This is a genomic window from Streptomyces sp. 11-1-2 (assembly GCF_003595545.1).
In the GTDB taxonomy this organism is placed as follows: Bacteria; Actinomycetota; Actinomycetes; order Streptomycetales; family Streptomycetaceae; genus Streptomyces; species Streptomyces hygroscopicus_B.
In genome coordinates this window covers 7,949,454-8,064,796 of sequence record NZ_CP022545.1, presented here as the reverse complement: position 1 = coordinate 8,064,796, position 115,343 = coordinate 7,949,454, and the positions used below count along the sequence as shown (strand labels likewise).

Sequence of the window (115,343 nt, the reverse complement as noted above, 5' to 3'; positions counted from 1 at the left end):
CGGCGTGCGCGAGCCCCGCGCCGAACCCCGCCAGCAGGGCCAGTCCCCCGAGGGCAGCGCCCCGCGGTCCCTGAGGGCCTCCATGGCGAGCGGGACGGACGCGGCGGAGGTGTTTCCGGCGGAGGTGATGTCGTCGGCGACCACGACATGCGGCGGCAGGTCCAGGGCCTTGGCCACCGCCTCGGTGATGCGCAGGTTCGCCTGGTGCGGGATGAAGGCGGCCAGCTGCTCCGCCGTGACACCCGCCCGGCACAGGGCGGCGGCCGCCGTGCGCGGCACCTCCCTGATCGCCCAGCGGAACACCTCGGATCCGGCCATCCGCATGTACGGCCAGGGGTGGTCCGCGTCCCGGGCGGCGGTCCAGGGCTCCTGGTGGGCGATGAGGTCGTGCTGGTCCCCGTCCGACCCCCAGGCCACGGACTTGATCCCGGGTTCGTCGGCGGGGCCGACCAGCACCGCGCCCGCGCCGTCCGCGAAGAGGAAGGCGGCCCCCCGGTCGTCCGGGTCGACGATGTCGGTCATCCGCTCGGAGCCGATCACCAGCACCCGGCGGGAGGTGCCCGCGCGGACGAGCCCGTCCGCCACGGCCAGGGCGTAGCAGAAGCCCGCGCAGGCGACGTGCACATCGAAGGCGGCGGCGGACCGCGCGCCGACGGCCGCGGCCACCTGCGGCGCCGCCGCCGGGCTCTGGTACAGGTACGACATCGAGGCGAGCAGCACGGTGTCGACGTCGGCCGGGGCCACGCCCGCGTCGGCCAGCGCCTTGCCCCCGGCGTGCGCGGCCATGGCGATCACCGTCTCGTCCGGCCCGGCGTAGCGCCGGCTGACGATCCCCGACCGGCGCCGTATCCAGGTGTCGGAGGAGTCCAGGCGCGCGCACAGCTCCTCGTTGGGCACGGTGCGGGCGGGCCGGTAGCCGCCCAGTCCCAGGATGCGCGCGCCCGCCTGACCCTGACGTCCGGTCATGACGGGCCTCCGCCCACGCGCACGAGGGTGCCGTCCACGTACTGCTGGCGGCAGGTGCCGCGGCGCACCTTTCCACTGGTCGTCTTGGGGAGGGTGCCGCGGCGGATGACGACGACGTCCTCGGCCTCCAGCCGGTGGTCGCTGCGCACCCGCTCGCGCACGGCGCTGACGAGCACGTCGTGACCGGCCGCGCGCAGCGCCCGGCCGTCCGCCTCGATCACCACGACGAGGGCCTCCCGGTCGCCCCGGTCGACGGCGAAGGCGGCCGCGGAGGCGGGGCGCAGCGCGGGGTGGCTGCGCTCGGCGGAGTACTCCAGGTCCTGCGGGTAGTGGTTGCGGCCCTTGACGACGAGGAGGTCCTTGAGGCGTCCGGTGACATAGAGCTCGCCGTCGCGGACGAAGCCGATGTCGCCGGTGCGCAGGAACGCCCCGGTGTCGGCGTCGCCCTCGATCCGGGCGCGGAAGGTCTCCTCGCTCTCCCGCTCGCGGCCCGCGTACCCGGCCGCCACGCAGGGGCCGGCGGCCCAGATCTCGCCCACCCGGCCAGGGGCGGCCGCGCGGCGGGTGGCGGGGTCCACGATGCGCACGCGGGTGTCGCCGATGGTGCGGCCGCAGCTGACCACGGGTATCGCGGCGGCGTCCGCGGTCACCGTGACCCGCCCTTCGCCGAGATCGGCGGGCGCGAGGGTGAGGGCCCGCGGCAGCTCGCCGGGGCCGCTGCCGCTGATCTTGAGGGTGTGTTCGGCGAGTCCGTATCCCGGCGAGACCGCGTGGGGGTCCAGGCCGTAGGGGGTGAACGCCTCGGTGAACGCCCGGATGGTGTGGAGCCGCACGGGCTCGGCGCCGTTGACGGCCGCCCGCCAGGCGGACAGGTCGCATCCCGGTGCGGGGCGTGCCTCCCGTACGCACAGGTCGTAGGCGAAGTTGGGGGCCGCCGCGTGGGTGCCGCCGAACCGGGACAGGGCCTCCAGCCAGCGGGCCGGGCGGCGGACGAACGCCTCGGGGGCCATGAGGTAGGAGGGGATGCCGGCCCACAGGGGCAGCACGACGCCGAACAACAGCCCCATGTCGTGGAAGAGCGGGAGCCAGGAGACGACGGTGCCGCCCCGGGTGGGCCACAGGGCGTCGGTCTCGGCCGCGTTGTGCCAGAAGTTGCGGTGGGTGACCATCACGCCCTTGGGCGTGCCGGTGGAGCCGGAGGTGTACTGGAGCAGCGCCACGTCGTCGAGTCCGGCGGGGGGCAGGGGCTCCCCGGCCGTCGCCGCCTCCGGGTACGCGTCGGTGGCCAGCAGTTCCAGGCCGCGCAGCTCGGGCGCGCCGGGGAAGTCGGCCAGCAGCCGGTCGCGGGTCTCCGCGGTGGTGAGGACCAGGGTGGTGCCCGAGTCGTCGGCGACGGAGCGCAGCCGGCGCAGCGCCTGGCCGTTCCTGGGGACCTGTACGGGCGCTCCCATGACCCCGGCGGCGGCGCATCCGAGCCAGGCGCGGACGAATTCGAGGCCGGTGGGATACAGCAGAACGGCGCTTTGGCCGCGCATGTCCCGGCGGCGGAGTTCGGCCGCGCGCGCGAGGGCCTGGCGCTGGAGTTCCGCGTAGGTGGCCCGGTCGTCCGGGTCCTCGCCGTTGCGGAGGTAGCAGTAGGCGAGGTCGTCGGGGGTTTCGGCGGCGCGCCGGGCGAGCAGGGACATCAGCTTTTCGGGGGCATGGCCGACAGAAGTCATGTCCATCCTTTTCAGCGGTGGATGGCTCCTGTATAGCCAGGGGGCCCGGGCCCCTCAAGGGCTATATCACCATGCTGCCAATATCACGGAATACCGTCCGGTAACAATTCCCGGCGTCCATTCCATGACCATTCAATGCCGCATCAGTTCCGCCCGCTGCCGCGCGAAATGAGGAAAAGAACTTTCAGACCGATCACTCCGGAGATCACCAGCAGGTGGTAGCCCAGCAATTGGAAGAGTCCTATTCCGGGAACGACCAGCGGACCGCCGTCGATGCTGAGCAGGATCACCGACATGACCCCGCTGGTGGCGGCGATGAAGGTCAGCAGGATCTCGTGCACCAGCGACCTGATGTACGTACGGTCGCGGGCGTTGGCGAAGAGCCGCACGCCGACGCCGAGGCGGCCCTGTTCGAGCGCGCTGGTGACCCGATCCAGCCGCCGGGGCAGCCTGCGCAGCAGTTCCCAGGCCGCCATCACGTCCGTCGGGCTGATCAGCTGGCTCAGCGGATCGCCGCCGGCCCGGGCGAAGCCCCCGTCGGCGAAGGTCCGGGCCTCCTCCACCATGACGAAGCCCGGGGCGATGAGCATCAGGGTGCCCTCGAGGGTGCCCAGGGCCCGGAAGACGGCCGCGACCTCGGGCGGGATGGTCAGCCCGTGGCGCTGGACCAGCCGGAAGAGGTCGGTGAAGATCTGCACGCTGGGGGTGGAGCCGGGTGCGAAGTAGCGTGACAGGAAGCGGCCGAGCTCCCGCTGCAGCCGCTGCTCGTCGATCTCCTCGGGCCGGGTGACCACTTCCAGCAGCGCGTCGCACAGGGCGGCCGAGTCCTGGCTGTTGAGCGCGAAGAGCAGGGACCGCAGACCGGAGCGGACCTGGGCGTCGACCCGGCCGACCGAGCCGAAGTCGATGACGCCGATGGCGCCGTCGTCCAGCAGCAGGATGTTCCCGGGGTGCGGATCCGCGTGGAAGGTGCCGTCGATCATCACCTGGTGGAACATGTTGACCATCACCTTCCTGGCGAGCGCCAGGCGTTCCTCCGCGGTGCCCTTGAGGACCGCGGCGGCCGAGCCGATGGGGGTGCCGGTCAGCCGCTCCATGACCAGCACCTGCTCGCCCGACCACTCCTCGTACACCCTCGGCAGCCGGATGCCGGTGCCCTCCGAGCGCAGGCTCCAGGCCGTGCTCACGGTGGCGATGTTGGCCGCTTCGATCCGGAAGTCCAACTCCTCACGGACCGAGGTGGCGAACCCGTCGGCCAGGTCCACCACCCCCAGCGCGCGGGCCCAGCCGGCGCGCCGCTCCAGCGTTCTGGCGAACCGCAGGATGATCTGCAGGTCACATTCGGCGACCTCCCGGACGCCCGGGCGGCGCACCTTGACCACGACCTCCTCGCCCGAGTGCAGCCGTGCCGCGTGGACCTGCGCTATGGAGGCCGCCGCCAGCGGCACGTGGTCGAAGTGGGCGAACGCCTCCGTCAGCGGCATGCCCAGCTCCCGCTCCAGGGCCTCCCCCACCACCTGCCAGGGCTCCGGTGAGACCTGGTGGTGCAGCCGCCCCAGTTCGGCGATGAAGGCGGGCGGGAGCAGGTCGCGGCGGGTGGACAGCACCTGGCCCAGCTTGACGAAGGTGGCGCCGCCCTCCTCCAGCGCCAGCCGCAGCGGCCTGGCCATGCGCCCGGAGCCCGGCCCCCGGCCCCCGGTGGGGACCGCGCCATAGCGGCTGGGGCGCAGACCGTGGCGCACGGCGATGGACACGATGTGCCAGTAGCGGCGGGTGCGGGTGACCCGGGACCGCGCCGACCGTACCCAGCCGCGCGGCCCGCCCACCGAGCCGCTGGGCAGGACCACTTCGAGGACGGCCAGGAAGCCGGTGGTCACCACGAGCGTGGACCCGAATTGCACCCCGGTGAGGATGCCGCGCTGCTCGGGGCGCTGCATCAGCAGGCTGAAGACGGCCAGGCCCACCACGCTGACCAGCCCGGCCAGCAGGGACCGCACGATCCCGATGCGCAGGCCCAGCAGCCTCCGGGCGCTGAACACGAAGGCCATGATGAACGCGGTCATCACCAGGAGGGCCAGGAGGAACTGGGCCAGCTTCATCACTGCGCGGGGTCCTTCGGGTCAGCGTGCGGCGGCCCTGTGGTACGCGCGGGCGGCTGTCGGGGCCACCACGATCAGCAGGGTGCACAGGATCAGGGTGCCCGCGGCCAGCGGGTGCTGGGCCGGCAGGGCGTCGCTCACCACCGTGGAGGGGTTGCCCCACAGGTCCCGGCAGGCACTCACCACGGAGCTGATGGGGTTCCACTCGCCGATGATCTGCATCCAGCGCGGCAGCCCGTCCAACGGCACGAAGGAGTTGGACAGCAGCGCGAACGGCAGGACCATCAGTGAGGAGATGGTGTTGACCGCCTCCGGGCTGCGCACCACCAGGCCGATCAGCGCGCCGATCCAGCACATGGTGAAGCCCAGGAGGAGCAGCAGGCCGAAGCCCGCGACGGTCTTGACCAGGCCGTGGTGCGCCTTCCAGCCGATGAGCAGGCCGACCAGCGCCATGACGAGGCAGCTGAGCGCCGTCATCGCCATGTCCGAGACGGTCCGGCCGAGCAGCACCGCGTAGCGGGACATCGGCAGCGACCGGAAGCGGTCCACCAGACCGTTCTTGAGGTCGTCCGCGACGCCGGCGGCGCTCGTGCCCACCGCGGAGAACATGACCTGGGTGAAGATGCCCGCCATGATGTACTCGCGGTAGTTACCGCCGGGCACGGACATCGCGCTGCCGAAGAGATAGCCGAAGACCAGCACCATCACGACGGGCGCGATGGTCACCCCGATCAGCTTCTCCGGTACACGGGCGATGTGCTTCATATGACGCCCGGCCAGGATCCAGGTGTCGGTTGCCAGTTCCTTCATGCTGCCGTCTTCCCCTCGTCCTCGTCGGGCTCCCCGGCGCTGCTGCGCCCGGTCAGCGCGAGGAACACGTCGTCCATGGACGGTCTGCGCATGGCGAAGTCCGTCACCTCGATTCCCTTGCCGCGCAGCGCGGCCGCCGCGTCGGCGATGGCGTCGATGCCGGAGCCCACCGGCACCGATACGCTGCGGCCCTGGTCCCCCACCACGGGTTCGCCCACCGCGACGCGCTCCAGCAGCGCGGTGACCTCCGGGACGGCGGCCGGGTCGGCGAGGCTGACCTCGAGGCGCTCCCCGCCGACCTTGCGCTTGAGCTCGTCGGGGGTGCCGTCGGCGATGAGCAGCCCCTTGTCGATGACCGCGATGCGGTCGGCGAGTTGGTCCGCCTCCTCCAGGTACTGGGTGGTGAGCAGGACGGTGACGCCCGCCTCGACCTGTTCGCGGACCATGGCCCACAGGGTCATCCGGCTGGTGAGGTCCAGGCCGGTGGTCGGCTCGTCCAGGAACAGCACGTCGGGGTCGGCCAGCAGGCTGGCGGCCAGGTCCAGCCGGCGCCGCATGCCGCCCGAGTAGGTCTTCGTCTCCCGGTCCGCGGCGCCCGTGAGGTCGAAGCGCTCCAGCAGTTCCTCCGCCCGCCGCTTGGCGTTGGCGCGGCCGAGACGGTAGAGCCTGCCGATGAGGACGAGGTTCTCCCGGCCGGTCAGGCGCTCGTCCACGGCCGCGTACTGTCCCGCCAGGCCGATGCGCCTGCGGACCTCCAGGGGCGCGGTGCCGATGTCGTGGCCGGCCACGACCGCGCGGCCGCCGTCGGCCGGCAGCAGGGTGGCCAGGATCCGTACCGTCGTGGTCTTCCCGGCTCCGTTCGGTCCGAGAAGGCCGAGCACGGACCCGGCGGGCACCGTGAGGTCGACGCCCTTCAGCACCTCGTTGTCGCCATACCGTTTGCTCAGGCCCTCGGCCTCGATCGCCACGTCCATGTTCTCTCCTGGAAAGGTCGCCGGTGTGTGCGTGATCGGGGCGGTGCCGTCATCGGTCGATGCCCGCGAGACCGCGGGCATGGCGACGGTCGGTTCCCCGGGAGACGGCGAGCGGGTCCCAGCGCTCGTCGCGCTCGGGCAGCAGGTCCGCGTCGCCCAGCACGGCACCGTCGTGCACCTCGTGCATCAGCCTGCGGCCGACGATGGCGGAGGCGCAGGCGATGCCGCCCACGGCGACACCGGTGATGCCGCTGCCGTAGCGGGTGTTGGCGCCCACCACGTGCAACCCATCGACCTGGGTGCGGGTGTCGGGGCGCACGCCGACGCCGCCCCAGTCCGCGAGGCCGAAGGGGGTACCCCCGGTGGACAGGGTGTAGCGCTCATGGGTCAGCGGGGTCGCCGCCTCCAGGTGGGTGATGTGGTCCCGGAAGGGGCCGATCGCCCGCTCGGCGGCGGTGAGCATGGCCTGGGTGAACTCTTCCTTGCTCTTCCGGTAGGCGCCGTTGCGGCGGTAACGGGTGCCGTCGGCGGGCCCCGTGGTCACCCCCCAGCGGTCGTACTCGGGCGGGCACAGCGTCATCACCTGGAAGTTGCTGTGGCCCGGCGGGCACACGGTGCGCCCCTCGGGGTCCTTCTGTGACGCGAAGGACAGGAAGAGAAAGGAGACCGGGTCGATGTCGCCCTCGGCGAGCCGCCGGTAGTAGGTGTCGATGTCGTCGTCGGCGTACCACCACAGATTGGCGTTGCGCCGCTCGGGCAGCGGCCGGTCCAGGGCCACGTACAGCGTGGCGAACGGCAGCCCCATGGCCGCGTCCTGGGTCTTGGTCACCAGCTTGGCGGGGAAGTGCTCGGCGCCCACGAGGTCGAGCACGGTGCGGCGGTAGTCGGCGTTCGAGACCACCAGCGGGGCGGAGAACCGCCGTCCGTCGGCCAGCCCCACCCCGGTGACCTTGCCGTCGTCGACGAGGATGTGCGTCACATGGGCCCGGGTGAGCAGGGCCCCGCCGTGCGCCTCCAGGCTCTCCACCAGACCCGCGGCCAGCATCTGGCCGCCGCCCTCGGGGTAGTAGGCGCCCCGCACGTAGTGGTCGGTGACGGTCGCGTGCATCGAGACGGTCGCCTGCTCGGGCCCCATGCCGTAGTTGGGCGACTGGGCGGCCAGGATGGTCCTGGCCCGCGCCGAAAGCCCGCAGTGGTCGAAGAGCCGGGAGAGCGGATGGCGGCCCCATTTGAGGGTGACCGGGGTGCGCGCGACGAGGTCGGCGACCGTCAGGTCCTCCCCGGACAGCAGGGCCGAGCGCATCTCGGCCCCCAGGGTCTCGCAGATGTCGAGGAAGGTGTCCAGGCCCTCGGCGTCCTGCGGCAGCGTCTCCTTCAGGCGCTGCCGGTACCGGTCCCAGCCGGCGGGCATGAACATGGAGGTGCTCGGCAGCACGATCTCGTCGAAGCCGTCCTGATCCATCTCGCGGTAGGTGATCCGCTTGTCCAGGCCGAGGCCGCCGAGGATCGCGGGCAGCACCCCGCCGGGCCCGCAGTCGCCGAGGTAGTGGACGCCGACGTCGAACTCGTAGGCGCGGCGGCGGCGAAACACATGGCTGTTGCCGCCCGCGACGTCATGCTGCTCCAGCACCAGGACCCGCCGCCCGGTCACCGCCAGATAGGCGGCGCAGACCAGGCCGCCGATGCCGGAGCCGACGACTATCGCATCCCAATCATCCCGGTTCGTCATGCTGGGGATCCCATCTGTGTCTCAATCGCCGTAACCGTCGCAGCAATCGGGGCCGCGATCCCGGGCCGTGACCGGAAGCTGCCACCCACACCTTTCTCCCGTGCGACGCCCGGGATCGGGTGGGTCCGCTGCCCCCGTCCGCTCGTCTTCACCGCAGCCGCAGCAATGCGCAGGCGACCGCCCCGTCGCGGTCCACCGAGGTGATCACCGCGACCTTGCCGGAGGCGTCCGGGGCGTCCTCGGCGGTGGCGAGGACCGCGACCACCTGGAAGGCCGCGGCGGCCGCGGAGGTGTCCCCGATCGGTTCGGGGTGCGGCACCCAGCGGGGCTCGACCTCACCGAACAGCGCCTCCAGCACGCCCCGTTCCGCCACTCCGGCGGTCCCGGCCGGCGCGGACGGCGAAACCGCCCACACCTCGGCCGGGGTCACCCCGGAACGCCGCAGCGCCCGCTCCACGCACCGGGTCAGTGCCGGTTCCGTGCCCTCCGGGCCGGCCACCCCGGACTCCACCAGCACCACTTCGGCCAGGCCCGCCGCCGCGTCCGGCGCGTCGGCGGGGACCAGCCGCAGCACCGCACAGCCCTCGCCGAGCAGCACGCCGTCGGCCCGCTCGTCCTCGCCCCGGGTGTGGTGCTCCAGCCAGGCGCGGGCGGCCGAGTGCTCCTCCACCGCGCCCACCAGCACGCTGCCCGCCCGCCCGGATGTCAGCAGACGCCGTCCGTAGTGCAGCGCCTGAAGCCCGGAGGCGCGGCCCGCGGCCACGGTGGCGTTGGGCCCGCGCAGTCCGTACCGGATGGCGCACTGCCCGGAGGCGCAGTTCATCACCGTGTTGGGGAAGTGCGAGGGGTCGACGTAGAAGGGCTTTTCCTGCACGAAGGTGTCGCGGGTCAGGTCCATCATGCTCTGCGCGCTGCCGGTGTTCGTGCCGAGCACCAGCGCGACGTCTTCGCCGCCCGACGCGGGTCCGGGCTCGGTGCCCGTGACCTCACGCAGCAGCCGGTCCACGGCCGTGACGGCCAGTCCGGTCACCCGGTCCATGGACCGGGTTCCCTTGCGTCCCAGCACCTCACGGATGACGAAGCCCGGTACCAGACAGGCTTGTTCACCTGGCCCCGACCACTCGGCCGGGTCGAGCTCCACTGCCGTTCTCCGCCCGGACCGCAGCCCCTCGACGAAGGCGTGGCGCCCGATCCCGTACGGCGACACCGCCGACCAACCCGAGATCACGGGACCGCGCACCGCGGCAACCATGGCCGTCACAACCGATCCACTCCTTGGGGAATCGTCGCGGGTCCCGGCGGCCGCGCCCCGGGAGCCCGCTCACAGATAGAAGACCGCGCGGTATCCGGGCCAGCGGGCCGCCATGGCCCCGGCCGGTACCGTGCGTACGCCGGGCAGCAGACCGGACGTCGCGTCCGGGCCGTACGCCCGCAGGTCCTGCTCCTCGATCCAGACGCCGACCCCGGCCGCCAGCAGCACGTCCAGGCCCTTGCCCGGGGTGTTGACCGTGGTCAGCTCCCGCTTTCCCAGGCGCGGTACGGGCGTCCGCGCGGCCCGGACGGCATAGCCGACCGCCGGGCCGCGCAGCAGGACGTCCAGTCCGCCCAGGTGGCGGTGGAAGAGATACGCGCAGTAGAGGCCGTCGGAGAACTGAGTCTCCACCGCGCCCCGGTAGGCACGCTCGACGATGGCGAGCGCGCGTCGCTCCTCGGCCGCCACGGTCACATCACCCCCAGGTAGAGCGTCTTGTCCGCGGCGGCCACATGCTCGGCGAACCTCGCCGGGGCCCGCACCGGGACCTCCGGAATGTGGTCCACCGCGCCGCGGTCGTCGCTGCAGAAGCGGCAGGCGTACCAGCGCAGCCGGTCGGGGAAGGCGAGGAGCATCTCCCGGACGAGCAGGCTCGTCGACGGATAGTCCACGGACCATTCGGCGAGGTTGCGGGGCTTGCTGTCGCCCAGCCCCCGCTGGGTGAGCATGGTGGCGTAGCCGCAGGCCCAGATCTGCACCGTGGCCCCGCCCTCGAGCATGGCCTGCGACAGCCGCAGCGCGCTGGTGAGCAGGTCGCTCTCGTAGGGCGCGCCCATGACCGTCAGCAGGACGTCGGAGCGCGGAACCGTCGTGGTCCTGGCCATCTCAGTGCCACACCACCCTGACGCCGGGAGCCAGCACCCGGGCGGAGACCTCCGGCATGCCCACCACCCGGGCCTCGGGGATCAGCCGGTCCGCGGCGAGGCCGCGCTGGGCGAGGGAGAAGTCGTCCACCCACACCTCGCCGCCGGCCTCCGCAAGGGCCCGTACCTCCGCCGAGTCCTCCTCCGTGCCGCGCATGGCCGCGGTGACGGCGTCCTGCACGAGGACCAGCTGCACGGGGTGGCCGGAGAGGGCCAGGGTGCGGCCGTCCCGGACGAACGCGCCACAGGCGGGGCCCGCCCAGGGGCCACGGCTCTCGATGAGCAGATGTGGAGGGTTAAGGACCGGTGCGTCTTCTCGCGTCATGATTCCCATGCCTTCAGCCGACCGTCGTACCGTTCACGGCTTCGCCAGCATCGCCAGGGCCGACGCGCTGTTCCAGGCGGGCGACATGATCCTGCCAGTGCTCCCGCGGGCCGTGGAGCACGAATTCGATCAGGTCGGCCGAGGTGACCGCGCCGTCCAGCTGCCGCATCCGCTTGCGCATGGCGGCGGTCCGCGCCGCGATCGCGGGGTCGGAGGCGACGAAGGCCACGGCATCCCGCAGCCGCGCCGCGGTCGCCTTGTCCAGGGGGATGTGCCGCCCCAGCCCCAGGTCGGCCAGGCGCTCGGCGTTGATGTGCTGGTCGTTGACCTGCGGGACGGCGACCATGGGGACTCCGTGGTGCATGGCCTCGAGCACCGAGCCCATACCACCGTGAGTGATGAAGGCGGAAGCCCGCTCCAGCACGGCCAACTGGGGTACGGAGCGATGCTGTTCGACATGGGGCGGCAGCGGGCCGAGCAGCGCGGGATCGAGGGTGCCGGTCGCCAGCACCACATGCCAGGGCGTGTCGGTGAAGGCCGCCACGACCTCCCGGTAGAAGGCCGGCTGGCCGCTGCCCGCGGACCCCAGGGCCACCAGCAGCACCGGCCGCCCGTCCTCGGGGGCCCGCCACTCGCCCTGGTGCTTCCGTTTCCCGAGACAGGGGCCGACGAAGGCATAGCGCTTGTCCACGGCGTCCCCGTCGATCTGGAACTCCCGGGGCATCGGCACCAGACAGCGCTCGGGCAGCCCGGTGTAGTCGTCGATGGACAGGGCGATGCCGGCGTCGTCCAGGAACTGCCGGAATCCGCGCCGGTACTCCGACCAGCGCGGGTCGTCCGCGAAGTACTCCTCGAACAACTCCTGGCGGGCCCGGCGCTCCTCCGGGCCCGCCGCGGACACATGCGTGGAGGCGAGGCAGATGACCGGGACCTGAAAGCGGTGTGCGAGCAGCCGGCCGGTGAGCGCGCCGAAGTCGTGCAGCACCAGGTCGGGCCGGTCCGCCTCGAACGCCCGCAGCTGCCCCGGAAGGATGGCGATCGCCTCGTCGAGCGCGAGGCGGGACATGGCGACCGGATCGTCGGAGGGCCAGTCCTCGACCCGGTCGGAGGCGGGCAGCGTCGTCTCGTACGGCACCAGGGTGGCCCCGGCGGCCCGCACCTGCGGGCCGAACTCGGCCGTCGCGGCATAGCTCACCCGGTGTCCACGCCGCACCAGTTCGGCCACCGTGCCGAGCGTGGGGTTCACATGGCCGTGGGCCGGGATGTTGAACAAGGCGATATGGGATGTCCGTCTGTGACTCTCCATGGCGTGCTCCGGCTCAGTCTCTGGTGACAGCGACGGGGAGCCGCGAGGCGCCGATCATGTCCGACGTGTCGAGGAACTCGATGTCCGCGTCCGGCACGACATGGATGGAGCGGTAGCGGTCCAGCAGCAGATTGAAGGCGATCCTGCTCTCCAGACGGGCGAGCGGGGCACCGATGCAGTAGTGGATGCCCTGTCCGAAGCCCACGTGCCGGTTGTTCTCCCGGTGGATGTCGAACCGGTCGGGGTCCGTGAAGGCGCTTGTATCGCGGTTGGCTGAGGAGATCCACACATGGACGAGCTCCCCGGCCGGGATGATCTGCCCGCCGAGCTCCACGTCCTCGGCCGTCATCCGGACGAAGTTACTGAACGAGGGCCGGATACGGACGACCTCCTCGATGGCCTGGGGCACCAGGGAGCGGTCGGCACGCACCTCGGTGTAGAGCTCGGGGAAGCGGTCGAAGGTCAGGATGATGTTGCTGATCAGGGCCGCGGTCGTGGTGATCCCGCCCATCAGCAGCACGCCCGCGAAGCCCACGATCTCCTCGTCGTCGAGCGTCCGGCCGTCCATCTCGGCCTGCACCAGCGTGGTGATCAGGTCGTCGCGCGGCTCGGCGCGGCGCCTGCGGATCTGCTCGAACATGTAGGTGTTGAGGGCCTTCAGCCGCATCGCGGTCGCCCGGTGCCCCTCCACGCCCTGATTGCTGGCGTGCAGCAGATTGGCCCATTCCGCGAAGAGGTGGGCGTCCTCGCGGGGGGCGCCGAGGATATCGGCGATGACGGCCACGGGGAACGGGAACGCGAAGTCCTCCGCGATGTCGAATCGCTCCTTGTCGGCCACCGCGTCGAGCAGCCCGGTGGCGATCTCAAGGAGCTTCGGCTCCAGACCGGCTATATAGCGGGCACTGAAGGCCTTGCTGACCAGCATCCGGAATTTCCGGTGCCGGGGTTCGTCCATCGCGGCGATGTTCCCCTTGAAGAAGACGTCGTAGTCCTCCTGGGGCGGCGTGATATCGGACATGTCGTTAACGAAGACATCGGTGTTGGCCATGATGTGCGTGACATCTTCGTGCCGGAACACCGACCACTGGAAGGACTGCTCGTTGTAGCTGACCGGGTCTTCCTTCCGCATCTTCTCCAGCCAGGCGAAGAAGTGTGCGTTCGCTTCGGCGGTCTGCCGGTCACGCACGGCGTCACTGGTGGTCATCGCGTTCGCGCTCCTTAGAATTTCTCAAGTTCGGGGGGTTTACTGCGCCGTACCGTGGGCATCCGGTCCGGGGCCGTCCATGTCCTCGAGTTTCGCGGCCAGAATGCGCCCGATCTCCGCCAGAGGACCGGGCTTCATGAGGTCCGTGTGCTGCCGGTCGACTTCCCGCGTCTCGATCCGCCCGCCGACATAGGGGCCCCAGGTGTCCGGGGTCGGGGAGATGTCGATCTTGTCGAGCGTGGCGACGACCAGCAGGATGTCGCCGCCGAACTTGTCCGGGAGATGCGTGTTGAACAGTTCGCTGTTGTTGGCGTAGATCCTGGTGATGGCCTCGATGTGGCGGCCCTCGAGGGTGGCCATGGCGCTGCCGAGGCGCTGCAGCACCTCGGTCACCCGCTCATGGGTGAGCGGCCCGCCTCCGAGGTAGCGCCGGTCGTAGCCGACCCACCGCAACAGGTCGGCCAGCACGTCCTGTTCGTCGATGGGCGGCATCTTCTGGTTCGGGTAGGTGTCCAGCACGCCCAGCAGGTCGGTCTCCTCGCCCAGCGCCTCCAGGCGGGTGGCCATGGCGTGGGCGATGACCCCGCCCGCCGAGTAGCCGACCAGCCGGTAGGGGCCCGAGGGCTGGACGGTGCGGATCTGCCGCACATAGTCGTCGGCCATCTCGGCGATCGTCGTGGGCAGTTGCTCGCCGTCGTCGTCGAGCCCGCGCGCCTGCAGGCCGTAGACGGGATAGTCCTGGCCCAGGTGCTTGATCAGCCCGGAGTAGCACCAGCTCAGGCCGCCCGCCGGGTGGACGCAGAAGACCGGGGGACGGGTGCCGTGCGGCCGCAGCGGCAGCAGCACGTCCAGCGGCTGTCCCCGGTCCTCGTCGTCGAGGTGAACTGCGAGTTCGGCGGGCGTCGGGGCCTCGAAGAGGCTGCGGATGGTCAGTTCGACACCGAACGTGGCGTGGATGCGCTTGAGCAACCGGGTCGCCAGCAGCGACTGTCCGCCGAGGTCGAAGAAGTTGTCGTCCACGCCCACCCGGGGCGCGTCGAGGATCTCGGCGAACAACCCGCACAGGATCTCCTCACGCGGCGTCCGCGGCGCCCGACCCCCCGCACTCACCGGCGCCTCCGGCACGGGCAGCGCCTTACGGTCCAGCTTGCCGTTCACCGTCAACGGCAACCGCTCCAGCACCACGAAGGCAGAGGGCACCATATGCTCCGGCAACAACCCCGCCGCATGCTCCCGCAACGCCCCCGCCCCCACCTCGCCACCGGCATCCGGGACCACATACGCGACCAGACGCCTATCACCGGGACGGTCCTCACGGACCACCACCACCGCCTGCCCCACCCCCACACACTCCCCCAGAACCGACTCGACCTCCCCCAACTCGATACGGAACCCCCGCACCTTCACCTGGCCATCCACCCGCCCGACGAACTCCAGCACACCCCCATCAGTCCACCGCGCCACATCACCTGACCGATACATCCGAGCACCCGCCGGACCGAACGGATCCGCCACAAAACGCCCCGCCGTCAAACCCGGACGATTCCAATAACCACGCGCCACCCCAGCGCCCCCGACATACATCTCCCCCGCCACACCCACGGGCACCGGACGCAAACCACCGTCAAGGACATACACCCGAAGGTCAGGAATCCCAACCCCGATAACACTCCCCGCACCCGATTTCGCAACACGGGAATCCAACGCCGCATAACTGACATGGACAGTCGTCTCGGTGATCCCATACATGTTCACCAGAACCGGACCCGTATCCCCATGCCGGTCGAACCACTCCTCAAGACGCCACAGATCCAGCACCTCGCCACCGAACACCACCCACCGCAGCCGCAACCGGGCACCCACCTCCAGCGCCTCACGATCCGCCTGCATCAACTGATAGAAAGCCGACGGCGTCTGATTCAGCACCGTCACCCCCTCATCCGCCAGCAACCGCAAAAACTCCCCCGGCGAACGACTCACCTCAAACGGCACCACCACCAACCGCCCACCCCGCAACAACGCACCCCACAACTCCCACACCGAAAAGTCGAACGCGAACGAATGGAACAGCGTCCACACATCATCCGCACCGAACCCGAACCACCCATCCGTCGCCTCAAAAAGGCGCACCACATTCCCGTGCGGCACGACGACACCCTTGGGCCGCCCCGTGGAACCCGACGTGTAAATCACATACGCGGCCGCCTCCGGCGAAACACGGACCCCCACATCCGACCCATCCAGCCCCGCCAACTCCACCACCACCTCGACGTCATCCAGCGCCACCAGCGGAACCCCCGCCGGCACCCCGACTCCCACACCCACCTCCGTCACCACCAGCGACGGACCCGCGTCCTCCCACACATACGCCACCCGGTCGGCCGGATAACCCGGATCCACCGGCACATACACCGCCCCGGCCTTCAACACCGCAAGAACCGCCACCACCAGATCCACCGACCGCGGCAGCACCAGCCCCACCCGGTCCTCAACACCCACCCCACGCCCCACCAGCAACCGCGCCAGCCGATTCGCCCGCGCATTCAGCTCCCCATAGGACAGCGACTCCTCGCCGCACACCACCGCCACGCTCTCGGCGGACTCCCTCGCCCGCGCCTCGAACAGCTCGGTGAGGGTGGTGTCCGGTAGCGCGGCCGGAGTGTCGTCCGTCGGCGGCAGCAGACGGGCCCGCTCGTCGGGCAGGAGGATGTCCACGGCGCCCAGGGCGCGGTCCGCTCCGGCGTCCGCGAGGGACTCCATCAGCTGGACGAATCTGCGCTGGTGGAGGGCGAGATCCTGCTCGCTGTAGAGCTCGGGGTTGCCTTCGAAGTCGATGCGCAGCCCCTGGCCCTCGCCCAGGTCGTGGACGACGACCGACAGATCCTCCACCGGACCGAGGTTGAGGGTGTGCGGGATCGCGGGCAGTTCGCCGAAGGTCAGCCCGTGGCCGAACATCATAATGTTGATCTGCGGTCCGACCAGGCGCTGGTCGCCGCCGAGCAGGCCGAGGTCGCGGCGCAGGTCCTCGTAGCGGTAGCGCTGGTGCCGCAGTACCCGCCGCATCGATCCGGCGACCTGGGTGAGCAGTTCCCCGAAGGTCGACTCGGGCCGCACGGACAGCCGCAGCGGCAGGACGTTGGAGACCATGCCCGGGGTGGCCCGGGCTACCTTGCCGACCCGGCCGGTCACCGGCAGGCCGACGACGATGTCATCGCCTCCGGCCAGGCTCTGCAGATAGGCGGCGAGGACGGCCGTCACCACGGGCGGCCAGGGGACACCGGCCCGGTCTCCGGCCTCCCGCAGCGCACGGGTGGACTCGGGGGACAGCCAGGTGGTGCCGCGCCGCAGGCGGGTCGGCATGGTGGGGTCCGCGGCCGTCAGGCTGGGCGGCTTGGGGCGGTCGGCGAGCAGGGTGTTCCAGTGCGCCTTGTCCTTGGCGAAGTCCTCCGAGGCGCGGTAGCGCTCGTCGGCGGCAACCAGGCCCGCCAACGGTCCGAATCCGCTCTCGGGCACCGGGTTCCCGGCCGTCAGGGCGGTGTAGATCTCGGCGACCCGCCGCGAGATCAGGGCGCCGCTGAAACCGTCCAGCACGATGTGGTGGCAGCGGTGGTACCACAGGAAGCGGTCGGGGGCGGTCTCGAGGACGGCGAAGCGGACCAGTTCGTCGCCGAGGAGGTCGAGCGGGCGCCGGTAGTCGGCGCGCATCCATGCCTCGGCCGCGGCCTGCGGGTCGTCCTCGTGGCTGACGTCGATGTAGTGGACCGTGCCCGTGCCGTCCGGGTCGACCAACTGCCATACGCCCTCGGCGTCCTCGGCGAAACGGGTGCGCAGCGCGTCGGTCTCCCGGACGACCCGGCGCAGCGCCTCCTCCAGGAGGTCGGGGTCGAGCAGCCCCTGGATCTCCAGGTACTGGGCGCCGTTGTAGATCGGGTTGTCGGGGTCCAGCCGCTGGGCGTACCACATTCCCGACTGGGCGGCGGTCAGGGGGAGCCGGGTGGTCCGGGCGTCAGGCATGTCTCGTTCATCCTCGGTCGCAGTGAGACTCGCGTGTCGGTGGCGCGCTCTCGCGCGGCGGCGGTGTCAGCGGGCGGGCCCCGGCCCGGGGACGGCCGCACGGGTGGGTGCGGCCGTTCCCGGGCCTGGCGTGGTGGGGCGGTGGGGTCAGGCGGCGCTCATCGCGTCGACCAGGCTCTTGGGCCGCATGTCGGTCCAGTTCTGGTTGATGTGCTCGAGGCACGCGTCGCGGGTGTCCTCGCCGTGGACGACCGTCCAGCCGGCCGGGACCTCGGCGAACGCCGGCCAGAGGGAGTACTGCCGCTCCTCGTTGACCAGGACGAAGAAGCGGCCCTCGGCGTTCTCGAACGGGTTGCTCATGTCGTTTCTCTCCTTGTTTTAAGTTCCCGAAGGTTTTTCGGTGCTCCGGGAGGCTCCCGGAGCGGAAGGGGCCGGGTCAGTCGCCGACGCGGAGCCGGTCCCGCAGGATCGGCCCGATGACCCGCATGGCCACCGGCTGGGTCATCTCGCCGTGGACGCATTCGATGTCATGGACCTCGACCCGGCCGTCCACGTACCGGTCCCAGGTGTGCGCCTCCAGCCCGAGCTCCTCGCTGGAGCGGGCAGCGCGGAAGAAGACCATGTCCCCGGTGAACCGGTCGGGGGTGAACGCCTGGCTCACCACGGCGAAGTTCCGGTAGATCCGGAACATGTTCTCCGACTGCGCCGCGCTGAGCGTGGCGAACGGCGAGCCCTCCTTGCGGATGGCCTCCATCACCTCGTCGCGGTCCAGCGGGCCGTCGTGGCCGAGGTCGATGCCGGCGACCTCCAGGAGCTCCAGGAGGAACTGCTGCTGGCTCCATGGCTCGGCGTTGACCGGCGCCGCGTCCATCGGATAGCCGTCCAGGCTCATCAGCAGGGCGACCTCCTCGCCGGATGCCTGGAGCCGGGTGGCGATGCCCTGGGCGAGGGCCGCGCCGAGGGACCAGCCGAGCAGGTGATAGGGGCCGTGCGGCTGGATCTCCCGGATCTGGCCGAGGTAGTCCTCGATGACCTCCTCGATGGTCTCGGGCAGTTCGGCGAGGTCCCGGAGCCCCCTGGCCTGGAAGGAGTAGAGGGGACGGTCGCGGTCGACCTCGGGGATGAGCCGGGTGTAGGGCCAGCCGACGCCCGTGCCAGGGTGGATGCAGAACAGCGGGGGCAGGGAGCCCTGCGGCCGCAGGGGCAGCAGCACGTCCAGGTCGTCGCCGTGGTCCAGCTCGTACAGTCGCTCGGCCAGGCCCGCGACGGTCGGGGTGTTGAGGACGGTCCGGATCGTCAGGTCGACGCCGAAGGCCAGCCGCACCTGGTTGGCGAGCCGCACCATGAGCAGCGAATGGCCGCCCAGCTCGAAGAAGTTGTCGTCGATCCCGACCCGGGGCAGCCCCAGCACCTCGGCGAACACCCCGCACAGCAACTGCTCACGCACATTGCGCGGGGCGCGGCCCTCGACGCCGGCGGGTGCCCCGGGGGCGGGCAGCGCCTTGCGGTCCAGCTTGCCGTTGGGGGTCAGCGGCAGCTCGGGCAGCGTCACGAAGGCGGACGGCACCATGTACTCGGGCACCTCGGCCGCCAGATGGTCGCGCAGGGCCGCCGGCTTTGGTTCGCCGCCGGCGGCCTGGGCGACGACGTACGCCACCAGGCGCCGGTCGCCGGGCTGGTCCTCCCGGACGACGACCGCGGTGTGCGCCACGTCCGCGTGGCGGGCCAGCACCGCCTCGATCTCGCCCAGTTCGATCCGGAAGCCGCGCAGCTTCACCTGGTCGTCGGCGCGGCCGAGGAAGTCCAGCGCTCCGTCGGGCCGCCAGCGGGCGACGTCCCCCGTGCGGTACATCCGGCCGCCGTCGGCGGAGAAGGGGTCGGCGACGAACCGTTCGGCCGACAGGCCGGGGCGGCCCAGATAGCCCCGGGCGAGCTGGACGCCCGCCAGGTACAGATCGCCGGGCACCCCGGGCGGCACCGGCCGCAGCGCGTCGTCGAGCACGTACAGCCGGGTGTTCCACACCGGCCGGCCGATGGGCACCGGGCCCGGCGGCGCCGTGCGCTCGCACTCCCAGGAGGTGACGTCCACCGATGCCTCGGTCGGGCCGTACAGGTTGTGCAGTTCGGCGTCCAGGGTGCGCAGGAACTCGTCCTGCAGCTCCCGCGGCAGCGCCTCACCGCTGCACAGGACGCGGCGCAGTCCGGTGCACCGGGCGGCGCCCGGCTCCTGGAGGAACACCTGGAGCATCGAGGGCACGAAGTGGACCGTGGTGACGCGCTCGGCCCGGATCAGCTCGGCCAGATAGGCGGGGTCCTTGTGGCCCTCGGGCCGGGCGACGACGAGCGCCGCGCCTACGAGCAGCGGCCAGAAGAACTCCCAGACGGAGACGTCGAACCCCGCGGGCGTCTTCTGCAGCACACGGTCCTCGGCGGTGAGGCCGTAGCGTGCCTGCGTCCAGGCGAGCCGGTTGACGATGCCCGAGTGCGGCACCATCACGCCCTTGGGGCGGCCGGTGGAGCCGGAGGTGTAGATGACGTAGGCGGGCGAGGCGGGGTGCAGCGGTGCGCGCCGCTCGCCGTCGGGGACGTCGCCGTCCGGGAGCCCGGCGAGGGTGTCCAGGGTGCCGGGCGCGTCCAGCGCCAGGACCGGCACGGACGCGTCGACGGGCAGTCCGGTGGCCGTCTCCGTGGTCGTCAGCAGCAGCGCCGGGGCCGCGTCGTCCAGCATGAGGCGGATGCGGTCCGCCGGGTAGTCGGGGTCCACCGGCAGATAGGCCGCGCCCGTCTTGACCACCGCGAGCAGCGCCACGACCAGCTCCAGGGAGCGCGGCACGGCGATGGCGACGTAGCCCTCGGGGCCCACTCCACGCTCGATGAGCAGCCGTGCGAGGCGGTTGGCCCGCGCGTTGAGCTCCGCGTAGCCGAGGGTGGCCCCCTCGAAGACCAGCGCCGGCCGGTCAGGAGTGCGGGCCGCCTGCGCCTCGAACAGCGCGGGCAGGGTGGCGGCGGACACCTGGTGGGCGGTGTCGTTCCAGCCCCGCAGGATCCGCTCGCGCTCGTCCGGGGTCAGTACGTCGACGTCGGCGATGGAGGTGTCGGGTGCGGCGGCCATGGTCCGCAGCACGCGGATCAGCCGCTGGGCGAGCGCCTCGGCGGTGTCGTGGTCGAAGAGGTCCGTGCTGTAGCGCAGGGCTCCGTCGATGCCGTCGGCGGCGCCGTCGGCCAGCAGTTCCTCGCTGAGCTCCAGGCTCAGGTCGAATTTGCTGATGTCCACCGATACCGGCTGGGGCGTGGCGTTCAGGCCGGGCAGCGCCACGTCCGTGTCCGCGGTGTTCTGCAGGGTGAGCAGCACCTGGAACAGCGGGTGGCGGGCCTGGGACCGCTCCGGGTTGAGGACCTCCACCAGCCGCTCGAACGGGACGTCCTGGTGCGCGAAGGCGCTCAGGTCCCGCTCCCGGACCCGCTCGATCAGTTCCTTGAAGGTCGGCGCCCCCGAGGTGTCGGTGCGCAGGACGAGCGTGTTGACGAAGAAGCCGATGAGGTCGTCCAGCGCCTCGTCGGTGCGGCCGGCGACCGGGGTGCCGACGGGGATGTCGGTGCCGCCGCCGAGCCGGGTGAGCAGGGTGGCCAGGCCGGCCTGGAGGACCATGAACAGCGTGGCCCGGCCGGACCGCGCCAGCTGGGCGAGCGAGGCGTGCAGTTCGGGGTCGATCCGGAAGAGCATGGCACCGCCACGGCCCGAGGCGACGGCGGGCCTGGGCCGGTCGGCGGGCAGGGGCAGCTCTTCGGGGAGCCGGTCCAGGTTCTCCTTCCAGTAGGCGAGCTGTCCTGCGATCAGACTGTCCGGATCGCCCTCGTCGCCCAGCATCTCGTGCTGCCAGAGGGTGAAGTCCGCGTAGTGCACGGGGAGTTCGGCCCAGTCGGGGGCGTCGCCGCGCAGCCGTGCCAAATAGGCCGTGGACAGGTCGCGGGCGAGCGGGCCCATGGACCAGCCGTCCGAGGCGATGTGGTGGATGGTCACCAGCAGCACATGGTCGGTGTCGCCGAGGGAGAACAGACGGGCCCGTACGGGGATCGCCGCGGCCAGGTCGAAGTGGGCGGTGACCTCCGCGTTGAGGGCGTCGGGCAGGTCCTCCTCGCGCACCTCGGTGTGGGCGAGGGAGATCTCGGCCGAGTCCAGGACGACCTGCCGGGGCACTCCGTCTCTCTCGTGGAACACCGTGCGCAGGCTTTCGTGCCGGGCCACGACATCGCGGAGGGCGGCCTCGAGGGCGGCCCGGTCCACATGCCCCGCGAGCCGCATCGCGGTGGGGATGTTGTAGGCGCCGCGGTCGTCGCCGAGGCGGTCGAGGAACCACAGCCGCCGCTGGGCGAAGGACAGCGGAAGCTCCGCGGGCCGCGGCTGCGCGGTCAGCGGGGTGCGGGCCGTTCCGGCCCCGGCCACCAGGCCCGCGAGCCGGGCCGGAGTGGCGGCCTCGAACAGGGAGCGGATGGCCAGCTCCACGCCCAGCGCGGAGCGGACCCTGGACACCAGCCGGGTGGCGAGCAGCGAATGCCCGCCCAGGTCGAAGAAGTTGTCGTCCACGCCGACCCGTTCGACGCCGAGGACCTCGGCGAACAGGCCGCACAGGATCTCCTCCTGCGGGGAGCGCGGCGGGCGCGCCGAGGCGCCGGCCACCTCGGGGGCGGGCAGCGCCTTGCGGTCCAGCTTCCCGTTGGCGGTCATGGGCAGTTCGGGCAGCGTGACGAACGCCGACGGCACCATGTACTCGGCCAGGGTGGCCGCGAGCCGGGTGCGCAGGGCAGCCAGGTCGGGCCGGCTCCCAGGGTCGGCGACCACGTAGCCGACCAGACGCCGGTCGCCCTCCTGGTCCTCCCGGACGACCGCGGCCGCGTGGCCCACGCCGGGGTGTGCGGCCATGACCGACTCGATCTCGCCGAGTTCGATGCGGAAGCCGCGCAACTTGACCTGGTCGTCGGTGCGACCGAGGCATTCCAGGAGTCCCTCGGGGCTCCACCGGGCGCGGTCACCGGTGCGGTACATCCGGCTGCCCGCGGGTCCGTACGGGTCCGCGACGAAGCGCTCCGCCGTGAGGCCCGGCCGGTTCAGATAGCCCCGGGCCACGCCCTCCCCGGCGAGGTACAGCTCGCCGTCGGTACCGGGGGCGACCGGCCGCAGCCAGCGGTCCAGGACCAGTGCCCGGTAGTTGTGCAGCGGACGGCCGATGGGCGGCGCCGACTCCACCGGGGCGTCGGTGTCCCACGCCGTGGCGTAGACCGTGGCCTCGGTGGGGCCGTACACATTGGACAGCCGGCCGGCCGACAGGGTCTTCTGGATGTCCACGGCGGCCTGGGTGCCCAGCCGCTCGCCACACAGCAGCACCGTGTCGGCGGTGAGCCGCACATCCCCTTGGCCGACCAGCTGGGCCAGTGCCGAGGGCACGGCGCTGACCACGGTGCCGGGGAGCTGCGCGGTCTGCCGTTCGGCGAGCGCGAGGAGGTCGTCCAGGACCTCCAGGGTGCCGCCCGACATCAGCGTCCCGAACATCTCGAAGACGGAGACGTCGAAGCTCAGCGACGTGGTGAACAGCACCCGGGCCAGCCGCTCGGCGCCCAGGGCGGTGCGCGCCCAGGCCGCGAGGTTGACCACCGCGCGGTGCGGCACGGCGACGCCCTTGGGGCGGCCGGTGGAGCCCGAGGTGTAGATGACGTACGCGGGCGAGGCGGGGTGCAGCGCGTGGATGCGGTCGCCGTCGGCCGGATCGGTCGCCGGGCTGTACTCCAGGGCCCGCTCCACCTCGGGGTCGTCGAGGACGACCACCCGGTGGCCGGTCGCGGGCAGGGCCGCGTCGACTCCCGACTCGGTGAGCACCAGCGCCGGCGCGGCGTCCTGGACGATGTACGCGATGCGGTCGGCCGGGTACTTGGGGTCGATGGGCAGATACCCGGCGCCCGACTTGAGCACCGCGAGGACCGCCACCAGGGTGCGGTCGTTGCGGGGCAGCGACAGCGCCACCAGCTTCTCCGGGCCCGCGCCCAGGGAGATCAGGTGATGGGCGAGCCGGTTGGCCCGCTCGTTGAGTTCGGCGTAGGTGAGGCGGGTGTCGCCGTGCACCACCGCGAGGTGGTCCGGGGTGCGCGCCACCTGCTCCTGGAACATCCCGGGCAGCGTCGTGGCGGGCACCTCGCGCGCGGTGTCGTTCCAGTCCACCAGCACCTGGCGGCGGACGGCGGGGTCGAGCGCGTCCACCCGCCCGACGAGCTGCCCGGGGTCCTCGACCACGGCCTCGAAGAACCGGGTGAGCCGGTCGACCAGGGAGGCGACCGTCGCGCGGTCGAACACATCGGGGCGGTAGCCGACCTTGAGCAGCATCGTGGGCCCGGGGGCCATGGCGAGGCTCAGCGGGTAGTGGGTGGCGTCCCGGCCGGAGCCGCCGGTGACCCGGGCGCCGGAGAGGGAGGACTCGACCGTCCCGGAGTCCACCCGGTAGTTCTCGAAGAGGACGAGGGTGTCGAAGAGGGTGCCGACACCGGCCAGGCCCTGGATCTGGGTGAGTCCGAGGTGCTGGTGGTCCATCAGCTCGGTGTGCTGATCCTGGAGCCGCCCCAGGAGTTGCGCCAGCGTCTCGGCCGGATCCAGCCGCACCCGCACCGGAAGGGTGTTGATGAACAGCCCCACCATCGTCTCCACCCCCGGAACCTCCGGAGGCCGCCCCGAGACCGTGGTGCCGAACACCACATCGTCACGGCCGGTCAGCGACGCCAGCAGCAGACCCCACGCACCCTGCACCACCGTGTTCAGCGTCCAGCCCCGCGACCGCGCCAGCGCCGCCAGCCCCTCCGTCAGCTCGGCGGACAGCGATGCGCTCAGCTCGTCTGGGACCACATCGGCGTGGCCCGTGGCCCGCGGCGCGAGCAGGGTCGGCTCGGCCAGACCCGCCAGCGCGGTGCGCCAGGCCGCCTCGGCGGCGGTGGTGTCCTGGTTCGCCAGCCAGGCGAGGTAGTCGCGGTACGGGGTGACCGGCGGCAGGCCGGAGGCGTCCCCGCCGCGGGCGTACAGCTCGAAGAACTCCCCCGCCACGATCGGCGAGGACCAGCCGTCCATGAGGATGTGGTGTTTGGTCAGCAGCAGCCGGTGGTCCTTCGGGCCCATCCTGACCAGGGTGAACCGCATCAGCGGCGGTCTGACCATGTCGAACCGGCGGGTGCGGTCCTCGTCCACGATGCGGAGCGCGGCCTCCTCGCGGCGCTCCTCGTCCTCGATGCCGCCGAGGTCGTGCTCCTGCCAGGGCAGGGGCACCTCGCGCCGGATGACCTGCATCGGGCGTTCCCCGCCCTTGTGCCGGAACCCGGCGCGCAGCACGGCGTGCCGCTTCAGCAGGGCACGGCCGGCGGCCTTGAGGGCGTCGGTGTCGATGTCGCCCTCGAGGTGGAACACGCTCTGCACGGTGTAGGGGTCGATTCCCTCGGTGTCGTACAGGGCGTGGAACAGCAGTCCCTCCTGCAACGGCCCCAGAGGCAGTACGTCCTCGATCCGGGATTGCTTCACCGGGTGATCCCCCACTCCTCGTCGAGCTCGTCTTCGTCCGACTCGTCGTCCAACTCGTCTTCGAGTTCGTCGATCTCCTGCTGGCTCAGCGACACCAGAGGCAGGTCCGAGGGCGTGTGGCCGCCGGAGGCGCCGCCCTCGACATGGGTGACCAGGGCCTGGAGCACCTGGGCCCAGATCTCGCTGAGCTCCTTGATCTCGGGCTCGCGGAACAGGGCGCCGGGGAAGGCCCAGGCGACCCGCAGCCGGGGGCCGTCGGCGTGGTCCTCGGTGACCGCGTTGAGGGACAGGGCGTACATCATCGGGGCGTCCTGGTCGGAGAACCCCGGGGCCTTCTCCGGCGCCGGCGCCCAGTCGGCGTAATCGGCGCGGCCCGCCATGTCGAACCGGCCCAGGTAGTTGAAGCCGATCTGGCGGGGCAGGAAGCCGGCCAGGACGGGCTTGGTGTCCAGGTTGAGGTGGCGCAGCAGCCCGAAGCCGAGGCCGTTGTCGGGTGTGCCGCGCAGCTGCTCCTTCACGCGCTTGAGCGCGTCCCCGACGGCCGGGCCGCCGGCCAGGACCTCGCGCCACTCGAGCCGGCCGGGGTCCAGACGCACCGGGTAGATGCTGGAGAACCAGCCGACCGTCCGGGACAGGTCGACACCGTCGGTGAACTCCTCGCGGCCGTGTCCCTCCAGGTCGACGAGGACGGCCGGGTGGTCCTCACCGCCGCGGGAGAGCCGCCACTGCGCGACCGCCAGGGCGAGCGCGGTGAGCAGCACGTCGTTGATGCCGGCGTTGAACGCCGCCGGGACCTTGGTGAGGACGGGCCCGGTCAGCTCCGGCGGCAGGATCTGCCACAGCCCGCCCATGGTGTGGTTCATGTCCTGCGACGGGTCGAGGGGCCGCTCGCTGAGCAGCGGGTCCGGCACGTCCAGGGTGCTGGACCACAGCTCCGCCTCCTTGACCCGCTCGGAGGCGTACGCGGAGGCGACCAGGTGCTCGGCCCAGCGCCGGAACGAGGTCCCGACCGGCTGGAGTTCGGCCGGACGTCCCTCCTTGGCCGCCTGCCAGGCCGCCTCGAGGTCGGTCTCCAGGATGCGCCAGGAAACGCCGTCCACGACGAGGTGGTGGATGATCACCAGGAGCCGGCCGGAGGTCTCGGGGCCCGCGTCGAACCAGACCGCCTGGAGCATCCGCCCCTGCTCGGGCGAGAGCCGCGCCCACGCGGTCTCCCCCTCGGTCTCGATGACGGCCCGCAGCGCGTCCGCGCTCAGCCCCGCGACGTCGACCCGGATGAGGGACTCGGCCGCGCGCACGGTGCCGCGCGGCGGCACCTCCAGCGACCACTCGCCACCGCCCTCCGGACGGGTCAGCCGCATGCGCAGGGCGTCATGGTGGTCGAGCACGGTCTGCACCGTGGTCTCCAGCGGGCCCTCCCCGAGGTCGGCCGGGACCTGCAGCAGCACCGACTGGGCGTACTTGCCGATCGGGCCGCCGCGCTCGCGCAGCCGGTGGATGATCGGGGTGAGCGGCACCGAGCCGACCCCGGTGTCGGTCCCCTTGCCGACGCGTTTGCCGACGGTGCCCGCGTGGGACGCCAGCGCCTCGACCGTCTTGTGCTGGAAGACGGCCCGGGGGGTGAGCGAGAGCCCGGCCTTGCGGGCCCGGCTGACGAGCTGGATGGAGATGATGCTGTCGCCGCCGAGGTCGAAGAAGCTGTCGTGCACACCGATTTCGGACAGGTCGAGCAGATCCGCGAAGATCTCGCAGAGGATCTCCTCCTGCGGGGTGCGCGGCCCCTGCTTGGTGACCGCGGCGGCGAAGTCCGGCGCGGGCAGCGCCGTCCGGTCCAGCTTGCCGTGCGCGGTCAGCGGCAGCGCGTCCAGCAGGACGACCGCGGCGGGCACCATGTAGTCCGGCACCGCGTCCGCGACCCGGGCCCGGAGCGCCGCCGGGTCGGGGCGGGCGCCCGCGGCGGGCACGGCGTAGCCGATCAGGCGCCGCTCGCCCGGCTGGTCCTCGCGGACGACGACCACGGCGCGTTCCACGTCCGGGTGGCCGGCGAGCACGGTCTCGATCTCGCCGAGCTCGATACGGAAGCCGCGCACCTTGACCTGGTCGTCGGCGCGGCCGACGTACTCCAGATTGCCGTCGGCACGGCGGCGGGCGAGGTCGCCGGTGCGGTACATCCGGGCGCCCGGCGCGCCGTACGGGTCGGCGACGAAGCGCTCCGCCGTCAGCGCCGCACGGTTGAGGTAGCCGCGGGCCAGGGCGGTTCCCGCGATGTACAGCTCGCCCGCCACTCCGGGCGGGGTGAGCCGCAGCCCCTCGTCGAGGACGTAGAGGCGCGCGTTGCCCTGCGGGAGGCCGATCGGCACGGGGCCGGACGGGACCTCGTCACCGGGCTCGATACGGAACTCCGCGACGTTGACGGTCCCTTCGGTGGGCCCGTACACGTTCAGCACGGTGGCCCCGGGGTGACGGCGGCGCCAGTCCTGCAGCGCCTCGCCGAAGAGGGCCTCGCCACCCAGCAGGAGTTCGTTGCCGGGCGAGAAGGCGTCGGGGAGGGCCGCCAGCAGCGGCAGATGGCTGGGGGTGGCCTTCAGGAAGGTCACCGGGCGCCCGGCCAGGGCCCGCTCGGCCGTGGGGTCCTCCTCCAGCGCCGCGAGGTGCACCGCACCGCCGGCGACGAGGGGGGTGTAGAGCGCGGTCACGGAGAGGTCGAAGGAGACCGGCGAGTGCAGCAGCGCGGCGCCGGCCGCGCTCGGGTAGGACCGGCTCGTCCAGTCCAGGTAGTCGGCCAGGGAGCGGTGGGTGACGACGACGCCCTTGGGGCGGCCGGTGGAGCCGGAGGTGTAGATGACATACGCCGGGTGATCCACCGACAGCGGCACCAGCCGCTCCCCGTCGCCCAGACCCGTCTCCGCCAGGGCATCGACCCGCGCCCCGGTCTCCTCCTCGTCCAGCACCACACGCATCAGGCCGGATGTCTCAGGCAACCCGGCGGCCGTAGCCCGGTCCGTCAGCAGCAACGCCGGAGCGGCGTCGCCGAGCATGTACGAAATCCGCTCCGCCGGGTAGTCCGGATCCACCGGCAGATACGCACCACCAGCCTTGACCACCGCCAGCAACGCCACCACCTGCGAAACCGAACGCGGCAACGCCAGCGCCACCATCCGCTCCGGACCCACACCCATCCCCACCAGCAACCGCGCCAGCCGATTCGCCCGCGCGTTCACCTCCCGGTAGGACAAGGACACCCCACCCTCGATCAGCGCCACCGCCTCCGGCGTCCGCGCCACCTGGGCCTCCACCAACGCCGGAAGCGACCGCACCGGCACCTCCAGCACCGGCCCGTTCCACTCGGTCAACAGCCGGGAACGCTCCAGACCGGAGAGGATCTCCACCCCGCCCAGCCGCACCTCCGGATCCGCGACCACCGCCTCCAGCAACCGCACAAACCGCACCACCATCCCCTCGACCGTCTCCCGGTCGAACAGATCCACGCTGTAGCGGATCTCGCCGTGCACGCCACTGGCGGCGCCGTCGCCGCCGTGGTGCTCGGTCAGGTCGACGCTGAGGTCGAACTTGCTGACGGCGACGTCGACGGGCTGCGGCTCGACCGTGACCCCGTCGAGCGCCAGCTGCGGCTCGGGGTTGTTCTGGAGGTTGAGCATCACCTGGAACAGCGGATGACGGGCGGCCGACCGCTGCGGATTGACCACCTCGACCAACCGCTCGAACGGCACATCCTGATGCGCGAACGCCGACAGATCCGACTCCCGCACCCGCTCCACCAGCTCACGGAACGACGGATCGCCCGACACATCCGTACGCAGCACCAACGTGTTCACAAAGAAGCCGACCAGATCGTCCAACGCCACATCGGTACGACCCGCGACCGCCGTGCCCACCACGATGTCCTGCCCGGCACCCAACCGCGACAGCAACCCGGCCAACGCCGCCTGCACCACCATGAACACACTCGCCCGCGACTCCCGCGCCAGCCGCACCAACCCCCGATGCACCAGCCCCGACACCCCGAACTCCACCACACCGCCACGCCCACTCAGCACCGCCGGACGCGCCCGGTCCACCGGCAACGCCAACTCCTCCGGCAACCCCACCAACCGCTCCCGCCAAAAACCCACCTGACGGCCGAACACACTCCCTCAACACCCTCCACACCCAGCACCTCACGCTGCCACAACGCGAAGTCCGCATACTGCACCGGCAACTGGGACCACACGGGCGCACGGCCCTCGCGCCGGGCCGTGTAGGCGGCGGACAGATCGCGGGCGAGGGGGCTGAGCGACCAGCCGTCCGAGCCGATGTGGTGCATGGTGAGCAGCAGGACATGCTCGGTCCCGGACAGAGAGAACAGGTCCGCCCGCAGCAGCACGTCGGCCGCCAGATCGAACGGCCGCGCCACCGCGGCGCTCAGCGCCTCCGCCAGCCCCTCCCGCGACACCTCGGACACGATGAACGGCACCTCCACCGAGGACCGCACCACCTGCCGCGGCACCCCGTCCACCTCAGCGAACACCGTCCGCAGACTCTCGTGCCGCGCAACCACATCACCCAGCGCCGCCCGCAACGCCACCCGGTCCAGCTCACCGGACAGACGCGTGGCGTAGGGGATGTGGTAGGCCGAGGACCCTTCCTCGATGCGGCTGACCACCCATTGGCCGTGCTGGGCGTGAGACAGCGGCAGCACCTCGGGGCGCACGTACGGGCGCACTCCCGGGCGCGCGTCGCCGGCGTGGGCGAGCTCGGTCTCCAGCCGGGCCGCGGTGGGCGCCTCGAAGAGCGCGCCCACCGCCAGCTCCACGCCCAGTGCGGAGCGGATCCGCGACACCAGGCGCGTGGCCAGCAGCGAGTGGCCGCCCAGCGCGAAGAAGTCGTCGTCGGGGCCGACCCGGTCGACGCCGAGCACCTCGGCGAACAACCCGCACAGGATCTCCTCGCGGGGCGTACGCGGCGCGCGTCCCGCTCCGCCGGTGACGGCGTCGGGGGCGGGCAGGGCCTTGCGGTCCAGCTTGCCGTTGACGGACACCGGCAGCCGGTCCAGGGACACGAACGCCGACGGCACCATGTACTCGGGCACCGCCGTGGCCAGGTGGGCACGCAGGTCCGCGATGTCGGGGGCGTCCGCCGGGTCCGCCGCGACCGCGTAGGCGACCAGGCGCTGGTCACCGGGCCGGTCCTCGCGGACCACGACGGCCGCCGCGGCGATCCGCGGATGGCTGGTCAGGGCGGCCTCGATCTCGCCGAGTTCGATGCGGAAGCCGCGCAGTTTCACCTGGTCGTCGGCGCGGCCGAGGAACTCCAGGACCCCCCGGTCCGTCCAGCGGGCCACATCGCCGGTGCGGTACATCCGGCTGCCCACGGGGCCGAACGGATCGGCGACGAAGCGCTCGGCCGTCAGGTCGGGCCGGTCGAGGTAGCCCCGGGCCAGTTGCGCGCCCGCGAGGTAGAGGTCGCCCGCGACACCGGGGGCGACCGGGCGCAGCATGGCGTCCAGGACGAGGGTCCGGGTGTTCCAGACCGGGCGGCCGATAGGCACCGGGCCGGGTACGTGACCGGCCTCGCACTGCCAGTACGTGACGTCCACGGATGCCTCGGTCGGGCCGTACAGGTTGTGCAGTTCCGCCGTCAGCACGGAGAAGAACCGCTCACGCAGCGGGTCGGGAAGCGCCTCCCCGCTGCATATGACGCGGCGCAGTCCGGTGCACCGTTCGGCGGCCGGCTCCTGAAGGAACTCCTGCAGCATCGACGGGACGAAGTGGAGCGTGGTGACGCCTTGGGCGCACACCAGGTCGGCGAGGTACGCCGGGTCCTTGTGGCCTCCGGGGCGGGCGACGACGAGCGTGGCGCCCTCGGTGAGGGTCCAGAAGAACTCCCACACCGACACGTCGAAGCCGGCGGGGGTCTTCTGCAGCACCCGGTCGTCCGTGGCCAGCCCGTACTGCCCCTGCATCCAGGCGAGCCGGTTGACGATGCCCCGGTGCGGTACGACGACGCCCTTGGGGCGGCCGGTGGAGCCCGAGGTGTAGATGACGTAGGCGGGGTGGTCCGGGGTCAGCGGCGCGGTGCGCTCCGCGTCCTGGACGTCCGTGTCCGCGTAGCCCGCCAGCGCCCCCGCCTGCTCCGGCGCGTCCAGGACCAGGACGGGCGCGGCCGTCGCGGGCAGGTCCTGGGCGGCGGCCGCGGTGGTGAGCACCAGGGCGGGCCGGGCCTGGGAGAGGACGTAGGAGGTGCGGTCCCGGGGGTGGTCGGGGTCCACCGGGAGGTAGGCGGCGCCGGTCTTGGTGATGGCGAGCAGGGCGACGATCAGGTCCACCGAGCGCGGTACGGCCAGGGCCACGGTCCGCTCGGGGCCGGCCCCCTGGGCGATGAGGTGGCGGGCGAGCCGGTTGGCCCGGGCGTTGAGGTCGGCGTAGGAGACCTCGGTGCCGTCGAAGACCACGGCCGGGTGGTTCCGGGCGGCTGCCGCGCGGGCCTCGAAGAGCCGCGGGAGCGTGTCGGGCCGCACGTCGCGCGCGGTCGCGTTCCACCGGACCAGCACGTTCTCGCGCTCGTCGGCCGCCAGGGCGTCGACGGCGGCCACCCGCTGGTCGGGGTCGGCGGCGACAGCCGCGAGGACGCGGGTGAGCCGCTCCGCGGCGGTCTCGGCCGCGGTACGGCCGACGAGCTCGGGACGGTGGCCGATGCGCAGCCGGATGCGCTCACCCGGGTAGGCGATGAGGCTCAGCGGGTAGTGGGTGGCCTCCGCACCGGAGAAGCCGGAGACCCGCACTCCGTCCACCGTCCGGTCGAGGCCGGACGGGTCGAAGGGGTAGTTCTCGAAGACGGCGAGGGTGTCGAAGAGCGCACCGGTGCCCATCTCCCGCTGGATCTGGGTGAGTCCGAGGTGCTGGTGGTCCATCAGCTCGGTGTGCTGATCCTGGAGCCGCCCCAGGAGTTGCGCCAGCGTCTCGGCCGGATCCAGCCGCACCCGCACCGGAAGGGTGTTGATGAACAGCCCCACCATCGTCTCCACCCCCGGAACCTCCGGAGGCCGCCCCGAGACCGTGGTGCCGAACACCACATCGTCACGGCCGGTCAGCGACGCCAGCAGCAGACCCCACGCACCCTGCACCACCGTGTTCAGCGTCCAGCCCCGCGACCGCGCCAGCGCCGCCAGCCCCTCCGTCAGCTCGGCGGGGAGCTCCAGGCTGAACTCCTCGGGCATCCGGTCCACGCGCTGGCCGGCGCCCGGTACGAGGAGGGTCGGTTCGGTGACGCCGTCGAGGGCGGTGCGCCACGCCTTGGCCGCGGCGTCCCGGTCCTGGCGGGACAGCCAGGCGAGGTAGTCGCGGTACGGGGTGACCTTGGGCCGGCCGCTCTCGTCGCCACGCCGCGCGTACAGCTCGAAGAGGTCCTCGACGAGCAGCGGGAAGGACCAGCCGTCCAGCAGGATGTGGTGCACGGTGACCACCAGGCGGTAGCGGTCGTCGGCGAGCCGGGCGAGGGTGAAGCGGATCAGCGGCGGTGCCGCGAGATCGAAGCGGCGGGTGCGGTCCCGCTCGACCAGCTCAGCGAGTGCCGTCTGCCGCGTCTCGTCCGAGCCGTCCCGCAGATCCGCCTCCTGCCAGGGCAGTTCCACCTCGTGCGGAATGACCTGGACGGGCCGGCTGAGCTTCTCGTGCCGGAACCCGGCCCGCAGATTGGGGTGGCGGCGCAGCAGCGCGGCCCCGGCGGCCCGCAGGCCCGCCGGGTCGACCCGGCCTTCGAGGTCGAAGCCGAGCTGCACGGTGTAGGCGTCCACCGACCGCTCGTCGTAGAGAGCGAGGAAGAGCATGCCCTCCTGCAGGGGCGACAGGGGCAGAACGTCGGCAAGTCCCGGCTTGGTCATGAGTTCCTCCACTCGGATTCCAAAAGGTCGATCTCCGCCTGCGACAACGACACCAACGGAAGGTCCGAGGGAGTCCAGCCACTGCTCACGGACCGGTCGGACCGGTCCGACAGCGCGTCCAGTGCCGTGAACCAGCCCTCGGCGAGGTCGCGCACCTCGGGCTCGGACAGCACGCCGTCCGGCCACGACCAGGTGGCGGCCAGCCGGGGCCCGTCCACGCCGTCTTGTGTCAGCACATTGATTTCCAGGCAGTGTGCGAGCGGCAGGGCGGGGTCGGCCCCGGCGCCCAGCACGTCCGTCAGGGGGTCTGCGGTCCACTCCGCGTCCGTTCCTCCGGCCTCGGAGGGGGCCGCGAAGCGTCCCAGGTAGTTGAACGAGAGCTGCGGTACGGCGCGCGTCGTGAGGGCCCGCGCGGTGTGCGGGTTGAGGTGACGCAGCAGTCCGTAGCCCAGTCCGTTGTCCGGCAAGGCGCGCAGCTGCTCCTTGACACGCTTCAGGGCGGCCCTTCCCTGGTCCTGTCGCGGGTCCGGGCGGCCGGGGTCCAGCCGCACGGGGTAGAGGCTGGTGAACCAGCCGACCGTGCGGGAGAGGTCGATGTCCGGGGCGAACTCCTCGCGGCCGTGCCCCTCCAGGTCGATGAGGACCGCCGTGTTGTCGCCGCCCTCGCGCCCACGGCGCCAGCCGGTGACCGCGAGGGCCAGGGCGGTCAGCAAGACCTCGTTGACCGAGGCGCTCAGGGCGGCGGGCACCTCGGTCAGCACCGCGGTGGTGCGTCCGGGGTCCATGGTCAGTGTGAGGGACCGGGCGGTGCCGACGGTGTCCCGGGTGGGGTCGAGGGGGCGCCGGCCGAGGGTGCGTTCGGGAGCGGCGGTCATCCGCTCCCACAGCGGGAGTTCGGCGGTGCGCCGGGGGCTGTGGGCCTCTTCGGCGAGGCGTTCCGCCCACGTCCGGAACGACGTTCCCACGGGCTCGAGCCGGGCCGGCCGACCCGCCGCGCCGGCCTGCCAGGCAGCGGTCAGATCGGGCACCAGGATCCGCCAGGAGACGCCGTCCACCACGAGGTGGTGCAGGACGAGCAGCAGCCGCCCCGGCCGGTCCGGTCCGGCGTCGAACCAGACCGCCTCGACCATGCCGCCGGTCGCGGGGGCGAGACGGTCCAGCGCACGCGCCGACTCGGCGGTGACGCGCTCGGACAGGGCGTCGCCGTCCAGTTCCGCCACATCGACCCGGGTGACCCGGGGGGCGGCCGGGACGGCGCCGGGCTCGGGCACCTCCATGGCCCAGGCCGCGTCGGGCGTCTGCCAGGTCAGGCGCATCCGGAGCACGTCATGGTGGTCCAGCACGGTCTGCAGGGCGTCCCGCAGCCGGCCGAGCCCCAGGTCCGCCGGGACCCGCAGCAGCATGGTCTGGCTGAAGCGGTCGACCGGGCCGCCCCGTTCGCGCTGCCAGGTGATGATCGGCGTCTCCCGGACCGGTCCGACACCGCTGTCCCCGGCCGCGGGGCGGCTCGTCCCGCCGGTCTCGCGGGCGACGGCCGCGAGCGCCTCGACCGTGCGGTGCCGGAAGACATCACGCGGGGTGATGACGAGCCCCGCCTTGCGGGCCCCGCTGACGAGCTGGATGGAGACGATGCTGTCGCCGCCGAGATCGAAGAAGCTCTCGTCGACACCCACCTCGGTCACTCCGAGCACCTCCGCGAACAGCCGGCACAGGGTTTCCTCGTGGGCCGTGGTGGGCGCGCGGCCCGGGGCTGCGGCGGTGCGTTCGGGGGCGGGCAGGGCCTTCTGGTCCAGCTTGCCGTTGGGGGTCAACGGCAGATGGCCGAGTGCCACGATCGCGCTCGGCACCATGTACTCGGGGAGCGCGGCGGCCACATGCTTGCGCAGGATCTGCTGGTCGGGCAGGGCGGCACCGGGCTCGGGCACGATGTAGCCGACGAGCTGCCGATGGCCCGGGCGGTCCTCGCGGACGACGACCACGGCGCGTTCCACGTCCGGGTGGCCGGCAAGCACGGTCTCGATCTCGCCGAGCTCGATGCGGAAGCCGCGCACCTTGACCTGGTCGTCGGCGCGGCCGACGTACTCCAGATTGCCGTCGGCACGGCGGCGGGCGAGGTCGCCGGTGCGGTACATCCGGGCGCCCGGTGGCCCGTAGGGGTGGGCCACGAACCGCTCGGCGGTGAGCCCGGGGCGGCCGAGATAGCCGCGGGCGAGTCCCTCGCCGGCGATGTACAGCTCGCCGACGACGCCCACGGGAGCGAGCCGCAGCCGCTCGTCGAGGACGAGGGCGCTGGTGTTCCACACCGGGCGGCCGATCGGCGGGGCCCCGGCCCCGGGGATGAGGGGGCCGCTGGTAGTGGCGGCGACGGTGGATTCCGTCGGGCCGTAGGCGTTGACCATCCGGCGCCCGGGCGACCAGCGCTCCACCAGTTCGGCGGGGCATGCCTCGCCACCGACCACGAGGGTGCGGAAGTCGGTCAGGCCCGCGGGGGTCACCCCTGCGAGGGCGGCGGGTGGAATGAGGGCGTGGGTGATCCGCTGCCCGCCCAGGACGTCGGTGAGGGCGTCCCCGACGAGCGGCCCGGGCGGCGGGACGACCAGCGCCGCACCGTGCGGGAGGGCCATGCACACCTCCAGCACCGCCGCGTCGAAGCTGGGCGAGGCGAACTGCAGCACCCGGCTGTCGGGGGTGACGAAGAACCGCTCCGCCTCCGTCCCGCAGAACGAGGCCAGGCCGCGGTGGGTGACGACGACGCCCTTGGGGCGGCCGGTGGAGCCGGAGGTGTAGATGACATACGCCGGGTGATCCACCGACAGCGGCACCAGCCGCTCCCCGTCGCCCAGATCCGTCTCCGCCAGGGCATCGACCCGCGCCCCGGTCTCCTCCTCGTCCAGCACCACACGCATCAGGCCGGATGTCTCAGGCAACCCGGCGGCCGTAGCCCGGTCCGTCAGCAGCAACGCCGGAGCGGCGTCGCCGAGCATGTACGAAATCCGCTCCGCCGGGTAGTCCGGATCCACCGGCAGATACGCACCACCAGCCTTGACCACCGCCAGCAACGCCACCACCTGCGAAACCGAACGCGGCAACGCCAGCGCCACCATCCGCTCCGGACCCACACCCATCCCCACCAGCAACCGCGCCAGCCGATTCGCCCGCGCGTTCACCTCCCGGTAGGACAAGGACACCCCACCCTCGATCAGCGCCACCGCCTCCGGCGTCCGCGCCACCTGGGCCTCCACCAACGCCGGAAGCGACCGCACCGGCACCTCCAGCACCGGCCCGTTCCACTCGGTCAACAGCCGGGAACGCTCCTGACCGGAGAGGATCTCCACCCCGCCCAGCCGCACCTCCGGATCCGCGACCACCGCCTCCAGCAACCGCACAAACCGCACCACCATCCCCTCGACCGTCTCCCGGTCGAACAGATCCACGCTGTACTCGACGACACCCTCGATTCCGGCGGGTATGTCCTGGTCCTGATGGCGCTCGACCAGGTCCAGCGTGAGGTCGAACTTGGCGGTGGAGGTGCGCAGTTGGCGGATCCGCGTGTCGATGCCCGGCAGGTCGAGCTCGGGGTCCGGGTTGTTCTGGAGGGCGAGCATCACCTGGAACAGCGGATGACGGGCGGCCGACCGCTGCGGATTGACCACCTCGACCAACCGCTCGAACGGCACATCCTGATGCGCGAACGCCGACAGATCCGACTCCCGCACCCGCTCCACCAGCTCACGGAACGACGGATCGCCCGACACATCCGTACGCAGCACCAACGTGTTCACAAAGAAGCCGACCAGATCGTCCAACGCCACATCGGTACGACCCGCGACCGCCGTGCCCACCACGATGTCCTGCCCGGCACCCAACCGCGACAGCAACCCGGCCAACGCCGCCTGCACCACCATGAACACACTCGCCCGCGACTCCCGCGCCAGCCGCACCAACCCCCGATGCACCAGCCCCGACACCCCGAACTCCACCACACCGCCACGCCCACTCAGCACCGCCGGACGCGCCCGGTCCACCGGCAACGCCAACTCCTCCGGCAACCCCACCAACCGCTCCCGCCAAAAACCCACCTGACGGCCGAACACACTCCCCTCAACACCCTCCACACCCAGCACCTCACGCTGCCACAACGCGAAGTCCGCATACTGCACCGGCAACTGAGACCACTGCGGGGCCTCGCCGGCGCTGCGGGCGCGGTAGGCCGTGGTGAGGTCGGTCGACAGCGGTATCAGCGACCAGCCGTCGGCGACGATGTGGTGCATGGTGAGCAGCAGGACATGCTCGGTCCCGGACAACTCGGCCAGGGAGAACAGATCGGCCCGCAGCAGCACGTCGGCCGCCAGGTCGAACGGCCGCGCCACCGCGGCGCTCAGCGCCTCCGCCAGCCCCTCCCGCGACACCTCGGACTCGATGAACGGCACCTCCACCGAGGACCGCACCACCTGCCGCGGCACCCCGTCCACCTCAGCGAACACCGTCCGCAGACTCTCGTGCCGCGCAACCACATCACCCAGCGCCGCCCGCAACGCCACCCGGTCCAGCTCACCCGAGAGGGTGATCTCGAAGGCCAGGTTGTAGGTGGCGCCGCCGTCCTCGAGCCGGTCGAGGAACCACAGGCGCTGCTGGGCGTGGGACAGCGGCAGCACCTCGGGGCGCACGTAGCGGCGCACGCCGTCCCGGGCCACGGCCGCCGAGGTGAGGGCTTCGGCGACACCGGCGGGCGTGGCGGCCTCGAAAAGCTCACCGACGGTCAGCTCGGCGCCCAGCTCCGAGCGGATCCGGGACACCAGGCGCGTGGCCAGGAGGGAATGTCCGCCGAGGTCGAAGAAGTTGTCGTCCACGCCCACCCGGGGCGCGTCGAGGATCTCGGCGAACAACCCGCACAGGATCTCCTCACGCGGCGTCCGCGGCGCCCGACCCCCCGCACTCACCGGCGCCTCCGGCACGGGCAGCGCCTTACGGTCCAACTTGCCGTTCACCGTCAACGGCAACCGCTCCAGCACCACGAAGGCAGAGGGCACCATATGCTCCGGCAACAACCCCGCCACATGCTCCCGCAACGCCCCCGCCCCACCTCACCGCCGGCATCCGGGACCACATACGCGACCAGACGCCTATCACCGGGACGGTCCTCACGGACCACCACCACCGCCTGCCCCACCCCCACACACTCCCCCAGAACCGACTCGACCTCCCCCAACTCGATACGGAACCCCCGCACCTTCACCTGGCCATCCACCCGCCCGACGAACTCCAGCACACCCCCATCAGTCCACCGCGCCACATCACCTGACCGATACATCCGAGCACCCGCCGGACCGAACGGATCCGCCACAAAACGCCCGGCCGTCAAACCCGGACGACTCCAATAACCACGCGCCACCCCAGCACCCCCGACATACATCTCCCCCGCCACACCGACGGGCACCGGCCGCAAACCACCGTCGAGGACATACACCCGAAGATCGGGAATCCCAACCCCGATAACACTCCCCACACCCGATTTCGCGATACGGGAATCCAACGCCGCATAACTGACGTGGACAGTCGTCTCGGTGATCCCATACATGTTCACCAGGACCGGACCCGTATCACCATGCCGGTCGAACCACTCCTCAAGACGCCACAGATCCAGCGCCTCGCCACCGAACACCACCCACCGCAACCGCAACCGGGCACCCACCTCCACCGCCTCACGATCCGCCTGCATCAACTGATAGAAAGCCGACGGCGTCTGATTCAGCACCGTCACCCCCTCATCCGCCAGCAACCGCAAAAACTCCCCCGGCGAACGACTCACCTCAAACGGCACCACCACCAACCGCCCACCCCGCAACAACGCACCCCACAACTCCCACACCGAAAAGTCGAACGCGAACGAATGGAACAACGTCCACACATCATCCGCACCGAACCCGAACCACTGATCCGTCGCCTCGAAAAGGCGCACCACATTTCCGTGCGGCACGACGACACCCTTGGGCCGCCCCGTGGAACCCGACGTATAAATCACATACGCAGCCGCCTCCGGCGAAACACGCACCCCCACATCCGACCCACAAAGCCCCGCCAACTCCGCCACGACCCCGGCGTCATCCAGCGCCACCAACGGAACCCCCGCCGGCACCTGAACTCCCACACCCACCTCCGTCACCACCAGCGACGGACCCGCGTCCTCCCACACATACGCCACCCGGTCAGCCGGATAACCCGGATCCACCGGCACATACACCGCCCCGGCCTTCAACACCGCGAGAACCGCCACCACCAGATCCACCGACCGCGGCAACACCAGCCCCACCCGGTCCTCAACACCCACCCCGCGCGCCACCAGCAACCGCGCCAGCCGATTCGCCCGCCCATTCACCTCCCCATACGACAACCACTCCTCGCCACAGACCACGGCGACACTCTCCGCCGAAACCCGCACCCGTGCCTCGAACAGCTCGGGAAGCGTGGCGGTCTGAACGCGATCGGACATTGCTGAACCCCTCGAAAAGAGCGTGGCCAGTGGAGGATTCGACGAACGAGATACGGAATTCACGGCACAGCGAAGGCCGGGGTGGAGGGTCCCTCCCCTACGGCTCGGACAATCCGCGGGAGACCCGTCCGCCCCGGCCTCGAATTCTCTCGGCGGGTGTGGTGACCAAGCGGTCTAGCCGCAGCCTCCTGCGTGTCCAGTATCTCCACCGGGAGCGGCGAACCGGGGCAGCTCGTCATGATGCTGCCAGCCTTTCTCGACCTCCTGGAGAGGTTGGCCGCGGAAGGCCGCGACAAAGGACGTCAGCCGGTCCGCGCCCCAGAACTTTTCCCGTCCGTAGATGAAGAACGGAACGCCGAACAGGCCGTCCTGATACGACTGGACCAGGCAATCCAGTCCCCGCTTGCGCAGCCCGGGGTCGTCCGACGCGTCCGCCAGCCGCTCGGCCGGCAGCCCCAGCTCCACGGCGATCTCGGCCATCGTCTCGCGCCGGGTGATGTCCCGGCCCTCCTGCCAGCGCGCCCGGTAGGTGAGCTCGATGAAGCGGCGACCGTGGCCCTCCTCCTGGGCGGCGAGGTAGGCCAGGTGCGAGACCTCCCAGTTGGGGTCCTTGTCGATCGGCACGGTCATCTGCAGTCCGCGCGCCTTGGAGATCCGCGAGAGGTCCTGGAGGATGTAGAAGTTCTTCGCCCGGGACATGGCGACGATGGGCAGCTCCACATCGGCCTCGTCCAGCATCTGCTGGGTGATGGCGTCGGGCTCCCAGAAGGGAATCCAGTCCATTCCGTCGGCCACGTCGGGGTAGCGCTCGGTCAGGTCCAGGTAGGCGAACCAGGAGTACGGGCTGCGCAGCGAGAAGAACCACCTCGGTGGCTTCTTGGGCTTGGGCACGGTGATGCTCCGCCTTCCGGTAGGGGTCGGTCAGGGGCCGGTCGTGGACCGGTCGGGGTCAGATGGTGATGCCGCCGTCGATCTGGAAGACGGCACCGGTGATGTAGGCGGACCGGTCGGAGACCAGGTAGGAGACGAGGTCGGCGACCTCTTCCGGCCGGCCCAGCCGCTTCAGCGGGATCTGCTGCAGGGCCTTCTTGCGCACCTGCTCGCTCAGTTCCGCCGTCATGTCGGTCTCGATGAAGCCGGGGGCGACCACGTTGGTGCGGATGCCGTACCGGCCGACCTCCTTGGCGAGCGACCGGGAGAAGCCGATGATGCCCGCCTTGGAGGCCGAGTAGTTGGACTGGGTGGGGTTGCCGTAGACCCCCGCCACCGACGAGAGGTTCACGATGGAGCCCGACTTCCGCTTCATCATCTCGAAGATGACGGCGCGGCAGACGTGGTAGACCCCGTCGAGGTTGGTGCCGATGACCTGCTTCCACTCTTCGTCGGCCATCATCAGCAGGGGGTTGTCCCGGGTGATGCCGGCGGAAGTGACCACGGCGTCGACCGGGCCGAGGGTCTGCTCGGTGCGGGTGACGAACGACCGGACCGACTCCATGTCGGAGACGTCGGCGCGGACGGCCAGCGCCTTGACGCCGAGGTCCCGGACCTCCTTCTCCAGGACGTTCGCCGCGGCCTCGTCGGACCGGTAGCAGTAGGCGACGTCGAAGCCGTCCCGGGCCAGGCGCAGGACCACCTCCCGCCCGATGCCGCGGGATCCGCCACTGACGAGGGCGACCCTGGACTCACTGTTGTGCACGACTGTTCCCTCTCCTGGTTGGCTGCGGGCCCTGCTGATCGGCCGCGGGCCGGGGGCTATGAAACGGCGGGGGCCGCGACCTGGTCGGCGTCGGCCGGCGGGCGCAACTGGTCCCCGGGGCGGAACGCCATCACCATGCGGGAGAAGGTCAGCGCGACCTCGCCGCCGACCAGCGTCTCGCCTTCGAAGATCACGGTGTCGGTGAGCGCCCGGAAGAGCCGCACCCGGTGCTCCAGCACGTCCCCGGGGTGGACCGGGCGGTGGAACTCCACCCCGGACATCGCGCCGGCCAGCATGACCTGGGCGGTCGGGCCGCCGGTCGCCTCGGCGCCGCACACCGCGAGCAGCCCGGCGGCCTGGCCCCAGGACTCGACCAGCAGGGTCTGCGGATAGGCGAACTGTTCCGGGCCCGCGTCCTCGCCGAGGTGGCGGTACCAGGGCTCGTTGCAGGTGATGGCCTTGAGCGCGACCAGCCGGTCCCCGGGGACGAGCTCCACCACCCGGTCGATCAGCAGCATCGGATGGCGATGCGGCAGCAGGCGCTTGATACCGGCCGCGTCGATCATGGTCTGACCTCCGTACGAAAGCCCAGCCGCACCTTGGCGGACGGGCCGCGCTCGGTGGCGGCCGTCGCCGTGTATGTCCAGCCGCCGTCGGCCGCCTTCCAGTCGGCGCGGACGGTCAGGACGTCGCCGGGGAAGACCGGGCCGATGAAGCGGGCGGATTCCAGGGCCCGCAGCGAGATGGCCCCGGCCCCGGGGGCCGTGGCGAGGGCCGCCCGGTGGGCGCACTCGACCACGCACACCCCGGGAAAGATCGGGAAGTCCGGGTAGTGACCGGCGAAAACCGGTTCCTCCGGTTCGATGCGGAAGCGGACCTCGCTGCTCAGCCCCGGCTTCCCGGCGTCCGCCGAAGCCCGCCGCACGACCTCGGGTTCGGCCCGCACCGGGCTGTTGGTGGACGTGGCGGTCACCGGGTGCGCAGCTTCTGTGTCAGCAGATCGTGCGCCTGGCGCAGCGACACCACCTGGCGCAGCTCCGTCTCCGCGAACTTGACGCCGTACTTCTTCTCCAGGACCACGATGACCTCGAGCGCCATCAGGGAGTCGACCTCGAGGTCCTCCATGAAGTCGGCTTCGTCGGCCACGTCGGTGGCGTCGACCTCCAGGATGTCGGCGACGATGCCACGCAGTTCGTCCATGTCGAGCGGGGCCGCGCCGGCCGCGTCGGAGTAGGTGACGGACATGGGGTTCCTTTCACACAGCGGGAAGGGGATCACAGGAGGCGCAGGAGTGCGCAGGCGAGCGCGCCGTCACGGTCCACGGACGTGACCACCGCCAGCCGGCCCGCGGCCCGGTCGTCGTCCTGGGCCGCCGTCAGCACGGAGACGATCTGGAAGGCGGCGGTCGCGGCGGCGGTGTCGCCGATCGTGTCCGGCTGCGGGATCCAGCGCACCTCGTGACCGGCGAACCCGGCCCGCAGCGCGGTCCGTTCCTGCTCGCCGAGGAGACCGGCCGGGCTCGAGGGGGATACGGCCCAGACCTCCTCGCGCGCTGCCCCGGCCCGGCGCAGCGCGCGCTGTACGGCGGACTCCAGGGCGGGACCCGCTCCGTCGGGGCCCGCCACCCCGGCCTCGACCGCGAGCACCTCGGCGAGCCCCTCGCCGTCGGCCACGGCCTCGGCGGGCAGCAGCCGCAGCACCGCGCAGCCCTCACCGAGGACGACACCGGTCTCGTCGTCGCCCCGGGTGTGCCATTCGAGCCAGGCGCGGGCCGGGGAGTACTCCTCGACGGCGCCGCACAGGACGGTTATGGCGCGTCCGGAGGCGAGCAGCCGCCGGGCGTAGTTGAGGGCGATCAGCCCGGAGGAACGTCCGGCGGCGACCGTGGTGTTCGGCCCCTTCAGCCCGTACCAGATGGCGCACTGCCCGGCGGGGCAGTTCATGATGGCGTTGGGGATGTGCGAGGGGTCGATGTAGAAGGGCTTCTCGTGGATGAGGGTGTCGCGGGTGATGTCCATCATGCTCTGGGCGCTTCCGGTGGTCGTGCCCAGGACGAGGGCGACATCGGAGCCGCTCTCCGTCGCACCGTCGGCTCCCGTGACCAGTTCCCGTACCGTCGCCACGGCCAGCCCGGTGACCCGGTCCATGGACCGGGTCCCCTTGCGGCCCAGCACATCCTTGATGACCAGGTCCCGGGCCAGACACACCCGCTCGTCGGGGACCGGCTCGCCGCCGGGCTCCGACGCGGTGGCCGTCCCGCGGCCCGACCGGGCGCCCTCGACGAAGGCGTCCCGGCCGATGCCGTACGGCGACACCGCCGACCATCCCGCGATGACGGGACCGCGTGTCGCGGTGGCCATCGCGGTCACGGCTGGTTCCGGCCGTCGCCGAAGGCGTCCAGGACCCGCTCGTCGAAGGTGACCAGGCGGCCCTCCTTACCGTTCTCGACCACACCGTAGGCGTGCGTGATGGTGCCGGTGGAGGTCTGCACCAGCCGGCCCTCGCGGACCACATAGGTGTCCAGGCGCGAGGTGTAGAGCAGGTTCTTGAAGACGTTGTCGACGGTATAGACGACGTAGAGGTCCTCTTCGAGGAGTGCCTCGTCCAGCAGCGTCACCCGGGAGTGGGTGACGGCGGGGATCCAGTTCTTCTCCTCCAGCAGCGCCCGGATGGAGATGCCGCGCGCGTCCACGAAGCGGTGCTTGGCCTCCTCCATCAGGCGCAGATAGCCCGACATCTGGAGGCGCTCGAAGAAGTGCACGAACGGGTAGGGGATGCGGAACTTCCAGCCGTACGCGTTCTTTCCGGCCAGGAGCTGTTCGAGCACGGCGTCGGTCTCGGCGCAGGCGCCGGAGATCAGCTGCTCGGTGACCGCGGGCGCGGCCGGTCCCGGCTCGGCGCCTCCGATACGCGCCGTGACGAACCGCTCCAGGCCCTCGGGCACGGGCAGCCTGCGCACCATCCGCACATCGTTCTCGTCGTGGCGCAGCACGGCCTTGACCTTGGAGGCCACGGCCTTCTTGGGGGCGCCGTCACGCTCGACGGTGATGGCGACCTTGAAGGCCAGCTCGGTGGCGTCGTCCTTGGTCACGGGGGTCACCTCGACCGACGCCTCGTCATCGACGATGAGGGCGGTCTGGAGGCGGGAGTCGATGTCGACGATGTCGAATCCGAGGCCGTGCTCCTCGTAGAGCCTGCCGACCGGGAGCCCGCTGCGCCGGAAGTGGGCGATGACGGCCTTCTCGACCAGGTAGTTGACGTGCTTGAAACCGATGATGGTGCCGATGTTGGCACCCTCGTATCCCGGGCTGAGGACGACCGTGGTCGACTCGTTCAGCAGCGTCTTGACGGCTTGCGACATCACTTCTCCGTGAGGTGTGGGGCGGCCCGGTCCGAGAGCCGCCGGAGGAACGAGCCGACCAGGGCGGAGAACGACTCCGCGTGCTCGGACATCGGGTAGTGACCGCACCCGGGGACCGTACGCAGCTCGGCCTCCGGGAGGTCGGCCGCGAGCAGGGCGCTCTCGGCGGCGGCGAAGTCGTCCTGGCCGGTCACGACCAGGGCGGGCACGGTGATCAGTTCGGTGCGGAGCCAGGGGGTGCGCAGATAGTGCTCGAAGAACCGCACCCAGCCGTAGGGGCCGACCCGTTCGCAGACCCGCTCCGCCATGTGCCGCCGGACCGCCGGGGAGATCCGACGGGGGGAGTGGGTGCGCAGCCCCTCCTCCATGATGTGGAGGAAGTCCCGCTGCATGCTCGAGACGGAGTCCCAGGCGAAGTCGTCCGGTGAGCGCCGGTAGAACGGTGAGACGAGGACGACGCCCCGGATCCCGTACCGCTCGCGCGGGTCGTTGCCCGCCTCGGCCTCCCGGTGGAGCAGGTCGAGCAGTTGGTTCGCCGAGAACGAGTGGGCGACCACGACATCGGGCGGATCCGGCAGCCGCTCCAGGGCCGTGACGATCCAGTCGGTCCGCTCCGGCCGGCGGCTCCACGGCTGGACGTGGTCAGCGCGCCAGGGCAGCTCGGCGGTCCAGGTCTCCAGGTCCGGCGGCAGATACGGGGACAGCCCGTCCCAGACCGCCCCGCTGCTGGCCAGACCGTGCAGGAACAGGGCGCGCAGCCGGGTCCCGTCCCGTGCGGGACCGTGGCGCAGCAGCAAGGGCTGCCCTGCCGGACCCCGGACCCCGGCCGCGCCGGTCCCACCCTGGCCCATCAGGACCGGCCCGGGGCCAGGAGGGCGAGTCCGGCCGTGGCGTCGTCGCCGTCGCCGCCGGCGAGGGCGTAGACGGGCCCGGCGCCACCGTCGGCGTACCAGCCGATGGTTCCGGCGCACTGGAGGACCCCGAGGACCGCCGATGCCTCGCCGAAGGCGTCGGCCAGCGCATGGTGGACGGTGCCGGACGGCAGCACGGAGGAGGTGAGTCCCTGCCCGTCGCCGGGGCCGAACCAGGCGGCGGGCGGGGTGCGGTCGTCCCCGGCGAGCTGTTCCAGGCACGCCTCGACGCTTCCGGCGCGGACCGCGGAGCTGACCTGGGCCCGGACCTCGGCGCCGCGGACGGCGGCGGCCGCCCGGCGCTCCACGACGACGGCGGCGGCGCCGTCCACGATCCGGTCGGCTCCGGTGAGGCGGCGGACCATGTCGTTGTCCGGTTCGACGGCCAGGACCAGCGCCCGGTCGGCGCGGCGCGCGCCGACGAGGGCGGCGGCCCAGCGGACCGCGTCCAGGCCGGAGGTGGCGCCGTTGCAGACCATCAGGTTGGGGCCGCGCAGCCCGTACTTGATGGCGAGGGTCGAGGCGATCACGTTGCTGGACGCGTTGGGGGTGTCCATGGGGCTGACGCCGCCCGTGGCCCCGTCGGCCGCGATGGTGTCCACGACCGAGCAGACGGTGTTCACATTGCCGTAGTTGGAGGCCACGAGGACGGCGACGGTCTCACCGGGGACCGTGAGCCCCTCGGGGCCGAGCAGTCCCGCGTCCGTCAGTGCCTCGTTGGCGCAGGCCAGCGCGAGCTGAGTGGCGCGGTCCTTGAAGCGCAGCCCCTTCTTCTTGCCGATGCGGGCGGCGGGGTCCACCGGTTCCGCGCCGTCGGGGACGGGGGCCAGCAGGTCCTTCGGGGTGGCGACGCCGGGCAGGGCGAGCCCGACTCCGGTCAGAACGGCGTTCATCGGGCCGCCTCCACTACCGCCACGGCGTTGATGCCGCCGAAGCCGAAGGCGTCGATCTGGGCGAGGGAGACGTCGGCTTGCTGGGCGGTGCCGCGGACGATCCGGAAGCCCTCGGTCTCCGGGGCCGGATGGTCGAGCCCGGTGATCGGGGGCACGCGGCCTTCGCGCATGGCGCGCAGGGCGACGATGAGGCTGAGCACACCGGAGGCGCCGGAGGTGTGCCCGGTCATCGACTTGACCCCGGTCATCACGGGGCGGCCCAGGTGGTCGCCGTACACCTCCCGCAGTGCGGTGGCCTCGGTGGCGTCGTTGAGCGGGGTGCCCGTGCCGTGCACCATCACCAGTTCCACGTCCTCGGGTTTGACGCCCGCCCGGCTGTGGGCGTCCTTGATGGCCAGGGCGATTCCACCGGCGTCGGGCGCGGTGGCGTGGTAGGCGTCGCAGTTGATGCCCACGCCACGCACCCAGCCGTGCCCGCCGCCGACGTCGGTGCGGCGCAGCACGATCGCGGCGGCGCCCTCGCCCATCACGGTTCCCTTGCGGTCCCGGTCGAACGGGCGCAGCGCGTCCGGCGGATCGAGCTGGAGCCGGTCGGAGAGGCCGAACATGCTCTCGGTGATGACGTCGACGCCCGCCACCACGACGGTCTCGGCTCCCCGGAACTCCAGCAGGTCCACGCCGAGGGCCAGCGAGTACAGGGAGGCGGAGCAGGCGTTGGAGATGGTGGTGGTGTCATCGGCGCCGAACCGTTCCCGCAGCGCCGTGCCGAAGTGCATGCGTCCGGCGTCGAAGTCCTGTCCGTCGCGCCACCACAGCTCCAGTGAGCGCAGCTCGCGCAGCCCGGTGCCGATGAGCACGGGCACCCCGCGCAGGTCCCGGGGCAGCCCGGCGTCGTCCAGCGCCTGCCCGACCGCCGTGGTCAGCAGGGCGGTGGCCCGGCCGGCGACATCGGTGCCCGGCGCGGGCCGGTCGTCCACCTCGTACAGCAGGTCCGCGTTGTACCAGTCGCGGTTGAAGCCGCGCAGGCTGTGCAGCCCGCCCCGCCCCTGGCAGAGGTTGTCGAAGATCTGCGCCGGGTCGGCTCCGACGCTGGCGACGGCTCCGACTCCGGTGATGGGCCAGCGGCTCATCGGTGCTCCTCGTACTTGCCCAGGATGACGACCGCGTTGTTGCCGCCGAAGGCGAGACCGTTGTTCTGCACGATCCGCAGATCTGCCTCGACCGCCTCATTGGGCACGCAGTCGACCTCGCATTCGGGGTCGGTGGCGGTGTGATTGATGGTCGGCGGGATGAAGCGGTGCACGATCGCCAGCGAGCAGGCGATCGCGGCGAGGGCACTGGCGGCACCCATGGTGTGGCCGAGCATCGACTTGATGGAGATGGTCCGTGGCGGGGCGGCGCCGTACACCTCGCGGATGGCGCGGGCCTCGGTGACGTCGTTGGCCTTGGTACCGGTGCCGTGCGCGGAGACCAGGTCGACCTCGCCAGGCTTGACGCCCGCGTTGTCCAGGGCGAGCGCCATGCAGCGGGCGACGCTGCTCTGGTTGGGGGCGACCTGGTGATAGGCGTCGCAGTTCAGGCCGTAGCCGAGGACCTCCGCGTAGATGCGGGCCCCCCGGGCCAGGGCCGACTCCAGGCTCTCCAGGACGAGCACGCCCGCCCCCTCGCCGGTGAGGATGCCCTTGCGGTCGACGTCGAACGGCTGGCACAGCTCGGGAGCGATGGTGCCGAGCCGGTAGAAGCCGGCGAAGGTCTTACGGCACATGGCGTCGGCGCCGCCGCAGAGGGCGAAGTCCACCTCACCGGTGCGTACGGCGTCGAAGCCGTAGCCGATCGCGTAGTTGCCCGCGGCGCAGGCCGTCGGGATCGTCACCGCTTCGACGTCCGTCAGCCCGAGTTCATGGGCGACGGCCGCGGAGAGGCGGCCGGCCCGCACGCGGCGCGCGATGGTGGAGTCCATCTTCTCCGGACCGTGGGCGATCTGGCTTTCCACGAGCTGGTCCAGGTCGAAGGACTCCCCATCGGTGGTGCCTATCGAGATGAGACCGCGCTGCTCTCTCAGTACGTCGAGGTCGAGATTCGCGTCCTCGACGGCCATGCGGGCCGCGGCGGCCGAGAACTGACTGGCCCGGCCGAGTTCCGCCACATCCAGATTGCGTATCCACTTCTCCGGTTCGAAGTCGACAATTTCGCAGCCTTTGGCGTGGGCGAACCCCTCGGTGTCGAAGGCGGTGATCGGCTTCGCTCCGCTGCGGCCGGAGCGAAGCCCCTCGGCGAACTCGGCGGCGCCCACTCCGATGCTGGAGAAAACGCCAAACCCGGTAAGAACCACTCTGTGAGTCGCGACGGCGGAACCGTCGCGCGCGGGAGCAGTCATCGAAACCTCCAACCAGTCTCGGCTTGAACAGCGGAAGGGATTACCAGCCGGCTGACTCGGCGACGACCTCGCCCACACCCTTGAGGTTGACCATGCGGGCGAGCTCGGACTGGTCGATGACGACCTTGAACTCCTTCTCCAGCGAGGCGAGGATCTCGATGGCGCGCAGCGAGTCGGCGTCGTGGTCCTCGCGGAAGAGGCTGGTCTCGGTGACCTCGTCCTCTTCGAGCTCGAGGATCTCGCAGACGATTTCCTTGATCTTCTCAGCGCGCTCTTCGGTAAGGGTAGGCATGATGAATTCAACCTCTCGGTCATTGCCGCCGGGCGGGAATCCCCCCGTTCGGCGCTCCTTTTGCGTTCCCGCACTCGAAACCATCGCAGTACGGGAATGTGATGTGCACGCCTTGCGTCAGGAAGGTGCCAACACTGCTTCGTCCAGGCGCCTTCTGATGTCGTTCGTCAGGGAATCCCGCTCGGCATTCAGGTAGAAATGGCCACCGGGCAGGACACGCATGTCGAAGGAATGTCCGGCGACCTCGGACCAGTGCCTCATCTCGTTCTCCCCGGCACCCGGGTCCCGGTCTCCGGCATAGGCCACGACCGGACAGCCGACGGGCCGCGGGGCCGCGGCCCGGTAGGTGCCCGCGATCCGGAAGTCGGCCCGTACGGACGGCAGCACGATGTCCCGGATCCCGGGGTCGGCCAGCAGCGCGGCGTCCGCGCCCCCGAGCCGCGCCACTTCGGCGATCAGCTCGTCGTCCGTGCCGAGGTGGATCTCCTTGGGGGTGACCAGATGGGGAGCCTCACGGGACGAGACGAAGAGGCCTGCCAGGCGGTCCGCGTGCTCCGGCTGGAGACGCAGGGCCAGTTCATAGGCGAGCGACGCCCCCATGCTGTGGCCGAAGAAGGCCACCGGGAGGTCGAGGAGCGGAAGCAGCTCTCCGGCCAGCGGGTCGGCGAGCTCCGCCATGCTGGTCGCGCACGGTTCGGCGATCCGCTCCTGGCGGCCCGGGTACCGGGTGGCCAGCACCTCGACGCCGTGGCCCAGCGCGCCGCCCCAGGTGTGGAAGAACGTCGCGGCCCCGCCCGCGTGGGGCAAACAGACCAGCCGCGCCCGTGGCTGTCCGGCCGCCGGGTACCGCCGGAACCAGCGGGTGGTTCGGGCACTGCCGGACGATGTCATCGCGCTCTCCTCGTGGCTGTCTCCCGCTGCCGGGGCGGCGGCCGGCCCGCCTCCCGGGAGCGGACACGCTCCCGGTGGGCTCGCTGCCTTGCTGCCTGTGCCCCGTGAGGTGTTCGGCAGCGGGTCGCGGGGAAGGGCCCCACCGCCGGGTCGACTACGCCGCCCGCGGTGCGGCGGGCCGTAGGACCCGGGACACCTTTCTAACCAGGCCCACCGCGCGCCTCAACGTCCCCTTCAGGAAGGTGCCAGGGAGGGCTCCGGAAGCGGGCCCGGAGCGGCCGGAGGGGCCTCGCGGGCGCGGCATAACAGCTTGTTGCCAGTGCGTGGCGCAAGCGGCGTCACGATGGATCACGGGCGCCCGGGCAGGGCAGGATGCGCAGGAGATTCTCCGTATCGGTCCCCGTCCCCACCACCCAGCGAGCCGCCCGATGACCGACGACCCGACCTCTCCGGCCGCGGCCGAGCCTCCATGGGCGTTCCTGGCCCGTCTGGAGGAGCAGATCGCCCGCGACCAGGAGACGTGTCTGCGCGACTGCGGGGCGCCCTGGGGCGAGCTACTGGAGCGATTCGTCGACGCCCTGACGGGGCAGCCGTGCCCGGGGACGGAAGCCCCGGCCGAGGGGAAAGCCACCGACGGCCAGGCGGCGGGCGGCCCAGGAGCGCCGGACGAGCCAGGCGCGCCGGACGGGCCGGCCGGACCGGGGCAGGGCGGATCGGGGCAGGGCGGATCGGGGCAGGGCGACAACGCCGGGGAGTGATGCCCCCGCCGGGGGCCCGTGAGGACTCCGGGGTCCGGTGCGGTCAGCCCGTCACCGGGCGGCCCAGCCGCCCGTGGTGCCGACGGACCGGGGCGGCACGCTCCGCAGTCGGGGGCGGGCGGGCGGGCGCGGCAGCGTCTCGGTCAGCCCGGCGGCGGCGTCGATGACCGTGTTCCGCACCCCGCGTTCGGGGAGCTTCGCCATCCTCGACCGCGGGCCGGACAGCACGAGCGCGGCGGAGACCCGGCCATCGCCGTCCCGGACCGGGACGGCGAGCACATGCTCGTCCAGCACCATCACATCGGGCCCGTGCGCCCAGCCGCGCTGCCGAACCAGCGCCAGCTGTGCCGCGTTGAAGCGTGCGCCGCGCAACCCCGCGTACAGCTCGTCCGGGTCCTCCCAGGCGAGGAGCACCTGGGCGACAGGGCCGGACTTGGCGGGGCGGGCCGTGCCCAGGGGGACCGCGTCCTGTCCGGTGACCGGGTCGGCCGAGCTCGCCACGCAGATGTGCACGGCGTCGCGGCGGCGGTGCACCCGGGCGTTGAGGCCGGTGAGCGCGTGCAGTTCGGCCAGCACGCCCTCCGCGATGTGCTCCAGCCGGTCGCGCGGCTGCCCGGCCCCGGAGTGGCCGATCCTGGCGCCGGGCAGGAACCGGCCGTGCGCGTCCCGGCTCAGCAGTTCGAGCCGTTCCAGGGCGGTGGCGATGCGGTAGACGGTGGGGCGCGGCAGCCCACTGATCGCCACCACCTGGGCGAGGCTGGCGGGACGCTGCTCAACCACGCTGAGAATCATGGACGCTTTGTCGAGCACACCGACGCCGCTCAGCGGCCGCGACGCGTCGCTCATCGCTCCCACCCTGTCGGCGTCGGCGCGCCGATATACCGGACCGATCGGCATGTGACTCATGGAGGACTCGCCTTCCGCACGGCGGACACCGGATGGCGCGAGGCTCCGGGGCCACGCGGCGCCGGAATCCCGCACACCGACGGCTCGCAGAAGTGGCAACCGGCCGCCGGGACGGGGCGGGAGCTGCCGCTCGCCGGTCCCCCGCTCTGATACGCCCCATCAAATCGGACGGCCCGGGAGCCGGGCAACGCCAGAGACAGGAAACTGCCAGGCCGCCCAGCCCGCTCGGCCCTAGCCTCGGCCCCCCGGCTCCGCCCCGGGCGTGGGCGGGAGAAGCCCCAGCTCAGCGGCACGAACCCCGGCCTGGAAGCGGGAGTTGGCACCGAGCTGGGACATGATGTCGGCGACGTAGCGCCGGTAGGTGCGCACCGAAACGGTGAGTTCGCGGGCCGCGACCTCGTCGGTGACCCCGGCCTGGAGGTACCTCAGGATGCGGCGGGCGAACGCCGCCCGGGTGCGGTCCCCGAAGACAAACCGTTCCCCGGCCCGGAAGGCGTCTTTCCAGATGCTGTCGAAGAGCATGCGCAGCGAGTGCAGCAGTTCCGCCACCCGTATCACCGAGGTCCGCCGGCCGGCCGCCGACTCGGCCACGACGAGCGCGACACTGTCGTCCACGACGAGCGCCTGGAGCGGCGGCATATGGGCCACCCGGATGGCCACGGGCCGCTCCCGGCCCAGCTGTTCGCGGACAAAGTCGTCGTCCAGCAGCGTGGGCGTGGTCAGCAGCCGGATCGTCACACCCTCCTGGGCGCCGTAGAGCAGGGCCCGCTCGTCCTGATCGGTGCGCCGCTGGATCCGGTCGGCCCTGGACGGCCGTCGCGCGTGGATGATGTCGATGCTGGTCGTCGCCTCCTTGACGAGGCCCGCGGCCGTCTCCAGCACGACGTCATAGGCGTTGTCGACCACGGTGATGAGCTGTTCCTGGGAGCTGCGGTCCCGGTGCAGCGCGACCATCGACTCGATGCGCGCCTTCGCTTCCAACAGGGCCTTTTCGAGTTCGTCCTCGCGCCAACCGGACATGCCAACCATCCCCCTGAAGATGTGGATCAGCGGGCCGCCGGGGTCCCCCGTGACGGCCCGGTCCCGACAGCGTTGTGTCGTTCGCCCTCAGTCGGCGAGCAGGCCGAGCTCGACCGCGCGCGCCCCGGCCTGGAAGCGCGAGCTGGCGTCCAGCTCCCGCATGATCTCCGCGACATGCCGGCGATAGGTGCGCAGCGACACATTGATCCCCCGCGCCGCGGTCTCATCGGTGTGACCGGCGCGCAGGGCCTCCAGAACAGTCCGGGCGAACTCCGTGCGCAGCCTCGGCGCGAGCCCGAGGTGATCCGCCAGCTTCCGCCCCCGGGACCAGGCGCCGGCGAAGAGGAGCTCCAAGGCCCGTACGGCGCCCAGGTCGTTGACGACGGCGACCTGCCCCTCCGGCTCCTGGACATGCGTCTGCACCAGTGCCGAGGCGCCGTCGACCACCACGATGCCGCGCAACTCGCTCTGCGACACGCGAACTTCGGGACGGACCCGGGTGAGCGGACGCAGCCGCTCGGCCACTCCCTCCGCGGCCGGCACGTTGCACAGCACCCGGACCACCGCCCGGCTCGGAGTACGGTCCAGCTCCTCGGTCACGGCGCTCTCGAAGGCGCCCGCGCCGGTGAGGGTCACGGACACCGAGTACCGGGCGCCGGCGATGAGCTGGGCGAGAGAGTCGCCGAGCCGGGCACCGTCGGTGCGCACCACCGGGGACGGCATCGTCAGCCTGCGCGAGTGCAGCAGGACCGTGGACTCGATCAGCTTGCGCGCCTGCAACAGCGCCTGTTCCAGATGAGAGGCCGACTCATCGGCCCGCTCCGCCTTCTCGTCGGCACCACGTGGATCAATACCACGTGGATCAATTGCCACACCCATCCCGACTCCCCCGTCGATTGGCATGCACCGGCTCATCATCACCCGCCGAGCCCTGAGAATTCGCCCGAGCGGAATGACACCGTGCGTAGCAGTGTATTGGACACTAGATTGAGCGAACAGATTGGGTCAACCGTCAGCGGGTCAAGGCGCTCACCAGCCAAAGAACAAGTAAACGACCGTTTTCCGTGAAAGCGTGCACCGATGCGCCGTCGCTGTCAGGTTGCTGCGCACCGACCCCCTAAGCGGAACGGCTCCCCCTCCCTTTCACACCGCACCGCACACACATGGTCACCCTTCGCCACACTAGTGTCCTCTTGAGGTCAACACCGCTCCCTCACAGGCACCTTGTTGCCTACGGTGATCACGTGATGGCACAGCCCCAGGGGCCGATCGAGCACCTTACGCCACAGTAGGCGGTAATGACCACATCAACACCAGGCATTTTCGGTCGGCGATATCGGCCGAAAAGCGCCACGAATTGAACCCTTTTTTGTTGAGCGATAAAGAAATCAGCCGCGCAGACGGAATGAATTCGGCCGCGCTTTCCACTCCCCGCCCGTCCTGCCGGGGAACGAATCCGGCTCCCCCGTGCGGCGGAGCCGGATGGTCCCGGAGAGGGAGGCGGTCCCCGACGCCGAGCGCGAAGATGATCGCAACGCACAGAAGGAGAGCTCGATGGACCGGTGGGACCGGGTGGGGCGGCTGGCCGCGTACGGGGGCGCCGCCGCCATGGCCCCGTATGCCGTGATCAAGGTGTCGTGGGTGGTCGGCTCGCTGCTCGGACTGGCGCCGGTCGGGGCCGGGTTCGGGCTCGCCGAGTGGGTGGTGCTCAACACCGTGACGGTCGGCATGGCGGCCGTCGGGATCGCTCTCGGGCTGGCGCTGGCCCGGCCGTGGGGGATGCGGCTCCCCGCAGTGCCGGTGGTGGTCTGCGCCTGGGTCGGCGCGGGGTTCCTGGTATCGATGCTGCCGTACGCGCTGGTCGACTCGCTGCTGTCGGAACCGGACACCTCCGGGGGCGACAGCGACCCCACGATGCCCGGCTGGGAGGCGGCGCTGATCCAGTTCGGCTTCATCGGCATGGGCCTGGGCCTCACCCTCGCGCTCCCCGCCTATCTGCGCAGGCGCTGGCCGGAGGCGTTCACCCGCCGGGGCGGCGGGCCCTCACCGCTCGGCCGGGCGGCCGTGGCCCTCGGCGCCGCCGTCGGGCTGATATGGCTGTACTGGGCGGCGGGCGGCACCGCCGGGCTCGCCCACCCCGACGAGGGCCGCGCCACCTGGCGCCTGCTGTGCGGGATCTGCGGCACATGGGCGCTGGTCGCCGCGTTCGCCGTGGCACGGCCGGGCCGCGAAGGACCCGGACGGCTCCCCCGCTGGCTGCCATCGGTCCTCGGCTGGCTCGGCTCGGGCTCGCTGTTCGCGTGGAGCGGCTGGAAGCTGCCCCTCACGCTGTACGTCGCGATCGCGGCGCCCCCGGACGTCACGCTCCCCGAGCAGTTGGGCCTCGCGATCGCCCTGCACCTGTGCGCCGTCGCGGCGGGCGGCGCGATGATGTGGACGCTCACCCGGGGCCCGTCCCGGACCCGCCCGGAAGTGGCCGCCGCCCCGCCCGGCTGATGCCGCGCGGGCGCGCCGAGGCCGAAGCCTCCCGCCTCAGCGCCCCTCGCGCGTGGGCTCCAGCACCGCCACGCACTCCACATGGTGCGTGACCGGGAAGAGGTCGAAGGCACGTGTGCGGCGCGGGGAGTAGCCCTCCTCGCGGAAGTACTTCAGGTCGCGGGCGAGTGCCGCCGGGTCGCAGGCGACGTAGGCGATACGGCGGGCGCCCAGGGCCGCGAGGCGGGTCACCGTCTCCTTGCCCGCGCCCGCGCGGGGCGGGTCCAGGACGATGAGGTCGGCCTCGGTGATCCCGGTGCGGGGCAGCACCTGCTCGACCTTGCCGTGCTCGATGCGGACGCGCTCCAGGTCCTGGAGGTTGTGCCGGGCGTCCTCCACCGAGCGCTTGCTGGACTCGATGCCCAGCACCGCGCCGCGCTCCCCCACCCGCTCGGCGATCGCGCCCGCGAAGAGGCCGACCCCGCAGTACAGATCGAGGGCCGTCTCGCCCTGGCGGGGCATCAGGCCCTGCATGACGGCCTCGACCAGGACGTCCGCCGCCTTGGGGTGGACCTGCCAGAAACCGGCCTCGCCGACCCGCCAGGTGCGGCCCGCCGCGCGCTCGCGGACGAAGGGGCGGCCGTGGACGCGGTGCACCAGACGGGTCCGGTCACGGCCGCGGGACTCGCTGACCCGCAGCACGGAGACCGGCCGGTCCAGTTCGACGATCGGCAGCCGGCCGCCGGGGCGCGGGGTGAGGACGACCTGGCGGTCGGAGGAGCCGGTGGCGGCGATGGCCTCCACGCTGGCGATCTGGGGCCATTCGCGCTTCTCGACGCCGAGTTCGGTGACGCCGGGGGCGGCGATCAGGCAGTGGTCGATCGGCTCGACCTCGTGCGAGCGGTGGCGGCGCAGTCCGGGCCGGCCCTGCTCGTCCACCGCGTACTGCACCCGAGTGCGCCAGGCCGGGACCTCGCCGCGGGCCACCTTGTCGCCGGGCGCGGGCTCGACCGTGCCGTCCCAGCCCGCCTCCTCGGGGGTGAGCCCCGCCAGCCGGGCGAGCTGCTCGGTGATCACCTCGGCCTTCAGCCTGCGCTGGGCGCCGGGGGCCGCGTGCTGCCAGTCGCAGCCGCCGCATTTGCCGGGGCCGGCGAACGGGCACGGCGCCTCGACCCGGTCCTTGGAGGCGTCCAGCACCCGCACCGCGTCGGCGCGCAGGAAGCGTGCGCCCTCCTCGCCCTCGGTCACCCGGGCGACGACCCGCTCACCGGGCAGCGCGTGCCGGACGAAGAGCACCTGGCCCTCGCCGGTCCGGGCGATGCAGTGGCCGCCGTGCGCCACCGGGCCGACCTCGACCTCGTACTCCTCGCCGACCAGCGATGCCTTGGGTTCACTTTGCATGGCGGGTTCAGGCTCCAGAGGGGGTGAGGGGGCGCGGTGGGACAACAGCCCACCAGTCTACGTCGCGCCCGCCCTCACCCCGTCACGCCCTGATGTCCCGGCCCCGCGGGCCCACCGTCAGGGAACCTGCGAGGTGACGCCCGGCTTCTCGCCCCTGGGCCCCTTCTCGCCCTTCTCCCGCTTGGCCGGAATCACCGGGCCGCGCCGCACCGCCCCCGGGGCGTTCCACTCGGCCCGCTTGCGCGCCCGCTTCCGGGCCAGCTCGGAGGAGTCGAGCTGCCACGGCACTGAGGTGACCATGACGCCCGGGGTGAACAGCAGCCGCCCCTTGAGCCGCAGCGCGCTCTGGTTGTGCAGCAGATGCTCGTACCAGTGGCCGACCACGTACTCGGGGATGAAGACGGAGACCACATCGCGCGGGCTCTCCCGGCGCAGGCTCTTGACGTAGTCGATGACCGGCCGGGTGATCTCGCGGTAGGGCGAGTCGAGGATCTTCAGCGGCACATCGATGCCGCGCTCCTGCCACACCCGCTGCAGCGCCTTGGTCTCGGCGGGGTCCACGTTGATGCTCAGCGCCTCCAGCCGGTGCGAGCGCATCAGCTTGGCGTAGGCCAGGGCGCGCAGCGTCGGCTTGTGGACCTTGGAGACCAGCACGAGGGAGTGCACCCGGGAGGGGCGCACCTCCTCCTCGTCGAGCTGTTCGGTGGCCGCCGCGAGTTCCTCGGAGACGCCGTCGTAGTGGCGCCTGATGGCCGTCATGGTGACGTAGAAGATGACCATGCCGAGCAGGGCGACCCAGGCGCCGTGGGTGAACTTCGTCAGCAGCACCACGACCAGCACCAGGCCGGTGAAGAAGGCCCCGAAGGTGTTGATCGCACGGGCGCGGACCATCCGGCGGCGGGCGTTCGGGTCCCGCTCGGTGGCCAGATGGCGGTTCCAGTGCCGCACCATGCCGGTCTGGCTGAGGGTGAAGGAGACGAAGACGCCGACGATGTAGAGCTGGATCAGCCGGGTGGAGTCGGCCCCGTAGAGGTAGACCAGGACCGCGGCGGCCGAGGCGAGCAGCACGATGCCGTTGGAGAAGGCGAGCCGGTCGCCGCGGGTGTGCAGCTGGCGGGGCAGATAGCGGTCCTGGGCCAGGATCGAGCCGAGCAGCGGGAAGCCGTTGTACGCGGTGTTGGCGGCCAGGAACAGCACCAGCGCGGTGGCCGCGGCCAGCACCACGAAGAAGAACGAGCCGTCGCCGAAGACCGCGGCCGCGACCTGCGAGATCACCGGGTTCTGGGTGTAGTCGGCGCCGAGCGGAGTGCCGTTCTTCAGCAGGTCGTGCGCGGGGTTCTCGGCCATCTTGACGTTGGTCACCAGGGCCAGCGTGATGATGCCGACGAACATGGTCACGGCGAGGCCGCCCATCAGCGCCAGCGTCGTCGCCGCGTTACGGCTCTTGGGCTTGCGGAAGGCGGGCACGCCGTTGCTGATCGCCTCGACGCCGGTCAGGGCCGCGCAGCCGTCGGAGAACGCGCGCAGCAGCAGGAAGATCAGCGCGAAACCGGCCAGCCCGGTCTGCTCGGCGTGGACCTCGAAGCCCGCGGTGGGGGCCTTCATGTCGTCACCCAGGACCAGCCCGCGGTAGGCGCCCCACAGGATCATCACGAAGACGCCGCCGACGAAGACATAGGTGGGGATCGCGAAGAGCTTGCCCGACTCCCGTACGCCCCGCAGGTTCATGAGCGTCAGCAGCAGGATGATCCCGACCGCGCACAGTGTCTTGTTCTCGACGAAGAAGGGGACGGCCGAACCGAGGTTCTCCACACCGGAGGAGATCGACACCGCCACCGTGAGGACGTAGTCGACCAGCAGGGCGCTGGCGACCGTCAGACCCGCCTTGGGGCCGAGGTTGGTGGTGGCGACCTCGTAGTCGCCACCCCCGCTGGGGTACGCGTGCACGTTCTGGCGGTACGAGGCGACCACCGTGAACATCAGCACGATGATGGCGATCGTGATCCACGGGCTGTAGTGGTAGGCCGACGCACCCGCCACGGACAGAACGATCATCACCTGCCCCGGCGCATACGCGACGGAGGACAGGGGGTCGGAAGCGAAGACGGGGAGCGCGATGCGCTTGGGGAGGAGAGTCTCCCCCAGCTTGTCGCTGCGCAGGGCCCGCCCGATCAGGATCCGTTTCGGGAGGTCGGTCAGTTTGGACACGCAGAGGATCGTAAGGGGTAGCCCGGGCCCCCGCCCACCCGCCCACCCCCGGGAAAAGGGGCGGGCGGGAGCAGTGCGCCGGAGGCGATCAGGCCAGGCGCGCGGGCAGGGTGCGGTGGCCGTTGGAGATGAAGGACTCCACCGGCTCCAGCGGCTCCTGCCCGGACGCGAGCGTGAGCCCGGGGAAGCGGTCGAAGAGCGCCGGGAGCGCGATCGCGGCCTCCAGCCGGCCCAGCGGGGCGCCGACGCACAGATGGACGCCGTGGCCGAACGCCAGGTGGCTCTTGAGCCGCCGGGTGACGTCGAAGCGGTCCGCGTCCGCGCCGTGCACCTCCGGGTCGCGTCCGGCGGCCGCGTAGGCGGCCAGGATCGCGTCGCCCTGGTGCAGCACCACGCCGCTGTCCAGCTCGATGTCCTCCACGGCGTAGCGCAGTGGCAGGTTGGCGACCGGGGCGGAGTGCCGCAGCGTCTCCTCGATCACGTCCTCCCAGGTGGCCCGGCCGGCCCGGACGTGCTCGAGCTGCTCGGGCCGGGTGAGCAGCGCGTGGATGGCGTTGTCCAGCAGGTTGACCGTGGTCTCATGGCCGGCCGAGAGGAACAGGGCGAGGGTGTCGGTCAGCTCCTTCTCGCTGAGCTTGGAGCCGCTCTCCTCGTCCCGCACCGCGATCAGCCCGCTGGTGAGGTCGTCGCCGGGCCGCTCGCGCTTGGTGGCCACCAGCTCGCCGAGGACGGCGTACATCTCGTTGAATGTGGCGGTGACCTCCTCCGGGGAGGCGGAGGTGTGGAAGATGCTGTCCACGACCCGGCGCATCCGCTCGCGCAGGTTCTCGTCGTCGAGCCCGAACAGCTCGGAGATCACCTGGATCGGCAGCGGGTACGCGTACGCCTCGCGCAGGTCGACCACCTCGCCCGGCGCGGCGGCCAGGTCGTCCAGGAGCGTGGTGCAGATCTCCTCGACGCGCGGCCGCAGGGCGGCGGTGCGCCGGGCGGTGAACGCCTTGGAGACCAGGGTGCGCAGCCGCCGGTGGTCGCCGCCGTAGGCGGTGAACATGTTCTCGACGGCGACCCAGGTGATCAGCGGCCACTCGGGCGTGATCTCACCGTTGATCCACACGGGCCAGTGCTGCCGGGGGTCCTTGGAGACCCGGGGGTCGGTCAGCAGCTCCTTGAGGGTCCGCTGGCGGGTTATTGCCCACGCCACCACGCCGTCAGGAAGCTCAACAAGCGTCGCCTCGCCGCCTGCGGCGACTCGGGCTGCCTCTCCGGCGATGTCGCGGCCGGCGGGGTCGAGGACGATGGGACGGGGTTCCATTGGCTGACTCCAGAGGTCTCGTCGAATCGGACCGGCTCGGACACGGACGCCGCGAACGGCTCGTTCACGGCGACCGCTTGGGCGGGGAAGCGCACCGGCAGGGCGGCCAGGGCGCGAGTGAAGGGCCCGGTCCGCCAGGTCAGCCGCTCGACGGGGACCGCCAGTTCCATGTCCGGGAGGCGGTCCAGGAGCCGCTCGATGGCCACGGAGGCGATCACCCGGGCGGGCCGCTCGGCGGGGCAGCGGTGGGCGCCCGCGCTCCAGGCCAGATGGGCCTTGTTGCCGGACCGGCGGTCGGAGGCCAGGGACGCCTCGTGGTTGGCCGCGGCGTAGCTGATGAGCACCGGTTCGCCCTTGCGCAGCCGTACGCCCGCCACGTCGCAGTCGTACCGGGGGAACCGGGTGCCGTAGTTGGCCATCGGCGGGTCGTTCCACAGGACCTCGTCCAGGGCGTCCTGGACGGGCATGCTGCCGCCGGACAGCTCACCGGCGAAGCGGTCGTCCGACAGCAGCAGGCGCAGCGCGTTGGCGATCAGGTTCTGCTGGGGGTCGGTACCGGCCGCCATCAGCAGGATCATCTGCTGCATCAGCTCGTCGTCGGTGAGCTGCGAGGGATGCGCGATCAGCCAGGAGGTGACGTCGGCGGAGAGCTGCCGGCGCTTGTCCGCCAGCAGGCCGGAGATCCAGTGGAGCAGCTCGTCGTTGGCCGCCGCCGCCTCCTCGCCGCTGTCGAAGAGCTTCATCATCGTCTCGACCAGCTTCGGCCCGTCCGCGGGGCGTGCGCCGAAGAGCTGGTTGAAGACCAGCAGCGGAAGCACCGACGCGTACTCGGTGATCAGTTCGGCCTCGCCCCGGGAGGCGAAGGCGTCGATCAGCGTCTCGGCGCTGCGCTCGACGTACTCGCTGAGGGCGTGCGGGTCCACCCGGTCCAGGCTGTCGGTGATCGCCCCGCGCAGCCGGGCGTGTGCCTCGCCGTCGCAGAACAGCGCGTTCGGCCGGTACATCATCATCGGGGCGACCGGGTTGTCCGGCCCCACGCTCCCGTCCGCCATCGCCCGCCAGCCGCGCGGGTCCTTGGCGAACCGTTCGGTGTCGCGCAGGATCTCCAGGCCGAGCGGGTAGCTGGTGACCAGCGAGGCGTACACCCCCGGCGTCAGCTCGACCGGTGCGATCGGCCCATGGGTGGCGCGCATCCGCGCGTAGGTGCCGTGCGGGTCGGCGGCGAACTCGGGACCGTACATCGGTACGGCCGCGCTCTGCCCGGTGGCGCCCACGGCCTCGGCGGGGCCCGCGTGCGCGGGGCAGCCCGGTGGGGGAACGGGGCCGGCGGCTGGACGGTTGGTCACACAATCTCCTGAGAACTACGGGTCTGGCGGGCCTGTAGATATTGGACGAGGGCGATCAGCGCGTGGGTGGAGGAGATCCGGTCCCGGGCGTCACAGGTCACCAGGGGGGTTTCCGGAAGCAGATCGAGGGCCTCCCTGACCTCCGGCTCCGCGAAGCGGGGAGAGCCCTCGAACTGGTTGACGGCGACGGCGTACGGCAGTCCGTGCTCCTCCAGGACGGCCATCACCGGGAAGGACTGCTCCAGCCGCCGGGTGTCGGCCAGGACGAGCGCGCCCAGCGCCCCGTTCGTCATGTCCCGCCACAGCCGGGTGAAGCGCCGCTGTCCCGGCGCGCCGAACAGATAGAGCACCAGGGACTCGCTGAGGGTGAGCCGGCCGAAGTCCATGGCGACGGTGGTGGTCGTCTTGTCCTCGGTGCCCCGCAGGTCGTCGATGAGCGCACCGGCCTGGGTCATCGTCTCCTCGGTGCGCAGCGGCCGGATCTCGGACAGCGAGCCCACGTAGGTCGTCTTGCCGACGGCGAAGTGTCCGACGACCAGGATCTTCGCCGCCACCCGCACCGTATGGGGCAGATAGACCGCCTTGTCGTCAGAGGCGAGCGCGGAGTCCATCGAGCACCTCCTGCAGGAGCTGGGTGTCGGGGACGTCGGCGGCGGGGATCGGGGACCGTGTGGAGACGTGGCCGCTGTCCACGAGGTCACCGAGCAGGACCTTGGTGACGCTGACGGGCAGCTCCAGGTACCCGGAGACCTCGGCCACCGAGAGCGCGCCGCCCAGGCACAGCTCCATGACCCGCCGCTTCTCGGGGCTGAGCCCGGTGAGCGGCCGGTCGGGGTGGGCCATGACCAGGGTCACCAGGTCGAAGGTGTTGCGAGTCGGGTAGGCACGGCCGTCGGTGACCACATACGGCCGTACCAACCCTCGTTCGCGCCGCCCCGGGCTCATGCGCGGCTGCCGATCCCCTGCCGCGGGAGGCCCTGCCGCGGCGGGCTGGTGAGCTCCTTGCCGAGCCGGTCGACCAGCTTCTGCATCCGGTAGCTGACCGCCTCCATGTCCACGGCCTCGGTGGCCGAGACCGCCAGATACGCGCCGGGCCCGGCGGCGATCAGGAAGACGTACCCGCCGACGAACTCGACCAGCGTCTGCTGCCAGGGCGTCTCGTTCGGATCACAGAACTCGGAGGTGGAGCGGCTGATCGACTGCAGCCCGGAGAGTGCGGCGGCCTGGCGCTCGGCCTCGTCGCGGGCGATGCCCTCGGAGTACGCCCGCAGCATCCCGTCCGCGGAGAGCAGGATCGCGTGCCGTGCCTCCGGCATCTTGACGACCTCGTCGAGCATCCAGCCGAGCTCGTTGTTGAGATGGTCGTTCATGCCTGGCGATTCCCTTCGTCATGGTGAGGGGCGGAGTCCTGGGTGTCGGCACGGCCGGAGCGGGTGCCGCGCGCGAACGCGCCCAACCGCGAGGCGGTTTCCTCCGCCGAACGCGCGCGGTGCGCGCCGGTGTCGTCGGATTCGGCGGCGCCGGTCCGCCCGGCCCCAATGGACCAGTCGGCGGCCGGCGGAGTGGCGGCGGCCTGCCTGCGGCGGCGCTTGGGCAGACCGCCCTGCGTGGTGCCGTACACGCGTGTGGCCTCGTCGTCGCCCAGGGACGGCTGGGGCGCCGGGGCGGGTGCCGGGGCCGGGGCGGGCGCGGGAGTGGGAGCGGGCGCCGGAGGCGGGGCCTGGGGCGGGACCTGGCCCCGGGGCGGGGTCTGGGCCTCGGCCGGAGCGGTCTGCGCCTGCCGCGCTCTTCTGGGGGCGCGGGTGCGGCGGGAGGGCAGGGTGTGCAGCGGCTCGGCGCCCTCGGGGTCCTGCGCCGCGGTGCCCGCCCGTCCGTCGGGGTCGATATGGGTGAGCAGCTCGCTCGGGAGGAACAGCACGGCACGCACACCGCCGTACGGGGACCGGGTGTCCACCGAGACGCTGAAGCCGTACCGCGCGGCCAGCAGGCCCACCACGGCGAAGCCGAACTGCGGCGGGTCGCCGAGCCGGGAGACGTCCACGGCGCGCTGGCCGGAGAGCAGGGCGGCGGCCCGCTGGACCTCCAGGCCGTCCATGCCCACACCGGCGTCGTCGATCACGATGCAGGCCCCGTTGTGCACCGGCTGGAGGCTGACCTCCACCGAGGTGTTGGGCTGCGAGTGGCGGGCGGCGTTGTCCAGCAGCTCGGCGACCGCGAGCACGACGGGCTCCACGGCCCGGCTCACCACGGCGACGTCGATCAGGGCGTGCACCTGCACCCGCTGGTAGTCGCGGATGCGCGACTTGGAGCCGCGGACGACATCGGTCAGCGAGGAGGCCAGCCGCTGACGGCCGGGCCAGGAGCCGCAGAGCACGGCGATGGCCTGGGCACGCCGGCCGAACTGGGCGTTGGCGTGGTCGATCTCCAGCAGGTCCCGCAGCACATCGGGGTTGTCGTGCCGCTCCTGCATCTCGGAGATCGACACCTGCTGCTCGTTGGCGAGTCCCTGGACGGCTCGCATGGACGCCTTGAGCGCCGCCTTGGCGGAGGCGTCGGCGCGCGTCTGTGCCTTGTCCACCGCGCGGGTGAACTGTTCCATGACGGCGTGCAGGCTCTGGGCGAAGGCCGTACCGGCCAGTTTCTCGTCCCGCAGGCCCGGCAGCGGGCCGGGCTGGCTCAGCACATCGGCGATCGACGGGAGGCGTACGTCGACGAGGTGCTGCACCTCCTCGTCACGGGACCGCAGGCTGTCCTCGAGAGTGGCGTTGCGCCTGCGGACTCCGGCGGTGATCTGCCGCTGGCGGATCAGAAGCACCAGGACGACGAGAAGCGCGGCGGCCAGACACCAGCTCACCGCCTCCGTTATGTGATCAGTCATCAGGAACCTCGTGCAGAAGAACGCGGGCGCGGAAGGAACGATTCAGAGCCCTGATGTCCCGTCCGGAAACGGAATACGGCGATCATCTTAGCCATGTCGTGACCTAGTATCCGACGCCCGCGACAAAGTTCGAACCAGCGGCATTCGCTCGGCATTTGTCATGTGGTTTCGGTGAAGATCCGGGATTTCAGGCAAAGATGAAGGGTCGCGACCACCGATGAGGCGCCGTAACCCGGGCCCACCGTAGTGGTCGAGGCTGATCACCAACAGCCTTTTCACTCCGCGTCCGCAACCGGAAATGATCGTTGCCCTTCCCTGTCCCTCCCCTCCCGGCACGTCTGCGATCACCTCCGACCGTCTCCCCGCATCGCCGATCATCGCGGGAACTTTCCCGCTATGTCGTACGTCACCACGTTCATCTCCCGGCCGTCGCGCGCGGACGGGGGAGCGGGCCGCCGGTACGGATACGGTGGGGACAGGTGCCGCGGCGGCCGACTCCCGTCGTCCCCGGGCACCGGCACCGGGGTCCCGCCCCGCTGTCGCCCCGTAGGTCCTGGAAGGAAGATGTGAGCAGGGTGTTTGCGCAGGTCGGCACGGTCATCTGGAGTGCGGGGTAAGACGCATGCATATCGTGATCATGGGCTGTGGCCGGGTGGGCGCGGCCCTCGCCCAGACCCTGGAGCAACAGGGGCACACGGTCGCGGTCGTCGACCAGGACCCCACCGCCTTCCGCCGCCTGGGTGGGGGCTTCGGCGGGCGCCGGGTGACCGGCGTCGGCTTCGACCAGGACACCCTGCGCGAGGCGGGCATCGAGGAGGCCGGGGCCTTCGCCGCGGTGAGCAGCGGCGACAACTCCAACATCATCGCGGCCCGGGTGGCCCGCGAGATGTTCGGGGTGGAGAACGTGGCGGCCCGTATCTACGACCCCCGCCGCGCCGAGGTCTACCAGCGCCTCGGCATCCCGACCGTGGCCACGGTGCGCTGGACCGCCGACCAGATGCTGCGGCGGCTGCTGCCGTCCGGCGCGGAGCCGCATTGGCGGGACCCCAGCGGCGGGGTGCAGCTCGCCGAGGTGCACATCTCCCCCTCATGGGTGGGCCACAAGGTCAGCGTGCTCCAGGAGGAGACCGGAGTGCGGGTCGCGTTCCTCACCCGGCTCGGCGAGGCGATGCTGCCGACCTCCGGGACGGTGCTGCAGGAGGGCGACCTGGTGCATGTGATGATGCGCACCGACGAGGTGGAGAAGGTCGAGGCAGCCTTCGAAAAGGGGCCTGAGGAGGCGAACCGATGAGGGTTGCCATTGCGGGTGCGGGCGCCGTGGGGCGTTCCATCGCGAGCGAGCTGCTGGAGAACGGGCACGAGGTGCTCCTCATCGACAAGGCGCCGACCGCCATCTCGGTGGAGCGGGTGCCGCAGGCCGAGTGGCTGCTGGCCGACGCGTGCGAGATCACCTCCCTGGACGAGGCGGCGCTGCAGCGCTGCAACGTGGTCATCGCGGCCACCGGTGACGACAAGGTCAACCTGGTCGTCTCGCTGCTCGCCAAGACCGAGTACGGGGTGCCCCGGGTGGTCGCCCGGGTCAACAACCCCAAGAACGAGTGGCTGTTCAACGAGGCATGGGGCGTCGATGTCGCCGTCTCCACCCCGCGGCTGATGTCGGCGCTGGTCGAGGAGGCGGTGAGCGTCGGCGATCTGGTGCGGCTGCTCCGCTTCAGCCACGGCGACGCCAATCTGGTGGAGCTGACGCTGCCGCCGGAGGCTGCGCTGGTGGGCACCCGGGTCGGCGATGTGGAGTGGCCGGAGGACACCACGCTGGTCACCATCATCCGCGGCACCCGCGTGCTGACCCCGAACAAGGACGATGTGCTGGAGGCCGGTGACGAGCTGCTGTTCGTCGCGGCACAGGCGCGCGAGGAGCAGCTCGAGCAGCTGCTGTCCGTCCAGCGCCAGGACGCCACGGGCTAGACGCCACGGGCTAGGACGCCACCACGGGCAAAGACCGCGGCCCGGGCTCTCCATACAGGGAGCCCGGGCCGCGGTCTCAATGGCCCAGGTGGCCTGGGTGGCCTCAGTGCCGGGGCGGCTGCCGGTCGGCCGATTCGGTACGGGCCTCGGACACGATCTGGTCGGTCCACTCCGAGAGCACCGGATCGGCGGCATTGCCGACCTGGGACTTCCGTTCCCGCTCGGCCTTCTCCTCCGCCTCCATCTCCGCGATCACATCGATCGGCGGCGGAGCCTTGGCGAGGAAGATCCAGGTCAGATAGACACAGAGCAGGAACGGCGGAATGCCGAGCGCGACCTTGACCCAGCCGAGCTGGGTGGCGTCCCCCCACCAGTAGAGCGGGAACAGCACCGCCGACTTGGCCAGCAGAATCAGCCCCCACGCCCAGGTGGACCGGGTGTAGGCGCGGAACCGGCCGGGGTTACGGGTGCGCCAGGAGAGGTTCTCCTTGAGCATCGGCCCGAGCAACACCCCGATCAGCGGAAAGCGGAAGATCGCCGAGAGAATGTAGGCGATCGCCAGCCCCAGGGTGTAGAGCATGCCCGGCAGATAGAAGTTCTTCGCGTCGCCGGACATCATCGCGAAGATCGCGCCGAACGCGACCCCGAACACCCCGCTGAAGGCGTGCTTCAGCGTCTCCTTGCGCACCAGCCGGGCGACCGCGAGCAGCACGCTGAGACCGATCGCGGCGATCGCGGCGAGATGGATGTCGCGGTTGATCGTGTACAGCAGGACGAAGACCAGACCGGGGACGGTGGTGTCCACCATGCCCCGCACCCCGCCGAACGCCTCCAGGAGCGCGGTGTCCGCCGCCGCCCTGCTGTCGGCGGCGGCGCTTCGGTGCCCGGTCGGGGTCGTCTTGTCGTCTGGCGTCACCGGCTACTCCTGTCCGAGCGGTCGGAGTTCGTACTTCGGATTGAACAGCACCCGGCGCCCATGGCTCATGGAGATCCGGCCCGAGGCGATCAGCTTGCGCCCCGGTTCTATCCCGATGATGGAGCGACGGCCCAGCCACACCACGTCCAGCGCGGCGGTGCCGTCGAAGAGCTCCGCCTCCAGAGCGGGAACTCCGGCCCGCGGTCTGAGCGTCACCGTGCGCAGCGTTCCCGTCACCTTGACGATCTGACGGTCGCCGCAGTCGCCGATCTTGGTGCAGCCCGCGGCCTCCGCGTCCTGCTGCAGCTCGGCGGAGTGCAGTTCCTCCTGGGAGCTCGACAGCCGGTCCAGCATCCGCCGGAACCGGCCGACCGGTTTGTCGGACCTGACTCCCCTGTCGGCCCCGTCGGAGGGGTGAGGTACGGAACTCATACGGCCAGCGTACCGGTGCGTCGACGCCGAAACGTCGTCCCCGCACTCATCGCCCGACCCACTCATCGCTCGAACCGGTAGCCCATCCCCGGCTCGGTGACGAAGTGGCGCGGATGCGAGGGGTCGGCCTCCAGCTTGCGGCGCAACTGCGCCATATAGACCCGCAGGTAGTTGCTCTCGGTGCCGTACGAGGGGCCCCAGACCTCCTGCAGCAGCTGCTTCTGGCTGACCAGGCGGCCGGCGTTGCGCACCAGGACCTCCAGCAGATGCCATTCGGTGGGGGTCAGCCGCACATCGCGGCCGTCGCGATGGGCCTTCTTGGCGGCCAGGTCGACGGTGAACGAATCGGTCTCCACCACCACCGAGTCGTCCGGCTGCCCGGCGGGCTCGGCGCGGCGGACGGCCGCGCGCAGCCGGGCGAGTAGCTCGTCCATGCCGAACGGCTTGGTGACGTAGTCGTCCGCCCCGGCGTCCAGGGCCTCGACCTTCTCGTCCGAGGTCTGACGGGCGGAGAGCACCAGGATCGGCACCCGGGTCCAGCCCCGGAGCCCCTTGATCACCTCCACCCCGTCCATATCGGGCAGGCCGAGGTCGAGCACGATCACATCGGGATGGCGGGCGGCGGCCAGCCGGAGCGCGGTGGCGCCGTCCGCGGCGGCGTCGACCTCGTACTTGCGCGCCTTCAGGTTGATCACGAGGGCGCGTACGATCTGCGGCTCGTCGTCGACCACAAGCACCCGGTTCATGGGGCGGGCCTGCCTTTCCGTTCCGTTCTGCCTGACGTGGAGCCGACCTGGACCGGGAGGCCGGGGTCGACCGGCGGGCGGCCGGCGGCGACACGCAGCGTGAGCACCATGGTCATACCGCCGCCGGGGGTGTCCTCGGCGGTCAGCCGGCCGCCCATGGCCTCGGCGAAGCCGCGGGCGACGGCCAGCCCGAGGCCGACCCCGGCGCCGCGCGGGGCGTCCCCGTACCGCTGGAAGGGCTCGAAGATGCGGTCCTTCTCGCTGTCCGGCACGCCCGGGCCGCCGTCGGCCACGCGCAGCTCCACACGGTCGCCGAGGGCGCTCGCGGAGACCAGCACGGGGCGGTCCGGCGGGCTGTACTTCACCGCGTTCTCGACGATGTTGGCGACGCCGCGCTCCAGCAGCCCGGGGTCGACCGCGACCATCGGCAGCTCCTCGGGGATGTCGAGGGTGACCTTGGCCATGGGGACGCCGACGAGCGCCATCGGCACCACCTCGTCCAGGTCGATCTCCCGGATGAGCGGGGTGACGGTGCCGGTCTGCAGCCGGGACATGTCCAGGAGGTTCCCCACCAGGTGGTCCAGCCGGTCGGCGCCGTCCTCGATGCCCTCCAGCAGCTCGGCCTCGTCCTCCTCCGACCAGGCGACGTCATCGGAGCGCAGGGAGCTCACGGCCGCCTTGATGGCCGCGAGCGGGGTACGCAGATCGTGGCTGACGGCGGCGAGCAGCGCGGTGCGGATGCGGTTCCCCTCGGCCAGCTCACGGGCCTGCCCGGCCTGCTGGGCCAGCCGCTGCCGGTCGAGGACGACGGCGGCCTGGGCGGCGAAGGCGGCGAGCACCCGGCGGTCCTCGGCGGGCAGGACCCGGCCGGAGAGCGCGAGCGCCATATGGTCGCCGACCGGCATGTCCACCTCCGCGTCCTCGGGCCGTTCGGGCGCCGGGGTCCCGTCGTGGCTGCCGACGCTGCCCGCGCAGGTCCACGGGGCGACGTCGCTCTCCCGCTCCAGCAGCGCCACCGAGTCCATGGCGAACGTCTCGCGGACCCGCTCCAGCAGCGCCTCCAGGCTGGTCTCGCCGCGCAGCACGCTGCCCGCGAGGAACGACAGTATCTCGGACTCGGCCCGCAGCCGGGCGGCCTGGTGGGTGCGGCGGGCGGCGAGATCGACCACCGAGGCCACGCAGACGGCGACCGCCACGAAGATCGCTATGGCGACGATGTTCTCGGGGTCGGCGATGGTCAGGGTGTGGGTGGGCGGGGTGAAGTAGTAGTTGAGCAGCAGCGAGCCGACGGCCGCCGAGGCGAGGGCGGGCACCATGCCGCCCAGCAGGGCGGCCAGCACATTGAGGAACAGGAAGAGCAGCACCTCGTTGGCGAAGCCGGGCCCGGCCTCGGAGGCGAGGGTGGCGCCGGTGCCGGTGAGCAGCAGCGTGAGCAGGGCCGGTCCGGCCACCCCGACCACCCAGCCCGCGATGAGCCGGGAGCGGCCGAGCCGGGCGCCGCGCGCCACCGGCAGCCCGCGGCCCTTGGCGACCTCGTCATGGGTGACGATGTGGACGTCCAGGTCGGGCCCGGAGTCACGGGCGACGGTGGCGCCCACGCCGGGTCCGAAGATGTACTGCCAGGTCTTGCGGCGGCTGGAACCGAGCACGATCTGGGTCGCGTTGACACCGCGGGCGAACTCCAGCAGCGCCCCCGGGATGTCCTCCCCTATGACGTGGTGGAAGGTGCCGCCGAGGTCCTCCACGAGGGTGCGCTGGACCGCCAGCTCCTTGGGGGAGGCCGAGGTCAGGCCGTCGCTGCGGGCGATGTAGACGGCGAGGATCTCGCTGCCGGAGCCCTTGGCGGCCATCCGGGCGGCGCGGCGGATCAGGGTCCGTCCCTCCGGGCCGCCGGTCAGCCCGACGACGATGCGCTCACGCGCCTGCCAGGTGGAGCGGATGGAGTGCTCGTCGCGGTACTGCTGGAGGTATTCGTCGACCCGGTCGGCGGTCCACAGCAGGGCCAGCTCGCGCAGCGCGGTCAGGTTCCCGGGCCGGAAGTAGTTCGACAGCGCGGCGTCGACCTTGTCGGGCGCGTAGATGTTGCCGTGTGCCATACGGCGGCGCAGCGCCTGGGGCGACATGTCGACCAGCTCGATCTGGTCGGCCCGGCGCACCACCTCGTCCGGGAGGGTCTCCCGCTGGCGCACCCCCGTGATCGACTCCACCACGTCGCCCAGCGACTCCAGGTGCTGGATGTTGACGGTGGAGACCACGTCGATGCCCGCGCGCAGCAGCTCCTCGACGTCCTGCCAGCGCTTTTCATTCCGGGAGCCGGGGACGTTGGTGTGGGCGAGCTCGTCGACGAGCGCGATGGCGGGGTGGCGCGCCAGCACCGCGTCCACGTCCATCTCGGTGAAGGTGCTCCCCCGGTACTCCAGCTCGCGGCGGGGCACCTCCTCGAGCCCGTGCATCATCACCTGGGTACGGCGACGGCCGTGGTGCTCCACGAAGCCGACCACGAGGTCCGCGCCCCGCTCGACCCGGCGATGCCCCTCGGACAGCATCGCGTACGTCTTGCCCACGCCCGGTGCCGCACCGAGGTAGATCCGCAACTTTCCGCGTCCCATACCCCTATTTTCCCTGTTGGACGGCGCCTGAGCTCATGGCGAGCTACCAGAGGGCGATGCTTGTAGAGCAAACCTCGTCTCCGGCCGGGCCGGCCGTTCCTTGACGGCTCCCTTACGGTCGTCGGCGCCGTCTTGACGCGCCCTTGACGTCCGGCCGCCCAACCCCGGGCGAACCCATACGAAAAGCCGGTGGGCCGTACTCCGCAGAGAAGAGTACGGCCCACCGGCAGACGCTCACCTCGGGCCGGGCCTTGCGCCGTCGGCTCAGCCGGATGTGAGCGAGCAGCCCGCCAGGGCGTCGAGACCGGAGGGGGCGGTCGAGCCCTGGCGGGAGAAGGAGAGTTCGATGCGGTCGATCGTCGAGGCCCGCTTGTCCTTCAGCGGGCCCAGGATGGCGTTCTGCACGAAGTTGGGGCCGCCCTCGCCCTGGCTCGTGCTGAGCCGCTTGTTGGCCTCGTCGAGCTGCGTCTGGAGCAGCGCGACATTGCGGTCCACCTCGGCCTGGGCCGCCGCCGGCACGCCGCTGATCTTCGAGGCGACATCCGGGCAGCTGATCGTCTGGCCGGAGCCCGCGTCGGCCCCGCCGCCCTGCTCGGCTCCCCCGCCCTGCCCGGCCCCGGAGCCCTGCTCGGCTCCTCCGCCCGCGGGCTCGGACGCGGCGGCGGTCGGGGTCGCGCCGCTGTCCGCCTCGCCGCCCGCGCCGGTGCCGGAGCCCGCTCCCGCCTCACCGCCCGAGAGGGTGCACTCGGCGAGCGCGTCCAGCCCGGCCGGCTTCTCGGCGCGCCGTCCGATGGAGATCGCGATGCGGTCCAGGGTGGACTTCCGCTTGTCCGCCAGGGGACCGAGGATGGCGTTCTGCACGAAGTTGGGGCCGCCCTCGCCCTGGCTCGTGCTGAGCCGCTTGTTGGCCTCCGCCAGCTGCGTGTCCAGCAGGGCGAGGTTACGGTCCACCTCGGCCTGAGCCGCCGCCGGGATCTCCGGGAGGGAACCGGCCACCGCGGGGCAGCTGATGGTCTGGGCGGCCTTGGTCGACGCATCGGCGTCGCCGCTGCCGTCGTCCTGATCGGCCATGGCGGCTCCCACCACGACGGCCGCACAGGTGATACCGCCGATCGCGCCGGAGACGAGGATTCTCCGGCGGTGCAGTAACGGAAGGCCACGCGACATCTGATCACTCACCTCGTTGAGGTCGGACAGGGGTATCTCTCGCGACGCGCCCTCTCCCCCTCGGAGCGTCACAAGGTCTCGCGCCCATGAGTACGGCCGGTGCGGCCGGTGTGTTCACCGTGTCGCGCGAAATCCCCGAAGCGACCTCCGAGAAACGCCGAAGGGGCCCGGGGGCCCTGCCCCGGGCCCCTTCGGGCCTTGTCTCCTGCCGTGCGCGACGGCGGCTCAGCGGACCTCGGAGATCTCCGGGCCGCGCTGGAGCCGGTCGGCGCCGCCCGCGAACCGCGAGCCCTGCGCCTCGTCCTGCTGCACCCCGTCGGGCACCATCTGCGCGTCGTCCGGCAGCTTGAGGACGATCGGGTCGCGCGGGGCCATCGGGCCCTCGCCACGCACGACGACCGTGTCCCGGAAGACCGCCTCCAGGAGGCTGCCGGTCTCGGGCTGCACCGCGCCCTGCCCGGAGATCACACCGCGCAGGAACCAGCGGGGCCCGTCCACGCCGACGAAGCGGACCACCTGCACGCCGTTCTTGCCGTCCGGGAGCTGCACCGGGACCTGGGCGCGCAGCTCCCAGCCGAGCGGGCCCTCGACCTCGTCGACGACCCCGCCCTGCTGGGTGATGCCGGTGGCGATCTCGTCGCGCACCTCGCCCCAGATGCCTTCCTTCTTGGGCGCTGCGAAGCCCTGGAGCTGCACGGCGCTGTCCCGCAGCACCACGGTCGCGGCGACGATCGCGTCCCCCGCGACCTCCACCCGCAGCTCCATGCCCTCGACGCCGGGTACGAACAGACCACCGAGGTCCACCCGGCCCTCGCCGGGCTCGCGCACCTCGGATACGTCCCAGGGGCCCTCGGGGCGCGGGGCCGGCGGCAGGCTCACCCGGCCGGCCTCCACGGGTGCGGCGGTGTCCTCAGCGCCGTCCGCGTCCTCCGCGTCCTCGGCCAACTCGTCGGAGGTCACGTCGAGCGACTCGACGTCCTCCTTGCTGCGCTTGCGGCGACGTCCGAACACGTCATCGTCCTTCCCGGTCGGAACCGACCGAAGCGAATCCATTCCCACCCGTTGTGCCGTCCACGGCGGCATGACCGCCGGTGGACCCGAAGCCCCCTTCGGCCCGCGCCGACCCGGGAAGCTCCGCCACCTCCTGGAAGCGCACCTTCTCGACCTGCTGGACGACCAACTGGGCGATCCGGTCGAAGCGCTCGAACCGCACGCTCTCGCGCGGGTCCAGATTGACCACGATCACCTTGATCTCTCCACGGTACCCGGCATCGATGGTCCCCGGGGCATTCACCATGGCTACGCCGCAGCGCGCGGCAAGTCCGGACCGTGGATGCACGAAGGCGGCATACCCCTCCGGGAGCGCGATAGACACTCCGGTGGGCAGAACCGCGCGCTCCCCCGGAGCCAGCTCGGCCGCCTCGGTGGTGACCAGGTCGGCCCCCGCGTCGCCGGGGTGGGCGTACCCGGGGATCGGCACCTCGGGGTCCACCCTGCGGATCAGCACGTCGACGGGCAGCGGACTCATGGGTTCACCTCGAAAGCGCGCGCGACCTTCACCTGATCCGGATCGGCGAGCGCCGCGCCGATCTCCTCCGCCCGGCCGTTCTCGATGAAGTGGTCGACCCGCACCTCTATGAAGAGGGCCTGCGCCCGCACCGCGACGGGGCCGTCCGGAGCGCCGAGCCGGCCCGTGGCCGAGCAGTAGACCTTCCGGCCGTGCACGGCGGTCACCCGTGCCTCCAGATGCAGCTCGGTGCCGACCGGCACGGGCCGTACGAAGTCGGTCTCCAGCCGCCCGGTCACCGTGATCGCCCGCTGCAGCCAGTTGAGCGCCCCGAGCGTCTCGTCCAGCGCCGCGGCCAGCACCCCGCCGTGGGCCAGGCCCGGCGCGCCCTGATGGCCGGGGCGCACCGTGAACTCGGCGGTGACGCTCACGTCCTCGCCCGCCCGCGCGATCAGTCCCAGGCCCCCCGGCTGATCGCCGCAGCCGAAGCACTGGTCGTAGTGCACGCCGAGGGGCTTCCCGGGCGCGGGCGCGTCGGGGTGGCGCACGGGTGCCGTGGCTCCCTCCGGTGGCGTCAGCCCTGTCGTTCGTCCAGTCACAACGGCTGACCTTACCCGCGAGAACAGTCCGCTTCGGCGGCCGTGCCAAGCTGATACGCATGCAGCCTTACGAAGAACGCCTCAGCGCGCCCCGTTCCTGGTGGTTCATCGCCGTTCTGATCGGGGTTTCCGTGGGGTTGATCATGCTGCCGTTCGGCACTCTGCCGATGCTCGGCGGGCTGATCGGCGGTGCGGCGCTGGCCTGCGTCGCGGTGAGTTCGTACGGGTCGGCCCGGGTGCGCGTGGTGGCGGACTCGCTGGTGGCCGGCGAGGCGCGGATCCCGGTGTCGGCCCTGGGGACCCCGCAGGTGCTGGACGCCGCCGAGACGGCGGCCTGGCGGACCTACAAGGCCGATCCGCGGGCGTTCATGCTGCTGCGCAGCTACATCCCGACCGCGCTGCGGGTGGAAGTCACCGATCCGGAGGACCCGACACCGTATGTGTATGTGTCCACACGGAATCCGGAGGCGCTGGCCGCCGCGCTCACGGCCGTGCGACCCGCCTGAGCGGGGCCGCGCGAGGCGCTCATCTCTCGAGGGACAGCGGGAGGTCCCAGGGGATCTGCTTGGCCCGCAGATCCTTGCGGACCTTGCGCGCGAGCTTCTTGGTGTCGCGCCGGTTCATCGCGGCTCCCACGGCCGCGCCGACCATGAAGGGCGCCAGGACCGGCATGTTCCGGAAGCCGCGTCTGAGGACCTGCTGCCGCAGCTCGCGCTTCATCTGGACGCCCAGGGCCGCGTTGACACTCGCCGGCTGGGCGACGTCGATGCCGCGCTCCTCGGCCCAGCAGCCGAGATACGCGATGGCGCGCTGACGCACCGTGCCGGGCGCCCGCACGCCGTAGACCTCGTGCAGCTCGGCGATCAGCTTGAACTCTATGGAGGCCACGCCGACGATCTCGGCGGCCAGCTCGGTGGGCATGGCGGGCGGGGCCGGCAGCATCGCCGCTGCGCCGACGCCCGCGCCCACTGTGGCGGTGCCGCCCGCGGCACCGGCCACCAGTTTGTCCGCGAGCTGTTCGGGGCCGAGCCCCGGGAACTGCTCGCGCAGGGTCGCGAGATCGCGGACCGGGATGCGTGGAGCATTGGCGATGATCCGGTCGGCGACCGCGTAGACCCCCGCTCTCGCGCGCTCGCCACCTCTTCGCACACCGCGGCCGAGGTTGGTCGCGAGCGAGGCCATCCGGCCTCGCTCGGCCTCGTCCACGTCGTCGTGCTCCGCCTCCACGCCGACCCCGCGGCTCAGGCCGCGCAGTCGCGGCAGATCGGCTGGCCGTTCTTGGTCTCGGCGGCCAGCTGGCTGCGGTGGTGCACGAGGAAGCAGCTCATGCAGGTGAACTCGTCCGCCTGACGAGGCAGCACCCGGACGGACAACTCCTCATTGGAGAGGTCCGCACCGGGCAGCTCGAGTCCCTCGGCCTGCTCGAACTCGTCGACGTCGACGGTGGACGCAGACTTGTCGTTCCGCCGGGCCTTCAGTTCCTCGATGCTGTCCTCGTTGACGTCATCGTCGGTCTTGCGTGGGGTGTCGTAGTCCGTTGCCATGTCGCTCTCCCCCTCTGGGTGTCTGTGGTGTCTCCAGCGCACGTAACGCGTGAGAGGCCGGACTTGTGCCCGACCCGAGGCGGAGATTTTGCCTCACATCAAGGTCTGTTACTCAATCGACACCCAACCGCACCCCTGAAGAGGTGATCGGGTTGGATGGCCATCGGGACCGTACACGGTCCGCATGTCGCACTTGCATGCGCCATGACGTGTACTTCCCGTGATCACGGTCCCCGAAAACCCGGATTTTCCCGGCTTTCCGTCAACCGTGACGATCACGCAGAGTATATGGCCGGAAAATCGCCCATGTGATCGATCACACAGCCTACCTCGGGTGGGCGGATCACGAAAATTCCGCCCAAAGCGAACACCTCCCAGGTAGGCCCCCGGCCTCGGATTTCCCGGCGTCAGACCGGGAGCACCACCCGCATCACCAGGCCTCCTCCCTCACGCGGCTCCGCCGCGATCCTGCCGCCGTGGGCGCGCGCCACGGACCGCGCGATCGACAGCCCGAGGCCGACGCCCTTGTCGCTGCCCGTGCGCTCGGTACGGAGCCTGCGGAAGGGTTCGAAAATGTTGTCCATCTCGTAGGCGGGGACCACCGGACCGGTGTTCGCCACCACCAGCACGGCCTGGCCCGGCCGGCTCTCGGTGGTGACCTCCACCCAGCCATCCTCCGCGATGTTGTACCGCACCGCGTTCTGGACGAGGTTCAGCGCGATCCGCTCGAGCAGCACTCCATTGCCCTGGACCACCGCCGGAGCGCGCTGTCCGCGCAGCTCCACGCCCTTGCCCTCGGCCTCCGCCCGGACCTGCTCCATCGCCTGGGAGGCCACCTCGGCGAGATCCACCGGCTTGCGGTCGACGATCTCGTTGTCGCTGCGGGCCAGCAGCAGCAGACCCTCCACGAGCTGCTCGCTGCGCTCGTTGGTGGCCAGCAGGGTCTTGCCCAGCTGGACCAGCTCCGGGGACGCCTGGGGGTCCGAGAGCTGCACCTCCAGCAGAGTGCGGTTGATCGCCAGCGGGGTGCGCAGCTCGTGCGAGGCGTTGGCGACGAACCGCTGCTGGGCGGTGAACGCCCGGTCCAGGCGCTCCAGCATCTCGTCGAAGGTGTCGGCGAGCTCCTTGAGCTCGTCGTCCGGGCCGTCCAGCTCGATCCGGCGGGACAGGTCCGAGCCCGCCACCTGGCGCGCGGTCCGAGTGATCCGGCCGAGCGGCGAGAGCACCCGCCCGGCCATCGCGTAGCCGAAGGCGAAGGCGATCACGGACAGGCCCAGGAGGGCTATCAGGGAGCGGCGCAGCAGCCCGTCCAGGGCGAGCTGGCGCTGCTCCTTCATGCAGGTGTTCAGGACCGCGTTGAACTGGTCCGGGCTGCTCTGGCCGATGATCTCGGGGCAGGTGTTGTTGGTCGGCTGGACACTGCCGCCGACCAGTTTGAACGGCAGCTCGTTGCCGACGTGCAGGGCCTGGGCGGCCAGCAGGTAGATGATCGTCAGCAGCACCACCCCGGCGATCAGGAACATCCCGCCGTACAGCAGGGTGAGCCGTATCCGGATCGTGGGGCGCAGCCAGGGGTTGGGGCGCGAGGCGCCCTCGGGGTCCCAGCTGGGCTTGGGCGGTGCCGTCGGCGGCAGCGGGGTCGGAGTCGTCGCCATGCCGGATCAGATCCGGTAACCCGAGCCGGGGACGGTGACGATCACCGCGGGCTCGCCCAGCTTGCGGCGCAGGGTCATCACGGTCACCCGCACCACGTTGGTGAACGGGTCGGTGTTCTCGTCCCACGCCTTCTCCAGCAGCTGCTCCGCGGAGACCACGGCGCCCTCGCTGCGCATGAGCACCTCCAGGACCGCGAACTCCTTCGGCGCCAGCTGGATCTCCTTGCCGTCCCGGAACACCTCGCGGCGGTTGGGGTCCAGCTTGATCCCGGCGCGCTCCAGGACGGGCGGCAGGGCGACGGTCGTCCGGCGGCCGAGCGCACGCACGCGCGCGATCAGTTCGCTGAAGGCGAAGGGCTTGGGCAGATAGTCGTCCGCACCGATCTCCAGGCCCTCCACGCGGTCGCTGACGTCGCCGGAGGCGGTGAGCATCAGGACCCGGGTGGGGATGCCGAGTTCGACAATCTTGCGGCAGACGTCATCGCCGTGCACGAGGGGCAGGTCCCGGTCGAGGACGACAACGTCGTAGTCGTTGACGGCGATGCGCTCCAAGGCGGCGGCTCCGTCATACACGACGTCGACGGCCATGGCCTCCCGGCGCAGTCCGGTGGCCACCGCATCGGCGAGCAGCTGCTCGTCCTCGACGACGAGTACGCGCACGTCGTTAGTCCTTCCTTGATTGCCGCACTGGGCATGATCTCGCCAAACTCGATGAGTGTTCGGCGCCTCCATCCTGCCTCGAAGTCTCATAAACCGGCGGTAAGAGGGATCGCCTCGGGATCCCTCGGCCCGATCATGGACGCGGTGGCAGGGGCGGCAGCGGCCGGAACGCCGAATTCAGATTCTTTCGGGGCCCGAGGTTTCCGCCCAGGACGGGGTGGGGAGGACGACTGCACACCCGCGATCACGCCTTGCCTCCGGCATCCCTCACTGTCATTGCCGTCGGCAAGGGCCACGCACGTGATCGTCCCGCCGTCGGCACACCCCCGTGCCACCGACCCACGACGAGGGGGCGCACATGGACGCGTTCACCGCAGGCATTCTGCAGCGCATAGAGAACACCAAGACCGATCTCATTCGCGCCCGTGAGACGGGCGACGATTTTCTTGTGGACGTGGAGCAGTCGGAGCTGGAAGACCTCCGTCGCCTCGCCGCCGAGCACGGTGTCGAAGTAAGCGCCTCGTTTGCTTGATCCCTTGTGGATTCCGGACCCGATCCAGATCCGGATTCCCTCCATGTAGCCGATTCCCATTCACCTCCGGATGGTGATCCAGAAAGCATCCGGTAACCACGCCGAAGCGCCCCGGTGTCCTTGTGACTCCGGGGCGTTTCCGCGTGTGGGCGAGGGGTGTGGACCGGGGGCGTGTGGACCCGGGGGCGGGAATCAGTCGTGCCAGGCGCCCAGGTCGTCCAGAAGCCCCCTCAGCGGCTCGAAAAGGCCGGGGGCGGCGGCGATGGTCAGCTCCGTGGAGGCAGGGACGCCAGGCCGCCCTCCGGTGAGCGCGCCCGCCTCGCGCGCTATGAGGGCACCGGCCCCGAAGTCCCAGGGGTTGAGCCCGCGCTCGTAGTAGCCGTTGAGCCGGCCGCAGGCCACATCGCACAGGTCGATGGCGGCCGATCCGCCGCGCCGGATGTCCCGCACCCGCGGCAACACATCGTTGAGCACCCTGGCCTGCCCGATGCGGCGCTCGCGCACATACCCGAAGCCGGTGCCGATCAGCGACTCCTCCAGCGGGGCCGCGGGGCGGCAGTGCACCGGCTCCCCGTTCAACCGGGCGCCGCGGCCCAGGACCGCCTGAAAGGTCTCGCCGCGCATCGGGGCGGTCACCACCCCGACGACCGTCTCGCCGTCCTTCTCGGCGGCGATGCTGACCGCCCACGACGGCAGGCCGTAGAGGTAGTTCACCGTGCCGTCGAGCGGGTCGATCACCCAGCGCACCCCGCTGCTGCCCTCGCTGTTGGCGCCTTCCTCCCCGAGCACGCCGTCCTGCGGGCGGCGGCGCGCGAGGAGGTCGGTGATCAGCTTCTCGGCGGCGATGTCCATCTCGGTGACGACGTCGATCGGGCTGGTCTTGGTGGCCGCCACCCCGAGGTCGGCCGGGCGGCCGTCGCGCAGCAGGTCCCCCGCGCCACGGGCGGCCTCCAGCGCCGTATCGAGGAGTTCGGTCATGAGCGAGTCGGTCATCGTGCTCCTTAGCGGATTGCCCGGACGGGCAGCGGCGGTGGCGGGGCGGGGACGCTCAGTCCGAGCCCGCGGCGGCGGGGCGCGGCGAGCGGGCCGGACAGCAGCCCACCGGGCATACGTCATGGCTCGGGCCGAGGGCGCCCAGGGCGCAGCGCTCCGGGGCGGCCGCGGCCCGGTCCTCGGCGAAGCGCTCGGTGGCCGCACGCTCCAGCACCAGATCGCGCACGCCCGCGGCGAACCGCGGATCGGCGCCGACCGTCGAGGCGCGGGAGACCGGCAGACCGAGCTCGGCGGCCTTGGCCGTGGCCTCGGTGTCGAGGTCGTACTTGACCTCCATATGGTCTGAGACAAAGCCGATCGGGACCATGACGACGGCGGGCACGCCCTCGCCGTGCAGCTCCTCGAGGTGATCGCAGATGTCCGGCTCCAGCCAGGGGATGTGCGGCGCGCCGCTGCGCGACTGGTAGACCAGCCGCCAGGGGTGCTCGCCGCCGGTCTCCGCGCGCACCGCGTCGGCGATCAGCCGGGCCACATCGAGGTGCTGGGCGACATACGCGCCGCCCTCCCCGTCCTCCGTGTGCGCCTCCACCGGGCCGGAGGTGTCGGCGGCGGCGGTCGGGATGGAGTGCGTGGTGAAGGCGAGGTGGGCCCCGGCGCGGCGCTCCTCGGGCAGCTGGGCGAGGGCGGCCAGCGTGGCGTCCACCATGGGCCGCACGAAGCCGGGGTGGTTGAAGTAGTGCCGCAGCTTGTCGACGCGCGGCAGCGGCAGCCCCTCGCCCTCCAGGGCGGCCAGGGCGTCCGCGAGGTTCTCGCGGTACTGGCGGCAGCCGGAGTACGAGGCGTAGGCGCTGGTGGCCAGCACCAGGATGCGGCGGTGGCCGTCGGCGGCCATCTCGCGCAGGGTGTCGGTCAGATACGGCGCCCAGTTGCGATTGCCCCAGTAGACCGGCAGGTCCAGGCCGTGCTCGGCGAAGTCCTTGCGCAGCGCGTGCAGCAGCTCGCGGTTCTGCGCGTTGATCGGGCTGACCCCGCCGAAGAGGAAGTAATGCCGGCCGACCTCCTTCAGCCGCTCGCGGGGGATGCCCCGCCCGCGCGTGACGTTCTCCAGGAACGGCACGACGTCCTCGGGGCCTTCCGGCCCGCCGAAGGAGAGCAACAGCAGTGCGTCATAAGGGTCGGGGGAAGGCTGTACTGACTGATCCGGCATGCTTCCGATCCTGCCACCAGCCGCTGACAGGCGGGAAACGGCCCTGTGCGAACCAGGGACCTGCCCGTAATCTGTATCAGCTCGTACGATCCTTACCCTGCTCACGGCGGAGCCTGCCTTGCCCAGTACCAGCCCCTATCGTGCGATCTTCGCCGCCCCCGGAACCAAGGAGTTCTCCGCGGCCGGCTTCCTCGGGCGGATGACGCTGTCCATGGCGGGCATCGGCGTCGTCACCATGGTGTCCGAACTCACCGGCCGGTACGGGCTCGCGGGCGCCCTGTCGGCCATGCTGGCGCTCTCCGCCGCCTCCATCGGCCCGCAGATATCCCGGCTGGTCGACCGGCACGGACAGCGCCGGGTGCTGCGCCCGGCGACCCTCGTGGCGCTCACCGCCGTCTGCGGGCTGCTGCTGAGCGCGCACCGGGGCTGGCCCGACTGGACGCTGTTCGTCTTCGCCGCCGGGGCCGGCTGTGTGCCCAGCGTGGGCTCCATGGTGCGGGCCCGCTGGGCGGCGATCTACGGGGACTCCCCGCGCGAGCTGCACGCCGCGTACGCCTGGGAGTCCATCGTCGACGAGGTCTGCTTCATCTTCGGGCCGGTCATCTCGATCGGGCTGTCCACCACCTGGTTCCCGGAAGCGGGCCCGCTGCTGGCCGCCTGCTTCCTGGCGGCCGGGGTCTTCTCGCTGACCGCGCAGCGGGCCACCGAGCCCGTACCGCATCCGCGCGGGCAGCACACCGGCCGTTCGGCGCTGCGCTCGCGCGGGCTCCAGGTGCTGGTGGCCACCTTCGTGGCGACCGGCGCGATCTTCGGGGCGATCGACGTGGTGACGGTGGCCTTCGCCGAGGACGAGGGCCACAAGGGCGCGGCGAGCCTGGTCCTGGCGGTGTACGCGCTGGGCTCCTGTCTCGCGGGCGCGGTCTTCGGGCTGCTGCGGCTGAGCGGATCGGTGTCCCGTCGTTGGTTGTGGGGTATTTGTGCGATCGCCGTGAGTATGATCCCGCTCCAACTGGTCGGGAACCTGCCGTTCCTGGCCGTGGCGCTCTTCGTCGCGGGCCTGGCCATCGCACCCACGATGGTCACCACCATGGCCCTCGTCGAACGCCACGTACCACGCGCGCATCTGACCGAGGGGATGACCTGGGTGAGCACCGGGCTCGCGGTCGGGGTGGCGCTCGGCTCGTCGGCCGCCGGAGGGGTGGTGGACGCGGCCGGCGCCCGGGCGGGGTACGCGGTGCCGGCCGTGGCCGGGGTGTTCGCGGCGGCGGTGGCGTTCCTCGGGTACCGCCGGCTCCGGCCGGCGCCACAGCGGGAGGGGTCGGGTGCGGATGGCCGTCAAGACCATGAAGACCGTACGGAGCAGCGTGTGGCGTAACTGGGCGGGGAACGTGACGGCCCGCCCGGTGCGGAGCGTCGCGCCGTCGTCCACTCAGGAGCTCGCCGAGGTGGTCCGCCGGGCGGCGGCGGAGGGGTTGAAGGTGAAGGCGGTGGGCTCCGGGCACTCCTTCACCACCACGGCCGCCACCGACGGGCTGCTCATACGCCCCGACCGCATGGCGGGCGTGCGCGGGCTGGACCGCGAGGCGGGGACCGTGACCGTGGCCGCCGGCACCCCGCTCCGGCAGCTCAACGAGACGCTGTCGGCCCACGGGCTGTCGCTGGCCAATATGGGCGACATCATGGACCAGACCGTGGCCGGGGCGACCGCCACCGGCACCCACGGCACCGGCCGGGACAGCGCCTCGATCGCCGCCCAGATCAAGGGCCTGGAGCTGGTGACGGCGGACGGTTCGGTGCTGCGCTGCTCGGCGGCGGAGAGCCCGGAGATCTTCGCGGCCGCCCGGATCGGGCTCGGCGCGCTCGGCGTGGTCAGCGCGATCACCTTCGCCGTGGAACCGGAGTTCCTGCTCACCGCACGCGAGGAGCCGATGCCTTTCGACCGCGTCATGGCCGATTTCGAAAGGCTCGTGGCCGAGAACGAGCACTTCGAGTTCTACTGGTTCCCACACACCGGCAACTGCAACACCAAACGCAACAACCGCAGCACCGGCCCAGCCGCCCCCGTGGGCCGGGTCAGCGGCTGGGTGGACGACGAGCTGCTGTCCAACGGCATCTTCCAGGTGGCCTGTTCGGTGGGCCGGGCGGTCCCCGCCACCATCCCCGGAATCGCCAAAATCTCCAGCCGCGCCCTGTCTGCCCGGACCTACACGGACATCCCTTACAAAGTCTTCACCTCTCCGCGCCGAGTGCGCTTCCTGGAGATGGAGTACGCCGTGCCGCGCGAGGCCGCGGTCACCGTGCTGCGCGAGCTCAAATCAACCGTCGACCGGTCCGGACTGCGGGTCAGCTTCCCGGTGGAGGTGCGCACCGCGCCCGCCGACGACATCGCGCTGTCCACCGCCTCCGGGCGCGAGACCGCGTACATCGCCGTCCATCTGTACCGGGGCACCCCGCACCGGGCGTACTTCACGGCGGCCGAGCAGATCATGATCGCCCACGGCGGCCGTCCGCACTGGGGCAAGCTGCACAGCCGCGACGCGGGCTACCTGTCCGGGGTCTATCCGCGGTTCGGTGAGTTCACGGCGGTACGCGACCGGCTGGACCCGGACCGGCTGTTCACCAACGACTATCTGCGGCGGGTGCTGGGCGACTGACGCGTCACGGCCCGCCGGTGGCGCCGGGCGTGGGCGTGGCATCGCCGGAACCATCCGCTCCGCCCTCCGTGGCACCTCCGGACGGGGTCCGGGAGGGGCCGGGGGTGGCGGGCGCGGAGGTGCCGGGCGCGGTCGTGCCGCCGGTGCCGCTCTCGGGGCCTGAACCCTTGCCGGACCCGGATGTTCCGGACGAACCGGGCGTCGGCGTGGTCGACGCGTCGGCCGCGCCGCCCCCGCGGGAGTTACGTGGAGACGGTGTCGGATCGCCGCCGCCCCGGGAGGCGCCGGGGCTCTGGGACGGGGCGGCCGGGCCGCGGCGCGAGGGGCCGGGGGTGGACTTCGACCCGGAGGAGCCGCTCACGCTGTCGCTGACGGTGGTTCCGCTCCGGCTCTCCCCCCAGACGTTGGACACCGGGCCTCCGGAGTACATCTCGATCCCCGTGATGACGCTCATGGCGGTGACGAAGACCGCCAGCGCCCCGAGGACGTGGCGCCGCCTCCCGCGCAGCCGGGTGCCGTGCGTGGTCGGCTCGCCGTACTCACCGGCCACCCCCTTCCGCCGGAGCGTGACGGGCCCGGCGGGCCGCCGGGGCCCCGTCTGGACCCGCACCTCCTTGATCTGCTCACCGGTGCGGTGGAACAGATGCTGGAAGACGGTGCCGCCCGCGGTCGCCACCACGCTCATCACACCGGCGCCCAGGATCGTCCCGTAGACGCCCAGTTTGGAGGCGAGAACCGCGGCGGCGATGGCCGCCAGCGCGCTGCCGGCCACATGGGCCACGCTCAGCTCTATCCGCCCGCTCTTGGGTTGTCCGTCGCCGTCGGCCTTACCGTGCATCTCCCGCCTCGCTTGGACATTCGTTCCAGCCTGCAGGGAGAAGTGACCGATAAACGAAGCAGATCGTTCCGATTCTGTCGATTCTGTGAAACTTGCCACCCAAATTGGGCCTCACTTCGAAGGATTCAGGCTCCGATCCCCCTTCCGGTCATGAACTCGGCTGGCGTGCCGCTCCACCCGAGCGGCCCGAATGGAGTACTGTGGCGAGCCCTGGCCCCGCTTTCCCGTCCGGCCGCCCGGACCCAGCGGGAGGGGTCAGAAGGCGGCAACCAACCGGCCCGGGCAACTCGGCAAAGTTGTGGCAGGCCGCACCCGGGCAGGCCACACTCGTCTAGCGGGAGAGCAGCGACGCAACCGTGACGTCGGCAGGCACCACCCGGGAGGTTCCCATGCCCGAACTGCGTGTCGTGGCCGTCAGCAACGACGGCACACGGCTGGTGCTCAAGGCTGCGGACAGCACGGAGTACACGCTTCCCATCGACGAGCGACTGCGCGCCGCGGTGCGCAATGACCGTGCTCGGCTCGGCCAGATCGAGATCGAGGTCGAGAGCCATCTGCGGCCCCGTGACATCCAGGCCCGTATACGTGCCGGCGCCACGGCCGAAGAGGTCGCGCAGATGGCGGGCATCCCCGTCGACCGCGTGCGGCGCTTCGAGGGCCCGGTGCTCGCGGAGCGCGCCTTCATGGCCGAGCGCGCCCGTAAGACTCCCGTGCGCCGCCCCGGCGAGAACACCGGACCGCAGCTCGGCGAGGCCGTAGCGGAGCGACTGCTGCTGCGCGGCGCCGAGAAGGACACCACGCAGTGGGACTCCTGGCGGCGCGACGACGGCACCTGGGAGGTGCTGCTGGTCTACCGGGTCGCCGGTGAGCCGCACTCGGCGAGCTGGACCTATGACCCGCCCCGGCGGCTGGTCCAGGCGGTGGACGACGAGGCGCGGGCGCTGATCGGCGAGGCCGACGACACGCCCGAGCCCAGCTTCCCGTTCGTGCCGCGGATCGCCCGGCTGCCGCGTGACCGGGATCGGGACCGCGACCGGCCGTCGTCCGAGCGCTTCGACGACGACTCCCCGTCGGCCACGCCCGCGTCCGCCTCGCTGGACGACGGCCTCGGTGAGCGGGACTCGCTCACCAGCCTGCTGGAGGCCGTGCCCAACTTCCGGGGCGACATGGTCGTACCGGAGTCGCCGGTCGCGTCGGCCGCTCCGCCGGAGGAGCCCGACGAGGAGCCGGAGGCCGTCGAGCCGCCCGCCTCCGCGGCGAGCGCGGGTTCGGCGTACGCGGATGTGCTGATGCCGCGTTCGGTGGCGGGCCACCGCGACCGGCTGACCGGTACGACGGACCGCCAGGCGGAGGCGGACGGCGTCCGTCCGGGCCGCCGGGCCGCGGTGCCGAGCTGGGACGAGATCGTCTTCGGCACCCGCCGCAAGAAGCAGGAGTAGCGGCGAAGGAAGCCGCCGGCCGCACCACGGCCGGCGGCGGCCGATCCGGGCCCTGCCACCGCACGCCGGTGGCGGGGCCCGTCGGCTTGTTCAGCCCCGCTCGGGGCCCGTGGCCACCGGACGGCCGCCGTCGGAGGACCATTCGCTCCAGGAGCCGACGTACAGCGCCGCCGGAACGCCCGCGACGGCCAGCGCCAGGACCTGGTGCGCGGCCGAGACCCCGGAGCCGCAGTACACCCCGACCTCGCCGTCCTCAGTGGCGCCCAGGGCCGCGAATCGCTCGGCCAGCCGGTCGGCGGGCAGGAAGTGACCGTCGGCCGTGACGTTCTCCACCGTGGGGGCGGAGACCGCGCCCGGGATATGGCCGCCGACGGGGTCGATGGGCTCGACCTCGCCCCGGTAGCGCTCGGCCGCGCGCGCGTCCAGCAGCACCCCGCGCCGCGCGAGCGCCGCCGCATCGTCCGCCTCCAGCAGTGGGAGGGCCCCGGGCCGCGGGACGAAGTCGCCCTCGGGCGCGTCCGGTTCATCGGTGGACAGGGCGCCGCCGACCGCCGTCCAGGCGGGCAGACCTCCGTCGAGCACCCTGACGGACGGCTGCCCCGCCCAGCGCAGCAGCCACCACGCGCGCGCCGCGGCCCACCCCTGTCCGCCGTCGTACGCCACTACGCGCCGGTCCTGGCTCACCCCGGCCCGGCGCATCGCGGCCGCAAACGCGGAAAGATCGGGCAGGGGGTGGCGGCCGGTCTTTCCGGGTGGGGCCGCGAGCTCGGTGTCGAGATCGACGTAGACGGCACCGGGCAGATGCCCCGTCTCGTATGCGGGGCGGCCGGGCGGCCCGCCGAGTTGCCAGCGCACATCGAGCAGGAGCGGAGGCTGCTCCTCCGCCAGCTCACTCATGAGATCGGATGCGGTGATGATGGCATGCATAGGAACCATCCTTGCGTAGATATCTCTGCGTCGATTGGACCACCCGGTCACCCGGTGTACGTCCGAGTGACACCAGAGCGCAATGAAGCCGAAACGGACGTGCAGTAGTAATTCAGACATTCTGCTGCGGGGCACGGCGAATTGCGGTTCCGCCAGGGCGCCATGTGCGACAGGTGGTGAAAACATCGGTCGAACCCCCCCGCATCAGCACCTCCGCACGACCGTCCCGCGCCGCCGACCGGCCCGGGGCCGCATGTCCACCACGATGGTCCGAGGAGAGATTGACGTATGACCCAGGCAGCGACTCGGCGCACACCGGGCACGCCCTGCTGGACGAGTCTGATGGTGCACAGCCTTGCCGCGACACAGGACTTCTACCACTCCCTGTTCGGCTGGGAGTTCACACCGGGCCCACAGCAGCTCGGCGCGTACGTCCGCGCGGTCCAGGGCGGCCGGCCGGTCGCCGGATTGAGCGAGCTGCCCCCGGAACGCCATTTGCCCGTGGCCTGGACGACCTATCTGGCGTCCGACGACGCCGATGAGACCGCCGAGATGATCCGCGCCTGCGGCGGCACCGTGGCAGTGGGCCCGCTGGACGCCGACGAGGCCGGCCGGATGCTGATCGCCGCCGACCCCGAGGGCGCGGTGTTCGGGGTCTGGCAGGAGTCCACGTACACGGCGGAGGAAACCGGGGCGCCGGGCACCCCGGTCTGGCACGAGCTGCTGACCCGTGAGGGCACCGGGGTCCACAAGTTCTACCGGATGGTCTTCGGCTACCAGGCGGAGACGGCGGCCGGGGAGGAGCCCGGCTGCCGCACCCTGCACCTGGACGGCCGGCCGGTCTGCGCGATCCAGAGCGTGGGCGACGCCCTGCCGCGCGACCGCGGCCCGTACTGGATGACGCACTTCGCGGTGGACGATGTGGACGACACGGTGCGCCGGGTGACCGAGTTGGGCGGTCAGGTGGTGCGGCCGCCGTCGCGGGGAGCGACCGGCCACCGGGCCACGGTACGGGACCCGGAAGGGGCCGCCTTCACCGTCGTACGGCGCGCCGAGGGATAGGCGGGAGCGCCGGCCGGAGGGCCAGGGGCTGAAGGGCTGAGGGGCTGATCAACGGGAGACCCCTCAGTCGACGGGCAGCACATCCGGCGACAGGGCGGCGACGCGGGCTCCGGCGGCCGTCACCCGGCGCCGGTGGTGACGTCGGCACAGCACCTCGTAACCGACCTCGCTCTCCGGCCGGTTGACGTCGCCCACGACGACCTGGGCGCCCTCGACGACCATCTGGCCGCCGACGGTACGGGCGTTGTGCGTCGCCCGGGCGCCGCACCAGCACAGCGCCTCCACCTGCAGCACCTCCACCCGGTCGGCGAGCTCCACCAGGCGCTGGGAGCCGGGGAAGAGCTTGCTGCGGAAGTCGGTGGTGATGCCGAAGGCGAAGACGTCCAGCTCCAGATCGTCCACCACCCGGGCGAGTTGGTCGATCTGGGGCGGGATCAGGAACTGCGCCTCGTCCACGATGACGTAGTCGACCCGGCCCCCGGCGGTCAGGGCCTGGACCACATGGTCGTAGAAGTCGAGGCCGTCGGCGACCTCGACCGCCTCGGTGGCAAGACCCAGCCGTGAGGAGAGCTTGCCCTCGCCCGCCCGGTCGTCCCGGGTGTAGATCATGCCCTGGAGCCCGCGAGCCGAGCGGTTGTGCTGGATCTGCAGAGCGAGGGTGCTCTTTCCGCAGTCCATCGTTCCGCAAAAGAACACCAGCTCGGGCATGGGGAAGCGGAGCCTTTCGTAGGGCGGGGTTGAACGGGGGCGCTCAGGAGCGTACTTCGAGGAGCGGCACCAGCTGCTCCACGGGGGTCATCGAACCGTGCAGCCCGACCATGGCGGACTCCTTCGGCTCGGTGTGCGAGGCGACGATCGCGACGTCGTCGCACGCGGCGGCCACGATATCGCCGATGCGGCGGTAGACCCGGTCGTCGACGCCCTTACCGCCGCCATCGGCACCGCCGGGCCCGCCGAACCAGCCCGCCTCGATGGCCTCGTCACGGCCGGCCACCCACATCCGCTCCCCCAGCACCTCACGCCAGACGGCCAGCACATCGCCCGCGGCGCCGGGAACGGCGTACACATGGCGGGCGCGGCCCTCGCCGCCCAGCAGCGAGACGCCCGCGCGCAGCTCCCAGTCCTCGTCGAAGTCGATGCGCGACTCCGGGTCGAAGGGGATGTCGATCATGCCGTGGTCGGCGGTCACATAGAGCGCCGAGCGGGGCGGGAGCTGTTCGGCGAGCCGCTGGGCGAGCCCGTCGACATAGCGGAGCTGATCACGCCACTCGGGCGAGTCCACGCCGAAGCGGTGCCCCTTGCCGTCCACCTCGCTGTAGTACGTGTAGACCAGCGAGCGGCCCGCGGCGCCGAGTTGCTCGGCCGCGAGGTCCATCCGCTCCTCACCGGTGAGCCGCCCGTGGAAGGTGCCGCCACTCAGGGCGATCTTGGTGAGCGGGGTCTCGGCGAACGTCGGCGCGGAGACCTGGCAGGTGTGCACGCCCGCGGCATCCGCGAGCTGGAAGACGGTCGGATACGGCTGCCAGTCGTGCGGATCCGTCCAGGGCTGCCAGCGCAGCTGGTTCATCAGCTGGCCGGTGCCGGGGTCCCGCACCGTATAGCCGGGCAGGCCGTGGGCGCCGGGAGGCAGTCCGGTGCCCACCGAGGCGAGCGAGGTCGCGGTGGTGGACGGGAAGCCCGCGGTGAGCGGCTTCCCGGCACCGCCCAGCGAACTGGGCAGCAGCGAGGTCAGGAAGGGCGCCTCGCCGGGGTGGGCGCGCAGCAGCTCCCAACCGAGGCCGTCGACCAGGAAGACGCAGACGCGGTCGGCGGGTGCGAGCCCCAGACCGGAGGAGAGCCCCGGGACCTCCTGGCCCGCGGCGACGGCGGGCAGCAGATCGGCGAGCGAGCCGGTGCCGTACTTCGGCAGGGGGGCGGAGCGGGGGTCGAGCGGCGTGGGCTCTGGCCAGAAGGAGGCGGCGGAGGGCAGCGGGCCGGTGGCGGAGCCGGACATCAGCGGCCGGTGTCCGGCGTGGCCGCGGTGGCCTCGGAGAGCGCCTGGGCGAAGGCCAGGGTCTGGCGCACGGTGTCGGGGCCGTCCCCCGCCTCGCTGACGCGCAGGCTGAGGTCGTCGGCGGTGGACGAGCCCGTGTAGCCGTGGTCGGCCTCGCAGTTGGGGTCGCCGCAGGCGGCGGGCTCCAGGTCGAGACGGCTGACGGCCCCCCAGCCGATGGTCAGCACCACCTCGCGGGGCAGTGTGCCCGGCGTGTACGACTCGGGGTTGGCCACGACCCGGCTGAGCACGACCGAGGAGATCCGCTGGAGCTTCACGGACTCGGTGGAGGTGGTGGCGTACGGCGAAGGGGAGGTGCCGTCCGCGGCCTGCTCGTCGGTGTGGCTGACGATGAAGCGGTTGCCGGTGAGGACCAGGACCGTGACATGGCGGCGGACCTCGTTGGCGTCGAAGGTGGTCTCCTGATGGACCAGGTACGACACGATGGGCTCACCACCCACGGCGGCCTCCACCGCTTCGGCCACGAGTGCCGGGTAATAGCCGCTGCGCTCGATCGCCGCGCGCAGCCCCTGGGTCGTCGTACCGGTCTTCGCCATGTGCACCATCCTACGGGGCCGCGCCGACACCGGCGCCGGTGCCCGCCAAGGCGCCGGACGACTCAGTAGGCGGGCATGTGGCGGGGGCCCAGGTCGGTGCGCGGGGGCGGCGGGGCGAGCCGCGCCGAGGCGCCGAGCACGGAGAGGCCCTGCTGGGCGACGACGACGGGTTCGAGGTCGACGGCGACCATCTCGGGTTGGTCGTCCACCAGGCGGGACACCCGCAGCAGCAGTTCCTCCAGGGCCGCGGTGTCCACGGGCTTGGAGCCGCGCCAGCCGAACAGCAGCGGCGCGGTCCGGATGGACCGGATCAGCTCGGCGGCGTCCCGGCCGGTGACGGGGACGAGGCCGTGGGCGGTGTCGCCGAGCAGTTCGGAGGGGGCGCCGGCGAGCCCGAAGGAGAGCACGGCCCCGGCGGCGGGGTCGATGGCGGCCCGGACGACGGTGTCCACGCCGCGTGGCGCCATCCGCTGCACGACCAGCCCCAGTTCCTCGGGCCGGCCCAGGTAGTCGGTCAACTCGGCGTAGGCCCGGCGCAGTTCCGTCTCACTGCCCAGCTCCAGCCGTACCCCGCCGAGGTCGGCGCGGTGGCGCAGGTGGGCGGCGGTGGGCTTGACCGCGACCGGGAAGCCGAGCCGCTCGGCGGCCCGCACGGCGGCGTCGGGGTCGGGCGCGGGGAGGGCGGGCAGCACGCTGACGCCGTAGCGGGCCAGGAGGCGCTGGGTGTCGGCGGCGGACAGCTCGACGCCGAGGCCCACGTCGTCGCCGGGCACGCTGCCCGTGGCTTCACCGATCCCGCCGCCCGCGCGGTCGCCCTTACCGTCGCCGGTCCCGCGGCCCGCGCCGTCGGCCGGGGTGCCGTCGGCCGGGGCGAGCAGCACCTGGATGTCGGCGGCCGCACCCGCCTCGTCGATGTCGTCGTACTCGGGGACCCGCCCGGGCTCGGCGGCCTCCTGCCGCCAGTGCGCGTACCGCACCGCCTCGGCGAGCGCGCGCACGGCCCGCTCGGCGGCGGGGTAGGCGGGGATCCGGCGGGTGCCAGGGGCGGGCTCGCCGCCGGTGCCGGCCAGGGCCTCCGCGAGCTCCTGGATCTCCAGGTGGACCACGGCCACCGGCTTGGCCGGACCGGGCCCGGAAGCCTGGGCCGCCTCCCTTACGGCCGTCGCGAGGGCCTTCGCGCTGCCGTCGCCGTCCCCAGGGCCGGCATTCCCGTCGCCGACCCAGGGGATGGCGGTGACCACGACGGCGTCGCAGGCGTCGTCGGTAAGGGCCTCGGCCAGGGCGCGCCGGAAGTCGTCCGGGGCGGCGGCCGTGGTCAGGTCGCGGGGCGGTAGCGGGCGGAGCCCCTCGGTGAGGCAGGCGTCGTAGGTGATCAGGCCGAGCGACTCGGAGTTGCCGAGGATGGCGACGCGTGGACCTGCGGGCAGCGGCTGGGAGGCGAGCAGCACCCCGGTGTCGGCGAGTTCGGTGACGGTGTCGACCCGGATGACGCCCGCCTGCCGCAGCAGATCGGAGACGGTGGCGTCCGGGATCTGTGTGGTGGGCACGGCATGGCCGGTGGGAGCGCTGCCGGTGTGGCGGGCGCCCTTGACGACGACCACCGGTTTGACGGCGGCGGTGCGCCGCGCGAGCCGGGTGAACTTGCGGGGGTTGCCGATCGACTCCAGGTACATCAGGACGACGTCGGTGCGCGGATCGTCGTACCAGTACTGGAGGAGGTCGTTGCCCGAGACGTCGGCGCGGTTCCCCGCGGATACGAAGGTCGATATCCCCGCGATCCCGGCGAGGCTCGCCAGCCCGGCGCCGCGCCGGTGCAGCCCGGACAGCAGTGCGATGCCGATCGCCCCGGACTGGGTGAACAGGCCGAGCCGGCCGGGGTCGGGCAGCTGCGGGGACAGGGAGGCGTTCAACCGGACGCCCTCGGCGGTGTTGCTGACGCCGAAGGCGTTGGGGCCGATGACGCGCATGCCGTAGGACCGGGCCTGGCGGACGAGGTCGCGCTGCCGGTCGCGGCCCTCGCTCCCGCTCTCGGCGTATCCGGCGGAGAGCACGACAAGGCCCTGGACGCCGTGCTCGCCGCATTCGGCCACGACGGCGGGCACCCGCTCGGCGGGGACGGCGACGACGGCGAGGTCCACGGGCTCCTCTATGGCGCGCAGCGAGCGGTGGGCCGGGACCCCCTCGGGCTCCAGGTGCGCCATGTCGTCGGGGAAGGCGTGGTTGACGGCGTGGACGCGCCCCGTGAAGCCGCCGTCCAGGAGGTTGCGCAGCACGGTGCGGCCGACTCCGCCGGGCGTGCGGCTGGTGCCGATGACGGCCACGGAGCCGGGCGCGAGCAGCCGCTGGACGGAGCGGGCCTCGGCCCGCTGCTCGCGGGCGCGCATGACGGCCAGGGAGCGGTCGGTGGGTTCGAGGTCGAATTCGAGGCGGACGACGCCGTCCTCGAAGCTGCGCTTCTGGGTGTAGCCCGCGTCCGTGAACACCTTGATCATCTTGGTGTTGGCGGGCAGCACCTCGGCGGCGAACCGGCGGATGTCCCGCTCGCGTGCGACGGCGGCGATGTGTTCGAGGAGCGCGGAGGCCACTCCGCGGCCCTGGTGGGCGTCCTGGACGAGGAAGGCGACCTCGGCCTCGTCGGCGGGGGCCGCGGCCGGCATCCCCCGTCCGTCGATGCGGTCGTAACGCACCGTGGCGATGAACTCATCCCCCACGATGGCCGCCAGGCCCACCCGGTCGACGTAGTCGTGGTGGGTGAAGCGGTGGACGTCGCGGTCGGAGAGGCGGGGGTAGGGCGCGAAGAAGCGGTAGTACTTCGACTCGTCCGAGACCCGCTCGTAGAAGCTGACCAGCCGCTGGGCGTCATCGGGGGTGATGGGACGGATCTGTGCCGTACCGCCGTCCCGGAGCACCACATCGGCTTCCCAGTGGGTCGGGTAGGCGTGATGGTCCGACGGGCTCCGCATGGGGCCCAGGGTACGGGCCCGCCCGGTCCGGATGGTGGACACCCTTGCGTCGGGGCCAAGTGTCGGGGGAAGGTCCGTATCGGGCCAGTCCGGGCATGCCCGGGCTCACTCGGACATCGGCCGGGTGAATCCGGACACCGTATGATTTTGGTCTAGACAACAGCACCCGTCACACCTGAAGGGCAACACCATGGCTGAGCGCCGCGTCACCATCGGCTGGGCCGAGGGCCTGCACGCCCGCCCTGCGTCGATCTTCGTCCGGGCGGCCACCGCCGCCGGCGTCCCCATCACGATCGCCAAGGGCGACGGCACCCCGGTCAACGCCGCCTCCATGCTGGCCGTGCTGGGCCTCGGCGCCCAGGGCGGCGAGGTGGTCGTCCTCGCCTCCGACGCGGACGATGCCGAGGTCGCGCTCGACCGGCTGGCGAAGCTGGTGGCGGAGGGCCTCGAGGAGCTTCCCGAGACCGTCTGATCCCCCTCTGATTCACAGGTGATTCCCGTGTGATTCCCGCGTGGATCAAGGATTCGGCACGGCGGGGCCGCGGTGGCCATTACGGCCACCGCGGCCCCGTTGCTTTTCCGTTTCCACCCCGACTCGGAGGACCGGGAACCGGGCGCCGCGAAACCGCGCCGGGAATTCCCGAGAGTTGTATACGGGATCGCTGTTAATTCCGGCCGCTCGCCGTGTTTACGGAATGTTTCGAAGCCCTCACCGGAGTGGGGCGGCGCTGCCGGTATTCCGCCAGCGCGCGCTCGGTGTGCGCCGCGGCGAGCGCCCGCGCCCGGTCGGCGTCGCCGCGCGCCACCGCGTCCACCAGCGCGCCGTGCTCCGCCCAGGACTCCACGGCCCGCGCCGCCGGGTCGGGACGCCGGGCGCCCCCGGGCGGTGCGGCGTGCGCTACGGGCTGCGGCGCGGGAGCGGCCGCGTACACCCACACGGTCTTGCGGCGCAGCTGGACGAGCATCGCGGCCAGGCTCGGACTGCCGGACGCCTGGGCGAGCGTCTCGTGGAACCAGTCGCCCAGCGGCCGCAGTTCACCGAGCCGGCCGTGCTGGGCCCGCTCCCGGCCGAGCCGGACCAGCCCGCGCAGCACCTTCAGATGGGCCTCGGTGCGACGCTGTGCGGCCCGTGCGGCACCCAGCGGCTCCAGCAGCGCCCGGATGTCCAGCAGATCGGCCGCCTCGCGCTCGGAGGGCTGGGCGACGCAGGCACCGGCGTGCCGCCGGGTCGTCACGAAGCCCTCGGACTCCAGGGTGCGCAGGGCCTCGCGGACCGGCACCCGCGAGACGCCGTAGCGCCGGGCGAGAAGTTCCTCGGTGAGCCGGCTGCCGGGCTGATATGTGCCGGAGACGATGTCGTCGCGAATCGCCGTACACACCGCATGCGCCGAAATCCGGCGACCGCCCTGGACCGCGGTCGTATCCCCGCTCACTTCCGGTCCCACATTGTCGAACCTCCGCCTTAACGCCCGCGAAACGCATCCATGGAACGCGCATTGAACGACTCTATTCCAATCGGACGTCATTTCCGATGGCGGAGTGCATTTCATGGATATTTTTTGGTCAGCCGGCGGCGGCACGCCGAAGGCCCCGTCCGGTGGACGGGGCCTTCTCGGATTCTCGCGGGACCGCCGGCGTGCGCGGAGTCCCGCGAGGTCGGACGTGCGCGGAGTCCCGCGAGGTCAGACGTTGACGCCGTGCGAGCGCAGATACGCCAAGGGGTCGATGTCCGAGCCGTAGTCCGGGCTGGTGCGGGCCTCGAAGTGCAGATGCGGTCCGGTGACGTTGCCGGTGGCGCCCGACAGGCCGATCTGCTGGCCGGGGGTGACCTTCTGGCCGACCGAGACGCTGATCGACGACAGGTGGCCGTACTGGGTGTAGGTGCCGTCGTTCATCTTGATGACGACGTTGTTGCCGTAGGAGCCGCCCCAGCCCGCCTCGACGATCTCGCCCATGCCCACGGAGTGCACCGAGGTGCCGGAGGAGGCGTGGAAGTCGATGCCGGTGTGGCTGCCGGAGGACCACAGTCCGCTGGCCGCCTCGTAGCCGGTGGAGACGTAGGAGCCGCTGATCGGCGTCTCGAAGGTGTTGAGGCGCTTGCGCTCGGCCTCGCGCGCCGCGCGCTCCTTGGCCTCGCGCTCGGCCTTGGCCTTCTTCGCCGCGGCCTCCGCCTTTCTGGCGGCCTCCTGGCGGGCGATCGCCTCCGCCTTGGCCTTCGCGGCGGCCTGCTCGGCGGCGGTCTCCTGGGACTGCGCCTGGGCCTCGATGTGGTCCGCGATCCCGTCGCCGATCACGATCGCCTGGGTCAGACCGGTCTGCTGGGGGCTGGGGCCGGTGTCCGCGGCGAACGCCTGTCCGGTGATCCCGGCGACGACGCCCGAGGCGACGGTGGTGATGCCCACGACGTTCGCGCCGGCGCGGACGTTGATCTTGGTGGTGCGGCGGTGTTTCCCGGTGGCAGTGCGGGTGGACGCCATACTGAGGCGCACTCCTTTCCTTCCTTCTCGCCTACCGGGTTAGCTGACGGGTTCGGAGCAGGAAGGTCTCCTACGGACTCCTCCCCCGGCCGGGGAAGGCGCCCGATTCACCCCTGGGGACGTGTGGGTCCCCGGCTCCCCTGGCTCGCGCCGTACGGGGACTCGGCGATGACTGTCCGTGCCGCGGGTGCGGCGGGTTGCTGGCGAACAGCCGGACTGACGCTAAACGGGCCCGCTTTCGATCACCAAACGGTTCCGGTTTTTTGTTGCTCTCGCCACAAACCAAACAAGCTGTCACTCCCGCAAATCGGGCATGAAGGAAGGACCCCGGCATCCTTACGGGGCCAGGGTCCTTCCGCGGTGAGCTCGTTGACCGGACCGGCTGCCGGATCGTCCAGCGGACCCGGATCGTCAGCGAGCCGGCCGGATCGCGGGTTCTTGGTCCGGATCCGGCCAACCGGCCAACTCCGGGCGGCTCAGCCCGAGATGACGCGCACCTCGCCGATGCCCAGCGCCCGGACCGGCTCCTCGATCGCCGAGGCGTCCCCGACCAGCACCGTGACCAGCCGGTCCGCCGGGAAGGCGGACACCACCGCGGCGGTCGCCTCCACCGTGCCGGTCTCCGCGAGGCGGGCGTACAACTGCGCCTGGAAATCGTCCGGAAGGTGCTGCTCGACCTGGTCGGCGAGGGTGCCCGCGACGGACGCCGCCGTCTCGTACTTCAGCGGGGCGACGCCCACCAGGTTCTGCACCGCGACATCGCGCTCCTCGTCGGTGAGCCCCTCCTCCTTCAGCGTGCGCAGCACCTTCCAGAGGTCCTCCAGCGCGGGCCCGGTGACCTCGGTGGCCACCGAGCCGCTGATCGCCAGCATGGCGGCGCCCGCGGAGCCGCCCGAGGGCGCCGGGGGCGCGGAGCGCAGCACCTGGCCGAAGGCGCGCACCCCGTAGGTGTAGCCCTTCTCCTCGCGCAGCACACGGTCGAGGCGGGAGGTGAGGGTGCCACCCAGGCAGTACGTGCCGAGCACCTGCGCGGGCCAGACCCGGTCATGGCGGTCGGCGCCGACGCGCCCGATGAGCAGCTGGGTCTGCACCGCGCCCGGCCGGTCGACGATCACCACACGGCCGAGGTCGTCCGCGACGATCGGGGGAACCGTGCGCGGCGCGCCCGCCCCGCCCGTCCAGGCGCCCAGGGTGTCGGCGAGCGCCCCATCGAGGTCGACCCCGGTGAGATCGCCCACGATGACGGCGGTGGCCGTGGAAGGGCGGACATGCGCCTCGTAGAAGGCCCGCACGGCCGCGGCGTCGATGCCCTCGATGGTCTCCTGGGTGCCCTGGCGCGGCCGGGACATCCGCGATTCGGCCGGGAAGAGGGCCGCGGAGAGGGCCATCGAGGCGCGGCGGGCCGGGTTGGCCAGCTCATGGGGGATCTCGTCCAGCCGGTTGCGCACCAGCCGCTCGACCTCGCCGTCCGGGAAGGCGGGGGCGCGCAGGGCGTCGGCCAGCAGCCCGAGCGCCTTGGGCAGCCGGGAGACCGGGACCTCCAGGGAGACGCGGAGGCCGGGGTGGTCGGCATGCGCGTCCAGCGTGGCGCCGCAGCGCTCGAGCTCGGCGGCGAACTCCTCGGCGTCGTGCTTGTCGGTGCCCTCCGACAGGGCGCGCGCCATGATCGTGGCGACGCCTTCGAGCCCGGTCGGCTCGGCGTCCAGCGGCGCCTCCAGATTGATCTCGACGGCGACGACCTGCTGGCCGGGGCGGTGACAGCGCAGCACCGTAAGGCCGTTGGACAGCTCACCGCGCTCGGGGGCCGGGAACGCCCACGGCTTGGGCGCACCGCCCTTGGGCTGCGAGTGGAAGGTCATGGTCGCGGTGACGGCGTCGCTCACTGGGCCGCCTCCCCTTCTGCGTCGGTCTCGGCGGCTTCGGCGGTGTCGGCTGCGTCCTCAGCGCCCTGGACGGGCTCGTAGACCAGCACGGCGCGGTTGTCGGGGCGCAGCCGCGCCGCGGCCACGGCCCGCACCTCCTCGGCGGTGATGTCGAGCACTCGCTCCACGGCGGTCAGCGCCAGCTGCGGGTCGCCGAAGAGCACGGCGTACCGGCAGAGCTCGTCGGCCCGGCCGCCGACCGTGGCCAGCCGGTCCAGCCACTCGCGCTCGATCTGCGCCTGCGCCCGCTCCATCTCCTGCGGGGTCGGCCCCTCCTCGGCGAAGCGGGCCAGCTCCTCGTCGACGGCGGTCTCGATGGCCGGCACCTCGACGCCGCCGGAGGTCTTCACGTCCAGCCAGCCCAGCGAGGGGGCGCCGGACAGCCGCAGCAGGCCGAATCCGGCGGCCACGGCGGTGCGGTCACGGCGCACCAGGCGGTTGTGGAGCCGGGAGGACTCCCCGCCGCCGAGGACGGTCAGCGCCAGATCGGCGGCGTCGGCCTCACGGGTGCCGTCGTGCGGCAGCCGGTAGGCGGCCATCAGGGCACGGGCGGGGACCTCTTCCTCCACGACCTCGCGCAGCTGGTCGCCGATCACCTCCGGGAGCGTGCCGTCGCGGGGCGGCCGCTTGCCGTCGTGGGAGGGGATGGAGCCGAAGTACTTCTCGATCCAGGCGAGCGTCTGCTCGGGGTCGATGTCACCGACGATCGACAGCACGGCGTTGTTCGGGGCGTAGTAGGTGCGGAAGAACTCCCGCGCGTCCTCCAGGGAGGCCGCGTCCAGGTCGGCCATGGAGCCGATCGGGGTGTGGTGGTACGGGTGGCCCTCGGGGTACGCCATGGAGACGAGCTTCTCGAAGGCGGTGCCGTACGGGACGTTGTCGTACCGCTGGCGGCGCTCGTTCTTGACGACGTCGCGCTGGTTCTCCAGGCTCTCCTCGTCCAGCGCGGTCAGGAGGGACCCCATCCGGTCGGCCTCCAGCCACAGGGCGAGCTCGACCTGGTGGGCGGGCATCGTCTCGAAGTAATTGGTGCGCTCGAAGCTGGTCGTGCCGTTGAGCGAGCCGCCGGCCCCCTGCACCAGCTCGAAGTGGCCGTTGCCGGTCACCTGCGCCGAGCCCTGGAACATCAGGTGCTCGAAGAGGTGAGCCAGGCCGGTGCGCCCCTTGACCTCATGGCGCGAGCCGACGTCGTACCACAGACAGACCGCGGCGACCGGGGTCAGATGGTCCTCGGAGAGCACCACGCGCAGGCCATTGGCCAGGCGGTGCTCGGTCGCTTTCAGGCCGCCGGAGCCGGCCTGCTGCGTGGCCGTGTGACCCATGGGCATGTACGTCCCTTCGATCGCGTGATGGAGCGCGTGCCAGCCGCATGCGCAGCGCTTCTGTCACTGTATGCAAGGGGACGGACATCTGGCGAAGTTCCGGTCCGTTCCCGCCCTCCCGAGCTGCCGCGAACCGTTTCCGCAGCCTCTCGGGCGCAGCGCGTCGCCCTTCGAGAGGCCGTCACACGGGGCCGCCGGACCCGGTTTCGGGGCCCGCGCCGGCCCTTGCGACCCCGGGCCGTTCCACACTTGTCGGCGGCCCGGGCCACAATGGTCCGCGTCAGATCCCGCATCGGCAGTTGAAGGAGCCGCAAGCGCGATGGCCCGCCGCAGCACGAAGACCCCGCCGCCGGACGACTTCGAGGAGCGCATCCTCGACATCGACGTCGTCGACGAGATGCAGGGCTCCTACCTCGAGTACGCCTACTCGGTCATCTACTCGCGCGCGCTGCCCGACGCCCGTGACGGACTGAAGCCCGTGCACCGCCGCATCCTCTACCAGATGAACGAGATGGGGCTGCGCCCCGAGCGCGGCTTCGTCAAGTGCGCCCGCGTCGTCGGTGAGGTGATGGGAAAGCTCCATCCGCACGGCGACGCGTCGATCTATGACGCGCTGGTGCGCATGGCGCAGCCGTTCTCCATGCGCCTGCCGATGGTCGACGGCCACGGGAACTTCGGCTCCCTGGGCAACGACGACCCGCCCGCCGCGATGCGGTACACCGAGTGCCGGATGGCGTCGGCGACCTCGCTGATGACGGAGTCGATCGACGAGGAAACGGTCGACTTCTCACCGAACTACGACGGCAGTGAGCAGGAGCCGGTCACCCTCCCCGCCGCCTATCCGAACCTGCTGGTCAACGGCACGTCCGGGATCGCGGTCGGCATGGCGACCAATATGCCGCCGCACAACCTGGGCGAGGTCATCGCCGCCGCCCGCCATCTCATCAGGCACCCGGGCGCGGACCTCGACACCCTGATGCGCCATGTGCCGGGCCCCGACCTGCCCACCGGCGGCCGGATCGTGGGCATGAGCGGCATCCGGGACGCGTACGAGACCGGGCGCGGCACCTTCAAGATCCGCGCCACGGTGGCCGTGGAGGACGTGACGGCCCGCCGTAAGGGCCTCGTCGTCACCGAGCTGCCCTTCGCCGTGGGGCCCGAGAAGGTCATCTCCAAGATCAAGGACCTGGTCGGCGCGAAGAAGCTGCAGGGCATCGCGGACGTCAAGGACCTCACCGACCGCGAGCACGGGCTGCGGCTGGTCATCGAGATCAAGAACGGCTTCAACCCCGAGGCCGTACTGGAGCAGCTCTACAAGCTCACGCCGATGGAGGAGTCCTTCGGCATCAACAACGTGGCGCTGGTGGACGGCCAGCCGCTCACGCTGGGGCTCAAGGAGCTGCTGGAGGTCTATCTCGACCACCGCTTCAACGTGGTCCGGCGGCGCAGCGAGTTCCGCCGCACCAAGCGCCGCAACCGGCTGCACCTGGTCGAGGGTCTGTTGGTGGCCCTCCTCGACATCGACGAGGTCATCCGCCTCATCCGGCAGAGCGACAACGCGGCGGAGGCCAAGCGGTCCCTCATCGAGCGCTTCGGCCTCTCCGAGGTCCAGACGCAGTACATCCTGGACACTCCGCTGCGCCGGCTGACCAAGTTCGACCGGCTGGAGCTGGAGTCGGAGCGCGACCGGCTCAAAACCGAGATCGAGGAGCTGACCCGGATCCTCGACTCCGACGCCGAGCTGCGCAAGCTGGTCTCCGGCGAACTGGCCGCGGTGGCAAAGAAGTTCGGCACCCCGCGCCGCACGGTGCTGCTGGAGTCGTCGAACGCACCGGTGACCGCGGTGCCGCTGGAGGTCGCGGACGACCCCTGCCGGGTGCTGCTGTCCTCCACCGGGCTGCTGGCCCGTACCGCCGACGGCGAGCCGTTCCCGGTCGAGGGGAAGGTCAAGCGCGCCAAGCACGATGTGATCCTCTCCGCGGTCCCGGCGACGGCCCGGGGATCCGTGGGGGCGGTGACCTCGACCGGGCGGCTGCTGCGGCTCACGGTGATCGACCTCCCGATGCTCCCGGAGTCGGCCGGGCCGCCCAATCTGGCGGGGGGAGCGCCCATCGCCGAGTTCCTCTCCCTGGAGGAGGGCGAGGAGCTGATCTGCCTCACCACCCTGGACGAGTCCTCACCGGGGCTCGCGATCGGCACGGAGCAGGGCGTCGTCAAACGCGTGGTCCCCGACTACCCGGCCAACAAGGACGAGTTGGAGGTCATCGGCCTCAAGGAGGGCGACCGGATCGTGGGCGCGGTGGAACTGCGCACCGGCGAGGAGGATCTGGTCTTCATCACCGACGACGCCCAGCTACTGCGCTACGCGGCGGGCCAAGTGCGGCCGCAGGGACGCGCCGCGGGCGGTATGGCGGGCGTCAAGCTCGCCTCCGGCGCCAAGGTGATCTCGTTCACGGCCGTCGACCCGGCGAGCGACGCGGTGGTCTTCACGATCGCGGGCTCGAGCGGCACGCTCGATGACTCGGTACAGCAGTCGGCCAAGCTCACCCCCTTCGACCAGTACCCGCGCAAGGGCCGGGCCACGGGCGGGGTGCGCTGCCAGCGGTTCCTGAAGGGCGAGGACATCCTGGTCCTGGCCTGGGCGGGCGCGACCCCGGCCCGCGCGGCGGGGGCGAACGGAACCCCGGCGGCGCTGCCGGAGATCGACCCGCGCCGGGACGGCTCGGGTGAGCCGCTCGCCAAGCCGGTGACGGTGGTGGCCGGACCGGTGTAGCCCGGCACGAACAGCACGAGCGCGCAGCAGGGGCGCGGCACCGCGAGGGTGCCGCGCCCCTTGCCGTTCACGGGCCCCTGCGGCTTTCGCGGGCCCCCTCACCGTTCACGGGCCCCCGCGGCGTTCACAGGCGCCCGCGCCGTTCACGCCCCTGGCCCCGGCGCCCTGGGACGGCGGAAGGCTCACGGAAGGCCCCGACCCTCGCGGGCGGCGGAAGGTCACGGCACACGTGTCAGTGGCCGCTGCCGTTGCGCCGGGCGCGCAGCTGCCGGAGGGCGAGGCGCGCACCGGTGTGGCCACGGTCCGCCGCCCGCCGGAAGTGCCGCTCCGCCTCGCCCAGCTCACCATGGTCCAGATGGACGGTGCCGAGCACCACCATGGCCAAGAGATCACCCGTCGCGGCGGCCTTGCCGAGCCAGTGGACCGCCTCGGCGTACGCGCCCCGCTCGCCCAGCCCGATGCCGTAGACGGTCATCCCCCGCGGATCACCGGCCTCGGCCGCCCTACGGGCGAGCGATTCCGGAATCGGCCGCCCCTCGTCGTAGGCCGCCCTCACGATCGCCCTCAGCCCGGGATCCAGCGAGCGCGCCCCGCGTCTCCCCCGGCGCCTGCGCCATCGCGCCCATAAACCGCCCATATCCGCCCCCTCCACCCCCGAAGCGCCATTGTCGCGCCTGGCTCCCACCCCATGGAACGGCAGGCACACGGCGGGATGCGGACTGCCACCCTCCGTCGCATGCGGACCGTAAGGCGCCCACGCGGCTCCCGCCGCTCGTTCTTCCGGGGGCTCCGGTGCGCACGCACAGCGCACGCTCACGGCTCCGGCGCGCACTATCGATCAAGAGAGGTTAGGCTTACCTTCGTGAGCACGTGCGCGACCGCTTCCCGCGACCTGTCCGAGCCGCTCGCCGGGACGGCGGCCACCGCCCCCACCTGGCTGCTGGTGGAACAGCCCGGGCCCTGGGGCACTGAGGCCCTCACCGCCAGCAGGCTCGACAGGGCCCTCGGACGCGCGCTGGAGCGCGCCGCCGAGGACACCGGCGTACGGGTCGCGCTGATCCGCCGCCCCGGCCGTCACGCCGATCTGCACACCGGCGCGCGGCACCGGGTCTTCGTGGCCCACACCCGGCCCGGCCGCTCCTGGATTCGCACCACCGCCCTGGACGACCCCGCACGGCTGCTCGGCCTGGACTTCGCCGCGCTGGGCGCGGGCGACCCCGGCGGGCTCACCCTGCGCCCCCACGACCCCGCGGCCTGGGAGGAGTACACCGGCGATCCGCTGGTGCTGGTGTGCACCAACGGCAAGCGCGACCGCTGCTGCGCCCTCCTCGGCCGCCCGCTGGCCGGTGAGCTGGCCGCCTCCGGTGTCCACGGCACCTGGGAGATCACCCATATCGGCGGCCATCGCTTCTCCCCCACCCTCGTCGTGCTGCCGCACGGCTACACCTACGGCCGTGCCACCGCGCAAGGCGTCAAGGACGTCATCGAGGCGCTGCGGCAGGGCCGGGTCATCACCGAGGGCTGCCGAGGCCGCTCCGCCTGGGAGCGCCCCGGCCAGGCGGCGGAGCTGGCCGTCCGCGAGCTGACCGGCGAGGACGGGGCGGACGCGCTGACCGTCGCGGGGACCGAGGGCGAGGCCCCGGTCTGGTCGGTGACCGTCGCGCACCGCGACGGCCGGGCCTGGCGGGTGAGCGTCGCGCAGGTCGCCACGGCGCCGCCGCGGCCGGAGAGCTGCGGCTCGCCCCTGGGCTCCCCGGCCCGGATGGAGGTCGTCGGGATCCAGGTCGCGAGGCAGCCCGCGCATGGCGTACGGGCGATGGCCGCCGGCCGCCTCTGAGCCCACACCCCGCGCCCGTGGCACTCCGAGATCGCCGCCCTTCCCTCTGACACGCCATGCCGCCCCGGGATCGCCGCTCCCGGCCCCCTCCCCGGGGTCCTGACGCGGCCCCTCCGGCCCGCCCTTGGTTACCCTTCGTTGCCATGAGCGCCGCGATACCGCCGGGGCAGACAGCCACGGCCACAAGGTGGCGCATCGGCTGGCCCCGACGCGTCTTCTCCCAGGTCCTGCTGATGCAGCTGGCCATCGCCACGGGTGTCACCGTGCTCGCGACCGGCCTCTTCCTCGCGCCGCTCAGCGACCACCTCGACGACCAGGCCATGCGCCGGGCCCTCGCCATCGCCCAGACCACGGCCGCCGAGCCCCGGCTGGCCGAGGCGCTCCAGCGCACCCGGCCCACCGCCGACGGGCCCGTGCAGACCGAGGCGGAGCGCATCCGCCGGGCGACCGGCGCCGAATACGTCGTGATCATGGATCGGGGCGGGGTGCGCTGGTCGCACACCTCCCCGGGCGAGATCGGGAAGCATGTCTCCACCGACCCCACCGACGCCATCGAGGGCCGGGAGATCATGGAGATCGACGAGGGCACCCTCGGCCGCTCGGCCCGTGGCAAGGTGCCACTGCGCGCCGAGAGCGGCCGTATCGTGGGCGCCGTCTCGGTGGGCATCTCCTACGAGAGCGTGCGCGCCCGGCTCGTCGCCTCGGTCCCGGAGATGCTCGCCTACGCGGGCGGCGCGCTCGCCGTCGGCGCCCTCGCGGCGTATGTGGTCGCCCGCCGGCTCCAGCGACGCACCCATGATCTGGCCTTCTCCGACATCTCCGCGCTGCTCGCCGAGCGCGAGGCGATGCTCCACGGCATCCGGGAAGGCGTCGTCGCCCTCGACGCCCACGGCCGCATCCGGCTGGTCAACGACGAGGCGCAGCGGCTGCTGGAGCTGTGCCCCGAGGACACCGGCCGGCCCCTGGAGGCGGTGCTCGCCCCGGGCCGTACGACCGATGTGCTGTCCGGCCGGGTCACCGGCGCCGATCTGCTGACCGTCAGCGGCGGCCGGGTGCTGGTCGCCAACCGGATGCCGACGGACGACGGCGGTGCGGTGGTCACTCTCCGCGACCGCACCGAACTGGAGCGGCTGGGCCGCGAGCTGGACGGCACCCGGGGGCTGATCGACGCGCTGCGGGCGCAGGACCATGAGCACGCCAACCGGATGCACACCCTCCTGGGCCTGCTCGAACTCGAACTGCACGACGAGGCGATGGAGTTCATCACCGAGGCGATCGGGGTGCACCGGGCCACCGCCGAGCAGGTCACCGAGCGGGTGCACGATCCGCTGCTGGCCTCCCTGCTGGTCGGCAAGGCCACGGTCGCCACCGAACGCGGGGTCTCGCTGTCCGTCGCCGAGGACAGCCTGCTGCCCAACCGGCTGGTGGACCCGCCGGGGCTGGTGACGATCGTCGGCAATCTCATCGACAACGCCTTGGACGCGGCGGTCGGTTCGCGGGAGCCGCACGTCGAGGTGGAGCTGTGCGCGGACGACCGTACGGTGCTGCTGCGGGTCTCCGACACCGGCCCCGGGATCCCCGCCGACCGGCGCGATGTGGTCTTCACCGAGGGCTGGTCGACCAAGGAGCCGCCCGTGCACGGCAAACGCGGCATAGGGCTCGCGCTGGTCCGCCGCCTGGCCGGGCGCCAGGGTGGCAGCGTCCGCGTGTCCGACCGCGAGGGCGGGGGCGCGGAGTTCACCGTCGTCCTCCCCGAGGCGCTGGCCGAACAGCCGGCCGGGGCGCCGCTGACCGCGACAGGAGAGCCACGATGACCCTTGGATCCGGACCGGGCGGGCTCCTGGAGGTGCTGGTCGTGGACGACGACGTCCGGGTGGCCCGGGTCAACGCCGCGTACGTCGGAAAAGTGGCCGGTTTCCGTGTCGCGGGGCAGGCGCACTCCGCCGCCGAGGCGCTGGCCGTCCTGGAGACCACCCCCGTCGACCTGGTGCTGCTCGACCACTATCTGCCGGATGAGACGGGGCTGTCGCTGGTGCGGCGACTGCGGCAGCTCGGCCACCACACCGACATCATCATGGTGACCGCGGCCCGCGATATCGCGACCGTCCAGGCGGCGATGCGCCATGGTGCGCTGCAGTACCTGGTCAAGCCCTTCACCTTCGCGGGGCTGCGCGCCAAGTTGGAGGGGTACGCGGCGCTGCGCCGTGCGCTGGAGGGCGACGGCGAGGCCGGACAGGACCAGGTGGACCGGATCTTCGGCGCCCTGGGCGGCGCCTCGGCCGGCCCCGCGGAGCTGCCCAAGGGCCACTCGGCGCTCACCGCCGATCTCGTACGAGAGGTGCTGCGGGGCGCCGAGGGCCCGCTGTCGGCGCAGGAGGTGGCCGAGCGCTCCTCGCTCAGCCGACAGACCGCACAGCGCTATCTGAAGCTGCTGGAGCGCACGGGGCGGGTGCGGCTCAGCCTGAAATACGGCGAGACCGGCCGCCCCGAGCACCGGTATGTGTGGGTCTGATCTCAGCCAAGCACCGCCGTGCGGGGGTCTGTCCCCCGCCCTGTTCCCTGTCCGTCAGGCCGCGCCCGCCCCGGTGAGGGCCCGCACCTCCGTCTCGGCGTGCATGGCGGCATGGCCGGGGACGTCCGCGGGCGCGGGTGAGGTGACCGTCCCGAGCCAGCCCGCGAGGAACCCGAGGGGCACCGAGACCAGGCCCGGGTTCTGCAGCGGGAAGAGGTGGAAGTCCACCCCCGAGAAGATCGCGTTCACTGCCGCATTCGCCGCGTGACCAAGGATGGGCAGATCAGAAAGATCCAGGACCCTTCAATACCGGACGTTCACCCCATCAGGTGACTCAGGTGATGAACGGCCCGGAATCGGCACTCCAGCCGCGGGCCGGGCGGGAAACGCCGACGGGGCCTCCCGGGTGGGAGACCCCGCCGAACCGGCCGTGGCGACAGGCCAGGCGTCAGACGTCGATGCGCGACCGGTCCAGGGTCGCCGCCGAGTTGGTGATGAACTCCTTACGGGGCGCGACCTCATTGCCCATGAGCAGGTCGAAGGCGCGCTCGGCGGCCTCCAGGTCGCTGATGTTGATGCGCCGCAGGGTGCGGTGGCGCGGGTCCATCGTGGTCTCCGCGAGCTGGTCGGCGTCCATCTCACCCAGACCCTTGTAGCGCTGGATGCCGTCCTTGTAGCGGACCTCGCGGCGCTGGAGGTCCAGCAGCGTCTCCTGAAGCTCCTGGTCGGAGTAGGTGTAGACGTACTTGCTCTGCCCCCGCTTGGGGTTCACCAGCTCCACCCGGTGCAGCGGCGGCACCGCCGAGAAGACCCGTCCCTGCTCGACCATCGGCCGCATATAGCGCTGGAAGAGGGTCAGCAGCAGACAGCGGATGTGCGCGCCGTCGACATCGGCGTCGGCGAGGAAGATCACCTTGCCGTAGCGCGCCTGGTCGATGTCGAAGGTCCGGCCCGATCCGGCCCCTATCACCTGGATGATCGCGCCGCACTCGGCGTTCTTGAGCATGTCCGAGATCGACGACTTCTGCACATTCAGGATCTTGCCGCGGATCGGCAGCAGCGCCTGGAACTCGGAGTTCCGGGCCAGCTTGGCCGTACCCAGCGCCGAGTCCCCCTCGACGATGAACAGCTCGCTGCGGCCCACGTCGTCGCTGCGGCAGTCGGCCAGCTTCGCGGGCAGCGAGGAGGTCTCCAGCGCGGTCTTGCGGCGCTGCGCCTCCTTGTGCTGGCGGGCCGCGATGCGCGTACGGGCCGCGGCCACGACCTTCTCCAGGACGGCGCGGGCCTGCTGCTTGGCATCCCGCTTGGAGGAGGTCAGGAACTCCTTGAGCTCCTTGGAGACCACATTGGCCACGATCCGGGAGGCCGCCGAGGTGCCCAGCACCTCCTTGGTCTGGCCCTCGAACTGCGGCTCGGCCAGCCGGACGGTCACCACCGCCGTCAGGCCCTCCATGGCGTCGTCCTTGACGACGTCGTCCTCGGCGACGCGCAGCAGCTTGGCGGAGCGCAGCGCCTCGTTGACCGTCCTGGCGATCGCGCGCTCGAAGCCGGCGACATGGGTGCCGCCCTTGGGGGTCGCGATGATGTTGACGAACGACTTCACGGTCGCGTCGTATCCGGTGCCCCACCGCAGCGCGATATCGACGCCCAGGTCGCGGGTGACCTCGGTCGGCGTCATATGGCCGCGCTCGTCGAGGACCGGCACGGTCTCCTTGAAGGTGCCCTGCCCGGACAGCCGCAGCACATCGCAGACAGCCTTGTCCTGGGCGAGGTACTCGCAGAACTCGCTGATCCCCCCGTCGTACCGGAAGGTCTCCTCGACCGACCCCTCCCGCCCCTCCAGGGCCCGCTCGTCCCGGACGACCAGGGTCAGCCCCGGCACCAGGAACGCGGTCTGCCGGGCGCGGGCGTACAGCGTCTCCACGGAGAGCTTGGCGTCCTTGAGGAAGATCTGGCGATCCGCCCAGTAGCGGATGCGGGTGCCGGTGCGGGTCTTGGGGACCCTCTTGCCCTTGAGGAGGCCGCTGGACGGGTCGAACGGAGCGTCCGGCCCGGATTCGGTGAAGATCCCGGGGACGCCGCGGCGGAAGCTGATCGCGTGGGTCTTGCCGTGGAGGTCCACCTCCACGTCGAGACGGGCGGACAGCGCGTTCACCACGGAGGCGCCGACGCCGTGCAGACCGCCGGAGGCCGCGTACGCGCCGCCGCCGAACTTTCCGCCGGCGTGCAGCTTGGTCATCACGACCTCGACGCCGGACAGCCCCGTCTTGGGCTCGACGTCCACCGGGATCCCCCGGCCGTTGTCGCGCACCTCCACAGAGCCGTCGTCGTGGAGGATCACCTCGATGTGATCGCAATAGCCGCCCAGGGCCTCGTCCACCGAGTTGTCGATGATCTCCCAGAGGCAGTGGCTGAGTCCGCGGCTGTCGGTCGAGCCGATGTACATGCCAGGGCGCTTGCGCACTGCCTCGAGCCCCTCGAGGACGAGAAGGTGCCGCGCGGTGTAGTTGGAGCCGCCCCGGTCTGCTCCGGTCAGCAGCGCAGTGGACGGCACGGACGTGTCGGCGGTCACGCGGTTCGCTCCTCGCTGAATTTCTGGTTGGCCCAGTTGTGGGCACGATGGTGGCATGGTCGCGCCCGTCAGAGCGTACCGAGGCCTGATAGAGCCTTTGTGCCGCCACCCGTTGAAACGTCCATGCTAGTCGCACCGGCCACCGTTTCGCTCGTACGTTCGATACCTGACGGGGGTGACGCACACATCACGTTCCCTTTCAGGCATGAACCATTTAGGCTCCGGGCACGTCATCATTCACAACCGGCAACCCGGCCGGGAGCGTGAACCAGACAAACGACTCGATACACCAAAGCTAGGCAATACGGCCCATTCGCCGCCAAACGTCACCATCCGGCCTACTCAGAAGCAATTTTTGGGAAAAAGCCACGAGCGGGAACGATTTCAGGCTGGTTGGATGTTGACCCTGGTACGACAGCTCGTCGAGCTAGAGAAGAGGCGACGTGACTACTGTTCTGACCCCCGCGAGCCCGTTGACGGCCGCTGACCGCTGCGACCGCTGCGGCGCCCAGGCGTACCTGCGCGTGGTGCTGATCAGCGGTGGTGAACTGCTCTTCTGTGCCCATCACGGGCGCAAGTTCGAGCCGGAACTCAAGAAGATCGCCGCGGAAATACAGGACGAGACCGAGCGGCTCACCGCAGCTCCGGCGTCCACGTCCGACGACGAACGCTGAGGCCTCACACCCACGACGACGAGCGACGCCGGCCCAGGGCCGGATTCCGGGCGGTCTGCCCCCGAGTGGGGCGGCCGCCCACGCTCGTTTCGTGGGTCCGTCCGCACAACCCCTGGGGCCCTCCGGGGCTCCCTCCAGGATCCGCCGCCATCACGGGGCTCGTCTCAGCCATGGGCGGCCACCAGATCGGCCACCGCCGAGATCCTCGTGTAGACCCCGGGCCGCCCCGCCTCGGCGCATCCGCTGCCCCAGGACACCAGGCCCACCAGCCGCCCCCGGGCGACCAGCGGCCCTCCGCTGTCCCCCTGACAGGCGTCCCGGCCCCCGTCCGGCAGCCCGGCGCAGACCATGGACCGCGGGTCATAGTCCCCCTCCGCGCTGCCCGGGTAGGCGCGCTCACAGACCGTGTCGGCCAGCACCTGCACGGATGCCGTGCGCAGCGCCGACGCATAGCTGCCATCGCCCTGCGTATCGCCCCAGCCGTACACCGCGGCCTTTTCCCCCGGCCGGTACGCCCGGTCGCCGCTGCCCGCCATGGGGATGCGGTAGGCCGCCGGCACCGCGACGCCCAGGGTGAGCACCGCGATGTCCCCGGCCCTGTTGTCGCCCTCGTATGCCGGATTGACCCACACGCGCGCCGTCGGGTACTCCACCCCGTCGCTCTTCCGCAGGTCATTGCGGCCGATGATCACCCTGAGGTCCTTGACCTGCCGCCAGTCCATGCCGAGCACCCCACGGCTCAGGCAGTGGGCCGCCGTGACGACCGTCGTGGGCCCCACCACCGCCCCGCCGCAGAACTGGCCCGACCTCTTCTCTCCGAAGAGCGCACGGCTGGCCAGGGCCACCGTCCAGGGCGCCTCGACCGTACGGGCCGGATGCCCGCCGATCACGACACGGTCGGCCGTCGCCGGAGCGGGCGCGGTGAGCACCATCGCGAGCGCGGCGGCCAGCGGCACCACCAGGACGAGGAGCGAGCGGAGCGACGTACGCATGCGGCCTCCTGACCATACGGAGCGTCTCGCACGCTCAGAGTTACCCCCTGTGTCGCAAACCGCATCCCGAGTGGGCCAAGCGGGGAACTCGGCGCCGCGGCAGCGCGAAGGCCGGGCCCCTCGAGGGGCCCGGCCTTCGCGCTGTACCGCTTCGGTTATGCGGCGGCGGTCCGCATCAGTCCAGGTAGTCGCGGAGGACCTGGGAGCGGGACGGGTGGCGCAGCTTCGACATCGTCTTGGACTCGATCTGACGGATGCGCTCACGCGTCACGCCGTAGACCTTGCCGATCTCGTCGAGGGTCTTCGGCTGGCCGTCGGTGAGGCCGAAGCGCATCGAGACCACGCCCGCCTCACGCTCGCTGAGCGTGTCGAGCACGGAGTGCAGCTGCTCCTGCAGCAGGGTGAAGCTGACCGCGTCGGCCGGGACGACCGCCTCGGAGTCCTCGATGAGGTCACCGAACTCGCTGTCGCCGTCCTCGCCCAGCGGGGTGTGCAGCGAGATCGGCTCACGGCCGTACTTCTGGACCTCGATGACCTTCTCGGGGGTCATGTCGAGCTCCTTGGCCAGCTCCTCCGGGGTGGGCTCACGGCCCAGGTCCTGGAGCATCTGGCGCTGGACGCGCGCCAGCTTGTTGATGACCTCGACCATGTGCACCGGGATACGGATGGTGCGGGCCTGGTCGGCCATGGCGCGGGTGATCGCCTGACGGATCCACCAGGTGGCGTACGTGGAGAACTTGTAGCCCTTGGTGTAGTCGAACTTCTCGACGGCGCGGATCAGACCGAGGTTGCCCTCCTGGATGAGGTCCAGGAAGAGCATGCCGCGGCCCGTGTAGCGCTTGGCCAGGGAGACCACCAGACGGAGGTTGGCCTCCAGGAGGTGGTTCTTGGCGCGGCGGCCGTCCTCGGCGATGATCTCCAGCTCACGCTTGAGCTTGGGAGCCAGCTTGTCCGAGTTGGCGAGCTTGTCCTCGGCGAACAGACCGGCCTCGATGCGCTTGGCGAGCTCGACCTCCTGCTCGGCGTTGAGCAGCGGGACCTTGCCGATCTGCTTGAGGTAGTCCTTGACCGGGTCGGCCGTGGCACCGGCCGCGGCGACCTGCTGCGCGGGGGCGTCGTCCTCGTCCTCGTCGGAGAGCACGAAGCCCGCGTTCTCGGGCTCGGCCTCGGCGCCCTCGGGACCGGGCTTGCCCGGTGCGGCCTCCTCGATGACCTCGTCGCCCTCGAGAAGCTCGTCGGTGACGTCCTTCTTGGCGGTGGTCTTCTTCCCGACCGTCTTCTTAGCGGCGGCGGTGGTCTTCTTCGCGACCGTCTTCTTGGCCGTGGCCTTCTTCGCGGCGGCCTTCTTCGCGGGGGACGCCGCGGCCTCATCGGCCGGGATATCGCCGGCGTCCGCCGATGGAATGGCCGGGGCCGCGGGGGCCTTCTTGGCGGTGACCGTCTTGGCCGCGACAGTCTTGGTGGCGGTGCGCTTTGCCGGGCTCTTCGCTGCGACGCTCTTGCGGGTGCGCTTGGGCGCTTCTGCGGCACTGACCATCAGCGTCACACCCTCCTCGTCGAGGATCTGGTTGAGGCTGCGCAGTACGTTCTTCCACTGGGTTGGCGGAATCTGGTCAGCCTCGAAGGCCCGGCGCACATCGTCGCCTGCGATCTGCCCCTCAGCCTTTCCCCGCTCGATGAGCGCCATGACAGACTCCGACTCGGCGATCTCCGGCGGGAGCGTACGGGATGTGCTGGCCGACACGAACAACCTCTCGGAACGTTGGAAACGGCTTCCGGCTCAGTCCGGTGGGGACCGGAGCCGACGACCGCCGGCAGGGATGAACCGACGGCGCGGGCGGAGTGCGGAGGAGTACAGCGTTACGAGCGACATCCGTATTCCCTCCGCGGCTGCCACCTCTTTAATCATCGCGCTACCCCAAAGAGCGTTACGCCCAATACTCGTGGCCCGAGTCACACCCCATAACGGTCTTAATGCCCATCCAACGGGACAGAAAACTCCCAGTCGCGCACCGATGGGAGCCGTACGGTGCCGACCGATCGGTCGCGCCGCGCCGCCGAACCCGCGGCGCGGGATCCGGCGACGCCCTCTCGTACGCCGTACGGCATCCATCGGGCCGGCACTCGCCGCCTACTGACACCGTCTTGCCGTACGTCGTACGCGGCACGCTCCGGGCGCCCGGGGATCCGGGCACCGGACGCGCCGACGGATCAGTGCTCGCGCGGCGCGGGCACCCCGACCTCGGCATGATCGAGATCCGGGTGGACGGTCAGCAGCTGGCGCATCGCCGCCTCGGACGCCGCGGCGTCGCCCTCGCCGATCGCCTCGACGATCCTGCGGTGGTGGGTGACTCCCGCCTCGGTGAGGCGGTCGCAGCCGGAGATGGGCGCCCCGGAGACGTGGAGCGCGGCGGCGACGATGCCCGCCAGGTGCTCCAGCATCCGGTTGCCCCCGACCTGCAGCAGCAGCCCGTGGAACTCGGCGTCGGCGCGGGAGAAGGTGAGGGTGTCGCCCTGTGTCAGCGCATGGGTCATGATCTCGACCATGTCGGCGAGCCGCTGCTGCACCTCCTCGCGGCCGTGCCCGGCGGCGAGCCGGGCGGCCAGCGGCTCGATGGTCCAGCGCAGCTCGCACAGCTCGCGACGCTGGTCGTCGCGCTGTGGGCCGAACGCGCGCCACTCGATGATGTCCGGATCGAGCAGATTCCAGTCGCTTACCGGGCGGACCCGGGTGCCCACATTGGGGCGGGCGCTGACCAGGCCCTTGGCCTCGAGGACGCGCAGCGACTCCCGTACGACGGTGCGGGAGACCTCGAAGCGCTGTCCGATCTCCTCGGGGACGAGCGGACGGTCCGCGCCCAGGTCGCCGGAGACGATCATCTGGCCCAGCTGCTGTACGAGTTGGCCGTGCAGCCCGCGGCCCCGGTTGCCGGCCGCGCGTCGGCCCACCCGGCCGATCTCTGCCTCGGCGCCGTCCCAGGCGGAGGGGGCGCTGCCGCGGCCGGCGCCGGGGGCGTCGGCGTAGGAGTAGCGGTCAAGCTCGCCCGAACCGGCCAGGCCGGAGTCGGCGGGGCGAGCCGCGGTCATCGTGGTGTGCGCAAGGGTACTCACGCATCCTTTGTCGGCGACGCCTCGGAAGCCCTTGAGGTCTTTGGTGAAAAGCACACGAAAGGGTGATCGCCCATTACCTCATAATTGACGCTCAATCGGACAGAAAGAAGCATGCTGCGGGGAGTTGCGAGCAGTTCGCGCTATGGGTGTGCGAATCCACTTCGGGCCTGATCCACTGGCTTCGGGGGGGCCAGGCGACGGGCGGACCGGGCCCGGCGGCCCGGTCCGGGGCGGGGTGGGTACTACTGGCGAGTGCTCCTGCCGCGCAGGCCGGTGAGGGCGTAGGCACACAGCAGGACGGCGACCGACAACATCAGGGCCTGTCCGACCGGTTGGGAGGCGAGCCGCAGCGCGACCGCCAGCCCTCGGTCGATCATGGAGGGCGGCCGGTCCAGCGTCGCCGCGCGCAGCCGGTGCGGCAGCATGGCCAGCGTTCGCAGCGACGGATCTTCCGCCGCGCGCTGGACGACGGGCACCGCGAGGATCGGCACGGCGAGCAGGGTGGCCAGCCCGAGGGCGGTGGACCGGAAGACTCCGGCGGCGAGCAGCCCGGCCCACGACGAGCCGATGGTCAGCCCGAAGACGCCGACCACCAACTCCGGCCAGTCGCCCGGCAGCGGTACCGCGTTGCCGCCGACGAGCAGCAGGAGCGCCGCGCTGTCGAGCACGATGACGCCGAGCGACAGCATGATGGCACCGGCCGCGCAGACCGCGAATTTGGCGGCCAGCAGCCCCAACCGCCGAGGCACGGCGTCCCGGGTCGCGGCCAGTGCCGGAAAGCGGAACTCGTCCCCGAAGGCGAGGGCTCCCAGCAGGCCGGCCGCGATGGCCACGGGAGGCAGCGGGAGATCGGCGGGCCAGCCGGTGAGCCGGTGCAGCTCCCCGACACCACCCGTGCGGGCGAGCAGCACGGAGGCGAGGAGGGAGGCGACGATGGCGGCGACGCCGATCAGCCAGCCGGTCCGTACGCCGGTGGTGCGGCGCAGCTCGTAGCGCATCGGCCAGGCGGGGCCGGGGAAGCGGAGCTTGGGGAGCAGACGCAGCGGGGGCGCCTCGGGGTCGCGGGCGCGGGCGCCCGCGGAGGTGCCCGGGCCAAGATCTGCGGTCTCCTCGACCAGCCGGTGGACCACGATGCCGTGGCGGTAGGCGGTCTCCCCGACGGAGGCGGGGGACAGGCCGTAGACGGAGATGTGGGTCTCGTCGTCCCGCACGACGGAGAACGGGTCGGCGAGCGCGGGGACCGGCTCCTCCTCGGCCTCGGCCCCGGCCACGGCCCCAGTCCGCGCGACGGCCGCATCGGCGTCGGCAGCGGGGGCGGGCACAGAGGCGGCGGGGACAGGGACGGGGGCGGGGGCAGCCTTCTTCGCCTTGTCCGACTTGGCCGCCTTGCCATCCGACTTGGCCGTCTTGTGGTCAGGCTTGGGCGCCTTGTCGTCCGGCTGGGCCGCCTTGTCGTTGGCCGCGGCCTCCGCGGTGGCCTTCCCCTCGGCCCCGACAGCGGCGCCCCGGGCAGCGGGCTGGGCCTTCCTGACCTTGCGCCAGATCGCCCTCTTCCTGACCTTGGGCCCGGCACCCTCGTCCTTGGTGACGTCGACCCCTTCGGCGACGTCGGACGGGGCGGCGTCGGCCTTTGCCGCCTCGGCCTTGGCCGCGAGCCCGGCCGCGGCCCGGGCCTCCTCCTCCGCCTTGGCCTCGGCCAGCTGACGGGCGGCGTGGACCTCCTCCTCCAGGACGGCGGCGAGCCGGCCGACGAGCGGGGAGTGGACCACGACACGGGGGCGCAGCCGGGTCTGGGCGAACTCGTCCACCGGCTGATCGGCCACCAGTCGGCCCGACTCCAGGGTGAGCACCTGGTCCGCGACGCGGATGGCGCCTTCGGCGTTCTCGGTGGCGACGAGGACGGCGCCGCCCTGGGCGGCGAATTGGCGCAGCAGCCCGTAGAGCCAGGCGGTCTCCCGGGCCGACAGGCCCCGTGCGGGCTCGTCGAGCACCAGGGTGTGCGGGTCCCCGAGCAGAGCGATGGCGATCCCGAGACGACGCTCCGCCCCGGTCGACAGATCACCGAGACGCTCGTCCGCCAGATCGGTGAGGCCGACCACGTCGAGCACTACATCGGCGCGTGCGGCGGGCACCCCGGCCGCGGCACCGAGCATCCTCAGATGCCCCCGCACGGTGCGGCCGGGG

88 protein-coding genes, 3 pseudogenes and 1 riboswitch (1 of these 92 only partly in view) are annotated in these 115,343 nt (G+C 71.7%); of the genes and pseudogenes, 17 read left to right on the top strand and 74 right to left on the bottom strand.

The features are described from left to right. Positions 1–99: 99 nt before the first annotated feature. From CGL27_RS34665 to CGL27_RS34510, 32 genes and pseudogenes are all read right to left on the bottom strand, one after another. Positions 100–966, bottom strand: a pseudogene (locus CGL27_RS34665) (beta-ketoacyl-ACP synthase 3); the annotation flags it as partial. Further along, the gene (locus CGL27_RS34660) at positions 963–2,684 is read right to left on the bottom strand and encodes a fatty acyl-AMP ligase (RefSeq protein WP_240450733.1); all 1,722 of its coding nucleotides are present in this window, start codon (positions 2,682–2,684) and stop codon (positions 963–965) included. The gene CGL27_RS34660 and the pseudogene CGL27_RS34665, both read right to left, overlap by 4 nt. 143 nt (positions 2,685–2,827) lie before the next feature. Continuing rightward, positions 2,828–4,783, bottom strand: coding sequence for an AarF/UbiB family protein (locus CGL27_RS34655; protein WP_119991763.1), 1,956 nt, complete (start codon positions 4,781–4,783; stop codon positions 2,828–2,830). A 21-nt stretch (positions 4,784–4,804) separates the two neighbouring features. Continuing rightward, positions 4,805–5,593, bottom strand: a complete 789-nt coding sequence (locus CGL27_RS34650) for an ABC transporter permease (RefSeq protein ID WP_078644309.1) — start codon at positions 5,591–5,593, stop codon at positions 4,805–4,807. Further along, positions 5,590–6,567, bottom strand: a complete 978-nt coding sequence (locus CGL27_RS34645) for an ATP-binding cassette domain-containing protein (protein ID WP_078644307.1) — start codon at positions 6,565–6,567, stop codon at positions 5,590–5,592. The genes CGL27_RS34650 and CGL27_RS34645 overlap by 4 nt, the downstream gene beginning before the upstream one ends. 49 nt (positions 6,568–6,616) lie before the next feature. Beyond that, positions 6,617–8,296 (bottom strand): NAD(P)/FAD-dependent oxidoreductase, encoded by a 1,680-nt coding sequence (locus tag CGL27_RS34640; protein WP_119991762.1) that lies wholly within the window; start codon positions 8,294–8,296, stop codon positions 6,617–6,619. A gap of 148 nt (positions 8,297–8,444) precedes the next feature. Beyond that, a complete protein-coding gene (locus CGL27_RS34635; protein WP_078647715.1) occupies positions 8,445–9,548 on the bottom strand; it encodes a beta-ketoacyl synthase N-terminal-like domain-containing protein in 1,104 nt (367 codons plus the stop codon). A 69-nt stretch (positions 9,549–9,617) separates the two neighbouring features. Beyond that, the gene (locus CGL27_RS34630) at positions 9,618–10,016 is read right to left on the bottom strand and encodes a hypothetical protein (RefSeq protein WP_237513269.1); all 399 of its coding nucleotides are present in this window, start codon (positions 10,014–10,016) and stop codon (positions 9,618–9,620) included. A gap of 2 nt (positions 10,017–10,018) precedes the next feature. Then, positions 10,019–10,432: a hypothetical protein gene (locus CGL27_RS34625; protein WP_119991760.1), complete on the bottom strand. Its 414-nt coding sequence runs from the start codon at positions 10,430–10,432 to the stop codon at positions 10,019–10,021. Position 10,433: 1 nt separating this feature from the next. Continuing rightward, positions 10,434–10,796, bottom strand: a complete 363-nt coding sequence (locus tag CGL27_RS34620; RefSeq protein ID WP_119994694.1) for a DsrE family protein — start codon at positions 10,794–10,796, stop codon at positions 10,434–10,436. Between the two features lie 115 nt (positions 10,797–10,911). Continuing rightward, positions 10,912–12,102: pseudogene (locus tag CGL27_RS34615) on the bottom strand (macrolide family glycosyltransferase); the annotation flags it as partial. A 13-nt stretch (positions 12,103–12,115) separates the two neighbouring features. Then, the gene (locus CGL27_RS34610) at positions 12,116–13,306 is read right to left on the bottom strand and encodes a cytochrome P450 (RefSeq protein ID WP_119991758.1); all 1,191 of its coding nucleotides are present in this window, start codon (positions 13,304–13,306) and stop codon (positions 12,116–12,118) included. Between the two features lie 39 nt (positions 13,307–13,345). Then, entirely contained in the window at positions 13,346–17,320 is a 3,975-nt protein-coding gene (locus CGL27_RS34605; RefSeq protein WP_119991757.1) for a non-ribosomal peptide synthetase, read from the bottom strand. 147 nt (positions 17,321–17,467) lie between these two features. Next, positions 17,468–17,680, bottom strand: coding sequence for an MbtH family protein (locus tag CGL27_RS34600; protein WP_078644297.1), 213 nt, complete (start codon positions 17,678–17,680; stop codon positions 17,468–17,470). Positions 17,681–17,756: 76 nt separating this feature from the next. Next, positions 17,757–24,869, bottom strand: coding sequence for a non-ribosomal peptide synthetase (locus CGL27_RS34595; protein WP_162953129.1), 7,113 nt, complete (start codon positions 24,867–24,869; stop codon positions 17,757–17,759). Continuing rightward, the gene (locus CGL27_RS51100; protein WP_205587790.1) at positions 24,866–28,978 is read right to left on the bottom strand and encodes a non-ribosomal peptide synthetase; all 4,113 of its coding nucleotides are present in this window, start codon (positions 28,976–28,978) and stop codon (positions 24,866–24,868) included. Before CGL27_RS51100 ends, CGL27_RS34595 begins: the two co-directional genes overlap by 4 nt. Continuing rightward, a complete protein-coding gene (locus tag CGL27_RS51095; RefSeq protein ID WP_205587789.1) occupies positions 28,921–32,748 on the bottom strand; it encodes a non-ribosomal peptide synthetase in 3,828 nt (1,275 codons plus the stop codon). The genes CGL27_RS51100 and CGL27_RS51095 overlap by 58 nt, the downstream gene beginning before the upstream one ends. Continuing rightward, positions 32,745–37,778: a non-ribosomal peptide synthetase gene (locus CGL27_RS53250; RefSeq protein ID WP_276147889.1), complete on the bottom strand. Its 5,034-nt coding sequence runs from the start codon at positions 37,776–37,778 to the stop codon at positions 32,745–32,747. Before CGL27_RS53250 ends, CGL27_RS51095 begins: the two co-directional genes overlap by 4 nt. Continuing rightward, on the bottom strand, positions 37,739–39,238 hold the full coding sequence (locus tag CGL27_RS34575; RefSeq protein WP_240450732.1) for an amino acid adenylation domain-containing protein: 1,500 nt from the start codon (positions 39,236–39,238) through the stop codon (positions 37,739–37,741). The genes CGL27_RS53250 and CGL27_RS34575 overlap by 40 nt, the downstream gene beginning before the upstream one ends. 174 nt (positions 39,239–39,412) lie before the next feature. Beyond that, the gene (locus CGL27_RS34570) at positions 39,413–40,129 is read right to left on the bottom strand and encodes a DsbA family protein (RefSeq protein WP_119991755.1); all 717 of its coding nucleotides are present in this window, start codon (positions 40,127–40,129) and stop codon (positions 39,413–39,415) included. 58 nt (positions 40,130–40,187) lie between these two features. After that, complete coding sequence (fabG, locus tag CGL27_RS34565; protein ID WP_119991754.1) at positions 40,188–40,934, bottom strand: 3-oxoacyl-[acyl-carrier-protein] reductase; 747 nt, start codon at positions 40,932–40,934, stop codon at positions 40,188–40,190. Positions 40,935–40,990: 56 nt separating this feature from the next. Next, entirely contained in the window at positions 40,991–41,500 is a 510-nt protein-coding gene (locus CGL27_RS34560; protein WP_078644288.1) for a beta-hydroxyacyl-ACP dehydratase, read from the bottom strand. Next, positions 41,497–41,907 carry a hypothetical protein gene (locus tag CGL27_RS34555; protein WP_240450731.1) on the bottom strand — a complete coding sequence of 137 codons (411 nt, stop codon included), beginning with the start codon at positions 41,905–41,907 and terminating at the stop codon, positions 41,497–41,499. The genes CGL27_RS34560 and CGL27_RS34555 overlap by 4 nt, the downstream gene beginning before the upstream one ends. Beyond that, complete coding sequence (locus tag CGL27_RS34550) at positions 41,904–42,179, bottom strand: acyl carrier protein (protein WP_119991753.1); 276 nt, start codon at positions 42,177–42,179, stop codon at positions 41,904–41,906. The genes CGL27_RS34555 and CGL27_RS34550 overlap by 4 nt, the downstream gene beginning before the upstream one ends. Before the next feature lie 29 nt (positions 42,180–42,208). After that, positions 42,209–43,294, bottom strand: a complete 1,086-nt coding sequence (locus tag CGL27_RS34545; RefSeq protein WP_119994691.1) for a beta-ketoacyl synthase N-terminal-like domain-containing protein — start codon at positions 43,292–43,294, stop codon at positions 42,209–42,211. A gap of 5 nt (positions 43,295–43,299) precedes the next feature. Continuing rightward, positions 43,300–44,295, bottom strand: coding sequence for a hypothetical protein (locus tag CGL27_RS34540; protein ID WP_119991752.1), 996 nt, complete (start codon positions 44,293–44,295; stop codon positions 43,300–43,302). Beyond that, complete coding sequence (locus tag CGL27_RS34535) at positions 44,295–45,092, bottom strand: alpha/beta hydrolase (protein ID WP_162953128.1); 798 nt, start codon at positions 45,090–45,092, stop codon at positions 44,295–44,297. The genes CGL27_RS34540 and CGL27_RS34535 overlap by 1 nt, the downstream gene beginning before the upstream one ends. A gap of 53 nt (positions 45,093–45,145) precedes the next feature. Next, entirely contained in the window at positions 45,146–46,099 is a 954-nt protein-coding gene (locus CGL27_RS34530; RefSeq protein ID WP_119991750.1) for a beta-ketoacyl synthase N-terminal-like domain-containing protein, read from the bottom strand. Then, entirely contained in the window at positions 46,096–47,229 is a 1,134-nt protein-coding gene (locus CGL27_RS34525) for a beta-ketoacyl synthase N-terminal-like domain-containing protein (RefSeq protein WP_119991749.1), read from the bottom strand. The genes CGL27_RS34530 and CGL27_RS34525 overlap by 4 nt, the downstream gene beginning before the upstream one ends. Further along, positions 47,226–48,476 (bottom strand): beta-ketoacyl-[acyl-carrier-protein] synthase family protein, encoded by a 1,251-nt coding sequence (locus CGL27_RS34520; protein ID WP_078644277.1) that lies wholly within the window; start codon positions 48,474–48,476, stop codon positions 47,226–47,228. The genes CGL27_RS34525 and CGL27_RS34520 overlap by 4 nt, the downstream gene beginning before the upstream one ends. Positions 48,477–48,516: 40 nt before the next feature. After that, positions 48,517–48,768: an acyl carrier protein gene (locus CGL27_RS34515; RefSeq protein ID WP_078644275.1), complete on the bottom strand. Its 252-nt coding sequence runs from the start codon at positions 48,766–48,768 to the stop codon at positions 48,517–48,519. Positions 48,769–48,885: 117 nt separating this feature from the next. Beyond that, complete coding sequence (locus CGL27_RS34510) at positions 48,886–49,659, bottom strand: thioesterase domain-containing protein (protein ID WP_119991748.1); 774 nt, start codon at positions 49,657–49,659, stop codon at positions 48,886–48,888. A 428-nt stretch (positions 49,660–50,087) separates the two neighbouring features. Here CGL27_RS34510 and CGL27_RS34505 point away from each other — a divergent pair, with 428 nt between their 5' ends. Beyond that, positions 50,088–50,417: a DUF6269 family protein gene (locus tag CGL27_RS34505; RefSeq protein WP_119991747.1), complete on the top strand. Its 330-nt coding sequence runs from the start codon at positions 50,088–50,090 to the stop codon at positions 50,415–50,417. 51 nt (positions 50,418–50,468) lie between these two features. Here CGL27_RS34505 and CGL27_RS34500 read toward each other — a convergent pair whose 3' ends face one another. Continuing rightward, entirely contained in the window at positions 50,469–51,263 is a 795-nt protein-coding gene (locus CGL27_RS34500; protein ID WP_240450730.1) for a helix-turn-helix domain-containing protein, read from the bottom strand. A gap of 51 nt (positions 51,264–51,314) precedes the next feature. On the opposite strand from CGL27_RS34500, the gene CGL27_RS50345 reads away from it, so the two are divergent. After that, complete coding sequence (locus CGL27_RS50345; protein WP_159037864.1) at positions 51,315–51,473, top strand: hypothetical protein; 159 nt, start codon at positions 51,315–51,317, stop codon at positions 51,471–51,473. An 81-nt stretch (positions 51,474–51,554) separates the two neighbouring features. Here CGL27_RS50345 and CGL27_RS34495 read toward each other — a convergent pair whose 3' ends face one another. Further along, complete coding sequence (locus CGL27_RS34495; RefSeq protein WP_078644271.1) at positions 51,555–52,343, bottom strand: LuxR family transcriptional regulator; 789 nt, start codon at positions 52,341–52,343, stop codon at positions 51,555–51,557. An 87-nt stretch (positions 52,344–52,430) separates the two neighbouring features. Then, positions 52,431–53,222: a DNA-binding response regulator gene (locus CGL27_RS34490; protein ID WP_119991746.1), complete on the bottom strand. Its 792-nt coding sequence runs from the start codon at positions 53,220–53,222 to the stop codon at positions 52,431–52,433. Between the two features lie 675 nt (positions 53,223–53,897). Between CGL27_RS34490 and CGL27_RS34485 the strand changes: the two genes are divergently transcribed. Further along, positions 53,898–54,839, top strand: a complete 942-nt coding sequence (locus tag CGL27_RS34485; RefSeq protein ID WP_119994690.1) for a hypothetical protein — start codon at positions 53,898–53,900, stop codon at positions 54,837–54,839. A 36-nt stretch (positions 54,840–54,875) separates the two neighbouring features. Here CGL27_RS34485 and CGL27_RS34480 read toward each other — a convergent pair whose 3' ends face one another. The 8 genes from CGL27_RS34480 to CGL27_RS34445 form a co-directional block, all read right to left on the bottom strand. Further along, positions 54,876–56,219, bottom strand: coding sequence for a TRAM domain-containing protein (locus tag CGL27_RS34480; RefSeq protein ID WP_078644268.1), 1,344 nt, complete (start codon positions 56,217–56,219; stop codon positions 54,876–54,878). 117 nt (positions 56,220–56,336) lie between these two features. Next, positions 56,337–58,427 carry an APC family permease gene (locus CGL27_RS34475; RefSeq protein ID WP_119991745.1) on the bottom strand — a complete coding sequence of 697 codons (2,091 nt, stop codon included), beginning with the start codon at positions 58,425–58,427 and terminating at the stop codon, positions 56,337–56,339. An 88-nt stretch (positions 58,428–58,515) separates the two neighbouring features. Continuing rightward, positions 58,516–59,631 carry a cytochrome P450 gene (locus CGL27_RS34470; RefSeq protein WP_237299274.1) on the bottom strand — a complete coding sequence of 372 codons (1,116 nt, stop codon included), beginning with the start codon at positions 59,629–59,631 and terminating at the stop codon, positions 58,516–58,518. Beyond that, positions 59,613–61,085, bottom strand: coding sequence for a cytochrome P450 (locus tag CGL27_RS52420; RefSeq protein WP_237299272.1), 1,473 nt, complete (start codon positions 61,083–61,085; stop codon positions 59,613–59,615). Before CGL27_RS52420 ends, CGL27_RS34470 begins: the two co-directional genes overlap by 19 nt. Further along, positions 61,082–61,696, bottom strand: a complete 615-nt coding sequence (locus CGL27_RS34460; protein WP_078644263.1) for an ATP/GTP-binding protein — start codon at positions 61,694–61,696, stop codon at positions 61,082–61,084. Before CGL27_RS34460 ends, CGL27_RS52420 begins: the two co-directional genes overlap by 4 nt. After that, on the bottom strand, positions 61,674–62,030 hold the full coding sequence (locus CGL27_RS34455; protein ID WP_078644261.1) for a DUF742 domain-containing protein: 357 nt from the start codon (positions 62,028–62,030) through the stop codon (positions 61,674–61,676). Before CGL27_RS34455 ends, CGL27_RS34460 begins: the two co-directional genes overlap by 23 nt. Beyond that, the gene (locus CGL27_RS34450) at positions 62,027–62,455 is read right to left on the bottom strand and encodes a roadblock/LC7 domain-containing protein (RefSeq protein WP_078644260.1); all 429 of its coding nucleotides are present in this window, start codon (positions 62,453–62,455) and stop codon (positions 62,027–62,029) included. Before CGL27_RS34450 ends, CGL27_RS34455 begins: the two co-directional genes overlap by 4 nt. Continuing rightward, positions 62,452–63,963, bottom strand: coding sequence for an ATP-binding protein (locus CGL27_RS34445; protein ID WP_119991744.1), 1,512 nt, complete (start codon positions 63,961–63,963; stop codon positions 62,452–62,454). The genes CGL27_RS34450 and CGL27_RS34445 overlap by 4 nt, the downstream gene beginning before the upstream one ends. Before the next feature lie 622 nt (positions 63,964–64,585). On the opposite strand from CGL27_RS34445, the gene CGL27_RS34440 reads away from it, so the two are divergent. Further along, the gene (locus CGL27_RS34440; protein WP_078644257.1) at positions 64,586–65,254 is read left to right on the top strand and encodes a TrkA family potassium uptake protein; all 669 of its coding nucleotides are present in this window, start codon (positions 64,586–64,588) and stop codon (positions 65,252–65,254) included. After that, positions 65,251–65,928, top strand: a complete 678-nt coding sequence (locus CGL27_RS34435) for a TrkA family potassium uptake protein (RefSeq protein ID WP_059141661.1) — start codon at positions 65,251–65,253, stop codon at positions 65,926–65,928. The genes CGL27_RS34440 and CGL27_RS34435 overlap by 4 nt, the downstream gene beginning before the upstream one ends. Before the next feature lie 103 nt (positions 65,929–66,031). Here the strand turns inward: CGL27_RS34435 and CGL27_RS34430 are convergent, their stop codons facing one another. The 8 genes from CGL27_RS34430 to CGL27_RS34395 all read right to left on the bottom strand — a co-directional run bounded on the left by CGL27_RS34430 (position 66,032) and on the right by CGL27_RS34395 (position 73,904). Next, positions 66,032–66,844, bottom strand: a complete 813-nt coding sequence (locus tag CGL27_RS34430) for a DUF3159 domain-containing protein (protein ID WP_119991743.1) — start codon at positions 66,842–66,844, stop codon at positions 66,032–66,034. A gap of 3 nt (positions 66,845–66,847) precedes the next feature. Beyond that, a complete protein-coding gene (locus CGL27_RS34425; protein WP_014055423.1) occupies positions 66,848–67,276 on the bottom strand; it encodes an OB-fold nucleic acid binding domain-containing protein in 429 nt (142 codons plus the stop codon). 62 nt (positions 67,277–67,338) lie between these two features. After that, positions 67,339–68,022: a response regulator gene (locus tag CGL27_RS34420; RefSeq protein WP_119991742.1), complete on the bottom strand. Its 684-nt coding sequence runs from the start codon at positions 68,020–68,022 to the stop codon at positions 67,339–67,341. Then, a complete protein-coding gene (locus CGL27_RS34415; protein ID WP_119991741.1) occupies positions 68,019–70,631 on the bottom strand; it encodes a sensor histidine kinase KdpD in 2,613 nt (870 codons plus the stop codon). Before CGL27_RS34415 ends, CGL27_RS34420 begins: the two co-directional genes overlap by 4 nt. A 264-nt stretch (positions 70,632–70,895) precedes the next feature. Further along, positions 70,896–71,798, bottom strand: a complete 903-nt coding sequence (locus CGL27_RS34410; RefSeq protein ID WP_119991740.1) for a hypothetical protein — start codon at positions 71,796–71,798, stop codon at positions 70,896–70,898. Between the two features lie 225 nt (positions 71,799–72,023). Then, positions 72,024–72,809 (bottom strand): DUF3710 domain-containing protein, encoded by a 786-nt coding sequence (locus tag CGL27_RS34405; protein ID WP_078644249.1) that lies wholly within the window; start codon positions 72,807–72,809, stop codon positions 72,024–72,026. A gap of 1 nt (position 72,810) precedes the next feature. Further along, complete coding sequence (dut, locus tag CGL27_RS34400; RefSeq protein ID WP_078644247.1) at positions 72,811–73,326, bottom strand: dUTP diphosphatase; 516 nt, start codon at positions 73,324–73,326, stop codon at positions 72,811–72,813. Beyond that, the gene (locus CGL27_RS34395; RefSeq protein WP_119991739.1) at positions 73,323–73,904 is read right to left on the bottom strand and encodes a PaaI family thioesterase; all 582 of its coding nucleotides are present in this window, start codon (positions 73,902–73,904) and stop codon (positions 73,323–73,325) included. The genes dut and CGL27_RS34395 overlap by 4 nt, the downstream gene beginning before the upstream one ends. A gap of 59 nt (positions 73,905–73,963) precedes the next feature. Here CGL27_RS34395 and CGL27_RS34390 point away from each other — a divergent pair, with 59 nt between their 5' ends. Next, positions 73,964–74,410, top strand: a complete 447-nt coding sequence (locus tag CGL27_RS34390) for a DUF3093 domain-containing protein (protein WP_078644244.1) — start codon at positions 73,964–73,966, stop codon at positions 74,408–74,410. Positions 74,411–74,429: 19 nt separating this feature from the next. Here CGL27_RS34390 and CGL27_RS34385 read toward each other — a convergent pair whose 3' ends face one another. The 4 genes from CGL27_RS34385 to CGL27_RS34370 all read right to left on the bottom strand — a co-directional run bounded on the left by CGL27_RS34385 (position 74,430) and on the right by CGL27_RS34370 (position 77,763). Next, a complete protein-coding gene (locus CGL27_RS34385; RefSeq protein WP_237299988.1) occupies positions 74,430–75,086 on the bottom strand; it encodes a hypothetical protein in 657 nt (218 codons plus the stop codon). 59 nt (positions 75,087–75,145) lie between these two features. Beyond that, the gene (locus tag CGL27_RS34380) at positions 75,146–75,448 is read right to left on the bottom strand and encodes a DUF4193 domain-containing protein (protein WP_009714537.1); all 303 of its coding nucleotides are present in this window, start codon (positions 75,446–75,448) and stop codon (positions 75,146–75,148) included. 407 nt (positions 75,449–75,855) lie between these two features. Further along, entirely contained in the window at positions 75,856–77,103 is a 1,248-nt protein-coding gene (locus tag CGL27_RS34375) for a HAMP domain-containing sensor histidine kinase (RefSeq protein ID WP_078644241.1), read from the bottom strand. 6 nt (positions 77,104–77,109) lie between these two features. Next, on the bottom strand, positions 77,110–77,763 hold the full coding sequence (locus CGL27_RS34370; RefSeq protein WP_014055413.1) for a response regulator transcription factor: 654 nt from the start codon (positions 77,761–77,763) through the stop codon (positions 77,110–77,112). A 358-nt stretch (positions 77,764–78,121) separates the two neighbouring features. Between CGL27_RS34370 and CGL27_RS50340 the strand changes: the two genes are divergently transcribed. Beyond that, complete coding sequence (locus tag CGL27_RS50340; RefSeq protein ID WP_014055412.1) at positions 78,122–78,295, top strand: hypothetical protein; 174 nt, start codon at positions 78,122–78,124, stop codon at positions 78,293–78,295. Between the two features lie 192 nt (positions 78,296–78,487). On the opposite strand, the gene CGL27_RS34365 is transcribed toward CGL27_RS50340, so the two are convergent. Next, positions 78,488–79,288, bottom strand: coding sequence for an inositol monophosphatase family protein (locus CGL27_RS34365; RefSeq protein ID WP_078644240.1), 801 nt, complete (start codon positions 79,286–79,288; stop codon positions 78,488–78,490). 55 nt (positions 79,289–79,343) lie between these two features. Continuing rightward, on the bottom strand, positions 79,344–80,495 hold the full coding sequence (locus tag CGL27_RS34360) for a ferrochelatase (RefSeq protein ID WP_119991738.1): 1,152 nt from the start codon (positions 80,493–80,495) through the stop codon (positions 79,344–79,346). Positions 80,496–80,613: 118 nt separating this feature from the next. On the opposite strand from CGL27_RS34360, the gene CGL27_RS34355 reads away from it, so the two are divergent. Beyond that, complete coding sequence (locus CGL27_RS34355) at positions 80,614–81,870, top strand: MFS transporter (RefSeq protein ID WP_119991737.1); 1,257 nt, start codon at positions 80,614–80,616, stop codon at positions 81,868–81,870. Further along, on the top strand, positions 81,824–83,149 hold the full coding sequence (locus CGL27_RS34350; RefSeq protein ID WP_205587788.1) for a D-arabinono-1,4-lactone oxidase: 1,326 nt from the start codon (positions 81,824–81,826) through the stop codon (positions 83,147–83,149). Before CGL27_RS34355 ends, CGL27_RS34350 begins: the two co-directional genes overlap by 47 nt. A gap of 4 nt (positions 83,150–83,153) precedes the next feature. On the opposite strand, the gene CGL27_RS34345 is transcribed toward CGL27_RS34350, so the two are convergent. Further along, complete coding sequence (locus CGL27_RS34345; RefSeq protein ID WP_119991736.1) at positions 83,154–83,987, bottom strand: hypothetical protein; 834 nt, start codon at positions 83,985–83,987, stop codon at positions 83,154–83,156. 389 nt (positions 83,988–84,376) lie between these two features. Here CGL27_RS34345 and sepH point away from each other — a divergent pair, with 389 nt between their 5' ends. Then, a complete protein-coding gene (gene sepH, locus CGL27_RS34340; protein ID WP_237299270.1) occupies positions 84,377–85,426 on the top strand; it encodes a septation protein SepH in 1,050 nt (349 codons plus the stop codon). 90 nt (positions 85,427–85,516) lie between these two features. Here the strand turns inward: sepH and CGL27_RS34335 are convergent, their stop codons facing one another. Next, positions 85,517–86,353 (bottom strand): sulfurtransferase, encoded by an 837-nt coding sequence (locus CGL27_RS34335; protein WP_119991735.1) that lies wholly within the window; start codon positions 86,351–86,353, stop codon positions 85,517–85,519. 288 nt (positions 86,354–86,641) lie between these two features. Here CGL27_RS34335 and CGL27_RS34330 point away from each other — a divergent pair, with 288 nt between their 5' ends. Beyond that, positions 86,642–87,415, top strand: coding sequence for a VOC family protein (locus CGL27_RS34330; RefSeq protein WP_078644232.1), 774 nt, complete (start codon positions 86,642–86,644; stop codon positions 87,413–87,415). 63 nt (positions 87,416–87,478) lie between these two features. Here CGL27_RS34330 and CGL27_RS34325 read toward each other — a convergent pair whose 3' ends face one another. From CGL27_RS34325 to CGL27_RS34310, 4 genes are all read right to left on the bottom strand, one after another. Next, a complete protein-coding gene (locus tag CGL27_RS34325; protein WP_119991734.1) occupies positions 87,479–88,123 on the bottom strand; it encodes a thymidine kinase in 645 nt (214 codons plus the stop codon). 43 nt (positions 88,124–88,166) lie between these two features. Then, positions 88,167–89,408 (bottom strand): nucleotide pyrophosphatase/phosphodiesterase family protein, encoded by a 1,242-nt coding sequence (locus CGL27_RS34320; protein ID WP_078644229.1) that lies wholly within the window; start codon positions 89,406–89,408, stop codon positions 88,167–88,169. Then, positions 89,408–90,004 carry a DUF5998 family protein gene (locus CGL27_RS34315; protein ID WP_030842663.1) on the bottom strand — a complete coding sequence of 199 codons (597 nt, stop codon included), beginning with the start codon at positions 90,002–90,004 and terminating at the stop codon, positions 89,408–89,410. Before CGL27_RS34315 ends, CGL27_RS34320 begins: the two co-directional genes overlap by 1 nt. Before the next feature lie 62 nt (positions 90,005–90,066). Next, on the bottom strand, positions 90,067–92,967 hold the full coding sequence (locus CGL27_RS34310) for a bifunctional GNAT family N-acetyltransferase/acetate--CoA ligase family protein (protein ID WP_119994688.1): 2,901 nt from the start codon (positions 92,965–92,967) through the stop codon (positions 90,067–90,069). A gap of 190 nt (positions 92,968–93,157) precedes the next feature. Here CGL27_RS34310 and CGL27_RS34305 point away from each other — a divergent pair, with 190 nt between their 5' ends. Next, positions 93,158–93,439, top strand: coding sequence for an HPr family phosphocarrier protein (locus CGL27_RS34305; protein WP_119991733.1), 282 nt, complete (start codon positions 93,158–93,160; stop codon positions 93,437–93,439). Positions 93,440–93,632: 193 nt separating this feature from the next. On the opposite strand, the gene CGL27_RS34300 is transcribed toward CGL27_RS34305, so the two are convergent. The 4 genes from CGL27_RS34300 to CGL27_RS34285 all read right to left on the bottom strand — a co-directional run bounded on the left by CGL27_RS34300 (position 93,633) and on the right by CGL27_RS34285 (position 98,694). Next, positions 93,633–94,400 carry a GntR family transcriptional regulator gene (locus CGL27_RS34300; protein WP_078644226.1) on the bottom strand — a complete coding sequence of 256 codons (768 nt, stop codon included), beginning with the start codon at positions 94,398–94,400 and terminating at the stop codon, positions 93,633–93,635. A gap of 249 nt (positions 94,401–94,649) precedes the next feature. Continuing rightward, the gene (locus tag CGL27_RS34295; protein ID WP_119991732.1) at positions 94,650–95,444 is read right to left on the bottom strand and encodes a M23 family metallopeptidase; all 795 of its coding nucleotides are present in this window, start codon (positions 95,442–95,444) and stop codon (positions 94,650–94,652) included. Between the two features lie 14 nt (positions 95,445–95,458). After that, positions 95,459–95,622: riboswitch (cyclic di-AMP (ydaO/yuaA leader) on the bottom strand. A gap of 298 nt (positions 95,623–95,920) precedes the next feature. Beyond that, entirely contained in the window at positions 95,921–97,327 is a 1,407-nt protein-coding gene (locus tag CGL27_RS34290) for a pitrilysin family protein (protein WP_162953127.1), read from the bottom strand. Next, positions 97,324–98,694 (bottom strand): pitrilysin family protein, encoded by a 1,371-nt coding sequence (locus CGL27_RS34285; RefSeq protein ID WP_014055395.1) that lies wholly within the window; start codon positions 98,692–98,694, stop codon positions 97,324–97,326. Before CGL27_RS34285 ends, CGL27_RS34290 begins: the two co-directional genes overlap by 4 nt. A 313-nt stretch (positions 98,695–99,007) precedes the next feature. On the opposite strand from CGL27_RS34285, the gene CGL27_RS34280 reads away from it, so the two are divergent. Next, positions 99,008–101,461 carry a DNA topoisomerase IV subunit A gene (locus CGL27_RS34280; protein ID WP_119991731.1) on the top strand — a complete coding sequence of 818 codons (2,454 nt, stop codon included), beginning with the start codon at positions 99,008–99,010 and terminating at the stop codon, positions 101,459–101,461. A 232-nt stretch (positions 101,462–101,693) separates the two neighbouring features. Here the strand turns inward: CGL27_RS34280 and CGL27_RS34275 are convergent, their stop codons facing one another. Then, complete coding sequence (locus CGL27_RS34275; protein ID WP_240450729.1) at positions 101,694–102,017, bottom strand: sel1 repeat family protein; 324 nt, start codon at positions 102,015–102,017, stop codon at positions 101,694–101,696. Positions 102,018–102,323: 306 nt separating this feature from the next. Here CGL27_RS34275 and CGL27_RS34270 point away from each other — a divergent pair, with 306 nt between their 5' ends. The 3 genes from CGL27_RS34270 (at position 102,324) to CGL27_RS34260 (ending at position 105,810) form a co-directional block, all read left to right on the top strand. Continuing rightward, complete coding sequence (locus tag CGL27_RS34270; RefSeq protein ID WP_119991729.1) at positions 102,324–103,298, top strand: sucrase ferredoxin; 975 nt, start codon at positions 102,324–102,326, stop codon at positions 103,296–103,298. A gap of 143 nt (positions 103,299–103,441) precedes the next feature. After that, positions 103,442–105,112 (top strand): sensor histidine kinase, encoded by a 1,671-nt coding sequence (locus CGL27_RS34265; RefSeq protein WP_119991728.1) that lies wholly within the window; start codon positions 103,442–103,444, stop codon positions 105,110–105,112. After that, entirely contained in the window at positions 105,109–105,810 is a 702-nt protein-coding gene (locus CGL27_RS34260) for a response regulator (RefSeq protein WP_119991727.1), read from the top strand. Before CGL27_RS34265 ends, CGL27_RS34260 begins: the two co-directional genes overlap by 4 nt. Before the next feature lie 54 nt (positions 105,811–105,864). Here the strand turns inward: CGL27_RS34260 and CGL27_RS34255 are convergent. Further along, a pseudogene (locus CGL27_RS34255) lies at positions 105,865–106,053 on the bottom strand (cation acetate symporter); the annotation flags it as partial. 205 nt (positions 106,054–106,258) lie between these two features. Continuing rightward, positions 106,259–108,382, bottom strand: coding sequence for a DNA topoisomerase IV subunit B (locus tag CGL27_RS34250; RefSeq protein WP_119991726.1), 2,124 nt, complete (start codon positions 108,380–108,382; stop codon positions 106,259–106,261). A gap of 443 nt (positions 108,383–108,825) precedes the next feature. Here CGL27_RS34250 and CGL27_RS34245 point away from each other — a divergent pair, with 443 nt between their 5' ends. Beyond that, positions 108,826–109,056 (top strand): hypothetical protein, encoded by a 231-nt coding sequence (locus CGL27_RS34245; protein WP_078644214.1) that lies wholly within the window; start codon positions 108,826–108,828, stop codon positions 109,054–109,056. A gap of 164 nt (positions 109,057–109,220) precedes the next feature. Here CGL27_RS34245 and CGL27_RS34240 read toward each other — a convergent pair whose 3' ends face one another. The 4 genes from CGL27_RS34240 to CGL27_RS34225 all read right to left on the bottom strand — a co-directional run. After that, the gene (locus CGL27_RS34240) at positions 109,221–110,048 is read right to left on the bottom strand and encodes a serine protease (RefSeq protein WP_119991725.1); all 828 of its coding nucleotides are present in this window, start codon (positions 110,046–110,048) and stop codon (positions 109,221–109,223) included. 175 nt (positions 110,049–110,223) lie between these two features. Further along, on the bottom strand, positions 110,224–111,792 hold the full coding sequence (locus CGL27_RS34235; protein WP_205587787.1) for an RNA polymerase sigma factor: 1,569 nt from the start codon (positions 111,790–111,792) through the stop codon (positions 110,224–110,226). A gap of 467 nt (positions 111,793–112,259) precedes the next feature. After that, positions 112,260–113,213: a FadR/GntR family transcriptional regulator gene (locus CGL27_RS34230; protein WP_119991724.1), complete on the bottom strand. Its 954-nt coding sequence runs from the start codon at positions 113,211–113,213 to the stop codon at positions 112,260–112,262. 188 nt (positions 113,214–113,401) lie between these two features. Beyond that, positions 113,402–115,343: the 3' portion of an ATP-binding cassette domain-containing protein gene (locus CGL27_RS34225; protein ID WP_119991723.1), read on the bottom strand. Its footprint extends 257 nt past the window's final position; only the last 1,942 of its 2,199 coding nucleotides appear in the window; its start codon lies off the right edge, out of view; the stop codon is at positions 113,402–113,404.

Excerpts from the sequence above, each read along its gene's own strand:
- CGL27_RS34530 (WP_119991750.1), bottom strand. The coding sequence starts at position 46,099 with ATGAACGCCGTTCTGACCGGAGTCGGGCTCGCCCTGCCCGGCGTCGCC.
- CGL27_RS34385 (WP_237299988.1), bottom strand. The coding sequence starts at position 75,086 with ATGGCCTCGCTCGCGACCAACCTCGGCCGCGGTGTGCGAAGAGGTGGC.
- CGL27_RS34490 (WP_119991746.1), bottom strand. The coding sequence starts at position 53,222 with ATGGGTGTGGCAATTGATCCACGTGGTATTGATCCACGTGGTGCCGAC.
- CGL27_RS34435 (WP_059141661.1), top strand. The coding sequence starts at position 65,251 with ATGAGGGTTGCCATTGCGGGTGCGGGCGCCGTGGGGCGTTCCATCGCG.
- CGL27_RS34515 (WP_078644275.1), bottom strand. The coding sequence starts at position 48,768 with ATGCCTACCCTTACCGAAGAGCGCGCTGAGAAGATCAAGGAAATCGTC.
- CGL27_RS34620 (WP_119994694.1), bottom strand. The coding sequence starts at position 10,796 with ATGACGCGAGAAGACGCACCGGTCCTTAACCCTCCACATCTGCTCATC.
- CGL27_RS34440 (WP_078644257.1), top strand. The coding sequence starts at position 64,586 with ATGCATATCGTGATCATGGGCTGTGGCCGGGTGGGCGCGGCCCTCGCC.
- dut (WP_078644247.1), bottom strand. The coding sequence starts at position 73,326 with ATGAGTCCGCTGCCCGTCGACGTGCTGATCCGCAGGGTGGACCCCGAG.
- CGL27_RS34375 (WP_078644241.1), bottom strand. The coding sequence starts at position 77,103 with ATGGCGACGACTCCGACCCCGCTGCCGCCGACGGCACCGCCCAAGCCC.
- CGL27_RS34350 (WP_205587788.1), top strand. The coding sequence starts at position 81,824 with ATGGCCGTCAAGACCATGAAGACCGTACGGAGCAGCGTGTGGCGTAAC.
- CGL27_RS34460 (WP_078644263.1), bottom strand. The coding sequence starts at position 61,696 with ATGGACTCCGCGCTCGCCTCTGACGACAAGGCGGTCTATCTGCCCCAT.
- CGL27_RS34520 (WP_078644277.1), bottom strand. The coding sequence starts at position 48,476 with ATGACTGCTCCCGCGCGCGACGGTTCCGCCGTCGCGACTCACAGAGTG.
- CGL27_RS34320 (WP_078644229.1), bottom strand. The coding sequence starts at position 89,408 with ATGTCCGGCTCCGCCACCGGCCCGCTGCCCTCCGCCGCCTCCTTCTGG.
- CGL27_RS34455 (WP_078644261.1), bottom strand. The coding sequence starts at position 62,030 with ATGAGCCCGGGGCGGCGCGAACGAGGGTTGGTACGGCCGTATGTGGTC.
- CGL27_RS34315 (WP_030842663.1), bottom strand. The coding sequence starts at position 90,004 with ATGGCGAAGACCGGTACGACGACCCAGGGGCTGCGCGCGGCGATCGAG.
- CGL27_RS34655 (WP_119991763.1), bottom strand. The coding sequence starts at position 4,783 with ATGAAGCTGGCCCAGTTCCTCCTGGCCCTCCTGGTGATGACCGCGTTC.
- CGL27_RS34560 (WP_078644288.1), bottom strand. The coding sequence starts at position 41,500 with ATGATCGACGCGGCCGGTATCAAGCGCCTGCTGCCGCATCGCCATCCG.
- CGL27_RS34425 (WP_014055423.1), bottom strand. The coding sequence starts at position 67,276 with ATGAGTTCCGTACCTCACCCCTCCGACGGGGCCGACAGGGGAGTCAGG.
- CGL27_RS34610 (WP_119991758.1), bottom strand. The coding sequence starts at position 13,306 with ATGACCACCAGTGACGCCGTGCGTGACCGGCAGACCGCCGAAGCGAAC.
- CGL27_RS34550 (WP_119991753.1), bottom strand. The coding sequence starts at position 42,179 with ATGTCCGTCACCTACTCCGACGCGGCCGGCGCGGCCCCGCTCGACATG.
- CGL27_RS34485 (WP_119994690.1), top strand. The coding sequence starts at position 53,898 with ATGGACCGGTGGGACCGGGTGGGGCGGCTGGCCGCGTACGGGGGCGCC.
- CGL27_RS34525 (WP_119991749.1), bottom strand. The coding sequence starts at position 47,229 with ATGAGCCGCTGGCCCATCACCGGAGTCGGAGCCGTCGCCAGCGTCGGA.
- CGL27_RS34660 (WP_240450733.1), bottom strand. The coding sequence starts at position 2,684 with ATGACTTCTGTCGGCCATGCCCCCGAAAAGCTGATGTCCCTGCTCGCC.
- CGL27_RS34345 (WP_119991736.1), bottom strand. The coding sequence starts at position 83,987 with ATGCACGGTAAGGCCGACGGCGACGGACAACCCAAGAGCGGGCGGATA.
- CGL27_RS34640 (WP_119991762.1), bottom strand. The coding sequence starts at position 8,296 with ATGACGAACCGGGATGATTGGGATGCGATAGTCGTCGGCTCCGGCATC.
- CGL27_RS34265 (WP_119991728.1), top strand. The coding sequence starts at position 103,442 with ATGAGCGCCGCGATACCGCCGGGGCAGACAGCCACGGCCACAAGGTGG.
- CGL27_RS34295 (WP_119991732.1), bottom strand. The coding sequence starts at position 95,444 with ATGGCGTCCACCCGCACTGCCACCGGGAAACACCGCCGCACCACCAAG.
- CGL27_RS34605 (WP_119991757.1), bottom strand. The coding sequence starts at position 17,320 with ATGCCTGACGCCCGGACCACCCGGCTCCCCCTGACCGCCGCCCAGTCG.
- CGL27_RS34305 (WP_119991733.1), top strand. The coding sequence starts at position 93,158 with ATGGCTGAGCGCCGCGTCACCATCGGCTGGGCCGAGGGCCTGCACGCC.
- CGL27_RS34390 (WP_078644244.1), top strand. The coding sequence starts at position 73,964 with ATGCAGCCTTACGAAGAACGCCTCAGCGCGCCCCGTTCCTGGTGGTTC.
- CGL27_RS34445 (WP_119991744.1), bottom strand. The coding sequence starts at position 63,963 with ATGACTGATCACATAACGGAGGCGGTGAGCTGGTGTCTGGCCGCCGCG.
- CGL27_RS34645 (WP_078644307.1), bottom strand. The coding sequence starts at position 6,567 with ATGGACGTGGCGATCGAGGCCGAGGGCCTGAGCAAACGGTATGGCGAC.
- CGL27_RS34510 (WP_119991748.1), bottom strand. The coding sequence starts at position 49,659 with ATGACATCGTCCGGCAGTGCCCGAACCACCCGCTGGTTCCGGCGGTAC.
- CGL27_RS34540 (WP_119991752.1), bottom strand. The coding sequence starts at position 44,295 with ATGTCGCAAGCCGTCAAGACGCTGCTGAACGAGTCGACCACGGTCGTC.
- CGL27_RS34650 (WP_078644309.1), bottom strand. The coding sequence starts at position 5,593 with ATGAAGGAACTGGCAACCGACACCTGGATCCTGGCCGGGCGTCATATG.
- sepH (WP_237299270.1), top strand. The coding sequence starts at position 84,377 with ATGCCCGAACTGCGTGTCGTGGCCGTCAGCAACGACGGCACACGGCTG.
- CGL27_RS34410 (WP_119991740.1), bottom strand. The coding sequence starts at position 71,798 with ATGTCGCGTGGCCTTCCGTTACTGCACCGCCGGAGAATCCTCGTCTCC.
- CGL27_RS34635 (WP_078647715.1), bottom strand. The coding sequence starts at position 9,548 with ATGGTTGCCGCGGTGCGCGGTCCCGTGATCTCGGGTTGGTCGGCGGTG.
- CGL27_RS50340 (WP_014055412.1), top strand. The coding sequence starts at position 78,122 with ATGGACGCGTTCACCGCAGGCATTCTGCAGCGCATAGAGAACACCAAG.
- CGL27_RS34420 (WP_119991742.1), bottom strand. The coding sequence starts at position 68,022 with ATGAACCGGGTGCTTGTGGTCGACGACGAGCCGCAGATCGTACGCGCC.
- CGL27_RS34380 (WP_009714537.1), bottom strand. The coding sequence starts at position 75,448 with ATGGCAACGGACTACGACACCCCACGCAAGACCGACGATGACGTCAAC.
- CGL27_RS34365 (WP_078644240.1), bottom strand. The coding sequence starts at position 79,288 with ATGACCGACTCGCTCATGACCGAACTCCTCGATACGGCGCTGGAGGCC.
- CGL27_RS34480 (WP_078644268.1), bottom strand. The coding sequence starts at position 56,219 with ATGCAAAGTGAACCCAAGGCATCGCTGGTCGGCGAGGAGTACGAGGTC.
- CGL27_RS34625 (WP_119991760.1), bottom strand. The coding sequence starts at position 10,432 with ATGGCCAGGACCACGACGGTTCCGCGCTCCGACGTCCTGCTGACGGTC.
- CGL27_RS34280 (WP_119991731.1), top strand. The coding sequence starts at position 99,008 with ATGGCCCGCCGCAGCACGAAGACCCCGCCGCCGGACGACTTCGAGGAG.
- CGL27_RS34500 (WP_240450730.1), bottom strand. The coding sequence starts at position 51,263 with ATGAGCGACGCGTCGCGGCCGCTGAGCGGCGTCGGTGTGCTCGACAAA.
- CGL27_RS34310 (WP_119994688.1), bottom strand. The coding sequence starts at position 92,967 with ATGCGGAGCCCGTCGGACCATCACGCCTACCCGACCCACTGGGAAGCC.
- CGL27_RS34495 (WP_078644271.1), bottom strand. The coding sequence starts at position 52,343 with ATGTCCGGTTGGCGCGAGGACGAACTCGAAAAGGCCCTGTTGGAAGCG.
- CGL27_RS34415 (WP_119991741.1), bottom strand. The coding sequence starts at position 70,631 with ATGGGACGCGGAAAGTTGCGGATCTACCTCGGTGCGGCACCGGGCGTG.
- CGL27_RS34240 (WP_119991725.1), bottom strand. The coding sequence starts at position 110,048 with ATGCGTACGTCGCTCCGCTCGCTCCTCGTCCTGGTGGTGCCGCTGGCC.
- CGL27_RS34545 (WP_119994691.1), bottom strand. The coding sequence starts at position 43,294 with ATGGCCACCGCGACACGCGGTCCCGTCATCGCGGGATGGTCGGCGGTG.
- CGL27_RS51095 (WP_205587789.1), bottom strand. The coding sequence starts at position 32,748 with ATGACCAAGCCGGGACTTGCCGACGTTCTGCCCCTGTCGCCCCTGCAG.
- CGL27_RS34450 (WP_078644260.1), bottom strand. The coding sequence starts at position 62,455 with ATGAACGACCATCTCAACAACGAGCTCGGCTGGATGCTCGACGAGGTC.
- CGL27_RS34330 (WP_078644232.1), top strand. The coding sequence starts at position 86,642 with ATGACCCAGGCAGCGACTCGGCGCACACCGGGCACGCCCTGCTGGACG.
- CGL27_RS34575 (WP_240450732.1), bottom strand. The coding sequence starts at position 39,238 with ATGTCCGATCGCGTTCAGACCGCCACGCTTCCCGAGCTGTTCGAGGCA.
- CGL27_RS34335 (WP_119991735.1), bottom strand. The coding sequence starts at position 86,353 with ATGCATGCCATCATCACCGCATCCGATCTCATGAGTGAGCTGGCGGAG.
- CGL27_RS34360 (WP_119991738.1), bottom strand. The coding sequence starts at position 80,495 with ATGCCGGATCAGTCAGTACAGCCTTCCCCCGACCCTTATGACGCACTG.
- CGL27_RS34325 (WP_119991734.1), bottom strand. The coding sequence starts at position 88,123 with ATGCCCGAGCTGGTGTTCTTTTGCGGAACGATGGACTGCGGAAAGAGC.
- CGL27_RS34285 (WP_014055395.1), bottom strand. The coding sequence starts at position 98,694 with ATGCCCATGGGTCACACGGCCACGCAGCAGGCCGGCTCCGGCGGCCTG.
- CGL27_RS34505 (WP_119991747.1), top strand. The coding sequence starts at position 50,088 with ATGACCGACGACCCGACCTCTCCGGCCGCGGCCGAGCCTCCATGGGCG.
- CGL27_RS34260 (WP_119991727.1), top strand. The coding sequence starts at position 105,109 with ATGACCCTTGGATCCGGACCGGGCGGGCTCCTGGAGGTGCTGGTCGTG.
- CGL27_RS34600 (WP_078644297.1), bottom strand. The coding sequence starts at position 17,680 with ATGAGCAACCCGTTCGAGAACGCCGAGGGCCGCTTCTTCGTCCTGGTC.